Origin of the sequence: Vibrio sp. EA2, assembly GCF_033042495.1 — a bacterium.
GTDB lineage: Bacteria > Pseudomonadota > Gammaproteobacteria > Enterobacterales > Vibrionaceae > Vibrio.
Genome location: NZ_JAWLID010000007.1, coordinates 1 through 115,343, shown reverse-complemented (window position 1 = coordinate 115,343; position 115,343 = coordinate 1). Strand labels below are relative to the sequence as shown.

Sequence of the window (115,343 nt, the reverse complement as noted above, 5' to 3'; positions counted from 1 at the left end):
GACCGATCATAAACATCGTTGGGGAAGGTTCAAAAATCCATCTTAGAGGTCAAGGAAAACAACGATACCAGTTGACGCCACTTTCATGATCGAGAGGTCATGAGAAACAACGATGTCCTACTCTCATCGAACTCTTTTCGATTCAGCCCCCTAAGGTCCACGAGCGATCTCTAAAAACAAATTTCTATGGTCTAGGGGTGATCCTCTTCTAGATGGATGTAATCATAACCTGTTGTATTTAAATTATTATTTCTTAAAAAGGATCCTGGTCTACGTGCGATCTCAAGAAGAAATTTTCTGTGGTCTATGAGCGATCCTCTCCATAAAGCCCTGGTGCAGGAGCGAGCAGAACGAGATACGTGAGTGGTTAGATAGAATAGAAGAACAACGATGCCAAAGTACTGCAAATGGTTATTAACTCACTGATAGTAATGGAAAATGTGACATTTTTCGATCACGTAACCTTTGACCGATCATAAACATCGTTGGGGAAGGTTCAAAAATCTATCTTAGAGGTCAAGGAAAACAACAATACCAGACGACGCCGCTTTCATGATCGAGAAGTCAAGAGAAACAACGATATCTGAATAGCCACCGACTTTATAGACATGCTTCGGTTAGACTCGTTTACTTGGTTTTATCCAATTCAACTTATCCGAAGTGCACGATTTTGATCACAGATTTTGAGCACCAACTATAACTCGTTTCTGCCCCTTTCCTTGTTAACGAATTTACTCAGTGGTAGATCGTGTCACTGGAAACACACTACTTTTCCTCATGGCTGGCGGTTGAGGAAAAGTGCCAGAAAACCTCCAGAAATTATGTGGTAGCGAGTACTCGTACGCTAATAGTTGTTCTTCTTTGACTCAATTCCCCTAAATCTCTTACTATGCAATAACACGTCTATAATGTTGATGGTAATTTATAGGGGCTAACCATTGGATACTTCATTCGCTAGCAGCATAACTGCCGATTTGTCTAACGCTTTCTTTTACTGTCCTAAGGATGGAGTTCCATCTATTCAGATAGGTAAGCCCATGGCTGGAGATATCATTTTCTGGCTTAAATATAATGATGAAGATGTAAACAAATGTGCTAGCAGACTGATTCAAGAGTTAGGGCGTGAATTAGGTATCAGTAATATCCAGAGTGCAAAGGAGATACTTCTAAAATTCTGCTCGTATGCGTTTAATACTATTGATGCGGATTTTTTATCGTTAACTAGTCTGGATAAACCAGTAAGTACCATATTCTCACAACAGCATCGCAATAATCTAAGTGCTTTGTTTGTAGACTACATCGACTCTCAAAAAGCTCTTAAACCATACGTCTACAATATTCGGTATGCTAATACAGACGGGGTGCATAGGCTCACTAATAACTTATGTATTTATGGTTCAGGTCAAATAGAAGGCCTACTTGACGATATGAGAACGCGAACTGGAATAAACTTCCCTTTAGAAGCACTGGATGATAGAAATTTACGCGGTGATCCTATCGGGAGGTATAAGCGACTGCCTGATAGTTCTGCTGTTTTGGTTTATGCACGTTCAATAAATGAAGCTGTCGAAGAGCTAGACAGTTTGTTTGGTGCACTATGCGCGACTATCGATGCTCCTTTGAGAATCAATCAAGATACAGTTGATTGCAGAATAAATTCTTTTGATTCTACGAGTATTACCACTTGCCAAATAAGATCTAACCTACCTTCTGTTTATGAAATAAACCTGAGTAACGAAGTTGTTGGCAATCTAAAGAAGATTTTTTCTTCTCCCACTAAGAGAATGAAATCTGCGCTCTCTTTTATCGCCCATGGGTGGACTCATGATAAACGAGAGAGGTTCCTGAACCAATTTATTGCTTTAGATGCACTGTACGGTACAGAAAGAAGTAACAAGGCTTCTATAGTTGGCGGAGTGAGTAGAGACGCCAGTGATATCGTAGGTATCGAATCAAAAATAAAAACTATTTACGAATTGAGGAGTAAGTTTGTACATGGAGAAATATCAATATTTTCAAATCACGGCAAATACCCTAAATTTGTTGATGAACACGGTATCGACCCAATTGAATCATTGTTTGAGATTTTAAGAGTATGCGCTCTCAACTATCGAGGGATATACAAGGTAGAACAACCTGATACGGTTAACCTTCGAGTACCCAAAGGGCTAGTTAGAGAGTTTGAGAAGAAGATAAGCGCATATTGCAGAACATAAAATATTCACAAACTGAACAGTGCCATCAACGAGCTTAGTGATCAGTTGTTGCAAGATTTGCACTAACTGGTTTCTGCCCCTTTTCTTCTTAGAACTGTTGCTCGCAACATCTTGAGTTATCCCTGTTTGACCCAATTTAGCTAATGTTTCATTATGTGTTTAGTTGATTACCATTCAAACTTTTCGATGAGCTACAAATAGGGTTCAGGCCCACTTCGTACTAGAGGACTGTATGGATACACACACATTAGTTAAAAGAGCAAGCGCATTTGCAAGGGACAAGGATTTTAACAAAGCTATTGAGGTATTGAATGAGGTATACACACAATGCGAGCCTGATGAAGCGGCGCTGATAAAGGTTATCCCCTACTTTCAGAAAGCTGGACGATACGATGAGCTTAATGAGTATTGTACAGAAATGCTGATCCCTAAAATCTCCATCTATAACAAGACTTGTTTTGCTCATACATGCCAAGAAATCCAACAAGCATTTGAAAACTTGGGATTACACAGGCTTTACTCCAAGCTTGAGCTATGTGCTAAACGGGAGAAAAATGAGAAAGATAAACTTTCCTTCCATTCATTAAGCACCTTTCATTATGCCGAATATGAAAGGCTTCTTGCCATTGGAGAAAAAAACGAGAAAAGTAAAGAGTATGGTGAAATGGTATCTATCTTTGGTAAAGACACAAGTAAATGGCCAGAGAACATAAGGAAAATGTACACAGGCAGTTAGAAACTGAACGTAGTTCCTTTGTTTAAGGCGGTATGCAGCGGCTTCGGTATTGGGTTGTTCACCCCTTAACTGTCCATGTGTAAAGGAGTAATCCAGAAATGTCTTTAGAGTTTTATGATGAGTTACTCAAAAGTGAGCGTTTCTGTGAAAGCTTGGGGCGATTGTTATTGATGTCTGGAAAGTTGGAATCGGCATTAAAGTCAATTGTTCTCGCGAGTAGTATTAAAGTGCGATACAACCTTAGCCGAGCTATGTTAGGTCAACTTGTTGGGAGCTGTAAAGAACATGAATTAGTCACTGAGGAGCTTAGTGAAGTTTTGGCGTTTATACTGGTTCGTCGGAACTACCTTACTCATAATCTTTACCCTTTGTTCAACGATGAAATTGAATACACATTATTGCCTAAAGACAACTTACACCCTGATGATGCTGAGTATTATTTCCCTCAATGCGTTGAAGAGTTAATAGCATATATAGAATTTGCAATCGACTATATCAACGAATGGAATTAACACATAACAAGGCGCTCAAGTCGGACTGCAAACCTGTGGCAGTTTTGGTTCAAGTTGGCTAATGTGATTACGGTGGTTATTTGAGGGATGGTGGTGTTTGCAGCCACTTAGCTTAACGTTAGGCACCAGCAGAGCAGTACGTAGAAAAATAGTTATATGAAGACACTCGAATTTGTAGCATCAATAATCGATTCCCTTGCATGGCCAATAACAGTGCTCCTATGCATACTGATCTTGAAAGAGCCTATGGGGAAGTTACTTGGGCGCGTATCTAAGTTTAAGTACGGTGAAATAGAAGCAGAATTCCAAGAACGATTAGAAAAATTAGTCTCGTTTGAACAAAGTGAGGAAGTTAAGGTGGGGGTTGATACTGCAGGGACATCTGTGGCTCTTGAAGACTTAGCTGAAACATCACCTAGGGCTGCAGTTTTGGAAGCATGGCTGAAAGTGCAAAAGGCAACTAGTGCCTTTTGTATTGCCAACGGATTTCCTCAGGATATTTCTCATCAAGGTCTGTTCAAACTCGCAAGAGAACGAAATTTAGATATCGACGCATTCCAAACCGCTCATCAAGAGCTACGTTTATTGCGTAATAAGGCGGTACATGCGACTGACTCAGATATAACCACTGCAACAGCACGTCAGTATATAAAGAATGCCAATTTCTTAGCTGACGAATTCAACATGAGGGCAAATAGTGCCTAACAAATTGTTCAATGTTGAAGTGCAATGCGGTGGCTTGGTCATTGCGTGCTTCACCCTTTAACTGGGCCTTATATTGTTTTTGGAGTTCAGCGTTTGGAAATTGATGAAATAATAGCTTTGACTCGGGAGATTATCTCTGACCATTCTTGTAATGTTGACCATGATGAAGAGCTATATCCCATAGTATCTGTGGCTACGAGTGACGCTTACAACTCAATCATTGACAGTTTTTACCTATTAGAAGACACCCAATTAGCAAAACATTCGTTCTTCGAGCGAAATCAGTCGCTATCTTTTGGTGAGTTGTATTTGTACTTCTATGGTGTCCTTAATGCTGTTTATATGCAGCAGCAAGCCATGTTAGTTCTTCTTAGAAAAATGGGGATAGAGTTTGAATTAAGCGAAATTCAAGGCTGTACAATCTTTGATATTCGAAACAGTTTTGCTGCTCATGGCGCAAATCGCGGTGGTAGACAAGTCAAAGAACATAGCTTTATTTTAGACCGTCATGCTCTTCGACAGGGCAAATTGAAAGGTTACTCCGCCAATCATGAAAGCGGTTTTCTATATCATGATGCAGATGCTTCAACTTTAATTTCAGAGTGGGACAAAATCTTTTCTAGGTATCTAAAGCGCATACTAGAAATGGTTAAAAAGAACTACGAAGCCACAATATAACACGTCGCTTAAGTCGGACTGCAAACGCGTGGCGGTTTTAGTTCAGATTGGCTTTATGTATCTACGGTGGTAATTTTACGTTTAGTGGGGCGTTTGTAGTCACTTAGCTTAGCGTTATGCACCAACGGCTCAATTTATAGAGGTATTGGCTTGAAATCTATTAATATTGTAACTCTCCCAGTCTATCGAATCGAAAAACGAAAGTATTACACTCAACGAGAGTTATTTATAGAAAAGTCGATATTTGGTGGACCAGATGAGCAGTTTAAAAGAGAGTACGCTATCAAAGACCCTCATTGGTTTAATCGTTTTAGAGCACACCTATGTGATACATACGGTGGGGCATGGGACTTTAATGAGGTTATTGGGTACATAGAGATACATATCATGGGCAATCAAATACGTGGTTCATATTGGCAGGATGATAAGAAACGTTTTGTAAAATCACGTAGAAAGCAATTTAAGTATGTGACTCATAAGTTAGTGCCTGAGATAAGTTTTCCCCGTTCGGCGGATAGTGATCAGGTTTATCAAGCAGTTTTAGAATATGTTTCTCTTTGTCAACGATACCTCAAGTCACGTTATATTGACCAAAGTAATCTAACCAACATCGGTAAGTATGTGGACTGGAAAGCGCTGATAAAAGGTGTATAACATTTAAGGTTTCAGGTACTTTTTCTTATCTGAACAGCTAGCTCTAAGCCTTATGAGCTAAGAAGGTTTTGTCCAAATGAGTTGTGTGTTTTTTGGGAGTGCCAGCATCTGCCTACTTGTGATTCGTCACAATTAAGTGTGTGTTTCTGCCAACCCTTTTCAAATCTCGAATCGCAGCTTCTTTTTTCGCAATCCGCAGGGGCCGATCTGAAGTTATAGTATTGTTGATAATGTCAATATCATCACGTTTGGTATGCGTGAACTCGATAACGCCGTAGGAGGTTCTAAACTCCCCTTTGCGCCCCGTTGTCATGATAGTAATTCGATCGAGCATCACTTGAGAAATGACACTGTATTCTGAAAGCGCCGATTCTAGAGAGATGTAGTTGTACTCTCCTCGTCGCAAGCATTTAGCAATGTATTCAATGGTATAACCGTCCTTATGACGACTGTATGAGAATACATAAACACCGTTGCACACCCGCTCTAGTACTCCAGCTTTCACCAAACGAGGTAAACTTTGCTGGAATGCTGTAAGTGAGTCATCAAAAAATAATCTCCTGAGGTCACTTTTTCGGTAAACGTGTATACCTCGCCTGTCAAATTTATGCAGGCGCTCCAATGCATCCTCAATCTTCACTTCAATGCTCATAAGTAGTCATAAAAAGTAAGTATGGCATATATTTTTGTACACTTGTGATTGAAGATAGTAATTGGTGGTCGTTAATACCCTTCCTGATCCCTGATTGGTTTTTCCGAGTTAGGATCCTAACTTGGAATTTGTAGTGATGAATGTGGTTGCTATGAGACCAAGGAAATGGCAGTACCAATAGTCAAAAGCTGATTCCCTATTCTCGGTTAGGATCCTAACTCGGAATTTATGGGGATGATTATGGTTGCTTTGAGGTGAGGAAATGGCAGCACTAATCGTCAGATACGATGTTCATTCTCGGTTAGGATCCTAACCCCGAATTTATGGGATGAATATGGTTACTTTTAGGCTAGGAAAATAGCAGTACTAAGCGCACAGCCAGACTCCGATGTCCATTCTCGGTTAGGATCCTAACTTGGAATTTATAGTGATGGGCGTGGTTGCTATGAGGCTAGGGGAAATAGCAGTACTAATCGTAGCTAGAATCCGATGTTCTTTCTCGGTTAGGATCCTAACCGAGAATTCATGGTGATGAATATGTGGTTCTTTGAGGAGAGAAATCGCATCACTAATAGCCCAGAATCTGATCTTTTTCATTTTTTTGTAGGAGTTTAACTAATTATTATTTCTCTAATTTAATAATTAAAAAATCAAAAGGTTTTTATTTAATAATTAAATGTTAATGTGAGTTAAAAATAGTAATTAGAGGTCCTTTACAAAGATAATATTACTTGATAAATATAATGGTCATTGAAATTATCTATATATATTAAGAGGGTTGTCGGATATGTCTCAAGTCCTGGTTTATTCTAAGCGTAATCGTGAAATGAGTTATCTATCTGCAAGAGAAGAATGTGAAACTAAGCCAAATAGATTTCAAGTCGTTTATAACGATATTTCGGATGAAGAAGCATTACGTAGAGCAAATGCTATTAATTTAGATGAAAAGAACAATGTTCCCCAGATTCGTTCAAAAAGACAATCTATTAAAGAAAAGAAAGAATGTCGAGTGCCTGGTTTGTATGGTTGTAACCGTTATAAGTCAAGAAAAAATGAGACATTCAACGTATTCTAACGTTGCTTTTTTTTTGCACAACGTTAAAGCCTATTGAATTGTGTTAGGCAAGTGATAAAAGCCTTGGAAATTCCGTAAGTAAAGATCTTGGCAAGAGAATTTGCCAAGATTGGCAATCAATGTGTCAATGCAGGCATTGAAAGTGCCAATAGTGGCAGAAGAATTTTTGCAATAATTTAAGCTTGTTTCGTCTTAAACTTCATTTTTTAAAAGGCCAACCTTATATTAGAATTATAACTTTATAATAGTTATAACAGTTATAATAGTTATATCATGAAAAATTAAATAAATAAAATTTAATTTTTCATGTTGGATTTTAATGTCAAGGTTTTTTAAACTGAATTTGTTTTTTATTATACATAAATAACTCCAGAGTAATGCTGTTTATCTATTAGTAATGATTTATTTACTCGATTTTTATTAAGACAAAGGTGGTTTGCCAAAATTATTGACTTAACTAGTCAACTTTAGCGAGATGTAAACACCCCTATAGTATCAACAAACATCCGTTTTCTGACACTAGAAGGGAGTGAGCTGTTTGCAGTCTCATAAAATAGGGTTTGGATTTTTATGATACCCAACTGATTGATGATACTAGTTGTGATACCAAAAAGGAGAGTATTGTGGAGAGTATGGGACGGACATTCGCTTATTGTCGTGTATCGACTAGCGAGCAAACTGTGTCAAATCAGATCTTAGCTATCAGAAATGCTGGCTACGATGTTCAAGAACACCGAATTGTACATGAAACAGTTTCTGGTAGTGTGCCTGCAACTGAACGACGTGAGTTCAAAATGTTGATTGAGCATAAACTAGAGCCAGGGGACAAACTAGTTGTATTAAAGCTAGATCGACTTGGAAGAGATAACATCGATGTTCAGCATACGATCAGTATGCTGTTAGAGAAGGGCGTTACACCAATTTCTCTGGATCTGCCAACCGCTGATCTAAGCTCAGCGGAAGGACGATTGATGCTGCAAATGTTCTCAGCATTTGCTGAATTTGAGCGAAACCGAATTCGAGAGCGAACATTGGAAGGGCAGGCTAGGGCTAAATCTGAGGGTAAGCGGATTGGCCGACCAGAAGCCATCAGTACAACTCAAAAAGTTCAAGAATGTAGGGTAAGAGGACTGAGCCAATCCAAAACAGCTCATGCTCTAGGCATCTCCGTCCCCACGGTCAAGCGGCATTGGAACAAGCGGCTAACTGAAAGAGTTCAATGAGAACAATGTTCCATGATACCGAGAGCTACCAGAAGTAGTTATTAGCTAAGAAGTTTAAACGATATTGTAAGAACCTTGTTCTCGCTTAGCTTATCGAATAATACCAGGTTCTCTCGCCGACATTCAGTGGAAGTCTTATCTTTCGCTAGTTTTGAGTAAGCTGCTAATTGATGCCTGATAATCATATCGAGAGTGAACTGCTCTTTACTCGGAACAATGTTCTTATGCTAACCCTAAAATAGTAAAGATTGGTTATTTGAATAATCAATAAAAACTGTGTAGAAGAACAATGTTCCGAATGATAAGTAGGAGGATCTTCCTTTTAATAAGCTAGGCTTCCAGAGTTAATCATTAAAACTAAAGAGATAATCTTCTAAAAATAGAATTAATTAAAGATCCTGAGAACAGTATTACAATTAATAATAAAGGCCGAGATAAACTCGGCCTTCTATCCAACGCTTAACCGCCAGTTGGCGCGGAAGTGTAACCATCTATTAGCGGATAAAATAGTGATACATTTACTTGTATTAAAACTAATTTTTCTTTAAGCCACCAGTGAGGTGGAAGGAATTACTTTTACTGTTAAAGATGAAGTAATATTAGTTTAAATATATCTTTAAGCCACTTTCTAGATAGAAGCTCTGCTTCTTGCTACGGGATTTAATATATTAGATTGTTTTTTCTTAATCAAGAGTTTTTTCAACTTGACTAAAAAGTTTTTTATGTATAATGAAAAACATTAAAAACTATATTGAATTAAAATTTGTTAGTTGAGTGGTTTTAATTGGTGTGTATGTATCATAAACCTATTTGAACACCTAAGTTTGATACTGCGAGAACATTGTTCTCGCTAGGTTCCTAAAAGATGAAAGTTATTCAATTAAATTAGCGAATAAAAAGTCGTGAGTAGAGGGCGAGTGAAAGATTTAGAGCAATGGGCAGTGCCTCCTGACATTTTTAAAGTGCAGTAGACTCCGCTAGATCCCCATCCCTGAACGCTCTACCTCTTCATGCAGCTCTTTCCAGTCAGGACAATACTTGGCGACTAGTTTCCAAAAGTTTTTGCTATGGCTTTTTTCTACGGTATGACATAGCTCATGAAGGATTATGTAATCCATCACCTTATTGGAAAACTCCATGCAACGAGGGTGGAACTCCAGAACATTGTTCTCGGTGCAGTTAGCCCAACGTGCATCAAACTTTTTTATGTGGAAAGTCGTGGCTTGCATGCCCGTTTCCTGCTGCCAATAGCGTAAGCGAGAAGCGATTTTTTCTAAGGCTTTCTGTTTGTAGAAACGTTCTAAAGCTGGTTTGAATCGCTCACGGCTGACGAAGTGGCCTTCGGGAGAAAGAACTTTAAAACGGCTTTGGTTAAACTTCACTTCTACCGTCGATAACTCTGGCGCAGGGATCACTTCACAATAGAAAGAACGACCACGGTAGGGCGCTCGGCTACCTGTGACGATTTCTTCTTTTAACGGTTGATTGACTTCCGCTAAGCGCTCTTTAATCCATCTTGCTCTGTAACGAATCAGCTCACGTTGCTCATCCTCAGAGGCACTTGGGCCTCTGAGAAGAACAGTCTTACCTCGTTCTACAGTAACGTAGTGGTGACTGAGTTTTGAGTCGAGCTTAAATTCCCACTCGATTTCAGTTGTACCGTATTGAAAAATTGGCATGTGTTTCTTTCGTCATTGATGAAGCAAAGGATCAGTTGTTCAGCATAATACTGAAAATTTCAGCAGAGTGCTGACGTGCTACAGTCATATCCCAGCCGCCAAGACCACGTAAAATCGTTCTGATTGTTTTTTTGATCTCATTATGAATATCAGTCTGCTTTTTCCATATCGGTGACAACATGACTTCAGCGATATCAGGGTGGCTAAAGATGCCTTTAGTCCATGCTAGAGCTTCAGCTTCCTCTACTTGCTTTTCCAAGTAGTTGAACACGGCTCGCTCTGTTGCTGTTCCCAGGCCCATTTCAGATGGCTTGGCATCTTTATCACGAACACGCTGAGCAAAAAGCTCTAGCTGTTCTAGGAATAGTGCTTGTTCAATACGTCCTTCACGTTCATCTTGGATAAGCTTTTCTAGCTCTTCTTCCAAGTCGCCAAAGAAGGCAGGATCTTTACCTTTCCCCGTTTTAATGGTGTGCTTGAGTTTGTTCTTCATGACCAACGCTGCACTCCCTGCACTTTTCTGTTTGCGGAGTAGATCCATATCCGCAGCATCCAGAATTGAAACTTCACGGCCTAGCAAGCTCTTAACTTCACTCGCTTCTATATGCTCGTCGAGCATGTTTTTAAGCAGCTCAGATTCAGATGCGGTGATGCGAACCGTATCTGCACTCTCAGGCATTTTGTTGCGCAGTTGGAGTTTTATCTCATTCAGCACTTTGAAGTAAGGCTGATATTTAGATGCGCGTTCGTCGGGTAACACGATATCTAAGCGGCTATTGAATCCAGCGAGAGCAACGAGGAAGTCTTCAACAATATCTAGGCGAGTATCTGGGTCTAGGTAGAGATCGGCATCCTCTTTGTAAGGTTCAGGCTGTTTCACTGGGTTGTGCTTTTTCGGAAGAATGTCTAACACTTTTGTCAAAGCAGATTGAAGACGTGGCAACTCCGCTTCGACGTCCGTCCACACTTGGTCGGGTTGTACGTCACCACCATAAACTTTCAGTGCTTCATCTAGGTACTCAACCACACCGAAATAATCGACAATGTAACCTGCTTTCTTGCCTTTTCGAGTTCGGTTTACACGAGCAATAGCCTGAAGCAAAGTATGTTCTTTTAGCGGTTTATCCAAATATAGAGTGCTGACAATAGGCGCATCCCAGCCAGTTAACAGCATGTCAGAAACGATGATTAACCCAATGTTGTTAAACTTGGTTTCTTCTTTGGTATTAGCAGACTCATCACCATAAGGCAGCTTAAATTCATCATTCACGAAGCTTGGGATCTTTTCAGACGGTAGGGCTATCGGTGTTTGGCCTTGTTTGAGTTCCCGTTTGATGCGCTCTTCGATAGTTTCAAGTTTTGATGTTGAGCCTGATGCTGCATGAGCTTGTTGGTCGCTAATACCTGTTCGCTTATCTGTCATACTACCGAGAGATATAACCACTCGGCTTTCAAAGGTCGGTAGACCTTTGGTTTGACGCTCCTGCATGATTTGGTTTAGTACGTCTTTATAGCGAACAGCCATATCACGCCCGTCACATACCAGCATGGCTTTAAAGCCGCGAGGCTTCACACTTGATAGAAAATGTTCGACGAGATGGCGAGCATTCTCCTCAATACGCCCGATAGCACCACGACGTTTTTTGAGTAACTCTTGCTTTAGCTTTTTCTTACGGGCTAAAGGCTCATTACCAAATTCATCCTCAAAAGCTTGTTTTAGCTTTCCGTCGCTACCCCATTGCGCCATACCTTCAAGATATTTAATAGGCAGTGTCGCGCCATCTGCAACCGCCTCGTCGAGGCGGTAAGTATCGATGTATTCTTTACCGCCGAATGTACCCAGGGTTTCTTTATCGTCTTTAAAAAGCGGGGTGCCAGTAAATGCTATGAACTTGGCATTAGGTAAAGAAGCACGCATAAATGCAGCAAGGAATCCATACTGGCTGCGGTGAGCTTCATCAACCATCACGAATAAGTTTGGCTTGGTACTCAGAACTCGAAAATCAACTTTCTCTTCGCTGATGAGTTCCCATTTGGCTTTTTTAGGGGTGCCATTAGCATCAGTTTGGCCGTGAAGAACATTGTTCTCCTTTAAAATCCAGCATTGTTCTTGCCCAGAATCATCCTTCCTCAAAACGCGTCTGACACGACTTTTAGAGTCTGCAATGGAATCCTCATCTTCAGACTCTTTTGCGGCCTGTATCTGCTTACCATCGCTTTCTTGAAACTTTTGAACGGTCGAAGTGAAAATCGTGCCGTAGTCATTGCTGAGCATGGCTTCTAGCCCAGCGACGGAATCTGCTTTAATCGATTCAAGGCCGACATTAGTAAAGGTATTGTGGATCTGACGGTCAAGGTCAGTGCGATCGGTAAGAATCAAAATACTTGGGTTATTGAAACCAGAAATTTCGGCTCGCATTAAACGGGCAAGTAGTGCCATCGTCAGTGATTTACCACTCCCTTGCGTATGCCAAACTACGCCGCCAAGTTCTTGGCCTAATAGCTGTGGGTCTTTACCCTGTAGACGGAGTAGCGTCTTCTCTACGGCACGCCACTGTTGGTAACGTGGCAGCTTTTTGATCATGACGCCTTTTTCTATTTCATACATAGGGTAGAAACAGACTAAGCGCACGAAGCGGGAAGGCTCGAATAATGCCCACAGTAGTTTGTCTTGCTCTGTAGGTTTCTTTCCTAATTGGTTTTCTAACTCGGTAAGAACAATGTTCTCGTCAGGCTTTTTCGGATCAAATTTGTAAGTTAGATAGAACTGTTCTGACGCATATATAGCGCCATACTTGGCTTGGCTGCGGTTAATGGCAGCACAGACCATATTAAAGGCAAAGTGTTGAGTAAAAGTGCCTTGGTAGCCATCAATTTGTGCAATGCCTTTGCTGAGCTTAATTGAGCTGTTTTTACACTCAATCAAGCCAAGGGGTAAGCCATTAATGAATAACAGTAAATCGGGTTTAAAAAGTTCATCGTTAGCATTTTTGCCGACGTACTGATCCACCACATGGAATAAGTTACCCTCGGCACCTGTTTGGTTGATAAAACGGATGCTACGAGGTTGACCATATTTGTCTTTTTGTTGCAGGTTCGATTGAAACAGAACATGCTTCCAGAACGCATGGTTAGCCAGCATTAAGTCGCTGTTATGCTCAAACCATATGTCTCTGAGCTGTTTAATCGCTTTGTTTGCACCGTTTGGAACCTCGGCCAGCCAAGGGTTAAGGGTGTGTAGTCTGTCAGTTAACACCGACTCTAGAATAACAGGCTCGGTCTTGTGAGCTTGCTCTACATCTCGACCTTTAATGTGCTGATAACCAAGAGTTTTTAACCATTCAATCGCTGGGCGTTCTACCCCGACGAGTTCTGGATTCGATGATTCAGCCTGACCTGACATACCTTGTTCCTTTATTTATTGTTATTCATTTTTTATTGTTCATTTAAATTACGTTTTTTGTTTTTTTAGATGCCTTCGCTTGAAGGCATCATGAGGCAATTGCTAAGCGGCTTCAGTTTCCTCAAGAGGAACTCGCCATTCGCCCGTAAGTAACTTCTGCATCAAGCCTTTTTTTAGTTGCTGGGTTTCGACTTTTTGCTGCACAAGCAAGTCAATTTTTGAGCTAACACTAGACAGTACTTTTCTTATAGATTTTTGCTCTTCAAGTGGAGGAATAGCAATATCAAAAGACTCAATCTGTTTAGTACTTATATTCGGTGGATCTGTTCCAAGAATAACTTTAGATATGCTATTTGCCATTCTTTTATCTTCGAACAGATAGTAAACAAATCCTGGATCAGCAACACTACAGTTAACATTAATTCTTGCAACTCTCTGGTTTAAAAGCGCAGGTGCATCTTTGCCCGATAAACGAGCAACCTTTAGTTCTCCACTTAAAACTGGTCTCGTCAGTGCAATTACTATATCACCTTCATTTAAAAGGAAGTCTGAGTGTTCTTCTATAAACTTTTCTGGTAAGTAACTATCATTATCCCAAGTAACTCTTCGCTTGCCTACGTTCGCTATTTTTAACCACCTAACACCTGATTCAGTCGCTGATTTACTTTTAAAAGCATAACCACCTTGCAGTGGTGATATATCTTTTACTGTTCCTAAATTCCATGAGTCAGGTATTTTCCCTAACTTAGAATCTTTGAACTCAGTATGTGGTTGCCAGTTTCCATTCTCGTCCTGAACACCGACACCTACTGAAAACAGCTTTTGCATTAAGCCTGTTTTAAGCCTTTCGGTTTCTGCAATTTTCTGGTCGATAAGGTCGATTTTCTTATCAACTGTTGAAAGGAATTCTGCGATTTTTTGTTGTTCTTCCTTAAGAGTTGGGTAGCTAAAAGGAATTTTTTTTAATTGTTCAAGGCGAATTCCTTTAACCGTTGACCCCGATCCCAAACTAGCTATTTGTTCTGCATGAAAGATCAGCCACTGAAAAAGATAGCTTTTGCATACTTCTTTGCTCGGAAACAGAGCCTTCAGGTCTTGGTTTATTGCCATCGCCTGAGTTGTTATTGCTACTTTACCTAAAGCCATACGAGTTGGAATAACGATAGTCTCAGCAGGAATTAAGTTGCTCGCACTATTGTTCAGTCCCTTTTCGGATATTTTGTCAGCGGTATCATCAAGCTTTGTTGAAGATAAGTCTTTGACACTCGCCCACGGAATATCTCCGTCCCAATATTGGGGGTTAGCTTTTGATGGAGTGCCACCGCCCACAATTTTTTCTAAGATGTAGCCTAGTGACTTAGATTTCCATTGTGTTAATGTCATTTTGCAACCTCAACAGGAAGGCTCTCTAGCATTGAATTCAGTTTTATATCCAATTGTTCTAATTGGATATCGATTTTCTCCAGTTGTCTGAGGCTCTCACTTACACATATGATCTCTTCATCTTCTGAAGTATCAATATAACGACTGATATTGAGATTGAAGTCATTTTGCTTGATTTCAGCGATATCAACGACACGCAGGTACTTATCAACAGTGACAGTGTCCAGTAGCTCCGAAAGCTTATCTTCCGTTTGCTCTCCTGCATCAACTAAAGTTTGTTTCGCTTTGCTGTACTCGGTCGTGATACGTTTAATATCACTTTCACGAAGGTAGTTCATCGCTTTACCTTCGCCAAACTCGGCTGAAGCATCAACGAAAATAACCTTGTTCTTCAGTGCCGCAGGTTTGTCTTTATTAATGATTAATACCGCAGCCGCAATACCTGTATTGAAGAAAAGTGCAGGCGGCAAACCAACGACACCTTCGATCAAGTCGCCTTTAAATTCATCGTTGCCGATAAGCATACCTTTACGAATTTTACCCTCATCACCTTCACGGAAAAGTACACCGTGAGGGACGACAACGCCGATGCGACCATCATCTTTCGTTGAGGCAACCATATGCTGAACAAAGGCTAGATCTGCTTTCGTCCTCGGTGCAACGCCAAGGCCAAATCGACCATAAGGATCTTTAAGGTCAGTGCTGTATTTAACATTTCTTTCTTTGTCGTTATCGCCAACTATTTTGCCGCCATTCAATTCCAATGGTTCCCACCAGTTTTTGATTGAAAATGGAGGGTTGGCAATCACACGGTCAAACGTTTGAAGGCCTTCGCCATCTCTATGTAATGGGTTAACCAGTGTATCGCCGCGCTTAATGTCACCATCTAGGTTGTGCAGGAACATGTTGAGTTTGGCAATTGCCCATGTTCCTAGGTTCTTCTCCTGACCGTAAAGTTTACAGTTAGGTTTACCCATGATGGTGCCATTCTCGTAGTTCTCTTTGATGTGACGAGCGGACTCAACCAACATGCCGCCACACCCACAGGTCAAATCGTAAATTTCATGGCCTGGTTGTGGGTCAATCAGCTTAACGATAAGTTCTACAACTTCATGAGGGGTGTAGAACTCGCCGCCTTTCTTACCAGCATCATCAGCAAACTTGCCAATCAAATACTCGTACGCATCGCCAAGTAGGTCGGCTTTGTAGAGGTTTTTATTGCCCAGCTTGTGCTCGTTAAAGTGACGGAGTAGGCGAGTTAGTAACTCATTGCTGAGCTTCTCTTTATCGCCAAACTGAATAGCCGTAAGCACTTTTTCTAGTGATGGGTTTTGATGTTCGATTTCAGCAAAGGCTTCATCGATGTACTCACCAATATTTTCCGTTCTTTCGATCAGCTTGTTCCAACGTGCATACACAGGAACGAATTGCTCTGGATTATCTTCCTGAATCTGCGCCATTGCTTCTTCAGCGTTGCAACCTTCTTCTTCCATCACGGCTTCTACACGCTCGTCAAACACGTCTGAAAGGCGTTTTAAGAACAGGAGGCCAAAGATATAGTTTTTAAAATCTGAGCTATCTACGGTGCCACGCATGATGTTTGCGCTGCCCCAAAGCCATGTTTTTAGCTCTTCAAGGCTGATTTTTTCTACTGCGGTATTGGTTGTCATAAGAATCTCTTAAACGTTCACGGCTCGCTCAGAACCTTGGTTTGAGCGAAGAACAAAATTGTGGGCATTATAACGCAACAAGCGTCGATTAAGAGACTTTAGATCCAGGAATTGAGCGCTGTAGTAAGATTATGATTTGATAGGGGATACTCCCTGCTACCTTATGAGTGTCGTGGTAGCAGGGCTGTGTTGGTTGTTAAGCTGCGGACTTGGTAGTTTCGGATAGGGCTGAATTAAAGCAGGCATAATTACGAGCGTTTTTATGCATCTTTACTTTTGCTTTCTTGCTACTGCTGCGGAATGTTCCAACTTCAAAGCCCAATGAGTTTAAGAGTCTTTTAAGGTATGACGTCGCCTTGTTTGGTTTTGCCTCCTGATGAAGAGGCTTGGTAATTTGTAAGCTATCTTTAAAAGCCCAGTTCAATAGCTTTCGGTTAACATAACAGGTTTTTACAATCTGGCGAACCTCATCTTTATGAATCCAAAAGGCGTCACCATCGACAGAAAATCCATACTTTTTCAAAATTCGGTCATAGATGAGATGAGCGGTACTATGGTGCTTCGTTTCGATTTCCACTTTGTCACTAGAGCGATTCACGAACGGGAATGAATCAAACACACTTCGATTGGCTAAGAATCTGAAGTGGAAGTTAACATCATCTTCTGTAACCCTTTTCACTCCGTAATCCCGTTTGATCTGAAACTTAGTTAAAGAAGCGTTATCAGAAGATGTCCTTCTGTCTTTAGCCCATAACCAGGAAGCTTGTTCTTGAGTTAAATCAGGTGAGGATACAATCGCTTGCACTTCTAACTCTTTGTACGCTTTGGCTGCTTTAGTAACACTCTTTTGAGCAAACAGTTGTGCCGTAAAAGAGGATGGGGCCGATGTGGTCATAAAACCGAGTTCTTCCAACGTTAAATGCAAATGCAGCGCTAAGGGAGCGAAGAAGCGCTTTTTAACGTTGTTGAATGAAATGTTCAACTTGTCAGTTGGTTGGACATGGACTGCTGGTTTGTACGTCGTCTCTTTGACATGTGGCGTAATGAAATCTTTGTATGCATCTACGGCAAACCAAATTTGTTTTGCTGTACGAAATCGACGTGCAAAATTAATCAGTTCTAGAGGTGTCAACGTCTTATCGCAGAAAACCACAACTTTGTTAGTAAAGTGCGTAGTAATTGAAAATCCTGAACTTAAGCAAGGAGATGCCATGATTGCTTTATACTTTTTAATCTCCTCGTTTGGATTCTCCAAAAAGGCTTTTTGAGCAGGCATGTCTTTATTGTGAGCGTGGATAATTAAGACACCTCCTTTTAGCGCTTCATCTTCACTATCTAGCTTATTAGAATCTTCATAACCTAGGGATTGAGCCACCTGACGAAGTGTGACGAGAGAATCAAACAGGAACACTTTATCTTCTTCAATGAGACGCTCTTTAAGATAAACGTTAGAGAGGTACTGGTTTTTATCTGTGATCACAGCTTTGATTGAAGAATACGGGTTCTCAGTGCAATCCAATAGCGTCACTTCGCTTCTTAACTCTTTGATGTAACTCAAGCTAATATCTGAAAGATCAGCGTCACCCACAATCAATTGTGGGACATTACGAATGGCTTCTGACAAGCTTTCAAAAACTTGTTGTTTGGGTAATTGTTTACTTGGTTCAGAACATACGACAGTCGTCAGTACTTTTTCGAACTCATCAATGATAAGAATATCCGCCTGATTAAGCACAGAGCGAATATGAGATTTCCAAATGCTGTTTACAACAACCCCCATTGCATCCGCCTGTTCTAGCTCGCATAAATCTTGGTTGTAGCTGACTGCGAGATTGTCATTACAGTATTGTTCGACCAGGGCGGTCAGATAAGACAGGTAAACGATCTTCTTGCTTTTGCTACGAGCCGCTTTCGCTAATGGACCAAATAGATGCTTGGTCTTCCCAGTGCCTGTTGCCGCTCTTACTGCAAGAGTTTTGCTGTCGTTGATAAGCTGTGAGCACAGAGGAGAGCGCAATGAATCAACGGTGATAGTCTTAGTTTGAAGAGTTGGAGACATGAATTTTCGCACTCTATTGCGATTCTGTTCGAGTTGCTCATCAAGTGCAGCTCTCAATAACTCAATACTCTGAACGCCCTGTAAATCTGACAGAAAGGTGTTAACACATGCCTCGGTTGTGCTGTTTGTAAGCGGAACAGTACGAATCAATTGTCTGGAAAGCCACTGCGATGTCTCTTTGCACGGTGATAGAGAGTTGCAAAGGGTTAGATAAGTCACAGTGCTTCTAAAGTTCTCTAGGCTGTAGTAAATCCCTGTCGCGCTATCTAACATTGGAACACGACTTCCACAGTAGTTGCTTTTCATTAATCTAGCCGTTTGAGTCGGGAACAGCTTTGAATCGGCGACTAATGTAATCGTATAGCCAGCATCTAGATAATATCGGACGACATCCATCGCATTGCTTCTGTCGTTGCGTAGAGCAACGACTCGATGATCATTCGAGCGATGCTGAAGGCACGGGTCGAGCATAATGAAAACCGACTTAGCTTTTGAGGTTTGAAGTAGAGTGTGTTCTGTAGCTTGAGATTGCGCGATGACGTTCATTTATTCTAATTCCTGCTTGAACGTAAAAGTGCAAAATTTCTAGATAATATATATAACTAAAAAATTCTGCACTTTTACCAGCATGCTAAAGCATGCAGTAAACGATTGATTTATTTGTGCTTAGTGAGAGTTTTTAGTTATGCGGCTAGTGCATAGAGACTGTTGTCGAAAAGAGACTGTCTTTGCTCAACAAGATGAGAAACGATTTGCTGTAGATCTTTGCCTAGTGCCATGGCTGCGATAATTGCATCGACCTCATGAGACAAGAAACCAACAGAGTTTGCACCCAGAGGGATTGACGGTGGGAAAGTTCCATCATTGATTTTGCGATGGAGAGTCGCTCTTGAGAATGGAACGCGCTGTAGAACGTCAGATTTACGTACGATTTTGATTTGTTGTTCAGTCATAACTAACACCTTTGTTATTTTTTAATTTTTCGTTTGTGTTAAAGACCGCTGGCCAGCGACGGAATTGAAGTTATGACAAGTGATTGGTCAAAAACAGATGGGGGTTTTTGACCAGTCGTTAATTTAGAGAGGTTTTTTGTTTATCTATCTGATTTTAAAGGCTTTGATAATGAAAAGAAGTTAGAAAATACGGCTTCAGCTTCAAGATCATCAGAATATGACAAACTAGGCAGTTGGTTTATGGACTGAGAAGAGTAGTACTTCCGTAGGTTATCTCTGTAACGTTTGAACTCATTATGTTCCTCAGAAAAGCCGATATGTGAAAATAGAGTCATACGTGGGTAATCTGATTTTTTGTATAATTTCAGATGGTTATCAAATTTCATTAAAGATTGTATCGAACTTGGTGTTTCTTTTGATGGGAAACCTAAGTAATGACGTTGGGAATGTTCAAGCACCTCATCAATGCATGAAGCCATGTCAAGGAAAAAATCTTTGTAAGATGGCAAAAATTTCACCTCAAGCTCAAAAATTCTCATTCTGTGCTGATATACCTCCCTTTTAGATTTGTTTCGTGCTCGGTAAAGAGTTAGTTCTGGTTGTTCTTTGTTCAGTTGGATAAAAGAGTAGTATTTTTTCTTGACTTGGCTTTTTGAAAGCTTGGTGATCTTTGTCACATTTTCTATTTTTTCATAGATTTTTTCTAAAGATTTTTTAGGAAAAATTTCTTTTCCTAGCAAAACCATTCGATAAATATCCTCATCATCAATCTTTTTAGGCTTTTTACTCTTTGTTAAGCCTAACTGATTTGAGTAGTCTCGAATTATTTGGTTAATTTCTTCGGCGTTTTCTGAACATAAAATATCTAAGGCAGCTGCAAATGTGTCATCGATTAAATACTGCAATTCTGTATAAAATCTTCTATTAGGCGCAGATTCGATTAGGCTAAACCCAAGGTAGAGAAGAAAGAGGGCTGTATTTTCAGGAGTTTTTGTCCTGTCTTTAAGAATTCGTTCCCTGTGTTTATGTACAAATTTGTAGAGTGCTGAATTTTTATACGAAAGGTCATCATATATTCTACTCATTGCCTTTTCCCTTTTTCTTAGCAATTGTGTTAGCACTTTTAGAAGCATCAAGTATGAAGTTGCTCCACCATTCCATTATCTTGCGTCTCTCCTGGAGATATTCAGCATTGTTGTAGATGTCACGAATCGTGTTCTTGTCTACGTGTGCTAAACACAGCTCAATAGCATCTTTGTTGAAGCCCTGTTCGTTGAGCGCTGTACTGCCGATGGAACGCATACCGTGACTTACCAGCTTTCCTTTCATTCCTGCACGTTTTAGAGCTGCGTTGACGCTCTGACTGTTCATATGCTGGTCAACTGATTTTGAACTGGGGAAGACATAGCGTTGTCCGTAGGAGATGGGCTTCATAAAGTTTAAAAGTTGAATCGAAGCGTCTGAAAGAGGGATTTTGTGGTCGCGCTTCATTTTCATTTTATCCTTGCTAATGACCCAAAGTTTGTTTTCGAAATCAATTTCACTCCATTCAGCGGCAGCACATTCAACGGGACGGGTCAGAGTGTGGAGTTGGAATTCAAAAGCGCAGCGGGTAGCAAGCTTGATATTGGCTAACGACATCGCTTGCATAAGAGTATGGAGTTCGTCTGGGCTGATAGTACTCATGTGATCAGCTTTCGATTTTTTAAATGCATTCTTTATCCCAAATAATGGGTTGGACTGAATCTTTCCGCAATTCACCGCGTAGTTCATCACTTCATTTATTCGTTGACATACTCGTTTAACTGTCTCTAATGCGCCCTTTGCTTCCACAGGCCGTAATACTTGAATCACTATTGGGGCAGTTAATTCACTTATCGGCATGTTACCGAGGTTAGGAAAGATATGTAGCTCCAGAGATCGCCAGATATCGTTGGCATAGTCTTCGGAAACGTCATACTTTTTTACTTCAAACCATTCTTCGGCAACTGATTTAAGAGTTGATGACTGAGCTATCTGTGCGGTAATGAGTTGGTTATCTCTGTGAGTTTTTGGATCAATGCCTTCAGCGACTTGCTGGCGCATATCTCTTGTTTTCTCTCTCGCAGATGCGAGAGTGATGTCAGGAAATGCACCAAGACTGATGTTCTTACGTTTTTTAGTCGTTGGGTGGATGTAGTTGAAAATCCAAAGTTTTGCGCCATTGGGCTTTATACGTAAGTAAAGGCCGTTGCCATCGGCTAGCGAATATTCTTTCTCTAAGGGCTTAGCTTTAGTTACTTGAGTTGGTGATAAGGGCTTGATTTGCTTGGCCATTTTAATAGTTCCTCTCTGATGTAACACCGATTTGTGTTGTTATTGGTTAGTGTTACGAGGAATGTTACTAAATGACTGAGATTAAGTGAATCTTGATGAGACGCCCTGAACCACTTAAAGCTAGATAGAACAAGGGTTTAGAAAAGAAAACGGGACGTCCTGAGACGTCCCGTTACTAGTGATTGGTGGAGCTGGCGGGAGTTGAACCCGCGTCCGAAAACCTTTCATCATTGGTACTACATGCTTAGTCGATCTTTAAATTCACCACCCACCTGCGAACCGACACGCTAATGAATGACTATCCTGAATTATAATTCGCCGTTCATCTCTCAGGCGGGAGAATCCGGGCTAGCTAGTTTGGGTTTGACTCTTTGTAATTCCCCGTCTTACAAGCGGAAGCTAGGGCAAAGAGGCTCTGAGCAGGTTATTAAGCTGCTAGTGCGTAGTTTTCGTCGTTTGCGACTATTTTTTTGCGGTTTGTTAACGAGGCCTACCGCACCTCGGCATGCACCTCAGACTTCTGAATTCCCGTCGAATCCTAAATCAGCCCCAAGGTATTGTTGGCATAGTAACAGAAAAGCATTGGCTGTCCAGTCCTATGCGTTTAAGTGGTTAAGATTAACGCAGCGCACTCTTCATTACACGTGCTTTTTCTCTTGCCCAATCTTTTTCTTTTAGATCCGTACGCTTATCGTGCAGCTTTTTACCTTTTGCTAAGCCGATTTTTAGTTTCACCCAAGAGCGAGACCAGTACAGAGAGAGGGCCGTTAACGTCATACCTTCACGGTTTACACGTCCGAGTAGGTTATCAAGTTCACGGCGACTCATGAGTAGTTTACGCACACGAGTAGGATTCGCCACTACGTGTGTCGATGCCTGATTCAAAGGAGTGATTGTCATGCCACTCACAAAGGCTTCACCGTCACGCATGAATACGTAACTTTCAGAAATATTGGCTTTACCTTGGCGAAGGGCTTTCACTTCCCAACCTTGGAGCTCCATGCCAGCTTCGATTTCATCTTCGATAAAATATTCGTGGCGAGCTTTTTTGTTCAGCGCGATAGTGTTACTACCCGCTTTTTGTTTTGATTTTTTCTTTGCCATAATGGTGTCATTATACGACTTGGATATCGGTTAGGAAATCCTTTTATTTGCGCAATCGCGGAATAAAAGTAAAATTGGCTCTCGCTTTTTATCTCAACATGTATCGATAGGAGTAAGTATGAAGCAAATCAGCCGTTCTGCGTTGGTGTCGTTTAGTGCAGAGCAGATGTTTGATCTGGTCAATGATGTTGCTAAATACCCAGAGTTTCTGCCTGGTTGCTCAGGTTCCAGAATCATTGATGCTTCTGGCGATGGTATGGTGGCTTCTGTTGATGTCGCGAAAGCAGGCATCAGTAAAACCTTTACCACGTCTAATGAACTTATTCCTGGTCAGTCTATCATGATGAACTTGGTTGATGGGCCTTTTAAGACGTTACGTGGTGGCTGGTTTTTTACTGCCCTGGATGAGCAAGCATGTAAGGTTGAGCTTAAACTTGAGTTTGAATTCTCAAGCAAAATGATCGAAATGGCCTTTGGTAAAATTTTTAACGAGTTAACCAGTAACATGGTCAATGCCTTTACAACACGCGCGAAACAGGTCTACGTGTTATGAGTATTGAATCAGATATGATCCATGTGGAGGTCATTTACGCCTTACCGCATGAGCAGCGTGTTTTCAATTTAGTCGTCAATAAACATGAAACGGTAGAAGAGATCATTCGTCAATCTGGTGTGCTTGAACTGTACCCGGAGATTGATCTATCGAAAAATAAAGTGGGTGTGTTCAGCCGCAACGTGAAGCTGGATGCGACAGTGCGTGACAGAGATAGAATAGAGATTTATCGCCCATTACTTGCTGATCCTAAAGAGATTCGACGTAAACGTGCCGAGCAAGCTAAAGCGGCGAGTAAGGCTGATCCGGTTACTGGTGGTAAGTCAAACGCTCAGCGAAAAAGCGACTGATTGTTAACAAGTTAGCTTAGGCTGCTATTTATTACTGTTTAGTGCGATTGATACAAATACAAAAGTCATTAAAAAACCTCCCGTCGGGAGGTTTTTTTGCATAAAGGTTTTGTTACTGAATCTGCTCGTAAAACGCATCACTTTTCGGGAAATCACCACCAATATCAGCAAGCGTTCCCTGATCATCGAAGTCTACGACAAGATCTTTCTGAACTGGATCTCCGTGTCCCGGAGTATGGTGGTATATGTAATACCATGTGTTTGGATAGCCGTTTTCGATAAGCATTGGTGATCCAAGTACGAAGCGAACTTGTGCTTTAGTCATCCCAAACTTTAATTTATCTACCGCACTTTGTTCTACATAGTTGCCTTGGTTGATATCAATGCGATAAACCAGTTTTTCAACTACCGAACATCCTGTAAGCAATGTCATTGCTAATGGTACGGCAACTAACCACTTCTTTAATTGCATAATAATTTCTTACTAACCTTTAAAATACTGCGCTGATAATAAACAAGCTCGACGCAGATGTAAAAAGCTATGCGTCGTATGGTAGGGAATCTGACAACGAATTTTGAGTTGAGTTGCATTTATTGGCAGATATTCGGGCGCGTTCATTCTGGCAGAGAATTGGAACGAAAGAATACAACGTAGTCCAAAGTGTGTGGAAAGCAAAGAGCCATGATTGATCCCATGGCTCTTGTTACTATTTTTAAGCGGCAATAAGCAGCTCCTTGGCGTTTGCGAGGGTCGAGTCGGTGATCTGGCTGCCGCCCAGGAGACGGGCTAACTCTGCCACGCGTTGTTGTTCATTCAGAGCATGCATCTGGGTTTCTGTTTGCCCTTTTTTGGTCTGTTTGGCGACAAACATTTGCTGATGTCCACAACCCGCGACTTGAGGAAGGTGAGTGACACACATTACTTGAGTCGACTCTCCCAACTTACGTAGCATTTTTCCGACTACGGCTGCGGTTGGGCCACTGATACCAACATCCACTTCATCGAAGATAAGGCTTGGAGTATCGACTTTCTGAGCGGTAATGACCTGAATCGCTAACGATATTCGGGATAGCTCACCACCGGACGCGACTTTCGCAATTGGCTGTAGTGGCTGACCCGGGTTGGTTGAAACCAGGAAGCAAACGCTGTCCATACCCAATGGCGAAGGGTGGGTATTGTCGTTATTGACTTCGATGCTAAACACGGCTTTTTCCATGCTTAATTCGTGCATGCTTTGGCTTATCAGTTTATTCAGTTCTTTAGCGTAACGACTGCGCGATTTATGTAGTTTTTCTGCCGCGTTTAAGAAGCTTTGGTACTTTTGCTCCACTTCTTGCGCAAGTTCATCCAGTTTTTCATCAGAACAATCTAAGGCTTCTATCTGGGCCAGCAGATCTTGATGGTGTTGATAAAGCTCTTCTGGCATCACGTGATGCTTACGCGCCATCGACATAACTTTGGAGAAACGTTCTTCGACATAAGCCATGCGACCCGGATCGACATCAATGCCGTCAAGGTAACTGCGAAGTTCGTTTTTGGTTTCTTCCAGTTGAATCATGGCTTCTGCCAGCATATTGGGAAGTTCTGCTAATTTTTCGTCTAACTCAGCTAATTGAATCAGGGAGTGATTGGCCGATTGCAAAATACCAAGCGCATTGACTTCTTCACCTTCGTAAATAAGTTCGATGGCTTGCTGACAGGTAGCGGCGAGCTCACCGCTATTGGACAGACGTTTGTGCTCCTGTTCGAGCTCTGCAAATTCTTCTTCACCTAGCGATAACTCATTCAGTTCTTTGATTTGGTATTCAAGCAACTGTTTTTGTGCCTGATTCTGCTGGCTATTTTCTTTTAGTTGCTTGAGGTTATTGTCAGCCTGACGCCAGTGCTGATAGGCACTTCGAGTACTTTTTAGTAGATTCAGGTGACCCGCATATTGATCCAGCATGGCCATTTGATGATCACTTTTCATCAACTGATGATGAGCGTGCTGACCATGGATATTAATCAGAAGCTGGCCGAGAGATTTGAGTTGTGAAAGTGGTACCGGGCTGCCATTGATGAAGGCTCTTGAACGGCCTTCTTTAGTAATGATACGACGCAAAATACACTCACTGCCATCAAGCAGGTCATTGTCTTCTAGCCAACGCGTTGCATGTAAGTTGTTATCCAGTAAGAAAGCCGCGCTCACTTCGGTTTTTTCTTCGCCTTGTCGCACCATTCCTGCATCTGCTCGCCCTCCTAAGCAGAGACCGAGAGCATCAATAGCAATAGATTTACCCGCGCCTGTCTCACCGGTAATGGTAGTCATGCCCTTAGACAGTTCGAGTTGTAGAGACTTAACAATCGCAAAGTTATTAACACTTAGATGAGCCAGCATTTTTATTTACCTGTATAACTGAACAATACTGTATAAGAAAACAGTATATACTGTTTGTTCATACAGTAAAGGTGAGTGTGAAAATTTTTGTGGGCGAAATGTTTTTTTGTGATGGATTAGCAAAAATCAGGCGATAGAAGGCAATGACTTATTTAAATTGAAAGAGTTACGGTGTTTTGAATTAAAAAGGCAGGAGAAGTTAAGTGATGAAGATTGGTGTGTTTTAATGTCTTCTTATGACAGAAGTTAAAACGCAGACATGTGGAATGCCTGCGTTTGTATAGAGCAAAGCTGGATTAAAATAGCTTACTAGACCAACCTAATTTGTTGCGTAAAACGTGGTAGTAGCTGTAATCCTTTGGATGGATAAGCTTGAGAACATTCGGGCTCTGATAAATGTGAAGCTCATCACCTGGAGACACCGGCAATGAAACTTGTCCATCACAACTGACTTCTTGTGTACCGCGATTCTCAGGAGAGACAATCAGTTTGATTCGGCGTTTTCCATCAACGACCAAAGGCCGGCTGGAAAGTGTATGCGGGAACATTGGCACCAAAGAGATCGCGTTCAAGCTTGGAGAAAGAATTGGACCACCGCCAGAAAGTGAATAGGCGGTTGAACCGGTTGGAGTTGATATGATTAGACCATCAGCACGCAGTGAAAAAGCGAAGCTTTCGTCGATATAAACTTCAAATTCAATCATATGGGCGATTTGGCCAGGGTGAAGCACGGCTTCGTTTAAAGCGGCGTTGTGACTTTTAATTTGCCCATGGCGATGCACTTCTGCTTCCAGTAGAAAACGCTCTTCTTCAATATACTCGCCATCGAGTACATCTTTAAGAGCGGCTTGGAAGTCATCTGGATTTAAATCAGTCAGAAAGCCCAAATTACCTCTATTGACCCCAATTACGGGAACGTCAAAGCGCGATAAAATTCGTGCGGCTCCGAGCATGTTACCATCACCACCGACTACAATCGCCAGGTCTGCATTTTGTCCCAGCTCGACTAGACTAGCAAACTGCTTTGGCGGGATTTCGTCTAAAATTGCAGTAAGACGATCGTCAATAAATACTTGGTAACCTTCTGAGGTCAGCCATTGGTACAACTCTCTATGAGTTTGAATAGCTTGTTGATCTCTTGGTTTACCGATAATCGCGATCACGTTACATGGATTTTTCATAGCATTTCCGCATTAAAGAGGCTTGAATCAGGAATCTTCATCCCCATAATAATGGCAAGTTACCTAAATATGCGAATTTTTATGTGTTTAAAGCCCACAAAAAACGCATGGCTTTACGAGCATTACGTTGAATTCTGGAGATATCATGAGCAACGAAGAAAACAAAGTTACAGAAGAAGAGCTTGATCAAATCATCGAAGAGGCTGAGAAAGTGGAAGCAGCAGCTCAAGAAGCTGAAGCGGAGCTTGAAGACATTGGTGATGAGAAAGACGCCAAAATTGCTCAACTAGAAGCTGCACTACTGTCTAGCGAGACAAAAGTGAAAGATCAACAAGACGCAGTTCTGCGTGCAAAAGCTGATGTCGAGAACATGCGTCGTCGTACTGAGCAAGAGATCGATAAAGCTCGTAAATACGCTCTTAACAAGTTTGCAGAAGAATTGCTTCCTGTGATTGACAACTTGGAGCGTGCGATTCAGGCCGCTGATACGGAAAGTGAAGTCATTAAGCCAGTCCTTGAAGGTGTGGAGCTGACTCATAAAACCTTCGTCGATGTGGTTGCTAAATTTGGCCTGAAGGAAATTAATCCAGAGGGTGAGGCATTCAACCCTGAACTGCATCAGGCAATGTCTATCCAAGAAAGCCCGGATCACGAATCAAACACGGTTATGTTTGTTATGCAAAAAGGCTACGAACTAAACGGCCGAGTTGTTCGCCCAGCAATGGTAATGGTTGCTAAGTAAGCGCCACGACCGCTGAGTATAATTTGCAAATGCCCGTCACCTTGGTGGCGGGCATTTTTTATTTGTCAAACCGCCTTTATCGCTTTCTGGCGTTTAAAACGAAATTTGATCTTCTTCAAATATTTTCTTATTGGGGATTAACTTTCCTATAGTGAAAATTTGTTCAAATTATAGACCGTGTTTTGATGTCAACTTTCATAACTTCCTGTAATCACTCGTTTTGCCAACGTTTGTGCTGGGTTTTGACTGTATATTTAGTGATTTTTGCTGGGGTCTTGTGTTAACAAAAATGCAAAGTTTCACTTTATTTTGTAACTTCTCTGTGTATGATTTGCGACGAATGCTTTAAATATAAGCATATATAACTACAAAAGCGTTAATAGCAAACACAACATATCGGAGATTTATAATGGATAAATCGCTTTCTAGTAAGATTTTTGTCGGCTTGTTTGCCGGCCTCATTTTGGGAACGGCAATCCAATACTTATTTAACGGTGTTGCGATTTTTGATACTTATTTGCTTGGGGCAGCAGAAGGTGCAGGAGGCATGTTTGTCTCGTTGATAAAACTACTCGTTGTTCCTTTGGTTTATGTTTCAATCGTCTGCGGTATTGTCGATCTTAAAGATATCAGTGCATTCGGGCGCCTTGGTGGTAAAACCTTTGCGCTCTATATTGTTAACACGATTATTGCGATTACAGCGGCACTGACCGTTGGCCTTATTTTCCAGCCAGGTGCTGGCGCTAATTTAGCCGGTACCGTTTCTGAAACCGTTAAACTGACCACAACTGAAACGCCAGACATCTTTTCATTAGTCGTTAATATTGTCCCTAGCAACCCGGTTCAGGCGTTCGCGAATGGCGATATGCTACAAATCATTTTTATGGCGATTCTGACAGGTCTGGCTATTCAAGCTTTGGACTCTCGTGGTGGTCCGGCTATCCGAACCTTTAAGATGGCCAATGAGATCATGATGAAGCTGGTTGGCTTAGTGATGAGTCTAGCGCCTTTCGGTGTTTTTGCTCTGATGGTTCAATTAGGCGCGACACTGGATGCAAACACGCTGATGTCTGTGGCTGGTTATGTGGCTTTGGTTGTGGCGATGCTGGTGTTCTGGATTTTCTTCTTCTACCCAATGGCGGTAGGTATCGCAACCGGTACGTCTCCTAAAACGTTTCTTCGAGCAACTCGCGAGCAGGTCCTATTCTCTCTCTCTACGGCAAGCTCAAACGCGACAATCCCTGTAACGATGCGTACTCTGACAGATAAGCTGCAGGTGTCTAAATCTGTCGCTGGTTTCGGTGTGCCACTAGGTGCGACAATGAACATGTCTGGCGTATCAATTTATATCGCTCTGGCTACGTTGTTTGTCGCAAACGCATTTGGTCAGCCAATCAATACTTCAGACATTTTTACCTTAGGTTTGACTATTCTTCTGCTATCGATTGGTGCGGGTGGTGTTCCGGGTGGTGGTGTTGTCATGGTTGGGGTTCTGCTTCACCAACTCGGTTTACCACCAGAAGGTTTAGCCATTGTTGCCGCGGTTGATCGTATTAATGACATGTTCTGTACCTCATCTAATGTAGTCGGTGATACAGCAGTCAATACTATCGTTGCAAAAACAGAAGGTGAGATTGGCAAAGAAGAAAGTGTGGATGCAGAACCTGCTCAGGCAAATACTTAATAATTTTACGTAATCTTCACTACGTTACTTAATCAAGATGGAAGCGAGCTCTTACGGTTCGCTTTCTTGCTTTCAGGGCCCTGAGCATCGGATTTTTATTGGTTAGTGATGATTTGTTGAACGACAACGGTGTGACCTAATCCCAACTAATCAGAAAGAAAGCGATTAAATCAGAAAAAAAACGCTTTTTTTTAATTCTGCCCTTGAAAAGCATTTTGCCGCCCTTATCTATGTGGCATAGAGAAGCAAACATTGATTATTTTTGTTTGTGAGCAAGGGTTGAAACCCGATTCTCCTCCCCCCACATTGGGGTTATAACCAAACGAAAATAGAAATTTATTCGGAGATAGCCAGATGGGTAAAATCATTGGTATTGACTTAGGTACTACTAACTCATGTGTTGCTGTATTAGACGGCGACAAACCTCGTGTAATTGAAAACGCAGAGGGCGAACGTACTACTGCATCCGTTATTGCTTACACTGACGGTGAGACACTAGTAGGTCAGCCAGCAAAACGTCAAGCAGTAACTAACCCTGAAAACACGCTATTTGCAATTAAGCGTCTAATCGGTCGTCGTTTTGAAGACGAAGAAGTTCAGCGTGACATCGAAATCATGCCTTACAAAATCATTAAGGCTGACAACGGTGACGCTTGGGTAGAAGCAAAAGGCCAAAAAATGGCGGCTCCTCAGGTATCTGCTGAAGTTCTTAAGAAAATGAAGAAAACTGCAGAAGACTTCCTAGGTGAGGAAGTGACTGGCGCAGTTATCACAGTACCTGCTTACTTTAACGATGCTCAGCGTCAAGCTACTAAAGATGCTGGCCGTATCGCAGGTCTAGAAGTTAAACGTATTATCAACGAACCAACAGCAGCTGCGCTAGCTTACGGTCTTGATAAGAAAGGTGGTGACCGCACTATCGCTGTATACGACCTTGGTGGTGGTACATTCGATATCTCAATCATCGAAATCGATGAAGTTGAAGGCGAGAAGACTTTCGAAGTTCTAGCAACTAACGGTGACACTCACCTAGGTGGTGAAGACTTTGATAACCGTCTGATTAACTATCTAGTTGATGAGTTCAACAAAGAGCAAGGCATCAACCTTAAGAACGATCCACTAGCAATGCAGCGTGTTAAAGAAGCAGCAGAAAAAGCGAAAATCGAGCTTTCTTCTACTTCTCAAACTGACGTAAACCTACCTTACGTTACTGCGGATGCAACTGGTCCTAAGCACATGAACATCAAAGTGACACGTGCGAAACTAGAATCTCTGGTTGAAGACCTAGTACAACGTTCTTTAGACCCACTAAAAGTGGCTCTAGCTGACGCTGACCTATCGGTAAACGACATCACAGACGTAATCCTAGTTGGTGGTCAGACTCGTATGCCAATGGTTCAAGCGAAAGTTGCTGAATTCTTCGGTAAAGAAGCTCGCCGTGACGTAAACCCTGATGAAGCCGTAGCAATGGGTGCTGCAGTTCAAGGTGGTGTACTTGCTGGTGACGTTAAAGACGTACTGCTTCTAGACGTAACTCCACTGTCTCTAGGTATCGAGACAATGGGTGGCGTAATGACTAAGCTAGTTGAGAAGAACACAACTATCCCAACTAAAGCGAACCAAGTTTTCTCTACAGCAGAAGACAACCAGAGCGCGGTAACTATCCACGTTCTGCAAGGTGAGCGTAAGCAAGCGATGTACAACAAGTCTCTAGGTCAATTCAACCTAGAAGGCATCCAGCCTGCACCACGTGGCATGCCACAAATCGAAGTAACTTTCGACCTTGATGCGGACGGTATCCTGCACGTATCAGCGAAAGATAAGCAGACTGGTAAAGAGCAGAAGATCACTATCCAAGCTTCTGGCGGTCTAAACGACGAAGAAATCGAGAAAATGGTTCAAGAAGCAGAAGCTAACAAAGAAGCGGACAAGAAGTTCGAAGAGCTAGCAACTGCACGTAACCAAGCAGACCAAATGATTCACGGTACTCGTAAGCAAGTGGAAGAAGCAGGTGAAGCCCTTCCAGCAGATGAGAAAGAGAAGATTGAAGCTGCTATTTCTGAGCTAGAAGAAGCGCGTAAAGGCGAAGATAAAGAAGCTATCGACGCTAAAGTTCAAGCGCTAATGACTGCGGCTCAAAAATTGATGGAAATCGCCCAGCAACAAGCTCAAGCACAACAAGGTGCTGAAGCTGGCGCTCAACAACAGTCTGCACAAGACGATGTTGTAGACGCAGAGTTCGAAGAAGTTAAAGACGATAAGAAGTAATTCAACATTAGGGTAATTGGATGCTTTGGTAGAAATTACCCTGTTGGAAACTCTTATTGGAATCTTTGCGGGCGTTTGAGGTGACTCTAACGCCCGCATGTTTGTAAATAGCCCCGTCTTTCTAGCTAAGCGCTTTTCAGAGAAAGCTTTTATCTAAAACGATATTAACACCAAGCGGCAGTGGCCGTTTGCAGTACTACATTGGTGACGAAGAACATGTCAAAACGTGATTTTTACGAAGTATTAGGCGTAAGCCGTGATGCATCAGAACGTGATATCAAAAAGGCGTACAAGCGCCTTGCAATGAAATTCCACCCAGACCGTAACCAGGGTGATGATTCTGCTGCGGATAAGTTTAAAGAAGTAAAAGAAGCGTACGAAGTTCTCACTGACCCTCAGAAAAAAGCAGCGTACGATCAGTACGGCCACGCAGCTTTTGAACAAGGCGGCGGTGGCTTCGGTGGCGGCGGCTTTGGCGGCGGCGGTGCTGATTTCGGCGATATCTTTGGTGATGTTTTCGGTGACATCTTTGGTGGTGGTCGTCGTGGTGGCGGCGGTGGTCATCGTGCACAGCGTGGTGCCGACCTTCGCTACAACATGGAGCTGACGCTAGAAGAGGCTGTTCGTGGTGTAACAAAAGAAATTGAAGTTCCAACACTGGTTCATTGTGATACTTGTGACGGTAGCGGTGCGAAAAAAGGCACGTCAGCAGAAACCTGTGGGACCTGTCATGGCCATGGTCAAGTTCAAATGCGTCAAGGCTTCTTTGCCGTGCAGCAAACCTGTCCAACCTGTCATGGTAAAGGTAAGATCATCAAAGACCCTTGTAATGAGTGTCATGGACAGGGTCGCAAACAAAAAACTAAAACGCTTAATGTTAAGATCCCAGCTGGTGTTGATACTGGCGATCGCATTCGTCTGTCTGGCGAAGGTGAAGCGGGAGAAATGGGCGCACCAGCAGGTGATTTGTATGTTCAAGTTCACGTAAAAGACCACCATATCTTTGAGCGTGACGGTAATAACCTTTACTGTGAAGTACCAGTAAGCTTCGCGATGGCAGCATTGGGTGGTGAAGTAGAAGTACCAACCCTAGATGGCCGTGTAAGCTTGAAAGTACCAACAGAAACACAAACGGGCCGTATGTTCCGTATGCGTGGTAAAGGTGTGAAAGGTGTTCGCGGTGGCGGTATCGGCGATCTGATCGTTAAGTTAGTTGTTGAGACACCAGTGAACCTAAGCTCACGCCAGAAAGAGTTACTAAAAGAGTTTGAAGAGTCTTGTGGTGGCGAAGCGGCGACAAAGCACAAGCCTAAGTCAGAAGGTTTCTTTAATGGTGTGAAGAAATTCTTCGATGACTTGACGAGCTAAAGCGACCCAAGTTTAAAAATTACAAAGGCCTGCAGCAATGCAGGCCTTTCTACTTTTGGACGAAGGTCAGTTCCAACATGCGCTTGGTGATTCGATGTTGGTTGCTGTTAGCGTGATGTCATTCACTCCAGAGGGGAAACATCGGTCTCCATTTTGACCTAAATCGGACTTGGCGGTTGCTTTGATGGTATAGACCATGGTTGCGGAACTCACTATTGAAAAAGTAAATCGATCATTATCTGAGTCGCAAATGACACAACGGCCACCTACAATAATCGAGCTCCAGTCATACCCACCATCGTAAGAGGTTTCCAACGCTAACTGGATACGGTTGATGTCACTGAGTGCCACGGTCCGGTGCGACTTGATGACATGGTTTGTATACGAAGGGTATGCAATTGCTGCAATGATGCCGACAATCACGACCGCAATCAGTAATTCGATCAATGTCATCCCCCCTAATCTTATTTTGTAGCTGTTACAACGATATATCCGAATCATTCCGAGTTGTTCCCTTTTCATTTTCCGCCTATTTTTCGCAGGTGATAGCATCTGTGCAAGATGAATTACAGTTGACTAGTTATTTGCATAGGAATCTGGGAAATGCCTCGCGGGATTACGTTGTTGGAGCTACTTATTACGGTATCGGTGCTGAGCATTTTATTAGCAGTTGCGGCGCCAAGTTTTAAGCCCGTTTCACAAACCGTGCAAATGCAGGGACTCGCGACAGAACTCTTTGGGTTTCTGAATCAAAGTAAATCAGAAGCGGTAATGAGAAATAAGAAGTTATATGTACACTTTTCGATGGATAAAGGTAACACCGTTAATAAAGGCAATTGGTCACTCAACTTGACTGATTCACTCACTGCAGGCGGAAATACCATATTACACTTTTCCGGTTCACCTTATTCGGAGTTATCGATAAAGCATAACTATGACGCCAAATATATAAGCTTTGAAGAAGTAAGGGGGAGGCCGAATTCTGGGAGTATCGAGTTATTTTCGACTAACAATCAGAGCTTAAAATTGAAAATCAAACTTTCTAACCCACCTGGGCGCATCAAGGTTTGTAGCGAGTCTGGAGCAAAATTATATGACTACCCAAAATGTTAGTAAGCGCTATCAGGGTGGTAGTTCTTTGATCGAATTAATGATCAGTTCTTTAATTGGTTTAATTCTATTAGGTGTGATTGGCTCGGTCTTTCTTAGCTTGCAAAAAACAGCAAGAGATAAAAGTTTGGAATTGCATCTCCTACAGGGGATTAACCTTACTTTTGCAATGATGAAAGAAGATATTCAACGAGCGGGTTACGATGGCGGAAACGGCAATTCGCTCAAGGTATCTGGCTCTATAAATACAATAACGTTGAGCGGCGCTTCTTCTGTTGGTTTTGTTTATTTCAAACAAGGTTCTCCGGATAACAAAGACTATCGAAATGTTAAGTATGAGAAGCGCGATACTCGACTTTTAATATGCGAAAAAGGTGTGGTTTCACAAGCTCAAATATTAACTTTTGATGGTATAGATTTTTGTCGATCTTTATTTGATGAAGATATTTTGCACGTCACTCAATTTTCAGTGAGTTCAGGAACCGTTACGAATGGAAAAACGACAAGTGCATTAACCGACATCCAATTAGGTTTACAGACGGTTGATGGCTCTTTTAGCAAAGTGGAAACAGTCTCAATTAAGCAAAGGAACTGGCAATGAAATTTAAGTCTAATCAATCAGGCTATGTCGCACTGCTGGTGACTTCCATTCTTTTGCTGCTTGCTTTGATTGTGGTTCTTGCTTCATCAAAAGGTATCTTTTTTCAAATCAAAGTTGCTCAGAATGAGTTAAGAGCTCGACAGGCACATTGGAAAGCTGAGGGTGGGCTGGAATGTGCATTTTCTAAAGCTAAACTAGAGAAAAAGATACCCGCCACGGTAGATGATTGTAAAACTGCAATGGAACTCAATGGATTAACTTTTTCTGCTGGAGAATTTAGTGTCGTTACTTCTGAATTAGAAAACGCAAGGCTTCGGAAAACCATCAAGTTTCCAGCTGTTGGCGGGGCTGGGGCTATAAAATCTACTTCTGATCTTGTTATTAATGGTTCCTATACGAGTTCTGCTGATCCCGGAAAAAGTCTCGGAAATAATTTATGGGAATGCACGTCGGTTCTCTACTCCAATTATTTCTATGCTACAAGCGTGAGCACACGTCATCCCTATCAAATATCGCAAAAACCTTACGCAAAATTTCCTGATAGCCCGGCTGGCCAAGAGCAAAAATGTGCATCAACTCATTACAGTTGGGCAAAGAGTGTTGCTAACTCTGAAGATGACTATCGAAAATCTTCAAGCATGGATCCTTTTAAGGATGTATTTGATGTGCCACGAAGCGAATGGTTTGATGTGATGTCTGACAACTCGCTGTTTGGTTATGTGCCACTCTCATTAAACCCTGCCAAATTGGACTCTGAGAAAGATTTACCTACGCCTAGTTTCAACGACAAGTGTGCGGAAAATATCGTAGACAACATTAAAGCCGGCAAAGATCTGGTTTGGGTCTTCGGTGGATGTGAAATAGATACGGCGGGCTTTTCCAGCATCAAATCTGCTATTGATAAACACTTAAGTGGTAGTGGCATTATTTTAGTCGTTCAAGACGGGATTTTATCTACGAGAGGAACTCAGGACTTTACTGGCATGCTCTATCACTTTATTTCCCCCCTATATGCTGATCCGAAGGGGGTTGTTCCGGACTTTGCTGGTTGGGATAAACTTGAGAACCATAAAGATTTAAAAGGGGTGATTTCTGCACTTGCTGCTACCGTACCAATGAAAAAGGAAAGAGTCGGCTACTTCCAACATGGCTCTTTTAACCCTCTAGGAGGTTTTGTAATGGATGCACCTGGCACTTTCGCTCTTTTCAACGCCGCATTAGATTTTCAGTACAATCGTGATGTGATTGATGAACCATTGAAAAAGATCAAAAAAGTATATTGGAAAAAAGGCTCCTGGAATGATCTCTAAACAGCAAGGGTTTAGTTTACTCGAAGTCTTGATTGCTTTTCTGCTTCTCGGAGTAGGAGCATTAGGTTTAACAAAGCTAAATGTGTACTTAGAACGAGAGTCGGAATACGCCATTAAGAGTATTGAGGCTTTGCGCCTAGCAGAAAATAAACTCGAATGGTTTCGCACCCGAGGTGCTTCTGCGGCCACCCCAGCAATGCCCATCGCTGACTTTGATTCTATCGCTACGGGTTCTTCAATTTCGGGGGCTTATAGCCTTCAATGGCAGGTACCTCCCGCTACGGTATCGGGGTCATTAAAGACCATTATTATAACTTCAAGTTGGGAAGACAGGATGGGGCAGACTCAGTCTGTTAAGTTGAAAACGATGATTTCTCGTTATAGTGAATTTGATAAATAGCTCCTTTCCAGTGTGTCACTATCGCTTTTAAAAGCATTATCACCTTTTTCCTACGTCCTTTTCGGCTTTATATCCATCAGTTAATAGAGGGTTTGAGAACTGTTAACGTGAACGGTGTGCCACTGTTTTTATTATGTTTCATTTGGTTGCCATTTTTGCAAAATGTGTCTCCAAATATGAAAAAATATTAGCATCTTGTACTTTTTATCTGGGTTTTAACTAGAATACTTGGCTGAAAACTGGCCGCAATAAATTATTCCAAAAGGCCATAGCACCAACATCATTTATTATGGAGTTACCACATGAGTAACCAAGCAATTAATAAAGCGCCATCTTCTAAGCCGAGTGGGATGGATCGCTTTTTAAACTTTATCGAGCGTGCAGGTAATAAAATTCCTGATCCGGCGATTTTGTTTTTCTGGGCACTAGTTATCACCTGGGCTGCGTCTGCACTTTTGTCGAATGTCTCTTTCGATCTTGTAAACCCTCGAACTGGCGAAGCGTTAACAATTACTAACTTGCTGACAGGTGACGCGCTGGCTAGCTTCCTTGCAAACATGGTGACAACATTCACTGGTTTTGCGCCACTAGGTATTGTATTGGTCGCTATGTTAGGTGTGGGGGTTGCAGATTCATCGGGTTTTATCACCACGGGTCTGAAGAAGATGCTGAGCTTTACACCTGCTAAGCTGCTTACTCCGATGCTTATTCTGGTTGCGATTGTATCGCATACTGCAGCAGATGCTGGCTATGTTCTGGTTATTCCTCTGGGTGGTATCATTTTCCATGCCGCTGGTCGTCATCCTCTAGCGGGTATTGCTGCAGCGTTTGCGGGTGTATCTGGTGGTTTCTCAGCAAACTTTATCCCTTCTGGTATCGATCCACTACTGGCTGGTTTCACACAAACGGCAGCACAAGTACTCGATCCAGAATACGTTGTTAACCCACTTGCTAACATCTTCTTTACTGGTATCTCTTCCGTAATCATTGTGGCTATCGGTTGGTACGTTACTGAGAAAATCATTGAGCCACGTTTGGCGAGAACACCTGTCGATGAAGACGCAGAAACTGCTCCTGATCTAGGTTCATTCTCTGAGACTGAATCAAAAGCATTCCGCTACGCGGGTTGGTCTATGATGGCCGGTATTGCACTTCTTGTTGTGGCTTTAATTCCTGAAAGTTCAGCATTGCGTTCACCAGAAGGTGAGATCACCGCATTCTCAGCACCGATCATGAAGTCGATCGTTCCTTTAATCTTTATCCTGTTCATCATCCCAGGTTATGTTTACGGTAAAGTGTCTGGCACTTTCAAATCGAGCAACGACATCATTAAAGCGATGGCTGACACTATGTCTACCATGGGTGCATACATCGTTATGTCTTTCTTCTGTGCTCAGTTCCTATCAGCATTTGCTCAGTCAAATATTGGTACTATGCTGGCGCTATACGGCGCAGAAGGCCTGAAAGCAATGAACCTTCCAGGTGAAGCAACAATTGTTGGTATGATTCTGCTAACGGCTTCTGTAAACCTACTTATTGGTTCTGCATCGGCTAAGTGGGCGCTAATCGGCCCAATCTTAGTGCCTATGCTAATGGCGGTTGGTATTTCTCCAGAGTTGTCTCAGGCGGCGTATCGTGTTGGTGACTCTGTATCAAACATCATTTCACCTCTGATGGTATTCTTCCCGCTTGTTGTGGTTTATTGCCAGCGCTATGTGAAGTCGACAGGTATTGGTACGCTTGCATCACTGATGATGCCATTCTCTATTGCGATGCTGATCGGTTGGTCAATCTTCCTAATTGCTTACTGGATGATTGGTATCCCGTTAGGTATTCAAGCACCATACACGTACACCATGTAAGTTGTATTCGCTTAAATTCGAAAGCGCAGATCATCAGGTCTGCGCTTTTTTGTGCTTGATAATATAGGGGGTCACTAGCGTTGCTGTAGCGTGCGGTCAGTTAATGGTAATATTGACGTGTTCCAAGCTAATTTATCGATCAGGAGTCCCTTTGTCAGACCTTCAATTTACGCCTCAAGATGAACATTTTATGCGACGAGCTATCGAGCTAGCAGAGCTGGCTGAAGCGGAAGGAGAGGTACCTGTTGGTGCGGTGCTAGTCAGAGATGGGGAGATCATTGCAGAAGGTTGGAACCGTTCTATCTGTACTCATGACGCAACGGCCCATGCCGAGATTCAGACATTGCGTAAAGCGGGGCAAGTCTTAGAGAATTATCGCTTATTAGATACCACACTTTACGTGACGTTAGAACCATGCCCGATGTGTGCCGGTGCACTGTTACACAGCCGCGTGAAGCGAGTGGTCTTTGGTGCTCCTGATCTGAAAGCAGGTGCCGCAGGAACAGTGTTAAACCTGTTTGAAAGTCAGGCTGCATACCATTATGCAACGGTCGAGAAAGGGCTGTTAGAACAAGAGTGCCGAGGGCAGTTACAAGCTTTTTTTAAGCGTCGTCGCAAAGAAATTAAAGACAAGAAACAGGCTGAAAAAGCGTTACAGAGTGATCAGGTAAAGCGTGAGGATTAAGGAAGGTTCAGCAAACATCCACAGTTTGGGTAGATGTTTGCTTCTGTTCCTCAGTGGTTCACTAAGTGAACGAAAACACGATGGCGTGCACTGATTTTCTTCTTTATGTTCGTCAGCTTGCGCTTACGACGGATTGCCGCCACTGTATTATGTAAACGCTTTGACTGAACCTTACGTCTTCTCATATTCGAAACCTCTAGTAGACAAGACCACGAACACCCTCAGTTAGACACTAATTGTGTCCGACTAATCAAAACTCGACGTTCTCAAGCCTGTCAGGCCACTATTTTCACGCGTAACGTTATCAACACCTGCAACACAATACGAGGTTTGTGATTGATAGTGATTTTCGGTTAGGCATAAAAAATGGCAACACTAATAATAGGCTGAGTGTCATCGATATCGTCATGAATCGTTACGACATTCATATCCCGATCTCAGATTAGTGAACAACCATTAGATGACACTCTAATGATACGTATCATGTTTAATCGGGAGAGGGTAACCAGCCGAGTATATTGCTCCCGAAATATCTTAAGAAGCTATAAATATTAAGGGGTTACAATGCCGGTCACTAAGTTTGTTGGCACATACTTATTGATATTGACCTAACTCGGAAAGATCGATTTTAGATAAGTTTGTTCAAAGACTCAACAAAAAATGGCGAGCTATTCACTCGCCATTTTTTATTCACTGGTTGGGTCTTATTCCGAGGGGACTTCTGGATCTGACTCGTCATCTTCAGTTGTGTCAGAGGCGCTTGATACCTCAGGCTCTTCTTCCTCAACTGACTCTGATATTTCTTCAGATACACTCTCTACAGCACCGGATACTTCCTCGGCAATACTTTCCACTGCACCAGACGTAATAGTATCAGGGTCGAGCGGTGGGATGACTTGCAGGTCTTCTGTGGTTTCATCTGTCGCTGGCTTCTGACTTACATGGCCAATAATTGACTGATAGTAACGACGAATATTCTCGACGTAATTACGCGCTTCATCTCCTCGGGCATAACCGTAACGCGTTTGGCTATAAAAGCGTTTTTGACGCAGTAGAGGCAGTCTGTCTTTTACATCTGCCCAGGCATTTGGATCGCCCCCTTGAGCTTTCGTTAGTCGTCGAGCGTCCAACATATGACCATAACCAATGTTATAGGAAGCAAGTGCGAACCAAATTTTTTCGTGATCGCTGATCGTTTCGGGTACGCGAGCAACAATGCGACGCAGGTATTCCACACCACCACGGATAGACTGCTCAGGATCGAGACGGTTGGTTACGCCGACGCTTTTTGCTGTTGGTAACGTGAGCATCATCATGCCGCGTACACCGGTTGGTGACTTAGCTTTTGGTTTCCAATGAGACTCTTGATAAGCCAAAGCGGCAATTAAGCGCCAATCAAACTCTTCACTGTATTTTTGGAATAGGGGTGACCACTTAGGAAGTTTGTCATCCAGAGCTCGAATGAAGGCACGAGTATCCACATAATCGAAGGCTTCGATATGTCCAATGTATTTTTCTTCCAGCGAGGCCAGTTCACCCGATTGCTTGATGTTACCAAAGAACTCAATCAGCATTGCGTACAAGCTTTCGTCCTCTGAACGACGAGTAAACCAAGATACAGGTTGGTCTTCTGTTAGCTCAAAAGCCAAAGCCAGATCAGGATAGAGGCGCTGAGCCAGTGACAATTCAACGGAGTCAGTTACGGTAAAGCGCAGATCGCCTGTAGAAACACTTTTCAGCAAATCACTAGTGTCGGCATCACCGACGATTTCAAACTGTAACTCAGGGTACTGTTTTTTTAATGCCGTCAGTGTCGGAACATATTGTGACTGTTCGACGATTTGAAGTGTACCTGCCGCCGCACTTTTATCTTCTGTGTCCTCGACTTGGCTCGCTTGATACTTGATTAAGCGCTTAAGACTACGAGGACGAAGTTGCCCTTTTTTATACACGACTTGCTGGCTGACATAGTAGTAAGCTGGACCTGGTCGAAAACGCTTTACCGCTTGAGAAGTCTGGTTCAACCCCGTCGCTATAATATCAATGTCGCCTTTCTTGAGTGCCGGAAAAAGGTCGGCTTGACGGAAAGCGGGTTTGATCTCAAGTTTTACGCCGAGTTCTTCAGCGAATTGACGAGCAAGCTCATAATCCAAGCCTGCGGGGCCATCGGGGCCAATGTAGTAAGATAGTTGGTTGTTAAGTGTACCAACTCGAAGAACGCCACGTTCCTGGATTTTCTGGAATTCACTTTTTGGTGCCGACTCAATTTGGCAGGCAGAAAGTAGTAGCACAGATGCGAAAAGTAAGACGCTGCGCTTAAGTCGGTTGAACTGGCTAATTTGCATTAATTGGTACTTCTCGAAAAATTTCTATCGTCCTTTATATCAAAGGGAAGTGGTGGGGCAAAGGGAATCGCATAGATAGAGTGCGACATTGCGTGTTTTATCGACATTTTGGCGATAATTCAAATTTGAAGAAAAAATTGACGCAAACGGTTGCTTTTGGTGTTACATCACAAAAACAATTACTATATAATGCGCTCGCAAAGGAGAGGTGGAATCGGTATAAGTTCGGGTTGTCAAGCCTAAGTGGCTGAATTTATTCCAATATCACCTTAATCAATTGCATAAGAGACCTAAGCACATGAGAATTTTGCGTGGCTCCCCAGCTCTTTCTGAGTTCCGTGTTAATAAACTATTGGAACTTTGTCGTGAACAAAATCTGCCTGTAACCGGCATTTACGCCGAGTTTATGCACTTTGCGGATCTAAAATCTGACCTTGATAACCAAGAGTTAGAAAAGCTTGAAAAGTTGCTGACTTACGGTCCAACGATCGAAGAGCACGAGCCTGAAGGTCTTCTACTTCTTGTTACGCCTCGTCCTGGCACTATTTCGCCTTGGTCTTCTAAGTCTACCGATATTGCTATCAACTGTGGTCTGGACAAAGTTAAACGTCTAGAACGTGGTACAGCGTACTACGTAGAAACCTCAGTGACACTGTCTGATGCTCAAATCAACACAGTAAAAGCTTTAATTCACGATCGCATGATGGAAACGGTGTTTACTGAACTTGAAGCCGCTTCTGCACTATTTACTGTGGCAGAGCCAGCTCCAGTGGCACACGTTGATATCCTGGCTGGTGGTCGTCTTGCGCTTGAAGAAGCAAACGTTTCACTTGGCTTGGCGCTAGCAGAAGATGAAATTGATTACTTAGTAGAGAACTTCACTAAGTTAGGTCGTAATCCAAACGACATTGAGCTAATGATGTTTGCGCAGGCGAACTCAGAGCACTGTCGTCACAAGATCTTTAATGCAGACTGGACTATCGATGGCGTAGACCAAGAGAAGTCTCTGTTTAAGATGATCAAAAACACATTTGAAACGACGCCAGACCACGTTCTGTCTGCTTACAAAGATAACGCAGCAGTAATGACAGGTTCTAAAGTGGGTCGTTTCTTCCCAGATCCTAAATCTCGTCAATACACTTACCACCATGAAGATGCGCACATCTTGATGAAGGTAGAGACGCACAACCACCCAACGGCTATCTCTCCATGGCCAGGCGCATCAACCGGTTCTGGTGGTGAAATCCGTGACGAAGGCGCGACCGGTATCGGTGGTAAACCAAAAGCGGGTCTGGTTGGTTTCACAACGTCTAACTTACGTATCCCTGGCTTTGAACAGCCTTGGGAAACCGACTTTGGCAAGCCTGGTCGTATCGTAAACGCACTGGACATCATGCTTGAAGGCCCTCTGGGTGGCGCAGCATTCAACAACGAATTTGGTCGTCCAAACCTATTAGGCTACTTCCGCACCTACGAAGAGAAAGTGACTTCCCACGCGGGTGAAGAAATTCGTGGTTACCACAAGCCAATCATGATTGCTGGTGGTATGGGTAATATCCGTGACGAACACGTACAGAAGAAAGAGATTCCAGTTGGTGCAAGCCTAATCGTACTTGGTGGTCCGGCAATGAACATCGGCCTTGGTGGCGGTGCTGCATCTTCAATGGCGTCTGGTCAGTCTGCAGAAGACCTGGATTTTGCTTCAGTACAGCGTGAAAACCCAGAGATGGAACGTCGTTGTCAGGAAGTTATCGACCGTTGTTGGCAGTTAGGTGAAGAGAACCCAATCGCATTTATCCACGATGTGGGCGCGGGCGGTATCTCTAACGCACTTCCTGAGCTTTGTGACGACGGCGAGCGTGGCGGTAAGTTCCAGCTACGTGATGTACCAAATGATGAATTGAGCATGAGCCCGCTGGAAATCTGGTGTAACGAATCTCAGGAACGTTACGTTCTTGCAGTTGCGCCAGAACATATGGAAGCATTCGATGCAATCTGTAAGCGTGAGCGTGCACCTTACGCAGTGGTTGGTGTGGCAACAGAAGAACGTCATCTGACACTAGAAGACTCTCACTTCGACAATACGCCAATTGATATGCCAATGGATATCTTGCTTGGTAAAACACCGAAGATGCACCGTGAAGCAACGACATTGAAAGTAGATAGCCCAGCGATTACACGTGACGGTATTGAAATCAACGAAGCGGCAGATCGCGTACTTCGTCTTCCAACGGTTGCTGAGAAAACGTTCCTGATTACTATCGGTGACCGCTCAGTAACAGGTTTGGTCGCTCGTGACCAGATGGTTGGTCCTTGGCAGGTTCCTGTAGCGAACTGTGCAGTTACGGCGGCAAGTTACGACACATACCACGGTGAAGCGATGTCGATGGGTGAGCGTACTCCGGTTGCTCTACTAGACTTCGGCGCGTCTGCTCGTCTGGCGGTAGGTGAGTCTCTGACTAACATTGCTGCGACTGACATCGGTGATATCAAACACATTAAACTGTCTGCTAACTGGATGTCTCCAGCAGGCCACCCAGGTGAAGATGCAGGTCTTTACGAAGCAGTGAAAGCGGTGGGTGAAGAGCTATGTCCAGCGCTTGGTCTGACAATTCCAGTTGGTAAAGACTCAATGTCAATGAAGACCAAGTGGGAAGATAACGGCGAGAGCAAAGAAGTCACTTCACCGCTATCACTTGTTATCACTGCGTTTGGCCGTGTAGAAGACGTGCGTAAGACAGTAACGCCTCAGCTTCGTACACCTGATACCTTGGAAGGACTAGGCGAATCTTCACTTGTTCTTGTTGACCTGGGTAACGGCAAAAACCGTCTGGGTGCAACAGCACTGGCACAGGTTTACAAGCAACTTGGTGACAAGCCTGCAGACGTAGACAACGCAGAGCAGCTAAAAGGCTTCTTCGATGCAATGCAAACACTGGTTCGTGATGACAAGCTTGTTGCTTACCACGATAAAGGTGACGGCGGTCTATTCGTTACTCTTGCTGAGATGGCATTCGCGGGTCACTGTGGTGTGAAAGCGAACATCGAAGGTCTGGGCGACGATGCACTAGCAGTTCTATTTAACGAAGAGCTGGGTGCAGTTATTCAGGTTAAGAACGAAGATCTGGACTCAGTATTGGCAACGCTGTCAGCGAATGGTCTGCAAGCATGCTCACACGTGATTGGCTCTGTTGAAGCTTCTGATAACTTTGTTATCACTTCTGGTGATGCAGTTGTGCTTGAGCGTTCTCGTACCGACCTTCGTGTTATCTGGGCAGAAACGACGCACAAAATGCAGGCTCTACGTGATAACCCAGCGTGTGCAGACCAAGAATTTGAAGCGAAGAAAGATAACTCAGATCCAGGTCTGAACGTATCACTAAGCTTTGATGTTAACGAAGATATCGCAGCACCTTACATTGCAAAAGGCGCGAAACCTAAGATGGCAATTCTTCGTGAGCAAGGTGTTAACTCTCACGTTGAGATGGCGGCGGCGTTTGATCGTGCTGGTTTTGAAGCAACCGACATCCACATGAGCGATGTTCTGACAGGTCAAGCGGTACTGGATGAGTACCAAGGTCTTGTGGCTTGTGGTGGCTTCTCTTACGGTGACGTACTCGGTGCGGGCGAAGGTTGGGCGAAGTCTATCCTGTTTAACGCACAAGCTCGAGAGCAGTTCCAAGCGTTCTTCAACCGCGAAGAGACTTTCTCTCTAGGTGTGTGTAACGGTTGTCAGATGCTTTCTAACCTGAAAGAGCTTATCCCGGGTGCAGACTTGTGGCCACGTTTTGTTCGCAACGAGTCTGAGCGTTTTGAAGCTCGCTTTAGCCTGGTAGAAGTACAGAAATCGGATTCTGTATTCTTTGATGGCATGGCTGGCTCTCGTATGCCTATCGCGGTTTCTCACGGTGAAGGTCGTGTAGAAGTACGTGATGGTGAGCACCTGAACGCAATTGAAGCATCAGGTACGGTAGCGCTGCGTTACGTCGACAATAACGGTAACCCAACGCAACAATACCCGAACAACCCGAATGGTTCGCCAAATGCAATTACCGGTCTGACAACGGCTGATGGCCGTGTCACCATTATGATGCCTCACCCAGAGCGTGTATTCCGTACGGTTGCAAACTCTTGGTCTCCAGAAGGTTGGGGTGAAAACGGTGCTTGGATGCGTATGTTCCAAAACGCACGTAAGAACATCGGTTAATTCAGTTTTTATAGAGACTGTATATAAACCGCAAAGCGCAGATCGAAAGATCTGCGCTTTTTGTTTATCCAATAAAAATTCTCATCTACAGTTAAAAAAATCGCGCAAAGATGGGCCAATTATGCTCTAATACCGCGCTTACCAAGGGATGGTGTTAAACAGCTTAGTTGAAGTTATCAAGTTGACCGAATCCCTCAAATCCCTAGGAAATGAAATAAATGTCAAAAAATCAAAAGTTTGCTATCCGCGTATCTGAAAAACGTAACGGTTGGAGCGCAGAGATCACTCGCCAAGTCACTTCTCGTAAGACAGTGGTATCAAAACGTGAAACTGGCTTTGAAAGTGAAGAAAAAGCACAAGCTTGGGCTGAACAAGAGCTAGCTGGCTTTGTTCAAAACCAAGTGGTTCGTAATGAGCGTAAAGCTGCACAACGTCAAGAGCGTGAAGCAGAGCAACTTGCTGCTAAAGTTCGTAAAGAAGAAGCTCGTAAAGCGCGCGACGCTGAAGCAGAAGCTGACGAAGAATAAGACTTCGTATCCGACGAGTCTATGTCGGTAATTCTGAGTGGTATAAAAAAGCCCGGCTATCTAAGCCGGGCTTTGTCGTTATTAAATTCTCTCACCATTACTGAGCGTCGAACGGTATTTGCCCTGTAGTGACTTGGTCAAGATCATACTCGTTCAGTCCCTCAATGTAGTTTTCTATCGCTTGACCGAATTCGCTATCCTCTTGCTTGAAGTAAGACAAGTGGAAAATCGCATCACCTTCATTGACTAACGGCAGAGTGTGTTGGCCAATGACCAGGCCACTTTTGGGTGCTTTAAGCTCTAACTCATCGTGCCCAAGCGGCGAACTGATATAGGCGAGCGTTTCACCTCGTTCAACTTTGTCGCCTAAATTCACCACAGTACGCAAAATGCCATTTCCTGGTGAACGCACCCAACTGGTGGATTTAGCGATCACAGGCTCTGGGAATTTTTTGCGGCTTGCTCTTAACATGCCGATTGCCTGCATGACTCGTCGAATGCCAAGAACGCCAGCACTAATTGAGAATGGATCAAAGCGTAATGCCTCGCCAGCTTCGTAGGTGAGGACGGGAATATCGCACTTTTCAGCCTCACTGCGTAAAGACCCATCACGTAACGCTGAATCGATGATCACTGGGGTGGAAAAGGCTTTCGCAATTCGCAGTGTTTCTGGGTTACTCAGGTTGGCACGAATTTGGGGTAGGTTGGTACGATGAATCGCACCAGTGTGTAAATCGATAATATAGTTACAGCGTTTGGCGATGTTATTAAAGAATCCATAAGCCATACGAGATGCCAGTGCACCTTTTTCACTACCTGGGAAACAGCGGTTTAGATCGCGTCGGTCTGGCAAATAACGAGATTTATGGATAAAGCCGAATACATTCACTATTGGGACTGCAATGACCGTGCCTTTCAGTTTTTGTGGATCCAGCTGGTTAATCAGCTGGCGCACGATCTCTACGCCATTGAGCTCATCGCCATGAATTGCGGCGTTAACCATCAGCACTGGGCCCTCTTGTTTCCCATGAATGATTTCTACGGGAATCGATAAAGGAGAATGGGTATACAGCTGTGCGGCTTCGAATTCGATCTCCAATCGCTGACCTGGTTGGACTTCATATCCGAGTAACTCAAAGGTTTTGCTTCTTTTACTTCTGACCATAAAACCATCTCTTTCCAATAGTTTTCTAACAATGTAACAATCACGTCATAATCAAACTAATCATTTTGATTAAGGATACGACAAATTATTTTTATTACCGAGAGTAATAAGCCCTGTGTGAGATTTATGTTGTAAATATGACGCCACTTATAAGGGTTATATCTGGCTGGCTTTATATCTTAATAGATAACCATTTTCTAGCTAACTACTTGAGTCTTAAAAGTAATAATAAAACTTTTAGACACAAAGTTTGTCTTTGTTCGCCATTTTTATTTCGCTAATATCCGCGCCGGATTTTGACCGAATAAACTCTACCTTGAGGTTTTAATGAAAAAGGCAATGGCTAAAATTGGCGTAATGACTGCTGTGGCAGTTGCGCTTTCAGGTTGTGTGGGCAGTAATGCAGTGACTGGTTATGTTATGGGCTTTAACTTAAAAGCTGTCGATAACCGTTATGCTCGTGGTGGTCTGAACATGCTTATGGCACCCGTTTATGGTGTAGCGATCGCAGCTGATTATATCGTATTTAACTCATTGGAATTTTGGACAGGTAAAAACCCGTTAAACGGTAAGCCGCATATTTTTGATTCTAAGGTGGACACTTACATTGATGTAAACCACCAATTAGATAAGTCTTTGACAACCGCTCCAATTAGCCCTCTGGCGAATAATCGCGTGATTGAGCAAGGCCAAATGGAACAAATCGACGAAAACACCATTCAAATGGACATTTCTTACAGTAATGGTGACAAAGCATTGTTGACTGGCGTACGTGAAGGCGACTTTGTTACTTACTACATTGATGGTGAAGTGATAGCTAAGACTTCAATGGATGAGTTGGCAGCCTACGCACAAACGCGTGTGTAATCAGCTAGCATTATCTGCAATAAAAAAGGGTGCGATTGCACCCTTTTTTGACTTTATCTTATTTTCACGCAATAAGTGATTATGCTTTTTCAGGAATCGCTTCCAAAAGAGCGACCATTTGATCCCAGAATAGCTGAACGGTATCGATCTTCACTTTTTCGTCAGGAGAGTGAGGGAATTTGATCGTAGGACCAAAAGATACCATGTCCATATTAGGGTAAGGCTCTTTAAATAGGCCACACTCCAGACCTGCATGGATCACCATGATGTTTGGTTTGTGACCGTAGATACCTTCGTACATATCACGGAAGATTGCCATGATCTCTGAATCCGCATCTGGTTTCCAACCCGGGTAAGCACCTGAGAATTCGATTTGAGCGCCAGCCAGTTCCGCAACGGAGTGGAGCATACCAACCACTTGGCTGCGACCTGAATCAATCAAAGAACGGATTAGGCAAAGTACGGTTACTTTGTTCTCTTCGGTGGTGATGACACCCACGTTCAAAGAGGTTTCTACGACACCTTCGATCTCGTCACTCATACGAATAACGCCGTTTGGACATGCATTAAGCGCCGCGATAAAGCGCTGTTGGTCTGCAGAAGCAAACGCTTGAGCGTCGGTTGCAATCTCTTCGTTGAAAGTAACAATACCGGTTTCTACTTTACCTAGCTCTGCTTTCAGTAGCTCAGTGTAGTAGTTGAATAACTCTGCAAGCTTGTCTTGGTTTTCTGCTGGAAGTGCAACAGTAACGAATGCTTCACGAGGAATCGCATTACGCAAGCTACCACCGCGGAATTCAACCAAGCGAAGATCTAATTCTCGAGCGTGACCTGCCAAGAAGCGACCCAGTAATTTGTTGGCATTACCGCGACCTGTGTGAATATCACAACCAGAGTGACCGCCTTTTAAGCCTTTTAGTGTTAGTTGGCGAGTTACAAAGCCTGCTGGGATCGCATCACGGGTGATATCGAAAGTCATCGCACCGTCGATACCGCCAGCACAACCCATGTAGACTTCACCTTCTTGCTCAGAGTCTGTGTTTAGCAGGATCTCACCTTCTAACCAGCCAGACTCAAGCCCGAATGCGCCTGTCATGCCTGCTTCTTCATCAATCGTCAGAAGTACCTCAATCGGGCCATGCTTAATGTCGGTAGAAGCAAGAACCGCAAGACAAGATGCCATACCGATGCCGTTGTCAGCGCCGAGAGTTGTGCCTTTTGCGGTTACCCATTCGGCATCGATGTATGGTTGAATTGGATCTTTTGTAAAGTCGTGGTCCGTGTCTTCGTTCTTTTGTGGCACCATATCGATGTGTGCTTGCAGAACCACGCCCTTTTTATTTTCCATGCCGGGAGTTGCGGGCTTTTTGATGAATACGTTACCCGTTGGATCACGACGAACATCAAAGCCTTGTTCCGTCGCCCAGCCAATAATGAATTGCGCCAGTGCTTCCTCATGTTTAGAAGGATGAGGGATAGAACAAATCTTATCGAAAAAACGCCAAAGTGGGGTAGGTGATAAGGTACTGATTTCGGAATGGAATTCAGACACAGAAAGCTCCTTTTTATCTATATTTCCAGATGTTTTTTGTTAAAAATACATACTGTCAGCATAAAATACTGCTCACATCTGGGTAGTTAGCTAAAGGATACCACCTGAAAAGAGAGACGAGTAGTCGCCGGTACAAGGATTTCTTTCTGTATTGTCACAGTTTATGAATAAGATCCATTACCTAGTATTACTTCCTGGTTGAAAAAGCATCAATTAATGTGTGTCTATTTATAATTGTGTAATTAAATTACACAATGGTTCTTTTTTTGAGCGTGATTGGTGATTTTGTGTGATATTTATCACTAAAATGCTTGTAATTAAATTTCTTGGTGGTATATTTGTAACCATCTTCAGAGAGAAGAAGAAAATGCTCAAAGGATGAGTCCGTTAATCGCCTCCAAGGAACTGAGAATCAACAACTGGATTAATTGATTGAGAAGGTGATAGTTATGAAAGGTTTACCAAGTACAATGTTCTGGAATAGCAAATCTGTATATACCGGTAGCTTTGTATACCCAACAAGCTTTGTATACCCAACAAGCTTTGGCTACTAAATAAGTCGTCATCGCATGTGACTTGAACAGTTTGTTCACCCCTATAATTTGGAATTTTTTTTCAGTAATAGTTCTGACATGATTCGCCGCCACTCAATTTGAGTGGCGTTTTTTTATGTGCATTGCTCTGGTCTGGCTAAAAACTCACCTCTAAGTGTCTATTCCCTTATCGCTTGCCTGTTAATGCGATATCTTGACGTAATACACTTTAAAACTTCCACACAAAATCGGCCTTTCCATGTGAAAGTTTAGAACATCGTTCAGTTTGTACACTTTATGCGTATTTCATCTGAATTTGCTAGTTGTTGTTTCTTAAGCTTTAATTCTTATACGTGTTCAAAACCCTAGTAAATGGGTCTCATATCCTGCAAAAAAATCCATTTAGAGTGAAGATTCTATCTGGAATTTGCTATTTGATAACTTTATAATTCACCCCAATCGATTACGCAACCGTTTACTTTTTACCTTTAACAGGACTCGATAATGCTCGAAAGGCTCTTTAAACTCAGTGAAAATGGCACAAATGTGCGCACTGAGATCATCGCAGGTATTACTACCTTCCTGACCATGGCTTACATCATTTTTGTAAACCCAGCAATCCTGGCTGATACAGGCATGGATCGTGGTGCTATTTTTGTTGCCACTTGCCTTGCTGCTGCCGTTGGCTGTTTCATTATGGGCTTGGTCGCTAATTACCCAATTGCACAGGCTCCGGGGATGGGGCTTAACGCATTTTTCACTTATTCTGTTGTATTGGGAATGGGTTACACATGGCAAGTGGCACTGGCAGCTGTATTTGTTTCCGGTGTTTTGTTTATTCTATTGAGTGTGTTCAAGATTCGTGAATGGATCATCAACTCAATTCCTCACTCTCTACGTACCGGTATTTCAGCGGGTATCGGTCTGTTCCTTGCGTTTATTGCACTAAAAAATGCAGGCATCGTAGTTGATAATCCAGCAACACTGGTTTCGATGGGTAATATCACGTCACTACCATCTGTACTAGCAGCTATCGGCTTCTTCCTGACAATTTCGCTTGTCCACCGTGGTGTGAAAGGTGCGGTAATGATTGCCATTCTTGGTGTGACTGCATTAGGCCTACTTTTCGGTGATGTACAGTGGGGCGGTGTGATGTCGACACCACCAAGTATTGCTCCAACGTTTCTACAGCTAGACTTCTCTGGCTTGTTTGAAGTTGGCATGATCTCCGTTGTGTTTGCTTTCCTATTCGTTGACTTGTTCGATACTGCAGGTACGCTGGTTGGCGTTTCTCAAAAAGCAGGTCTAACCGACGAAAACGGCAACATTCCTCGCCTGAATAAAGCTTTACTTGCTGATTCAACGGCAACTTCGGTAGGTGCTCTACTTGGTACATCAAACACTACTTCTTACATTGAAAGTGTTGCGGGTGTAGCAGCGGGTGGTCGTACTGGCCTAACTGCTGTTGTTGTTGGCGTACTATTCCTACTGGCTCTATTCTTTTCACCTCTTGCAGGTATGATTCCAGCGTACGCAACATCAGGCGCTCTATTTTACGTAGCGATCCTAATGCTGTCTGGCTTAGTAAGCATCGATTGGCGTGACCTAACTGAAGCGTCACCAGTGGTTGTTACTTGTCTGGTTATGCCACTGACTTTCTCTATTGCTGAAGGTATCACTCTAGGCTTTATCGCTTACTCTGCTATCAAGCTATTTAGTGGTAAAGGTCGTGATGTATCGCTCAGTGTTTGGGTGATGTCAGCCATCTTTATCGTGAAATACCTGGTAGGTTAATTCTATTTGGTTCCAAGCCAGTGAGGACATCTGTTCTTACTGGCTTTTTATTTTGATTTTGTTCACCGAAATCGATGTTTCTGCGCTCTATGTGGAGAAATTTGATATCACCATTGGTATTAATATTAGCTTTCGGTAGAATAATCGTTTGCGCTGCTTTAAGCCCCGCCTCAAGTTTCATTTGAGAGCTTAGTGAATATGTCGTTTATCCGTCTTTATCACTGACTATTGGGGATACATATTTTTAAATTATTAGGTTATTACAATGAGTAAAAAATTCATTATCACTTGGGATGCGATGCAGACTTACTGTCGTGAACTGGCTGAGAAGCAAATGCCAGCTGAGCAGTGGAAAGGTATCTGGGCAGTAAGCCGTGGCGGTTTGGTTCCTGGTGCAATTCTGGCTCGCGAGCTGGGCATTCGTTACGTTGATACTATCTGTATTTCAAGCTACGACCATGACCATCAACGCGATATGTCTGTGCTTAAAGCACCAGAAGGTGACGGTGAAGGTTACCTAATCGTTGAAGACCTAGTAGATAGTGGTGATACAGCACGTCAATTGCGTGAAATGTACCCTAAAGCAAAAATGATTGCTGTATGTGCTAAGCCATCAGGCAAAGAACTTCTTGATGACTACGTTGTTGATATTGAGCAAGATACTTGGATTGAGCAGCCGTGGGATATGTCTATCCAGTATGCTGAGCCAGTAAACCGCAAGCAAAAATAATTGCTGTCAAAGAATATTGAGAAATGCCCCTGTTTAGGGGCATTTTTTTTATTATTATGGTAAGCATTGCAAATAGCTAGGGCTCTTCATATGTCGGAAGATATCAGCAAAAACCTGTCTGAAACTTTGTTTGTCAAACACAAGCAAGCCAAAGAAACCTCTGCATTAACTCAGTACATGCCAACCAGCCAGAAAATCCTCGACGAAAGAGAAGAGCTGGGAGACCGTGCTTGGTATCGTCACTTACTTCGTCTGCAGTGGGCATGGCAAGGCGTATCTCCAATAGAGATAGAAGAGGTGCTGTCTAGGATTGCCTCTTCACCGCACTCACGCACTAAAGATGAATGGCTAGACACGGTGATGGGTTACCACAGCGGAAACTGGACATTCGAGTGGATAAAGTTGGGCATGGCGCATCAAAAGCGTTCGGAAAATATGCAAGGGGACGAAGCAGCGGATGAGCTTTTTACGGCGGCGTTATGTTTCAGTATTGCGGGCTATCCGCATTTAAAGAACGACAGCTTAGCGCTGCAGGCCCAGGTATTAGCCAACAAAGCGTATTCGGAAGGGGCAGAGAAAACCCAATACACGATTAAGCAAATCGAAGTGCCGTACCAGAATCGCAAAATTATTGCGAATCTACACCTGCCTAGAACAGATAAGCAGTTGCCCGTGGTAATGGTTAGTGCGGGGCTAGATAGTTTACAAACTGACATGTGGCGATTGTTCCGTAATCACTTCGCACCGAAAGATATTGCCATGCTAACGGTCGATATGCCTTCGATAGGACACAGTTCATTTTGGCCTTTGACCGAAGACTCGAGTTGTATCCATCAGGCGGTACTGAATGAGCTCTATTCGATTCCTTATGTTGATCATCATAAAGTGGGGTTAGTCGGATTTCGATTTGGCGGCAATGCAATGGTTCGCCTTTCATTCATCGAACAAGAGAAGATAAAAGCCTGTGTTGCGATGGGCGCGCCTGTGCACGATCTATTTACCTCTTCTCAAAAATTACAGCAGATGCCGAAAATGTACCTGGACTTATTGGCATCACGGCTGGGCAAAAGCGCGGTGGACATCAACAGTATGGCTGGGCAGATGAAAGCATGGTCGTTGAAAGTTCAGGGCTTTCTAACCAGTCGTCGAACTAAGGTGCCAATTTTAGCGTTAGGTTTGGAAGGCGATCCGGTCTCGCCATACAGTGATAACCAGTTAGTTGCCATGTTTAGCCAGTATGGACAGGCGAAAAAAATCAGTGCTAAGTCAATTTCAAAAGGTTATGAGCAATCCCTCGATTTGGCGATAAAGTGGCTGGAAGATGAATTATTAAGATGACAAACCTTCCCATTGAGTTAAAGTGGTATTTGAACAAATATTAAGCTGATGATAATTAATAACAATAATCATTCTTGAGTATTCACTTTTTATTATGGAAACGGAGATTCATATGTCAGAGACGACTCAGGGGCCAACTCACTTTCGCTTGATGTCTAAGTTAAAGGCGATAGGACCTTACTTACGTGAACCGCAATCAGAAGAAGGGCGCTACTATTTTGATTGTTTGTCGGTTTGCGTTGACGATAAAAAATCACCAGAAAAACGAGAGTTTTGGGGCTGGTGGATGGACTTAGAAGCCATCGAAGGGGGATTTACTGCGAAATATCATATTGGTAAATACAATAGAGAAGGGCAATGGGAATCGGAAGCGTTGCCTAAAAAATCAGTAGAGGAAGTTTACTTAACACAAAGTACTTTTCATCAAAAGCTTGTTGATACCCTCGAAGAACATTTCAAATTAGAGGTTGAATACCACACAGAGTCATTTGACTTTGCCTAATTCTCCCCTTTTCTTCTATTCAAAAACAAAAAGGTGCGTTTTCGCACCTTTTCTCTTGTTAAATCCCGATTTGATTGTTAAAACATCTCCTTTAATTTGTTTTTCACTTCAGAAGACATCATGACAACGAATCAACAAAATGCAGTCGTTTCACAACCAAAAACCGTCGTTGTGAAACTGGGTACAAGTGTGCTGACAGGCGGTACATTGGCGCTAGACCGTGCTCACATGGTTGAGCTAGCGCGCCAGTGTGCTGAGCTTAAAAAACAAGGCCATTCAGTGGTAATGGTTTCGTCTGGTGCAATTGCAGCAGGCCGTGAGCACCTTGGATACCCCGCATTGCCCAACGAAATGGCGAGTAAACAATTACTTGCTGCTGTGGGGCAAACTCGTTTGATTCAAACGTGGGATTCTTTGTTCAGTATTTACGATATCAAGATCGGCCAGATGCTTTTAACTCGTGCTGATCTGGAAGATCGAGAGCGGTTTCTTAATGCTCGCGATACTATTAACGCGTTAGTCGCAAACGATATCGTTCCAATCGTCAATGAAAATGACGCCGTCGCGACCAACGAAATTAAAGTCGGTGACAATGACAATTTGTCTGCGCTAGTGGGGATTTTATGTGGTGCAGATAAGTTGCTGCTCCTCACTGACCAAAAAGGTCTTTTTACAGCAGATCCGCGTAAAGACCCAAATGCAGAGCTGATCAAAGAAGTTAAGACTATCGATGATACGCTGCGTAAAATCGCGGGCGACAGTGGTACGACGCTGGGAACCGGTGGTATGGCAACTAAGCTTCAAGCGGCAGATATCGCTCGTCGTGCGGGCATCGAAGTTATTATTGCGGCGGGCAGTGCGAACAATGTAATTACGGAGTCATTGAGTCCGACACCACATGGCACACGCTTCCTACCTTGTGCTGAAGCACTCGAAAACCGCAAGCGTTGGATCTTGGCTGGTCCTGCTGCATCAGGAGATATTATTATCGATGATGGCGCAGTAAACGCAGTTGTTGGTAAAGGAAGCAGTCTGTTAGCTAAAGGGGTGACGAAAGTAAGTGGTGATTTTGCCCGTGGTGAGGTAGTGCGTGTCACTAATACTCATGGCAAACTGGTGGCTCGTGGTATTAGCGCTTACTCAAGTGAAGACCTAACCAAAATCTCTGGTAAGCACAGTAAAGATATCATCAACATCCTGGGCCATGATTACGGCTCAGAAGTCATTCACCGTGATGATCTTGTCGTCATTCAGGAATAGAAATTAAGGGAAGCAAAGTGGATTTAACGAACATGGGTAAAGCTGCAAAAGATGCAGCTTTCGAATTGGCGACAGCGTCAACATCACAGAAAAACCAAGCTCTAGCCATCATTGCTGATGAGCTGGAAGCAAACTCAGCGGCTATTCTGGCGGCGAACGCAAAAGATATTGAACTTGGCCGTGAGGCAGGTCTGACGGATGCATTACTAGACCGTCTTCTTCTCAATGAAGAGCGATTAACTGGCATCGCTAACGATGTGCGTAACGTGATCAGCCTTAGTGATCCAGTTGGTAGTGAAATCGACAGTAAAGTGCTCGAAAATGGCATGTCTTTAGCTCGTCGCCGCGTTCCTCTTGGTGTGGTGGGGGTGATTTACGAAGCGCGCCCGAACGTAACTATTGATATTGCAGCCTTGTGTTTGAAAACAGGAAACGCAAGTATTTTGCGTGGCGGTAAAGAGACCTTCTTCTCTAACATGGAGCTGGTTAAAGTTATCCAGTCTGCATTGGCTAAAGCGAATCTTCCTGCGGCTTCCGTTCAATACATTGAGAAGCCAGACCGTGAACTTGTTTCTCAATTGTTAAAATTGGACGACTACGTGGATATGATCATTCCTCGTGGTGGTGCTGGCCTACACAAAATGTGTAAAGAAAACAGTACCATTCCGGTTATTATTGGTGGTTTTGGCATCAGCCATATTTTTGTTGATGAATCAGCAGATCTTGAGAAGTCACTTAATGTGGTTGAAAACTCAAAAGTACAGCGACCATCGGCATGTAACTCACTTGATACCTTATTAGTTCACAAAAACGTGGCGCCTGAATTCTTGGCCTTGCTGGTTGAGCGTATGAACGAGAAGGTTACTTTTGTTGCTGAACCAAAAGCCAAAGCGCTGATGGCAAATGCGCAGCAAATTCGCGATGCGGGCGAAGGTGATTTTGATACAGAATGGTTGAGCTACACGCTTGGTGTGAAAGTCGTTGATGATGTCAAAGACGCCATTGACCACATGCGAGTGCATAACGCCAGCCACTCAGATGCGATCATGACTAACAGCCTAGAAAGTGCAGAATTGTTCATCAACTCTGTGGGTTCTGCGGCAGTATACGTTAACGCGGCAACACGCTTTACCGATGGTGCACAATTTGGTCTGGGCGCTGAAGTCGCCGTTTCTACTCAGAAGCTTCATGCGCGTGGTCCAATGGGCTTAGAAGAGCTGACCAGCTACAAATGGGTAGGTAAAGCCAACTACTTAGTACGTAGTTAACAGATTCCACTCGATATTGATTGAAAAAGGGGCGATAACGCCCCTTTTTGTTTTCTCTCGCATTGCAATTCCGCTACACTAGTTTGGCTTTTAAGAGCGCATTGATTGGAGGTGATATGCATTGTCCTTTTTGTTCGGAAAACGAAACAAAAGTTATTGATTCTCGCTTGGTTGCAGATGGCCATCAGGTTCGTCGTCGTCGCCAGTGTCTGACTTGTAGTGAACGCTTTACGACGTTTGAAACCGCTGAGCTGGTGATGCCTAAGGTCATTAAATCCAATGGCAACCGCGAACCGTTTGACGAAGATAAAATGGTCGGTGGCATTCAGCGTGCATTAGAAAAACGTCCGGTCAGCGCTGACGCAATTGAGTTGGCGATCAGTATGATTAAATCCCAGCTACGCGCTACAGGTGAGCGTGAAGTACCAAGTGAGATGATTGGCAACTTGGTGATGGATCAGCTGAAAGAACTGGACAAAGTGGCTTACATCCGTTTTGCGTCTGTTTATCGCAGTTTCGAAGATATCCGCGAATTTGGCGAAGAGATAGCCCGCCTGGAAGACTGATTAAACATGGATCAAAACACGCCTCAAATTACCTTCTCTCCTCAAGATTTCTCCATGATGTCGCGCGCTATCAGGCTCGCTAAGCACGGCATCTATACCACGGCCCCTAACCCAAATGTTGGTTGCGTCATCGTTCGTGATGGACAGATAGTCGGCGAAGGTTATCACCTCCGAGCCGGAGAGCCACATGCCGAAGTCCATGCCCTGCGAATGGCTGAAGGTAAAGCGGAAGGCGCGACTGCCTACGTTACTCTCGAGCCTTGTTCTCACCATGGGCGAACGCCTCCTTGTGCCGAAGGGCTGATTAAAGCGAAGGTGGCGAGAGTTGTTTGTGCGATGCAAGACCCGAACCCAAAAGTCGCAGGGCGAGGTATTCAAATGCTTCGCGATGCTGGCATTGAGGTCCAGGTTGGCTTACTGGAAAGCGACGCTCTCGAATTGAATCGAGGATTCATCAAGTTTATGCAGACTGGTATGCCTTTCATCCAATTAAAGATGGCGGCTAGTCTCGATGGTCAAACCGCACTTGGTAATGGGCAGAGCCAGTGGATTACCTCCCCCAAGGCTCGTCAGGATGTTCAGCGTTATCGTGCCCTGAGTGGTGGGATTTTATCGACCAGCAAAACGGTGATTGACGATAATGCCTCATTGAATGTTCGCTGGGACGATTTACCTCAAACGATACAAGAGCAGTATCAACCTGAAGCGGTGCGTCAGCCAGTACGCATCATTTTAGATCGCCAATGCCAGCTGACAGATGATCTTAAGTTGTTTAATACCGATGGTGGGCGCATTATCGTCAGTAAAGACGGTGATATCGCTCCTCAATTGAATGAAGCTGGCCAGATTGAACTTGCGACGACGTTGAAAACCGTTGCCAATCAGCATCAGGTCAATCATTTATGGGTTGAAGCAGGAGCGACGCTCGCGAGTGCACTCATACAAGCTAATCTTGTAGATGAACTGATCGTTTATCTTGCTCCAAAGTTGATGGGAAGTGATGGTCGCGGGCTGATTGGGGCACTTGGTTTAACGTCAATGGATCACGTTATCGATCTGGAAATTACCGATGCTCGTATGGTTGGCGTGGATATCCGTATCACCGCAACGATTATACGAAAATAGATAGAAAAGAAGCAATTATGTTTACAGGTATTGTAGAAGCAGTAGGTAAACTCACTGCGATTACGCCGAAAGGCGAAGACATCACCGTAACCGTCGAAACGGGTAATTTAGATATGTCTGACGTTAAGTTAGGCGATAGTATCGCGACGAATGGCGTTTGCTTGACGGTTATTGATTTTGGCAGCAATTATTACAGTGCGGATCTGTCGTTAGAGACACTGAAAATGACGGGTTTTGCACAATATCAAGTCGGTGACAAGGTTAATCTAGAAAAAGCCATGTTGCCTACCACGCGCTTTGGTGGACATATCGTGTCTGGTCATGTTGACGGTGTTGGCGAAATTGTTGAACGTAATCAAGTGGGTCGAGCGATAGAGTTTTGGGTAGCGATGCCTGCTGATATTAGCAAGTATGTCGCAGGAAAAGGCTCAATCACCGTCGATGGTATTAGCCTTACGGTAAATGACTTACGTAAAAATGCATTCAAGTTAACGATTGTTCCTCACACGAGCGAAGAAACCACGATTGATCAATTTCAGGTGGGTCGCAAAGTTAACTTAGAAGTGGATGTGTTAGCTCGTTATATGGAGCGCTTACTTCAGGGGCAGCAAGAAGAGAAGCAAGAGTCGCGTATTACAATGGATTTCTTGCAGCAGAACGGATTTGCCTAGGACTGTATTCACAGAACATCCGTGGGGCAATTGACTTACCGTTTGTAAAGCTCAAACTATTGCCGCAAGTCTGCTTGTAGTCAGGTTCCAACACATTGTTGCCGCAAAAATAAATTTTAGAATAACGGGAAACAGAATATGCCAATCAGTACACCAGAAGAAATTATTGATGATATTCGCGCAGGTAAAATGGTCGTCTTGATGGATGACGAAGACCGCGAGAATGAGGGTGATTTGATCATGGCTGCCGAGCATATCACGCCGGAAGCGATCAACTTTATGGCTACCCATGGCCGTGGCTTGATTTGTCTTACTATGACGAAGGAGCGTTGCTCGAGTCTAGGGCTGCCACCAATGGTGCAAGACAACAATGCGCAATACACGACAAACTTTACGGTTTCTATTGAAGCAGCAGAAGGGGTAACAACGGGTATCTCGGCTGCGGATCGAGCACGCACTGTTCAAGCGGCTGTAGCGCCAAACGCGAAAGCAGCGGATTTAGTTCAACCAGGCCATATCTTCCCACTAGCGGCTCAAGATGGCGGTGTGTTAACGCGAGCAGGCCACACTGAAGCTGGCTGTGACTTAGCTCGTCTTGCTGGTCTGGAACCTGCGTCGGTTATTGTTGAGATTCTAAATGATGACGGCACGATGGCGCGCCGACCAGACCTTGAAATCTTCTGTGAAAAACACGGTATTAAACTGGGCACGATCGCTGACCTAATCGAATACCGCAATAACACAGAGACAACCATCGAACGTGTGGCTGAATGTAAGCTGCCGACCGAGTTTGGTGAGTTTAAGCTCGTGACCTTTAAGGACACGATTGATAACCAGGTTCATTACGCCATGTGTAAGGGCGACTGGAAAGATAAAGCGCCGTTAGTTCGTGTACACCTGCAAGATGTGTTTACAGATTTATTGCGTAGTGATCGTAATGCTGAGCGCAGCTGGACTCTGGACAAAGCGATGAAACGCATTGGCGAAGAAGGTGGTGTTTTGGTTGTGCTGGGTCATGAGGACTCCAGTGAACTGCTTATCCACCGCGTGAAAATGTTTGAAGCGCAAGACAAAGGTGAAGCACCGACGCTAGCGAAGAAACAAGGTACTTCACGTCGTGTGGGTGTGGGTTCACAGATTCTTGCTGACTTAGGCATTAGTGACATGCGTCTGTTATCGTCATCCAATAAAAAATACCATGCGTTAGGCGGTTTTGGCCTGAACGTCGTTGAATACGTCTGCGAGTAGCGATTAAACGATAAGTTGCTGGTCTGGAACAGGCCTTCTGTCCTTCTAGACCAGGAACTCGTTGCTCCCACTAATTTCCATTAGATATTGCTCACACAATTGTGCTAGAATCCGGCGATTCTCACTTGATGAACATATTTCACTTAAAAATAGAGTTAAAGGAAAGCTTATGAAAGTGATCGAGGGTGGCTTCCCAGCGCCAAATGCAAAAATTGCTATCGTTATTTCTCGTTTCAACAGTTTTATTAACGAAAGCCTACTTTCTGGTGCGATCGATACACTAAAGCGTCACGGGCAAGTAAGCGATGACAACATTACGGTTGTTCGTTGTCCAGGTGCCGTAGAACTACCTCTAGTCGCCCAACGTGTTGCTAAAACTGGCAAATTCGACGCTATCGTATCTCTAGGGTCGGTTATTCGCGGTGGAACGCCTCACTTTGACTATGTTTGTAGTGAAATGAATAAAGGTCTGGCACAAGTGTCGATGGAATACAGCATTCCTGTCGCATTCGGTGTTTTGACTGTTGATACTATCGATCAAGCGATTGAACGCGCAGGAACCAAGGCTGGTAATAAAGGTGCAGAGGCTGCACTAAGCGCACTTGAAATGATTAATGTACTATCTGAAATTGATTCCTAATGGGGGCCAGTGTGAAACCAGCCGCACGTCGTAATGCACGTCAATTCGCTCTACAAGCGATCTATTCATGGCAAATTACTAAAGAGAATGTTGCCAAGATTGAAGAACAGTTTTTGTCTGGTGACAAATACGATGAAGAAGAACTTCATGCATCAGAGCCGGCTCTAGCAGCTCCAGAAACTGACGTAGAGTACTTTCGTGAACTACTAGGCGGTGTTGTACTTAGCCACGCTGAGCTAGATAGCAAAATTCGTCCGTACATCTCTCGTCCGATGCAAGATCTTGATATGATGGAACTTGCTCTTCTTCGTCTTGCTATGTACGAGATGACTCGTCGCGAAGATGTACCTTACAAAGTCGTGATCAACGAAGCGATTGAGCTTGCAAAAGTGTTCGCTGCGGAAGACAGTCACAAATTTGTTAATGGTGTGCTGGATAAAGCCGCGCCCCATGTACGTAAGAAATAACGATTTCTTGAGTAAAAAGGTCAGCATATGCTGACCTTTTTTGTGTCAAACGATAGATAAGTAAATTATGTCTGGTGAATTTAACCTGATAGACAAGTACTTTGTTGGTCGTCAAAGCCAACGCAAAGATGTTCATCTGGCGGCAGGGGATGATTGTGCGCTGGTCAAAGCGCCAGCCAATGTGCATATTGCGATCAGTACCGATACCTTGGTCGCGGGGACACACTTTCTTCCCGAGGCTAACTCCGCTTGGGTTGCGCATAAAGCACTCGCTTCAAACATCAGTGATTTAGCTGCGATGGGCGCGACACCCGCTTGGGTCAGCTTCGCGTTAACCATGCCGGAGCCTGATGAAGAGTGGCTTGCACCGTTCTGTGATGCCTTCTTTGAACTGGCGGATTACTTTGGGATTCAGCTCATTGGTGGGGATACCACAAAAGGACCATTGAGCTTAACGCTGACGGTACAGGGCTTTGTTCCTGAAGGGAAAGCCTTGACTCGTTCTGGAGCCAAAGTTGGCGACTGGGTCTACGTAACCGGGAATCTTGGTGATGCGAAAGCCGGACTGGATGTTATCTTAGATGACGCTCTTCGTACTCGCGTAGGGGCAGACAGCCTGGAAAAAGCGCATTACTTGAGTACACCTCGTGTATTAGCTGGTCAAGCTCTAGTCGGGCTCGCGTCTTCTGCTATTGATATATCAGATGGCTTGATATCCGACATTAAACACATATTGAAGCGTTCACAGGTCGGTGTCAGTATCGATGTCTCTCAATTGCCTATATCTTCGGATTTGGCGCAGTTTTTAGATGATAAGGTCAGCGCACAGCAGTATGCTTTATCGAGTGGCGAAGAATACGAGTTGTGTTTTACCGTCTCAGAACAAAACCATGGCTCATTACAAAGTGCTCTGTCCCATATTGGGTGTAAAGTGACATGCATTGGTCAAATTCGACCGAATGGTACTTTTGAGCTTCACGACAACAATCAACCTCTTGACTGGGACTTAAGCGGCTTCGACCACTTTAGGTAACCAAGATTGAAACCAAACTAGCAGTTATAGGTTTAAGGATATGACCAACCCTCTTTCTCTTATTTCGTTAAAGAATCCGTGGCATTTATTGGCAACAGGGTTTGGTAGCGGTTTATCACCTATTGTTCCAGGAACCATGGGAACACTCGCGGCGGTACCGTTCTTTTTGTTGTTAGCTCAGCTTCCGTTTTCTGCTTATGTCGTCGTGGTGCTTATTTCATGCGTAATTGGTGTGAAAATCTGCCAGGTTACGTCAGATGACATGAAAGTTCACGATCATGGCTCGATTGTCTGGGATGAGTTTGCGGGCTTTTGGATTACGATGAGCATTGTACCTGCACTGAATATCCCGGTAACTGAATGGAAGTGGCTTTTGACGGGTTTTATCCTGTTCCGCTTCTTCGATATGGTGAAGCCTTGGCCTATCGGCTGGCTTGATAAGCGCGTGCACGGCGGATTAGGCATCATGATCGATGATATTGTGGCTGGCATTATGGCGGGCATTGTACTGTTCTTAGTCGCGCACTATGCAGGCTGGATGAGTTAGTCATTAAACTCAAGTGAATTAAAAAGGGATGCGATAGCGCATCCCTTTGTTTTTCTATACTTCAGTTTTTCACTGCTTCAGTGAAGATTACTTCGCCAGATAGTCACTGATGGATTTCTCAATCCCTTCTGCGTCGAGGCCAAGCTCTTTATGCAATTCTTCTTGTGTGCCTTGAGGAACAAACTCATCTGGTAAGCCAAGGTTCAGTACTGGCTTGATGATTTTTTCTTTCATCATGAATTCAAGAACACCAGCACCGGCACCGCCAGCAATCGCATTCTCTTCTAGCGTAACGAGCACATCGTGTTCGCTTGCTAGCTGACGAATCAATGTTTCATCTAACGGCTTAACAAAGCGCATGTCTGCCACAGTAGCGTTCAGGCTTTCTGCTGCTTCTAGAGCGTTAGGCAGGAAGGTACCAAAGCTCAGGATAGCGACTTTTTCGCCTTCACGTACGATTCGGCCTTTACCAATTTCAAGTGCGGTAAACTCACTTGCGATGTCGGTACCCATACCGTTTCCTCGTGGGTAACGAACCGCACTTGGACCGGTATGTTTGTGGCCGGTGTAAAGCATTTGGCGACATTCATTCTCGTCACTTGGTGCCATGATCACCATGTTAGGAATGCAGCGCATAAAGCTTAAGTCAAACGCACCTTGGTGAGTCTGACCATCTGCACCCACCAAACCGGCTCGGTCGATAGCAAACATCACTGGCAAATCCATAATAGCGATATCATGAATAAGCTGGTCATAACCGCGTTGTAAGAAAGTCGAGTAAATGGCAACAATTGGGTTATTGCCAGCAATCGCCATACCCGTTGCAAGCGTCACCGCATGTTGCTCAGCGATAGCGACATCAAAATATTGCTCAGGGTACTCTTTTGAGAAACGTACCATGCCCGAACCTTCACGCATTGCTGGCGTAATCGCCATCAGCTTAGGGTCTTGCGCGGCCATATCACACAGGAAGTCGCCAAAGATCTTTGAGAACGTTGGCTTACCACCACTACTCTTTGGCAGGCAGTCATGTGTTGGGTCAAACTTCGGTACGCCATGGTAGCCAATAGGGTCCTTTTCTGCGGGTTCATAACCTTTGCCTTTCTTAGTCATGATATGCAGGAATTGAGGGCCTTTCAGCTCACGCATGTTCTTCAGTGTCTGAACTAGCTCATTGACGTCGTGTCCATCAACCGGACCAATGTAGTTAAATCCGAACTCTTCGAACAGAGTACCTGGCACGACCATGCCTTTTAGGTGCTCTTCCGTGCGACGAACCAGTTCTTTAATTGGCGGAACGCCAGAAAGCACTTTTTTTCCGCCTTCACGGATCGATGTGTAGAGATTACCAGACAGTAATTTCGCTAAATGGTTGTTCAATGCACCAACGTTTTCTGAAATCGACATCTCGTTGTCGTTCAGAATCACCAGCATATCCGGGTGAACATCGCCAGCGTGGTTCATTGCTTCGAAAGCCATACCCGCAGTAATGGCGCCGTCACCAATAACACTCACGACCTTACGCCCTTTGCCTTCTTTCTGTGCACTGATAGCCATGCCAAGTCCAGCACTGATTGAAGTGGAAGAGTGACCTACCGACAGTGTGTCGTATTCGCTCTCAGGGCGCCAAGGAAACGGGTGTAGCCCGCCTTTCTGTCGGATAGTCGGCATTTTGTCACGACGTCCGGTCAAAATTTTATGCGGGTAAGCCTGATGACCAACATCCCAGATCAACTGGTCTACTGGTGTGTTATAAACATAATGCAGGGCAACGGTGAGCTCCACTGTGCCTAAGCCAGACGCTAAGTGTCCGCTGGATTGGCTCACTGAATTTAGCAGATACGTTCGAAGTTCATCACACAGAGCTGGTAATGTTTCTTTAGGAAGAAGACGCAACTCTTCCGGTGTATTTGCTAACGCCAGTGTTGGGTACTTTGAAATATCAAGAGTCATATAAATGCGCGCTTATAGTGTTAATTTTTGCGCTCGATGACATATCGGGCGAACTCTTCAAGTAACTGAGTATTGTATGGGATAGCTTCCAATGCTTGAAGTGCTTCCTGTAACAGAGAGTGAGCTTTCTCTATCGCTCCCTCTAAACCCAGCAGGGAAGGGTAAGTGCTCTTATTGAGTTCTTGATCAGAACCCTGAGGCTTACCCAATGTTTCTGTGTCACTAATGATATCAAGAATATCGTCTTGAACCTGAAACGCCAAACCAATTGCTTTCGAATAGCGCTCTAAATGTGGTAAAACTGCGATACCTTTATCACCAGCGGCCAAAGCACCTAATTTAACTGCACAGTCAATCAGGGCTCCGGTCTTTTTACGATGGATTTCTTCCATTTCTTCGAGAGAAATTTGGCGATTCTCTGCACTTAAGTCCAGTGCTTGACCGACGCACATACCGTTAGAGCCAGACGCATGAGCCAGCGCTTTTATCATATTGATACGCTGCTTTTCAGCTTCTGGATTTAAAGGGCCGTCCGCCAAGATAGTAAAGGCGAGTGTTTGTAGTGAGTCACCAGTCAGTATTGCGGTCGCTTCATCGAACCTAATATGGCAAGTAGGTTGGCCACGACGCAATTCATCATCATCCATCGCTGGCAGATCGTCATGAATAAGTGAGTAAGCGTGAATGCATTCAATCGCTGCAGCTGGCGTATCGAGATCGTCAGACTGACAACCGAGCATTTGACCTGTGATGTAAACAAGAAAAGGACGAACGCGTTTACCGCCGAGCAAAAGACCGTATTTCATTGCATCAATCAATGGCAGGTCTTGATACGGAAGCTGTTCTAGCCACAAATTTAATTGCTGATTGTTTCTTTGTTGAAAAGAAGTCAATGTCTGTTGCATCACATCGCTCGCTACTAATAATTATTCTGAATCTGGTTTGAAGTCACTCAATGGTGCTTCATCATCTTCACTGAGAAGAATACTTACGCGTTGTTCAGCGTCGCTTAGCTTTGTTTGGCCAGCACGAGCTAAGGCAATGCCTCGCTCAAATTTACGTAAGGCATCATCCAGAGCAAGATCGCCACTTTCTAATTGATCAACCAAGCTATCAAGCTCTTCAATGGTTGCTTCGAAGGTCATGTTTTCTGGTTTCTTAACCGCCATCTCTTCTCTGCCTTTATTAAGCCTCTCATAAGATGCACGAAAGTTACCTTAGCCTAGTAACTTGGTCAAATTTAACCTTACATAATTGTCACAAAATTGGCTCTAAATGTGTCTGAGCGACGAAAGTGTTCATTTTACTAAAGGTTAGGGGGTGGAATTTGTGATCGGCTAGCTAAGATTTTTCTAAAAATTCTCCCCGAGTTGTCGATACAAGGAGTAATTCGTTAGCAACAGATAAATAGAGCGAGAGGAGTGCTGTGTGGATTTAGCAACCCTAATAGGTTTGATAGGCGGTTTTGCATTCGTTGTGATGGCGATGGTGCTTGGTGGCAGCATCGGTATGTTCGTCGATGTCACATCAATCCTCATCGTTGTTGGTGGCTCAACCTTTGTCGTGCTGATGAAGTTTACTATCGGGCAGTTCTTTGGTGCGGCTAAAATCGCGGGTAAAGCTTTCCTTTTTAAAGCCGACCAGCCTGAAGATTTGATCGCAAAAATTGTTGAAATGGCCGATGCGGCGCGTAAAGGTGGTTTTCTCGCCTTAGAAGAGATGGAAATAAATAACAGCTTTATGCAAAAAGGTATCGACCTTTTGGTTGATGGTCATGATGCTGATGTCGTACGTGCTGCGTTAAAAAAAGATATTGCTCTGACAGGTGAGCGACATACACAAGGAACGGGGGTATTCCGCGCGTTTGGTGATGTCACACCGGCGATGGGAATGATCGGTACCCTAGTTGGTCTGGTTGCGATGCTTTCAAACATGGATGACCCTAAATCGATTGGACCTGCGATGGCCGTTGCGCTTTTAACTACGCTTTACGGCGCGATTTTATCCAACATGGTGTTTTTCCCGATCGCCGATAAACTCTCGTTACGTCGTGATCAGGAAACACTAAATCGCCGCCTGATTATGGATGGTGTTCTTGCCATACAAGACGGTCAGAATCCGCGAGTCATCGACAGTTACCTGAAGAACTATCTCAATGAAGGCAAGCGTGCCTTAGAGATCGGTGAGTAATCAGGAGCATAGTGATGGATGATGAAGAAAATAAATGCGATTGTCCGCCACCTGGACTTCCTCTGTGGATGGGGACCTTTGCTGACTTAATGTCACTATTGATGTGCTTCTTTGTTCTGTTGCTCTCGTTCTCAGAGATGGATGTGCTCAAATTTAAACAGATTGCAGGTTCGATGAAGTTTGCATTTGGTGTACAAAGTCAGCTCGAAGTGAAAGATATTCCGAAAGGAACCAGCATTATTGCTCAAGAGTTCAGACCGGGGCGGCCTGAGCCGACGCCGATTGACGTTATTATGCAGCAAACCATGGATATCACTCAGCAAACATTGGAATTCCATGAAGGTGAGTCTGATCGAGCAGGCGGAAGCAAGCGTGACCAAGGAAAATTAACCGGCGGTCAGTCACCGGAGACCTCGACGAGGAACAACCAGGCGACAGAATCCGAGATGGAACAGCAGCAGTCTCAAATGATGTCGCAAGAAATGGAAACTCTGATGGAGAGTATCAAGAAGGCGCTGGAGCGAGAGATCGAGCAGGGAGCGATCGAAGTGGAGAACTTGGGTCAGCAGATCGTCATCCGCATGCGTGAGAAGGGCGCTTTTCCAGAAGGCTCTGCGTTCTTGCAACCTAAATTCCGTCCTTTGGTACGCCAGATTGCTGAGTTGGTTAAAGATGTGCCGGGGATTGTGAGAATATCTGGACACACCGATAATCAAGTGCTGGATTCTGAACTGTATCGCTCTAACTGGGATCTCTCATCTCAGCGCGCGGTTTCTGTCGCGCAAGAGATGGAGAAGGTGCGGGGCTTCTCTCATCAGCGCTTACGAGTTCGAGGGATGGCTGACACTGAACCGCTGGTGGCCAATGATTCTGATGATAATCGTGCCCTTAACCGGCGTGTGGAAATCAGCATTATGCAGGGTGAACCACTTTACAGCGATGAAGTGCCAGTTATTCAACATGAGCAATAAAAAGCGAGTTGGAAGCCTAATACCGTCCGCTTAAACGACTTTCATTTATTGGCGTCATTCCGAGGAGCCATAGCGACATCAGGAATCTACTCACTTTAAGCATGTTGTGAAATAGGCACTTTCAGCGTTAACACGCTCGGTAAGTAGATCCTGAATCACGCTCCTTCGTCGCTGTTCAGGATGACTGATTGGTTTTACAAATAAGCGAGCGGCGTGAAATCGACAGTTCGCTTTTTTTGTCTTTCCAATCCGCTTGGGTGTATAATCTTGCGCCTTTGAAGTGAGCTCAGACAACCTTTTGTGACCAAGACGCAGTTTTACTGCGTATGAAGGATCGAAGGCGAGTATCATTCTTTGTTGATTGCGAAACTAACCTGCGAATTAGACTATGAAATTTATTGTAAAGCCCCATCCAGAAATTTTTGTAAAAAGTGAGTCTGTGCGTAAGCGCTTCACAAAGATTTTAGAGTGTAACATTCGTAATATCGTCAAGAGCCGCACGGAATCTGTCGCAGTATTTAACCGTCGTGATCACATTGAAGTGACCTCTGAGAGCAACGAATACCACGCTGAAGTCTTAGAGATTCTGACCCACACCCCAGGTATCCATCATGTACTTGAAGTGAAGCAGTCTGAGTTTAAAGATCTTCACGATATCTTTGAGCAAGTGCTTGAGTTAAGCCGCCCTTTGATTGAAAACAAAACCTTCGTGGTTCGCGCTAAGCGTCGTGGTAAACATGACTTTACCTCTATTGAGCTAGAGCGTTACGTTGGCGGTGGTTTGAACCAGGCGGTCGAAAGCGCCAGCGTGAAGCTGCACAAGCCAGATGTAACCGTTAAGGTTGAGGTATCAGGTGACAAACTTAACCAGGTGCTTGCGCGTCACAAAGGACTTGGTGGCTTCCCACTAGGTACACAAGAAGACGTGCTAAGCCTGATCTCCGGTGGTTTCGATTCTGGTGTATCAAGCTACCTGCACATTAAGCGTGGCTCAAAAGTTCATTACTGCTTCTTTAACCTAGGTGGTCCTGCGCACGAAATCGGTGTTAAGCAGGTTTCTCACTACCTATGGAATAAGTACGGTTCTTCAGCAAAAGTGCGCTTTATTTCAGTCGACTTTGAACCTGTCGTCGCTGAAATTCTTGAGAAAGTAGATGATGGCCAGATGGGCGTTATTCTTAAGCGTATGTTTATGCGTGCAGCTGGTATGGTTGCTGAGAAATTCAAGATTGAAGCTCTGGTTACGGGTGAAGCACTTGGTCAGGTTTCTAGCCAGACGCTAACGAACCTTCGCCACATTGATAACGTGACAGACACTCTGATTCTGCGCCCACTGATTAACTGGGACAAAGAAGACATCATCAATCTGGCGCGAGACATTGGTACTGAAGACTTTGCTAAGACGATGCCTGAATACTGCGGTGTTATTTCTAAGAAGCCAACAGTAAAAGCAATCAAAGCGAAGCTAGAAGCGGAAGAAGAGAACTTTGACTTCACTATTTTGGAAAATGTGGTGAAAGAAGCGCGTGTTATGGATATTCGTGATATCGCGAAAGAATCTGAAAAAGCAGCGCCAGAAGTAGAACAAGTTCAGGCTGTTGAAGAGCATGCGATTGTCCTTGATATCCGTAGCCCTGAAGAGGAAGACGATAACCCTCTAGAAATTGACGGTGTAGATATTAAGCACATCCCGTTCTACAAGCTGGGTACGCAGTTTGGTGACTTAGACCAGGCTAAGACTTACCTGCTGTACTGTGACCGTGGTGTTATGAGCCGGCTGCAAGCGCTGTACTTACAAGAGCAGGGCTTTAACAACGTGAAGGTTTACCGCCCATAATAAGGCGAAAATAAATCTCCTTTTCAAAACGCAAACTGAGCAATCAGTTTGCGTTTTTTTATGTCTTTTTATTCAGTCATAGGGAAGGTTTTTGCATGGTTATATTGAAGTGCCTCGCAATCTTTTTCATAGATACTGATATAACGTCAATTAATCCGAAATGCTCTATCAACTATGATCTCTGTTCCGAGGATAAGGTCGAGGGAGATTTATCTGAGAGGGTGGTATTCTAGGTTTACCAGTATTGGTTGCAGTGAAGGTTAGAGTAATAACTCTGTTAATGGCGGCTGAGTTTTGACTAAGTATGCATTTTCAGGATAAGTTGACTATTGTAGTGAATACAACTGAGATTATTTTGTGGGTTAGTGTGTTGTTTTGTTAAACTTGGATAATCTAGATAAAAAAACACCGCCCAAATGGGCGGTGTAAGAAATTTGACAGACAGGTCAAAAATAAATACAGGAAGTATATGTTTTGTCCCAGGGATAGTAGACAAAACAGTTTGGTAGAAATCTACCTAACTCGAAAAACGAGTTTGCAAACACAACATCGCAACAACGAAGCCAATTGATTTCGAGAGAAATCAAGCCGTTCAGGCCCGTGTTGCGGGGTGAAATATAGAATTTATCTGGCTGTTCGACAACGTTAATTTTATAATGTTTCAGATAAAAAAAACTAATCCTAATTGAGGTTCCCTATGTCTCGCAGATTGCCTCCTTTGAATTCTCTTCGAGTATTTGAAGCTGCAGCACGTCATCTTAGTTTTACACGGGCGGCCGAAGAGCTCTTCGTTACCCAAGCTGCAGTGAGTCATCAGATCAAAGCGTTGGAAGAGTTTTTATCACTCAAGCTATTCCGCCGCCGAAACCGCTCTTTGCTGTTAACGGAAGAAGGTCAAAGTTACTTCTTAGATATCAAGGATATCTTTACTTCTATCGCAGAAGCGACCGATAAGGTACTGGAACGTAGTGAAAAAGGCGCTTTGACCATCAGTTTACCACCCAGTTTTGCGATTCAGTGGTTAGTGCCTCGCTTAGCCGATTTCAATGCTCAGGAGCCAGACATTGATGTCAGGATTAAAGCCGTAGATCTGGAAGAGGGCTCGCTGACCGACGACGTCGATGTCGCTATCTATTATGGCCGTGGTAACTGGCCGGGACTTCGTGCGGACAAATTATATCAGGAATTTTTGATTCCACTTTGCTCTCCATCGTTACTCTTGGGGACGAAGCCGTTAGAATCTCTGAGTGACCTCAGATTACACACATTGTTACATGATACTTCGCGTAAAGACTGGAAGCAGTTTACTCGTCACTACAACATCGAAGGCATCAATGTAAATCATGGTCCAATTTTTAGCCACTCGACGATGGTGTTACAGGCAGCTGTCCATGGGCAAGGTGTGGCACTTGGAAATAACGTGTTAGCTCAACCAGAAATGGAAGCAGGGCGACTTATTGCGCCGTTTGATGAGGTATTGATCTCAAAGAATGCGTTCTATGTCGTGTGTCATGAGCAGCAAGCAGACATGGGCCGTATCGCGACATTCCGCGATTGGATGCTTGCAACGGCAAGAAAAGAACAAGAGGAAGTATTGGATGAACCAGTGGATAGTTGAGGGGCCAGAAGACGGGCCATTATTTATTTTTGCTCATGGTGCTGGAGCCGGCATGGATCACGGGTTTATGGCAACCGTCGCTCAAGGGTTAGCTGAGCAGGGCATTCGTGTCGCTCGCTTTAACTTTCCCTACATGGTTAAGCGTGCTGAAGACGGCAAAAAGCGTCCGCCGGATCGTGCGCCAAAACTGCTCGAAGCCTATGAAGAAGTCATCACTCACTTTACGGATAAACCAGTGGTCATTGGTGGTAAATCCATGGGCGGTCGAATGGCGAGTTTGCTGGCTGACCATGCGCTGGTGGCGGGCATTGCCTGTTTAGGCTTTCCCTTTCATCATCCGGGTAAGCCAGAAAACTACAAAGGTGAACATCTCGCAACGCTTAACAAGCCGACACTGATTCTGCAAGGTGAGCGGGATACCTTTGGTAAACAGGAGGAATTTGCTGACTTTGCGTTATCGGAGCAGATTACAGTAACTTTTGTACCAGATGGTGACCACAGTTTTAAACCGCGCAAGCGCTCTGGTTACACTGAAGAAGGCAATATTGCGCTGGCAGTTGAACACTTAGCGAAATTTATTAAAGAGGTGTACAGTGAAAAGTAAGTGGTTACTCTCCTTCTCTGGTCTTTCTGGCTTGATGTCTGTAGCGCTGGGAGCGTTCGCAGCTCATGGCTTAAAAGCAACACTTGCCCCGTATCTTCTTGATGTATTTGAGACTGGTGTCCTCTACCAGTTCATCCATACTTTTGCGATCGCTTTTTGTGCCATTCTGTTGTTGATGAATTTGGAACAAAAAGCACAAAAGTATTTTTTCATCGCTGCAATTTGCTTTATCATCGGCATCTTTTGTTTTAGCGGCAGTCTATACGCGCTGGCGCTAACAGGCATTAAATGGTTTGGACCGATTACTCCTTTAGGAGGGTTAATGTTCATGATCGGCTGGTGCTCGTTCTTTATTGCTGCGTTTAATATCAAAGAGGTCTCCAAGTGAAACAACTAATGCTCTATTGCCGTTCCGGCTTTGAGAAAGAGTGTGCTGGTGAAATTCAGGACAAAGCGACACAGTTGGAAGTCTATGGCTTCCCTCGTGTGAAGAAAAACTCAGGTTATGTTGTCTTCGAGTGTTACCAGGATGGAGACGCAGACAAACTGGTAAAAGGTCTGGACTTCGGTACGTTGATCTTTGCCCGCCAAATGTTTGCGGTTGCAGCCGAGTTTGAATCGTTGCCAAGCGAAGATCGTATCAGTCCAATTCTTGATGAGATGTCTGAAGTCGAAGATTTCCCTCGTTGCGGGGATCTGCGTATTGAAACGCCAGATACCAATGAAGCGAAAGAATTACTGAAATTCTGCCGTAAATTTACCGTACCCATGCGTCAGGCTCTGCGTGGTAAGGGCCTGATGTGGAATAAAGACAACGCTAACAAGCCAGTATTGCACATCTGCTTTGTCGCACCGGGTCATTGTTACGTAGGTTATTCGTTCCCGGGTAATAACTCGCAATTCTTCATGGGCATTCCTCGTCTCAAGTTTCCGGCAGATGCACCAAGCCGTTCAACACTAAAGCTGGAAGAAGCCTTTCATGTCTTTATTCCACGCGAAGAGTGGGATGAACGTTTGGCACCTGGTATGTGGGGCGTTGACTTAGGCGCTTGCCCTGGCGGTTGGACGTACCAATTGGTCAAGCGTTCGATGTTCGTGCACTGTGTTGATAACGGTATGATGGCTGACAGTCTGATGGAAACCGGTCAGATTAAACACCACATGGTGGATGGCTTTAAGTTTGAACCAGACCGCAAGAACGTGACTTGGATTGTGTGTGACATGGTTGAGAAACCAGCGCGCGTGGCACATCTTATGGGACAGTGGTTACTAAAAGGTTGGGCAAAAGAAGCCATTTTTAACCTCAAGCTACCGATGAAAGGCCGCTATGACGAAGTTTTGCAAGATCTTGAGAACCTGAAGATGTTCCTAATTGAGAACAAGGTGAAGTTCAAGCTGCAGGCTAAGCACCTTTACCATGACCGTGAAGAGATCACGATTCACATTCAGTGTCTGTCTAACATCTCTCCGCACTAATCTTCTAGGATCAAAAAGCGCCTTTTGAACTGGCCGTGCAGCTTGCTTATCGAGCAGCATGGCCATGCCACCTCGTTATTCTGAACAGCGAGGCACGAGCGTGATTCAGAATCTACTCTCCGAGCGCTTTGTCGCTAAGGTCGACCCTAATACTTCACCGTACTCTGTATTAGATTCCTAGTCTCGCTAAGGCTCGCTGGAATGACGGTGATGAGTGTAAAGGGAACTATTTCAATCTATAGAACCCTATTCCTTTCGAATAGGTACTTTTTATTACATGATGTTTGCTTGTTACTCCACTTTGTTGGGACCAGTAAAGCGGATGTCTTGCAGATTGAAACCAAGCTCAATATCGCATTTTAGTGCGGCCACCTGCTTACATAAACGAGCCGACTCGATATGCTCATCCAGTTTTTTGCGATACTTTGTCGCGAGTTCATCGCTGGCGTAAGCTGACTCAATATCTTGGAATTGCGTCAGGATTTCTTTCGCCGCTTTGGGGCCGATTCCGGGAACCCCAGGGACCTGGCTAGAGCTGATGCCTGTCAACCCCCAGTAATCAGCCAGCTGATTTGGCTTAACCCCAAACTCGTTGTCAATAAATGGCTCATCTAACCAGCGATGCTGAAAGTAATCACGGATTTGAAGGGTCGGCGAAAGCAGCTGGCAGTAGCCTTTATCTGTAGAAACAATGGTGACCTTTTCACCATGACCAGCGACTTTGGTTGCCAGTGTTGCTACTAAGTCATCGGCTTCATCGCCGTCAGACAATAATGAGTCAATACCTTGCTCCCACCAAGCTTGCTGAATCGCATCGAGACCCAGCATCAAGGGCTCGGGCATAGGTTTACGATTTTGCTTGTAGTCCGGTAGTATCTCGGCACGCCAACCTCTATCTTGCTCATGATGATCAAACACCGCAATAATGTGGGTTGGTTGCGCCTCTGACAGGATTCGAGTCAGCGTTCTTTGAGTGGTGGTGATGGTTCTTGCTATGTCAGTTGGATCGGGTTGAGCGGAGTGCACTCGGCGGATCAAGTTTAGGGCATCAATAATAACAAGATGAATAGACATAATGACTTAGCAATAAAAAAGGGGCGCAATGCCCCTAGTGTAACGAATGCGAGCCTGACTATCGACCATCATTTTCAGGATGAGCGATTCGGTAGCAAGGTTCATAATCGGTGCCACCTGGTAATTTCATCCGATGTTGATCGACGAAGTCTTGCAGTAATTTGTCGAGCTTCTTCATCAGTATTGGTTCCCCATGGATGGTGAACGGACCTTTAGCTTCGATTTCTTTAATGCCTTCCGCTTTTACGTTACCAGCAACAATGCCTGAAAACGCCTGACGTAAGTTTGCTGCGAGAACTTGAGGTTCCTGATCCATATGCAGATCCAATTGCTCCATTGCGTCATGATTTGGCTCAAATGGTAACTGGAAGTGCGGCTCGATTTTTAGTGACCAGTTGAAACTGTAGGCATCGCCTTTTTCTTTCCTATGTGTGCGAACATCGTCCATGCCGCGTTTCATAATCCGGGCAACTTCTGACGGATTATCAATCACGATCTGGTAATGTTTACGACCTTCTTCTCCAAGCGTGTCACGAATAAATTCATCGATAGCAAGGAAGTAGTCCTCACTTTCCTTAGGCCCAGTCAGTACGATTGGCATTGGTTGATCGGCATTTTCTGGGTGCATCATAATACCCAGAATGTAGAGCAGCTCCTCGGCAGTTCCCGGACCACCCGGAAATATCACAATGCCATGCGCCATACGGACAAAGGCTTCCAGACGTTTTTCAATGTCTGGCATGATCACCAATTCATTCACGATCGGATTTGGCGGTTCAGCCGCGATGATAGACGGCTCGGTCAGGCCTAAGTAGCGCTGGTCGGTATAACGCTGTTTTGCATGGCCGATGGCTGCCCCTTTCATTGGCCCTTCCATCGCACCGGGTCCACAACCGGTACAAATATTCAGTTCTCGTAGGCCTAACTCGTTACCCACTTCTCGGGTGTATTGATACTCTACTGCGTTGATAGAGTGTCCACCCCAGCAAACCACCAGATTAGGGGCTATGCCGGGCGTAAGTGCTCGGGCATTGCGTAAGATACCAAATACCAGGTTAGTAATATGAACAGGATTCGTCAGGTTTAAACGTTGACTGTCAGCCAAGTGCATATTCACATACACGATATCGCGTAAGACTGAAAACAGATGCTCCTGTATCCCCTTAATCATTTCACCATCGACAAAAGCGTGCTCTGGTGGATCGGTCAACTCTAATTTGATGCCGCGTTCACGGCGAAGCACATCAACATCAAAGGATTGGTATCGGTCTAACAGCTCTTTTGAATTATCGGTATGGCTGCCTGAGTTCAAGACCGCTAATGTACAGTTTCGGTAAAGTTGGTAAAGATCACTCGATGCGGTCTTTTTTAAACGCTCAACTTCCAGTTGGGATAGCAAATCCATGCTACCTGCGGGGCTGATATGGGTAATCATAGCGCCTCCTTGTTGTGATTATATTTGAGGTAAAGTACTCCATCACCTTTGGTTTATACGTGTCGTTTGTGAGTGGTGATTGGAAGGCTGGATAATTGAAGCTTAGCAGACTGGAATGGAAGAAATGTGATAACTCGTTGAAAAATGGCGGATATAAGTAAACTTAAGGGATGAAATCTGTTTGTTTGCTTATATTTTGAACGAATCAGCTCCAGTTGAGCTGGTTTTTGCCAAGCTTTTTGGTGTCACGTACCATCTTTGTAAGACGCCCTAGTACCTGCTCTGGAGAATCGGACTCTCTAAATGAAGTGGAAACAGCAGTAAGGGTGATCATGATGCTTTGCTCGCGGAACTTAAATGGTAACTGGCCAATCTCACGCTGGATGCTTTTCATCAATTCTAAAGTGTACTCTTCTGACTGCTCTGGAATTAATAGTATAAACTCTTCTCCGCCGAATCGAGCCACGGTTTCTAATTCAGATAACCGTTTACTGATGGTGCGGGCGATGATCTTGAGAGCTTTGTCTCCGGCTGTGTAACCATAGCTGTCGTTGACGGCTTTGAAGTTGTCCACATCAAACATCACCAGACGTAAGTTTCTCTGAGAACGTACCCAGCGTCGGTATTCCAGTTCGAGGCGATCGTTAAATGCGGTGCGGTTGTACACTTTAGTCAGTGGGTCAAGTAGCAGGCGCTGAGTTTGATCATCCAACCTGCGTCGGTGGTCTTGTGTGGTTTCAAATACGGCTTCGAGTTGATTCTTGCTGTAAGTCATTCGCTCTTGAAGTGCCTGCTCCCGGGCCTCTGTCATCTCCAGACGTTCCGACAATGAGGCCATTTTAGCAAGCAGTGGGGCCATCTCTTTCTTAAGGTTCGCTAAGTCCTGAGACTGACTTAAAGAGCGCTGACTTTGTTCAACCAAACTACTCATTTCTGAATTCAGCTCATGGCGGTGCTCAAAGTAGGTTTGATGCTGATCGGCGTTTTGGTGGATGGTTTTTAGGTTACTTGCAAGGGATGTATTTAGCTGGTCGAGAAATTGGCTGGAGGTTTCACGCTCAAATTTCGTCGCTTTTACCACTAACTTTAAGGTTGCCAGTGTCAGCTCCATTAATGACTCTGCATTCACTCCCATCAGTAGTTTCGCGCGGATGTCGAGCAGTTTGTCACCACACTCGCCCTCAAAATCCAGCTCTGTTATGGTGTGTTGCAGATCGCTAGCAAGACTCTCAAGTTGTGACTTTTCTGGGGTGCTCTCAAATTCACTTAGATGTAAGCGTGAGTTCGAAGTGATGATTTTCAGTGCACGTTCGTAAATACTGAGCAGCTTAGTGGCTTGACTGATGTTGGTTACCGAGTTCGCTTCTGAAAAGCTCATCAGATTCCGCAGTTCACGCTTAAGTTGAGCGGGTAAGCCAGTCACACGCTGTAGTGTTTCACCACTGCGTTTGATTTGAGCGTCAAGGTTGTCGTGCTGCTTTTCCATCGTTCTGGACTGCTGTTTTAGCTTTCTCTCTAATACCGCGAAACGCGGGATCAAAGCGCTGATGTCCGTTTTATGTTGCAGCTCTTGCTGGATTTCTGACAAGTAGTTGGATAGTTGAACATCAGAGCCAGGACAGGCAGACGACAAAGACGCCAGAACGCGCTTAAGGATTTGTTGCTCACGTTTAAACTTTAGCGAACTATCGCGATGCGTCAGTTTAAGTTGGTCTAGTTGACAACTTAACTGATGCAGCTGTGCCTGAATATCGGATTCCAAGATTCCCATGAAACGACTACGTTTAAATCCATGTGAGATGACGGTCACTTGATAATAACAAAAAACCTTATAGCGTCATCAGTTATTAATCCTAAGTGGCGCTTAATTATCCATTTTTTAATATTTTCTTGATGTCATCCTCATTCTTGTAAGAAGAGTGAATCTTGATTAACCCTTGATTGATGGCGTGTTGGCAGGCCTTTCTTATGTCACCGGTAGCAAAGCTTGCTGCTGGTGCATTATCAATGGCTTTGAGGAATACCCAGTGGCTTTGTTTGTCTTTTAGGCTAATTTCACGCGCAATATGCGTAGCAAGAAGCAGTAAATCCAGTAGCTCCGCATCATTAATCGCCGTATAAGCTCGTGGCAGGAATGGGTAGTCACTGATTCCCATGCGAATAGTACGATTGACATTATGCTGGTTAGCAAAGTCATCCACCCAAGCCTGAAACTTATCAAACATCATTTCTGCTGATGCATCTCTATCAGCGTTGGGTTCGATATAAAGTAAGTTCGCATCTGAGAAGTGATACAAACGTGCGGGTTTTTTGATCTTTTCTGCCAGAAACTCCCCAAACGCTCGCTCTAACTCCAGCCCGGCTTGATAACCGTTTTGAACGTACATACTGCGTAAGAATGGCAGGTCGATCATCACAAAGCGCAGACGGTCATTGAGTGGCTCGTGGATTAACTCGCCAAGCTGCCACTGTTCGAAGGTGTCACTCGATTTCTTCAACGAGCGTGACAGTTTTACATTCAACATGCGTAAGTTATTCAGGCGAGATCGTGAGTGGGTGAACAGATCATTACGTAGTTTATCTATCTGACCCGACTGACGCTGAATGATGACGCCACGGCGCATGATGAACAAAAACATCACTAAAACGGTAATAAACAGAGCAAAAGAGATTTTTTGGAATTTACGGTGCTCTCCCTCAACCAGTGCCAAGCGCTCGGTTAAGCCAACGTAGTGAATAGTCTGCTCTGCGAACTCTTTTTGCTGACGGAATGCATCTTCACTGATCTGGTTTAACTGCACCTGCTCCAGTTTTACTAAATTGGTATACTTTTTATATGCCTGTAACGAAAGCTGGTATTCACCTGCCTGTTCATAGCCCAGTCCAAGATAACGGTAAGACTGCTGCTTAATAAAGTTATTTCCTGTAGCAGAAGCATCAATGAACATGAGCGCTTTTTGCGCGTTTTCGATGACGCTTTTACTGTCATTCTGATGATAAGCAAGACCCGAGTGAAGCAGGGCAGCTTTGGCCTTAAGCGCTGGAATGTCGGCATATTCGAGCAGTTCCGTCGAGCTGTCCAGATATTGCCCCGCCAGAGCATAGTTATAGAGTTGAAGGTAAGTCGCGGCAAGACTCAGACGAATATTGATCATACGGTTGATACTTTTACTCGTACTCTCGTGATCCAATACATTGAAGTAGTGGACCAGTGCCAGGTTAAATTTACCCTGATAAAAGTAAATGTCACCCATCTGCTCAAGCACATCCGCCAGGATTGGTGAATTTGGGTAAGAGTCGTAAAAGTCTGCAGCCTGAGATAAGTACTCGACCGCTTTATCGTATACGCGTCGCTCTTGGAATAGCCTTGCCAGTAATCGGTTAACTTTGGCCAGTCTGGCGCCACTATCGCTTTCAATCGATTGCCAGTAACCGTATAAAAGCTCAGAAAGCGCTAGATTGTATTTTTTCTCGTTGAGGTAAAACTCGCCAACTGTGGTGTAGTAATCGATGAGTGCCAAGCTGGAGCGAGTTTGTTCCAGCATCTCCTTGGCTTCCGCATAATAACTTTCTGCTTTGACACTATCACCACGATAGGATTCTAAAAGCGCACGTTGCATGACTAAGCGATAACGAATGCTATCAGCACGCTGTAAAACGGCATCCTCTTGATTAAGCGTATTCTCTATTTGGTCCAGAGCTTCTTCCGCAGCAGCGTAATTTTTATTTCCAGTCCAGATCATCTGGTTTCGGATCAGTTGCACATCCAGATACTGGTATGGAAGCTCGTATTTTTGTGCCAGAGTTTGCGCTTCATTGAGGCTTTTGATTGCTGCACTGCCATCCCCCAAAGCGAAGTTTGCTTGGGCAATAATTTTATGTGCTTCGATGGTGCTGTTCGGGGTTCGGATACTGCGGTCGGTTTCCTCACGAGACATGGCAGACGGACCGTCACTTTCACTGCGTTCTATCAACTCTCGTTGCAAAAGGTAGTTGGTTGCGGCTTGTCTTGCTTGTGAGGGATCGATTTCCGCCAGTTGTTGGGCTTCATTAAGTAAAGTGGAAGATAAAATGGTCGCGTGAAGCGGCTGTGCCAGCAGTAAGCAGAAAAAGCCAATCAATTTGAATAGACGCGATCTGTCCCAAAACATCCTTTCGTTCCCTCGAACTGGTTTAGATTTTTTGATAATACCATGCTTAGGTATTAAAAACGTTCGGCAATCCAATAGATTGCCGAACTTGTTTTTACCACTGAGTAATTACTGACGAGCCATGCGGTGGTTGTGCTCTGGCTTGGCGTTCTCGGTGGAGCGGTAAGGGTTGATATCCAAACCACCACGGCGAGTATAGCGAGCAAACACGGTCAGTTTGCTTGGGTGACAATATTTCATCAGGTCAGTGAAAATACGCTCGACACATTGCTCATGAAACTCATTGTGCTCACGGAAAGAAACGAGGTAGCGCAGCAGCTTCTCACGGTCTAGCTTCGCACCCTGATAGCGAATTTCAACGCTGCCCCAGTCTGGCTGGTTGGTGATCAGGCAGTTTGATTTCAGCAAGTGGCTATGTAGCGTCTCTTCGACTTGCTCTTCACCAGCCGCGCCTTCCAGCAAGGATGCATCAAAATCGTAGCTGTTGATTTCAATGTCTTGATCATCAATACATTCACCTTCCATCGTGACGATCGGCTGGTTGGTGTAATGAGTGACCGGATTTACTTCGACGATGACTTGTTCACCAGCACAAGCCGAAAGATCCTGAACTAAACGCTCGGCAACCTCCTGCCAACTCGCAAAACGAGTTTGGTTGTAACTGTTCAGATACAGCTTAAATGACTTGGACTCAATTAAGTTAGCGCTGGTCGCAGGAATGTACACTTCTGCAACGGCCACTTGTGGCAGGCCTTTGCTATTTAGCCACGACAGCTCATATAAGGTCCAGATGTCATGGCCCATAAACGGCAGGTCATCACCTAACTCAAGATCATCACGGTTCAGGCTACGCGGGACAGGTTGCAGCAAGCTCGCGTCGTATTGGTTCGCGTACTCGGTCTTTTTACCCAGAGTCAGCCCTGCAAGCTCTTTAGCGTCAGAATATTTGCTCATACTTTGTGGTCGTTTTCGATTAGAATGGAGAGAATTTTACTGAATCCGCTGATTAATTGCTATCTGGCAAATATTGCTAGAAGACAAACAAGGAATAGGAGAGCTTCATGACCCAAACCGTTACTCAGGCGCTACAAGATTTTAGCCTGCGCTACCAACAAGCCTGGCAAACTAAGCACAATGAATTGCCAAGCAGTGAGGAGCTTGCTGATCTTGTATCACCATGTGTTGAAGAGAAACGTGATGGGGCGGTCTTATGGAAAGCGTGCCTGCGTGAAGAGCAAGCGGATTTCACCAATGTTGAAAATGCGATTGAACTGACGTTACACGATGACATTAAAACGTTTTATGGTTCGCAATACAGCGCGGACATGGAAGCGACCTGGAAGGGGAATGAACTCACTCTATTACAGGTGTGGAGCGATGATGATTTTGATCGTCTGCAAGAAAATATTCTTGGTCATTTAGTGACACAGCGTCGTCTTAAGCTTAAACCAACCGTTTTTATTGCTGCAACAGACGCAGAGCTGGATGTTATTTCTATCTGTAACTTGACGGGCAACGTCATTCTTGAGCGACTGGGTACTTCTCAGCGTGATGTACTGGCCGATAATGTCAGTGAGTTTCTCGCTAACCTAGAGGTCGTGGTGTAAGTATGTACGTTGTTGAGTTGCAGTTTGAGTGCTTTGATAACACTACCGTCAGCGCAGTGGATAAGGCTATCAATGGGTTGATGGATGCGCTTCGTTATAACGGCCAGGTACTCGGTCGAGAATTTCCTATTGTGATGGGCGATGGCGAGTTTTTTGTACGTGTGGTTTGCCCCGAGCAAGAGAGCCTGCACCCGCGATACCATTCAGACTTTGTCAAAGTGTGCATGACCCGCTTGTCAGAGGCCTCTTTGCTGGCGCCAAAAATGCGCTTGCTTGGTCGTGATCTTAACTCTGAGCAAGCAGCAGAAGACGATACACCAAGCTGGCAGGTGCTTTATACCACTTACGTGCATACTTGTTCGCCACTGCGCAGCGGTGAAACCTTATTGCCAATCCCTTTGTATCGTAATGAACCAACACTAAACGGTGACCATAAAGCCGTCATTAAGTGGCAAACGGAATGGCAGGCGTGTGATGAAATTCAAATGGCGGGTGGATGCCGTGCTGAGCATGCCGCGCTGCACGAGATATGTGATTCCGACAGTGTCCTGTTTCGCCGAGGTTGGGATTTACGCGGTCGTATTGAATACATTACTAAGATCCCAACCTACTATTACCAGTACCGCGTGGGCGGTCAGTCTCTTGAAAGTGAAAAAGCGCGTAAGTGCCCGAAGTGTGGTGGGGACTGGCTATTAGATGAGCCCTTGCATGACATCTTCTACTTTAAGTGCGATGACTGCAGAATTGTTTCGAATATCTCTTGGGACCATCTCAAGTAGCCGTTTGGGACTGTCTAATACCAATCTGGAAAATTAACGGGTCAGGAAACAGGGTTTGATAAACAAACTCTATTTGCCATGGATGGCAAATCGAAGCCCCATGGATGGGTTGATGCGTGTTTGTGTTCGATGCCTGTTTTCTGGTTCTCTATAATTAAGTATGACCACTTTCTTACGTAGGTTTGTAGATAAGTATATATAGTAAAAGGGCTGATGTTTGCACATCAGCCCTTTTTGCGTTTATTGACAGCGACTGGTTATATTACCAGCCTTTTACAACGCCGCCTTTGAATAGTTCTTTCGCTGCTTCGTAAACTTCTTCAGTTTGGTAAGCTTTTACGAAGTTTTGTACGTTTTCAGCGTTTACGTTTTCTTCACGTGCTACAACCAGGTTTACATATGGGGACTCTTTGCCCTCAACGAATACGCCGTCACGCTCTGGAGATAGGTCAATTGAGCTTGCGTAAGTGGTATTGATGATAGATAGCGTTACGTCATCCAATGAACGTGGAAGTTGTGGCGCTTCAAGTTCAATGATTTCGATGTTTTTAGGGTTACCTACGATGTCACGTACTGTTGCCAGTAGACCAACGCCATCGCGTAGCTCAATCAAGCCTTGTTGCTCCAGAAGAATCAGTGAGCGACCTAGGTTAGTTGGGTCGTTTGGTACTGCGATACGCGCACCATCTTGGATTTCGTCAACCGATTTAACTTGCTTTGAGTAACCAGCAATTGGGTAAACGAACGTGTTACCTGCGATAGCCAGTTTGTAGCCACGGTCTTTAATTTGTTGATCCAGGTATGGCTTGTGTTGGAATGCGTTAGCGTCAACTGAACCGTCATCTAGTGCTGCGTTTGGAGTAACGTAGTCAGTAAAAGTGACCAGCTCAACATCGAGGTTGTATTTTTCTTTAGCAATTTTAGCTGCAACTTCCGCAACCTGTGCTTCAGAGCCAGCGATTACACCAACTTTTACTTTGTTGACATCAACTTCTTTATCACCACAACCAGCAAGTGCTAGAGCAGAAGCGGCGGTTACGACAGTCAAAAGACCTTTAAGGCTAAATTTCATCGGTATCTCCTTATAATTTATGTAATTTGATGCTTATCTGTGGTCCACGCGGCGTACCACTGCGTCGCCGATAGACTGAATAATTTGTACCAGAACAATGAGCATTACCACGGTAACAGCCATGATGGTGACATCGTAGCGGTGGAAACCGTATCGAATTGCCACGTCGCCAAGGCCACCGCCACCAACAGTACCTGCCATCGCAGAGTAGCTGACCAAGGTTACGAGTGTGATTGTTACTGAGTTAACAATAGTCGGCATTGCTTCAGGTAGCAGAACTTTTGTTATGATTTGTACTGGTGTTGCACCCATAGATTGTGCTGCTTCCACTAAGCCCGTTGGTACTTCAAGTAGAGCACCTTCGATAAGACGCGCAACAAACGGAATGGCACCAATGGTTAACGGTACGATGGCTGCGGTTGTACCAATAAAGGTACCGACCAGCATTTTAGTCACTGGGATGATTGCAACCATCAGTACAAGGAAGGGTACTGAACGGCCCACGTTGACAATAGCGCCGAGAATGCCATTGAGTTTAGTATTCTCAAGCAGGCCACCTTTTTTAGTAATATGCAGAATGACCCCTAAAGGGATACCGACAGCGAAGCCAACGATGCCAGCAACGGCCACCATGTATACCGTTTCCCAGGTTGCACCCAGAAGAAGGTTGCTGTTTAGGCTTAGCCACTCAGAAACAGTATTAAAGGACATAACCAAGTACCTCTACTTTCACGTTGTGCTCACGCAGGTATTCGATTGCTGCGTTGTCATCTTGTTCATTACCAAACAGTTCAGCGACCATCATGCCGAATTTCACGCCACCGGCGTAATCAAGATCTGAACTTAGGATACTTACATCAATATTGTATTTGCGTGAAATCTGAGACATCAATGGAGCGTCAACCGTTGCGCCTGTGAACTCCATACGGACTAGCGGGTAGCTGCCCTCAATACGGCTTGATTGAAGTCGAGCCTGGTAATCTTCAGGAATAGACAGATCCAGAGTCGAGCGAATGAACTCGTGCGCCAGTTCTGTTTTCGGGTGAGCAAAAATTTCACCCACGGTGCCTTTCTCAACCAGTTCACCACCACCGATGATCGCCACTTCGTGACAGATGCTTTTTACCACTTCCATTTCATGCGTGATAAGCAAAATAGTGATGTTGAGTTTACGGTTGATCTTCTTTAATAACTCAAGGATTGATTGAGTCGTTGCCGGATCCAGTGCGCTGGTGGCTTCATCACACAATAGCACGCTTGGATCAGAGGCTAATGCACGAGCAATGGCTACACGCTGCTTTTGGCCGCCACTTAAGTTAGCTGGGTAGCTTTCATGTTTGTCTTCTAACCCTACTAGTTTCAGTAGTTCAGTGACTTTCGCATTGATATGCGATTTATCTTTACCTGCGAGTTCAAGAGGTAGTGCAACGTTGTCGAAAACGGTACGAGACGACAGCAGGTTAAAGTGCTGGAAAATCATGCCGATATTACGACGAGTTTCTACCAGTTGTGTTTTGCTTAGTTTGGTCAGGTCAACGCCATCTACGATGATGGAGCCAGAGGTCGGAGCCTCTAACATGTTCACACAGCGAATCAGAGTACTTTTACCAGCACCTGACGAGCCGATCACCCCAAAGATGGTGCCCTTGGCGATATGTAGGTTAATGTCTTTCAGAGCCAGAATTTCTTTATTGCCCTGGTAGAACACTTTATTGACGTTTTCTATTTCTATCATGTTTCAACCTGCATAGAGATATGGGGAACTTCGTTGTCAAAAACGGCTTTTGACAGAACTTAATTTTGAGCTCTATCTCAATTTTCAGTTGATGCTATGGGTTAAGAAGATTGAAGTCAATAGATATTTTTACGTCTAGACGTCTAAATGTGCAAACGTTCTGATATAGGAATGTGATGATATCAGAGGTGTTTTTTCGAACATTAGGTGGAAGCCCCCGATATTCAACGATTCTTGCGATGTAGCGTGCTGATTTGTCGCAATGTCAATCTAAATAGATAGTGTTGAAGTTTATAAGGTATGTAATAATCTGCTTAAACCGAGTTAATAGAGAAATACGTTTTGGCAAAACCTGCTGTTTTTATCGACCGTGATGGCGTGATTAACGTCGATCATGGTTACGTTCATGACGAACATGATTTTGAGTACATTGACGGTGTGTTTGAAGCGACGAAAGCGCTGAAAGACCAAGGTTACATGTTGGTTCTTGTGACGAATCAATCTGGCATCGCACGCGGTAAATTCAGTGAAGACCGATTTTTATCTCTGACTCAATGGATGGATTGGAACTTCGTAGATCACGGTGTCGAGTTTGATGGCTTCTATTACTGCCCGCATCACCCTGAAGAGGGGATTGGCGAATACAAGCAAGATTGTGATTGCCGTAAGCCAAAGCCGGGGATGTTCATTTCTGCACGTGACTTCCTTAAGATCGACATGGAAAACTCGGTCATGATTGGTGATAAAGCGGAAGACATGATGGCAGCAGAAGCGGCTGGTGTAGGGACCAAGATTCTTGTACGTACCGGAAAACCAATTACTGAACAGGGTGAAGCGCTAGCGACGGTAGTATTGGATAGCATTGCTGACGTTCCTGCATATTTAAACAAATAACATCATCGCTATATTTTTAAAGGGAAGCACTGGCTTCCCTTTTCTCTATTTGTTGTTAAAGTTCATTTATCTAAGTTTCTACCCACTTTAGTTTGATCACCTATGAACAAAAAACTCACCATTCTTGATATCGCAAAACTGGCCGGCGTTGGTAAGTCGACGGTAAGTCGTGTGCTCACGAACGACCCCAAGGTAAAGCCAGAAACGCGCGAGAAGGTGGAAAAAGTCATTAGTGATTCAGGCTATGTTCCTTCTAAATCCGCGCAGTCAATGCGTGGCGGCCGACAAAAGGTCGTCGGGGTGATTATTTCGCGTTTAGACTCGCCATCAGAAAACCAAGCGGTAGGCACCATGCTCAGTGAGTTATATTCTGCTGGTTATGATGTGGTGATCATGGAAAGCCAGTTTGATCGCCAAAAAACCATTGAGCACCTTGAGGTTCTTCGACGTCGCAATGTAGATGGCGTGATTGTATTTGGTTTTACAGGTTGCGATGAGAAGGCGCTGGCTGAGTGGGGCAGTCGCATTGTGGTGATTGCCATGGACACGAGTGATGTCTCCTCCATAAATTATGATAACCAAGGCATTATCGATATGGCTCTCTCTCATTTAGAGCAGCAGTCGCTTTCTCGTATTGCCTACATTGGTGTGGATTCTGACGACAGAACAACGGGCTTTGCACGTTTGAATGCTTACCAGTTGTGGTGTCAGCGCAGGAATATCCAACCTTGTTTTCAAACGGGAGCGCTTAGCCATGAGAGTGCCTATCAGCTGGTGGACCAAGTTTTACAACAAGACACTCAAGCCATTGTGTGTGCCAGTGATACGCTTGCGCTTGGTGTCATCAAACGTCTACAAGAGTTAGGGCGTGAAGACGTCGTCGTAACGGGCGTGGGCGGCAATGAACTCCTTTCTTTCCTCTTTCCTAATATCTTCAGTGTCGATCCTGGCTATGCACATGCTGGTCAAAAAGCCGCTAACATGCTGATTAATCAGTTGAATGGTAACCAATCTTTAATGCACTTCACCCAGAAGCCGGTTAGTCAATAGTGGCGCATCGATATGCGATAGTCGCATAATAGGCATTCTGCTCTAGACTTAGTTTGTGATCCTTTTCAATTAATGGGACTGTTCCCATTTTGTTTTTTATCATCAGGTGGCAATATAAAACCACTTCGTGGGAATGTTCCCATCAATAATAAATACAAAGAAAAGTTAAACATATCCAATACAGGGTGGGCAAAGTTATGAGTAAGATTGCGCGTCAAGATGTACAGCGTCTTATTGAGTTGGTCGGTGGGCCAGACAATATTGCGAGTGTAAGCCACTGCTTAACTCGTTTACGTTTTGTACTGAATAAAACTGAGCAGGCGGATATTAAGCAGTTAGAAGCACTGCCAATAGTTAAAGGTTGCTTTACCAACGCAGGTCAATTCCAGGTCGTTATCGGTACTGAAGTCGATGAAGTGTACAAGGTACTGATCGAGATGACGGGTAAAAGCGAAGCCAGCAAAGATGAATCAAAAAATGCCGCGCGTCAGAACATGAACATCGTTGAGCGTGGCATCTCTCACCTTGCTGAAATCTTCGTGCCTCTGCTACCAGCTATCATCACTGGTGGTCTGATTCTTGGTTTCCGTAATGTGATTGGCGATATCAAGATGTTTGATGGCCAAACGTTGACCGAAATCAGTCAGTTCTGGGCGACGGTCCATTCATTCCTATGGCTGATTGGTGAAGCGATCTTCTTCTTCCTACCTGTTGGCGTCTGTTGGTCAACGGTGAGAAAGCTCGGTGGTACGCCGATTCTGGGGATCACGCTTGGTGTGACTCTGGTCTCTCCACAATTGATGAACGCCTATTTGATCGGTAAACAAGCGCCGGAAGTGTGGGATTTCGGTTGGTTTGTGATTGAAAAAGTGGGCTATCAGGCACAGGTGATTCCTGCCATGCTTGCGGGTATCGCGTTGGCGTATATCGAAAAATACCTTAAACGTATCACTCCGTCTTACTTGTATCTGGTTGTGGTGCCATTTGTTTCCATCATTATCTCGGTGATTCTGGCGCACTCTATTATCGGTCCATTTGGCCGCATGCTAGGTAACGGTGTGGCGTTCGCTGCCAAGGCTGCCATGACGGGAGACTTTGCGATCATTGGCTCGACAGTCTTCGGCTTCTTGTACGCGCCATTGGTTATCACAGGTATTCACCACACCACCAACGCCGTTGATTTACAGCTGATGCAAGAGCTTGGCGGTACCCCAATCTGGCCTCTGATTGCACTTTCAAACATTGCTCAGGCATCCGCAGTGGTTGGCATCATTATCATCAGTAAAAAACAAGACGAGCGTGAAATCTCCGTTCCGGCGGCAATCTCCGCTTATCTGGGCGTTACTGAGCCTGCGATGTACGGTATCAACCTGAAATACAAATTCCCAATGCTAAGCGCAATGATTGGTAGTGCTTGTGCGGCGGCAGTTTGTGGTAGCGCTGGCGTAATGGCGAACGGTATCGGTGTGGGTGGTTTGCCGGGCATCTTATCTATTCAGCCTCAGTTCTGGGGTGTGTTCGCATTAGCAATGTTGGTGGCGATAGTGGTCCCAGCTGGCTTGACGCTGATTCTTTATAAGCGCGCAAAAGCGAAAGGTGAACTTGAAACGGCAAACGCATAACAAACTTAAATCAGCGATGGCAACGGAGAATGTCATGCCATCGCTTTGTTTCCCCAATTTAAAAAAGCCATTCCTGACTACGTCATTTTGAGCTCAGGAGTGCTTGATCTTTAACCATGATTGTCATGGTGACTTTTTAATTTAATGGTAAGTGGGTGTTAGAAATGGCAATGACCAAGCAAGATAACAGCTGGTGGAAAACCGCAACAATCTACCAAATTTACCCGAAGAGTTTTTGCGATAGTGACAGCAAAGGTACGGGTGATATCAAAGGGATCATTTCTAAACTGGATTATTTAAAACACCTTGGTGTGGATGCGATTTGGCTAACGCCTGTGTATGCATCGCCAATGATCGACAACGGCTACGATATATCCGATTACTACTCGATCAATCCTGACTTCGGCACCATGGCTGACTTTGATGAGTTATTGGTGGAGGCGCACCAGCTGGGTATCCGAATTATCATGGATATCGTCGTCAATCATACCTCGACTGAGCACAAATGGTTCCAGTCTGCGCTGGGTGACAAAAACAGTCCATATCGTGATTATTACATCTGGAAAGATCCGGTAGAGGGGGCAGAGCCCAACAACTGGCAATCCAAGTTTGGTGGTAACGCATGGGAGCTGGATGAAGCAACCGGTCAGTACTACTTGCACCTGTTTGCCAAAGAGCAAGCGGATTTAAACTGGGAAAATCCGGTAGTGCGTGAAGAAGTCAAAGACGTGATCAGCTTTTGGGCAGAGAAGGGCGTGGATGGTTTCCGTCTGGATGTGATTAATCTGATTTCCAAGCAACAAAATTTCCCAAGTGATGATATTGGCGATGGACGTCGTTTTTATACTGATGGTCCACGAGTGCATGAGTACTTGCAGGAGGTCAGCCAAGCGGTATTTCAGAAGTACGGCAGTGTAACGGTTGGAGAAATGTCTTCGACAACCCTTGAGCACTGTCAGCAATACTCCTCTTTAGATGGTAAAGAGCTGTCTATGGTGTTCAATTTCCACCATCTGAAAGTGGATTACCCTAATGGAGAGAAGTGGACCAAAGCACCGTTTGACTTTCTTCAGCTCAAACAAATCTTTAATCACTGGCAGACAGGGTTAAACGGTAAAGGCTGGGGAGCGCTGTTCTGGTGTAACCACGATCAACCACGTGTGGTCAGCCGGCTAGGCGATGATCAGCACTACCGTGTTGAATCGGCGAAGATGTTGGCTGCGTCTGTCCACATGATGCAGGGCACGCCTTATGTTTATCAGGGTGAAGAGATTGGCATGACCAATCCGGGTTATACCGAGATCAGTCAATATCGCGATGTCGAAAGTACCAACATGTACGACATTATGGTCAATCGTGATGGGGTTTCACACCAAGAGATGATGGCTATTCTGGCTCAGAAGTCTCGTGATAACTCGCGAACGCCTATGCAATGGAATGGCCAACTGCATGCTGGTTTCACCAAAGGAACGCCTTGGCTCGAAGTCGCGCAGAATTATCCGCAAATCAATGCCGAGTCTGCTGTAGCAGATTTAAACTCCGTATTTTATTTCTACAAGCGCTTAATTGAGCTGCGCAAACAGGTCCCGGTCATCACGGACGGCAGCTATGAAGATTTGCTGCCGGAACATTCACGTATTTTTGCTTACGCTCGCCAGAATGAATCCCAGACGTTGTTGTGTATCAATAATTACTATGGGGAAGAGGTGGAATGTGTCTTGCCAGAGCGCTTTGAGGTGGCGGAAGCGAAGTGTTTGTTGTCCAACTACCATAATTCGGCAAGTGCGGTTGCCTCTCGACATCAAACACTGCGTCCGTATGAAACACGAATTTTGTTGATTGAAGAGTAACTTAACTTTTCCTGAGATTGTCTCCCCCACTAAAGGCTTTGGAATGCTCCCCAAAGCCTTTTTTCGTCGGGGTTACTGAGAGCCATAGGTGACAGAGTATCTATGTGGTTTGTGGTTCATGGCGAGTACCAGATTGAGCGCAAACGCCCCTAAGGCTGACAAAGCGATGACCCAAGGTGAGACAAAGAACATCGACGCCAATACAATACACACATCAATTGCCATCTGACTTTTTCCGACTGAAATGCCGAATTTGTCCTGGATAAACAAGCACAACACGTTAAAGCCACCCAGACTAGAACGATGACGGAATAAGATCAGCATACCTAACCCCATTAATAGTCCGCCAGCGACAGCACAATAGATATCATTGACTGACTCTAATGAAATCAGTAAATAAAGATGATCGGCAAAAATTGAAACTAAAGCACCAGAAATAACACTATTGATGGCAAAGTGACGTCCAAAGCGTTTCCAAGCTAACAGATAAAAAGGGCAGTTAGTTAAAAAGTACAGCACACCAAAGGTAAAAGGTGTAAATTGACTGATAAGCAAAGCCAATCCTGTTGTACCTCCTGTAAGGAGTTGCGCGGATTGAAGAAAGAAAACGCCTTGGGCAACCAAAAAGGTCCCGGTAAGAATCGCTACCCAGTCTTCTTTTCTTGAGTGTTTTTCCATCAAAGTTGCAGTTATCGGTGAGAAATAAGGCGAGCATAATAGTAAAAAGATGATCTTTTCGGTAGCTAGAGGCTAAAATTTACGGTAAACCTATGTAATTGCTGTTTTACAGGGTGTAAAGCACAAAATTGACAGTAATGCGTGTCGTTTAAACAATTGCAACATCGGCATGATATTTATTACCCGTCATCATGAAAAAACTGCATGAGAAAAATTTAAATTTTCTCTTTATGACCCAGATCAAATTATGTAAAATGCGCGCCATTAGGTCGACGAAAACGTTTGCGCTCGGTCATTAAACAGTTTTTTTGCCAATTTCAGTACTAATCTGAGTCAGGAGATACAGATGCTTAAGCGTGATATGAACATCGCAGATTACGATGCGGAACTGTTCGCAGCTATCCAGGAAGAAACTCTTCGCCAGGAAGAACACATTGAACTTATCGCTTCTGAAAACTACACAAGCCCACGTGTAATGGAAGCTCAAGGTTCTCAGCTAACGAACAAATACGCTGAAGGCTACCCAGGCAAGCGTTACTACGGCGGTTGTGAGTACGTAGATAAAGCGGAACAATTAGCAATCGATCGTGCATGTGAACTATTCGGTTGTGAATACGCAAACGTACAGCCTCACTCTGGTTCTCAAGCAAACAGCGCAGTATACATGGCGCTTCTGAACCCAGGCGATACAGTATTAGGCATGAGCCTGGCACACGGTGGTCACCTGACTCACGGTTCACCAGTAAACTTCTCTGGTAAGCACTACAACGTTATCCCTTACGGTATCGACGAAGCTGGTCAAATCAACTACGACGAGATGGAAGCGCTTGCAATTGAGCACAAGCCTAAGATGATCATCGGTGGTTTCTCAGCTTACTCTCAAATCGTTGATTGGAAACGCATGCGTGAAATTGCAGACAAAGTTGATGCTTACCTATTCGTAGATATGGCTCACGTTGCTGGCCTTATCGCAGCAGGCGTTTACCCAACACCAGTACCATACGCACACGTTGTAACAACAACGACGCACAAAACACTAGCAGGTCCACGTGGTGGTCTTATCCTGTCTAACGCTGGCGAAGACATGTACAAAAAGCTGAACTCAGCTGTTTTCCCTGGTGGTCAAGGTGGTCCTCTAATGCACGTTATCGCTGGTAAAGCAGTAGCGTTCAAAGAAGCTATGGAACCTGAATTTAAAGCATACCAAGCTCGCGTAGTTGAAAACGCGAAAGCAATGGTTGCTCAGTTCCAAGAGCGCGGTTACAAAATCGTTTCTAACGGTACAGAAAATCACCTGTTCCTAGTTGATCTAATCGACAAGAACATTACTGGTAAAGAAGCGGACGCAGCACTAGGTGCAGCGAACATCACAGTAAACAAAAACTCAGTACCAAATGATCCACGTAGCCCATTCGTAACGTCTGGTATCCGTGTTGGTACACCAGCAATCACTCGCCGTGGCTTCACAGTAGAAGACGCAAAAGAGCTAGCGAACTGGATGTGTGACGTTCTTGATAGCATCGACAACGAAGAAGTTATCGAAGCGACAAAACAGAAAGTTCTAGATATCTGTAAGCGTCTACCAGTTTACGCATAATTGTTCTTCATAGAGTGAGCCGATTTCGGTGTCGAACATACTCATTTGCTCGCGCAAACTCCGTGTGTTCTCCTAGAACTCGACTCATCTATTTTGAAAATTAAATATTAAGGTCCTCAATTTGAGGGCCTTTTTGTTTTTCTGGTGTTTGGAATGAGTTCGGTATTCCCTATAGTGAAGGGTGCGGAAGGTAAGAGGATGGCTACCGACACTGTCCCTTTATTTTATATCTAAACCACGTCATTCCGACGAGCCTAGGCGAGATCAGGAATCTTGTTGCGGCACACTCTTTTACTCAAAGTTTCCCCCCAAAGTCATCAGTACTCTGAAAACAGATTCTGAATCACGCTCCTTCGTCGCTGTTCAGAATGACGGTGGTGGAGTAGCTTTTTATCATCATTTGCCAGATACAAAAAAGGTTGGCGAAGTGCCAACCTTTTTAGTCTTAATAATCAATTGATTACTTGATTTCGATACCTTGAGCCTGCATATCGGCATGGTATGAAGAGCGAACAAATGGGCCACACGCTGCGTGTGTAAAACCAAGTTCCAGCGCGATCTCTTTAAGCTCATCAAACTCTGATGGTGGAACGTAACGTTCTACTGGCAGGTGGTGACGGCTTGGTGCCAGGTACTGACCAAGCGTTAGCATCGTTACGCCGTGTTCGCGCAGATCTTTCAGTACTTCGACGATCTCTTCTTTAGTCTCACCAAGACCCATCATCAGACCTGATTTAGTCGGTACATCTGGGTGCTGTTCTTTGAATTTCTTCAACAGTTGCAGAGACCACTTGTAGTTTGCACCCGGACGAGCTTTGCGGTAAAGACGTGGCGCCGTTTCAAGGTTGTGGTTGAATACATCTGGCGGGTTATCTTTCATCAGATCCAGCGCAACGTCCATACGACCACGGAAGTCAGGAACCAGAGTTTCAATCTTGATGTTAGGGTTCAACGCACGGATCTCGCGGTTACAGTCAGCGAAGTGTTGTGCACCACCGTCACGCAGATCATCACGGTCTACAGAAGTAATTACCACATACTTCAGCTTCATATCTGCGATGGTTTTCGCCAGCTTTTGTGGTTCTTCTGCTTCTGGTGGTAATGGACGGCCATGAGCAACGTCACAGAAAGGACAACGACGAGTACAGATTGCGCCCAGGATCATAAAGGTCGCAGTACCGTGGTTAAAACACTCAGCCAGGTTAGGGCAAGAGGCTTCTTCACATACAGAGTGAAGCTTATTCTTACGCATTGCTGCTTTGATGTCTTGGATTCGTTGGCTATCGGCTGGTAGCTTGATTTTCATCCAATCAGGCTTACGCAGCACTTCTTTCTGCTCTGAAGGCATATTCTTTACTGGAATCAATGCCATTTTTTCGGCGTCACGGTATTTAACGCCTTTTTCCATCTGGATTGGTTTGCTCATGCTTTATTACCTTGAGAAGGTGCTTCTGTGCTGAATTCCACTTGCTCGTAGTCGAGCAAAGTAACGAGTTCTTGTATTAGTTGCTTTTCTACAGCTTCCACATTGTCCGGTCCACCCACTTGGCTGACCTGAACCATTTCCATGCCTTGATACCCGCAAGGGTTAATGCGCAGGAATGGTGTTAAATCCATATTGACGTTTAAGGCGAGGCCATGAAAGGAACAGCCTTTACGAATACGTAAGCCGAGAGAGCATATTTTTTTACTATCGACGTAGACACCAGGAGCGTCTGGTCTTGCTGCAGAGTCGATATTGTATGCTTTTAGCGTGTTGATCACGAGGTTCTCTATATTGGTAACGAGATCTCGTACGCCTAATTTCTTGCGACGCAGGTTAATCAAAAAGTAAGCCACTAACTGGCCCGGACCATGATAGGTCACCTGACCACCTCGGTCACTTTGTACGACAGGAATATCACCAGTGTTGATTAGGTGCTCAGCTTTACCAGCCTGACCCTGGGTAAATACTGGGTTATGTTCAACCAGCCAAACTTCATCAGGTGTCTCTTCTGTACGTTGGTCTGTGAACTCATGCATTGCCTTCCATACGGGCTCATAGTCCTGGCGGCCAAGTCGTTTTACAACAAGTTGGTGTTGCATGGCATTTCCTGTCGCGATTATATAAAGTGTTTGGATTATAAACTGGATAATCCTTCTACTCTACCGTTGAGTAACAGTTTTTTAACTCAAAGGTGAGTGACTTTTTACTATCTTGTTGATATATAAAAAGAAAGCAGCCGAAGCTGCTTTCAAAAAAAATTTAATTTATCAAATATTTATAGAACCATACGAACGATGTCGATTTCGCCTAATTCTTTATAAAGGACTTCAACCTGCTCGATTGACGTCGCTGTAATATTGATAGACACCGAGTGGTAGTTGCCCTTCGCACTAGGTTTTACTGTTGGGCTGTAGTCACCTGGTGCATGGCGCTGAATGACTTCAAGAACAAGTTCTGGAAGCTCAGGCTTTGCATGACCCATTACCTTGTAAGTAAAAGAACAAGGGAACTCAAGCAGGTCTTTTAATTTAGCATCAGAGTTGATGGTTAGCATATCGGTAACTCCAGTTGGTATTCGTTGCGGTGCGAAATAGTACAGTCAATTTAAGGTGAACTCAAGGTACTTAAAAAGCCGCCATAGTCGGCGGCTTTAAGAATCGGTTGGTTAATTTTGAGCCGTTTTAGAAGAAGCTCTTAACTAACAATACGATGTAATCCCACATACGGCTAAACAGGCTGCCTTGTTCTACGGTTTCCAGCGCCATTAGCGGGTACTCGGCAATATCTTCACCATCGATCTGATAGTATAGCTTACCAACTACATCACCTTTATTAATTGGGGCTTCTAGCTCTTTTTCAAGTACGAAGCTTGCTTTTAGATTCTTAGCTTCACCACGTGGAAGGGTTACGTAAGTATCTTTATCCAGACCCAGTGCAACCGTGTCTTTGTTACCCATCCATACTTTTTCTTCTACGAACGTTTCACCCGCTTTGTGTGGAGCAACGGTTTCGAAGAAGCGGAAGCCGTAACTTAGCAGCTTTTTACTTTCTGATTTACGAGCGTTGGCATCTTTAGTGCCCATCACTACCGCAACCAGACGCATTTGGCCTTCAGTCGCAGAGCTTACCAAGCTGTAACCAGCGTTACTTGTGTGGCCTGTTTTGATACCGTCAACGTTCATGCTCTTATCCCAAAGCAAGCCGTTACGGTTGTATTGGGTAATGCCGTTGTAGGTGAATTTCTTCTCAGCGTAAACGCGGTACTCATTTGGTACATCACGGATAAGCGCTTTACCTAGCAGTGCCATGTCGTATGGCGTTGAGTAAAGTTCTGGGTTATCTAAACCGTGCACGTTGGCAAAGTGCGAGTTGGTCATACCCAGCGTGTTACCCCATGCATTCATTAGATCAACGAAGGCATCTTCCGAGCCAGCAATATGTTCGGCCATTGCTACACACGCATCGTTACCAGACTGGATGATAATACCGCGGTTAAGGTCTCTGACTTTTACAGTGGTGCCCACTTCGACGAACATCTTTGAAGAGTCCGGGAAGTTTTTCGCCCATGCGTTCTTACTGATGGTGACATCATCATCTTCTGAAATATTACCACGTGCTAGCTCTTGGCCAATAACGTAGCTGGTCATCATTTTGGTCAGACTAGCAGGAGACAATTTTGTGTTCATCTCTTTCTCTGCCAGTACTTTACCTGAATGGTAATCCATCAGTACGTAGCCTTTCGCTGCGATTTGAGGAGAGTCTGGTACCACGATCGGTGCGGCAAGAGCTGATTGAGCAAAGGTTGCTGAAAGAACAACGGATGAGACGAGAATAGATTTCACAAACTTATTTTTATTCATGGTAATTCAAATTTTTGGGTTTAACTGCGGACATCTTATCAGAATCCCCAGCGATAATCAGAGGGGATTCAATGAGAAATCCATGAACCTACGTCATTTTACAGTGTTGTGTTTTTTAATAAATGCAGACGAATAGCCGAGCAATTTTACTTTATCCAGTGTGGCTTGCGTCAGGGAATAGTCACTAAACGGGCCTAATAACAAGCGATACGACTCTTTCGCATTTTCAAGGAAAGTATCCGTATCCAGCTTTTGACCGAGTTCTGAGCCTAAAGTTCGGGCGCGATTTTCATTTTTTGAAGATGCGACCTGAATTACGTATTTAGGATGTTCGTCCAAAGACTTTTTGTCGGTCGGTTTATCTACGCTGATGACTTCAATTTTTACATTCGCGGTGCCAGTTTTCAGTACGTCTAACTTATGTGCCGCCGCATAGCTTAAATCAATAATTCGGCCATCGTGGAATGGACCTCGGTCATTTACGCGTACTACCGTTGTTTTGCCGTTATCGGTGTTGGTCACTTTGACGTAACTAGGCAGAGGCAGCGTTTTGTGTGCCGCTGTCATTGAGTACATGTCGTAGATTTCACCGTTGGACGTCAAATGACCCTGAAACTTCTTACCATACCAGGACGCTCGCCCTTGTTGGGTAAAGCCTTTCGCGTCGCGTACAATTTGGTAGTTCTTACCGAGGAGATGGTAATCTCTGTTGCCGCCTAAGCTGTATGGCTCATACTTTGGGTAGGCGTCTTCAATATGATCCACTGAAAGTGGTGTGTCTGGCGCGACATCAGACTCAAGTTCGTAGCGGCCATCTTGCTGAGTTTTCTGGCTGGTTGATGAACAGCCAGCCAAAATAACTGCAGAAAAAACTAAGGAATATAAAGCGCGTTTTTGCATGTCTAGGTCGCCTTAGAGAATGCTTTTCTGTGCGTATGAATCGACATTAAAATACCAAAGCCTGCCATCAAGGTCACCATGGAAGTACCACCGTAACTGATCAGAGGTAACGGTACGCCTACGACGGGCAAGATACCACTTACCATGCCGATATTTACGAAAATATACACAAAAAAGCTAAGTACAATACTGCCTGCCATCATTCGTCCAAATGCGGTCTGCGCTTGACTGGCAAGATACAGGCCTCGACCAATAATAAAGAGATAGATGGCTAATAAGCAAAGAAAGCCAATCATACCCCATTCTTCAGCAATTACTGCAAAGATAAAGTCAGTGTGTCGCTCGGGAAGAAACTCCAGTTGAGACTGCGTGCCTTGTAACCAGCCCTTACCTGAAATACCACCAGAACCGATCGCAATTTTACTCTGGATGATATGGTAGCCAGCGCCTAAGGGATCGGACTCTGGGTTAAACAAGGTTCGTACCCGAGTCTTCTGATACTCACGCATCAGGAAGAACCACAGAATTGGAATAAAGCCACCCAGAGCAATAGCCGCAGCCGCGATGATTCTCCAGCTGATGCCGGCAAGGAAGATAACAAAAATACCGGATGCAGCGATCAGGATTGAGGTTCCTAAGTCAGGTTGTTTGGCAATCAAGATTGTCGGAACACACACCATCACCAAGGCTATCAGTAGGGTCTTAAAGGTTGGCGGAAGTGGCTGTCGACCAATATAGCGAGCTACCATAAGCGGCACGGCTAGCTTGAGTAATTCAGATGGCTGAAATCGGACGAAACCAAGGTTTAGCCAACGTTGGGCACCTTTGGACGCTTCGCCAAAAAACAGCACGCCAAAAAGCAGGATAACTCCTGACGCAAACATTATAGGAGCAAGGCTCTCGTAAGTACGCGGTGAAAGTTGTGCCAGCGCTATCATCACCACAAGCGAGAGCACCATACGCATGGCTTGGCGATCCATCATTGCCAGGCTTTGACCGCTGGCGCTGTACATGATCACTAAGCCAAATGCCATCAGGGCTAAAATGCCAAGTAGAAGTGGCAAGTCAATATGGAAGCGTTCAAACAGGGCTCGGTTTTTACCTGTAGAGGGATCCATTTTCATTATTGCGTTGCCTCTTTCTTCACGTTGCTTTCATCTTCTTCAGGCTCGATCTTTTCAGGACCAAGTACTACTCGGTCAAAGATCTTTCTCGCTACTGGTGCGCCGTTACTTGAACCACCACCGGCGTTTTCGAGTACCACAGTCACGACCACTTTTGGCTCATCAAACGGTGCAAAACCCGTAAATAAGGCGTGGTCTCGCAAGTGTTCGGCGATTTCATCTGCCTTGTACTCTTCGTCTTCAGCCAAGCCAAATACCTGAGCGGTACCGGATTTACCCGCTGTTTCGTAGTCCATATCGTAAAATGAACGGCGAGCCGTGCCTCGGACGCCATGGTTTACCCGACGCATGCCTTCTTTCGCCATATCCCAATACTTCTTCGGTACGTTTTTAATTGGCGGATAAGTCAGGTATTCCTCTGTGTGTTGCTCGTCAAAATCACCGCCATTGTTGATGGAGGCTTTGAGTAAATGAGGGGCGGTCACTGCGCCATCGTTCACCAGTACAGTGGTTGCTTTTGCGATTTGCATCGGCGTCGCGGTCCAGTAACCCTGACCAATACCAACAGGGATAGTATCGCCTTTATACCAAGGCGTTCTGTGGCGAGACATTTTCCACTCGCGAGTCGGCATGTTGGCTTTACTTTCTTCGTAAATATCAATTCCGGTGTAATCACCAAAGCCGAACATCATCATCCAGGTGGAAATACGATCGATGCCCATATCGTAGGCAACTTGGTAGAAGAAGGTATCTACCGATTCTTCGATTGATTTGATGATATCCACTCGACCATGCCCCCAACGCAGCCAGTCACGGAATGGACGCGTGTCTGAATTTGGAATGCGCCAGTAGCCCGGGTCATTACGGGTGGTTTGTGGGGTCACAACACCTTCTTGTAGTGCTGCGACAGCCATAAATGGTTTGATGGTTGACGCTGGTGGATAAATCCCTAACGTCGTTCGGTTCACCAGAGGTCGGTTTTTATCGTTAAGTAGCGCACGGTAAGCCTTACCAGAAATACCATGAACGAAGGCATTGGGATCATAGCTTGGGCTCGAAACCATTGCTAACACACCATTATCCCTTGGGTCGATAACCACGGCACTACCACGGCGACCATCCAGCAGTTGGTGTACGTAGAGCTGCAGATTAATGTCTAGGTTCAAGACTATATCTTTGCCAGGAACGGGTGGGACATATTTCAGCGTGCGGATCACGCGACCACGACTGTTCACCTCGACCTCTTGGTAACCAGCGGTACCATGGAGAAGATCTTCGTAATACCTCTCAATGCCGAGCTTACCGATATCTCGGGTTGCTTGATAGTTTGAGGCTTTTTCTTCGCGAATCAGACGCTGCATATCTCTGTCGTTGATGCGAGAAACATAGCCAATCACGTGCGTAAGCACTTCACTAAATGGGTAGTAACGCTTGAGTGTTGCGCTGATCTCTACGCCGGGAAAGCGATACTGGTTGACAGAAAATACGGCAACCTGCTTTTCATCCAGCTGAGTAAGAAGAGGAACCGATTTAAAGCGACGGGTGCGCTTTCTCTCACGATGAAAGCGTTCAATTTGTTCTGGCGTGATTTCCAGAATCGTTTGTAGCTCTTTGATGGTTTCATCAATGTCTTTCACTTTCTCTGGAATCAGTTCCAGGTTAAAGACAGGGCGGTTTTCTGCCAGTAACACACCGTTGCGATCATAAATAAGCCCACGGTTGGGTGCTATTGGCACGATCTTAATACGGTTGTCATTAGAGCGAGTTTGGTAGTCCTGGAACTGGTTCACCTGAATATTGTACATATTGGCGACCAGTGCTCCCATCAAAATGACGATACCGACAAATGCAACGATAGCGCGGCTGGTAAACAGGCGCGCTTCGGCTTGATAATCTCGAATTTGACTGCGGCGTCTACGAATCATTAACGCTTGGCTCTAAAGTTAAACAGCGATTATTCGCGATGGTAAGGGTGGTTAGCGGTAATGCTCCACGCTCGGTATAAGCTTTCAGCCATAACAATACGTACCAGAGGGTGTGGTAACGTTAAGGCTGATAGTGACCAGCTTTGGTCAGCGGCTGCTTTGCATGCTGGTGCCAGACCTTCAGGGCCGCCGATTAAGATCGATACGTCACGCCCATCCAGTTTCCAGGCCTCTAGTTGTTCAGCCAGTTGTGGGGTGTCCCACTTTTTGCCGGGGATATCCAGAGTGACGATACGGCTCCCTTTTGGCACCGCAGCCAGCATCGCTTCGCCTTCTTTTTGCAGAATGCGTGCTATGTCGGCGTTCTTGCCACGTTTTCCAGCAGGAATCCCCACGAGTTCCAGTGGCATATCGTGCGGGAAACGGCGGCGATACTCTTGAAAGCCTTCCTCGACCCACTTTGGCATTTTGGTGCCAACAGCAATGAGTTGAATTTTCAAAGCTTAACCCCAGAGTTTTTCTAGTTGGTACAGCTCGCGGTGTTCTTCTTGCATCACGTGCAGCATGGCATCGCCCATATCCAGAACAACCCATTCACCTTCGTTCTCACCTTCCATGCCCAAAGGTTCAAGGCCGGCTTTCTTAACTTCAGACGCAACGTGATCAGCGATAGATGAAACGTGGCGCTTAGACGTGCCCGTGCAGATGATCATGTAATCTGTCACGCTCGATTTGTCTTCCACATTCAGGATGATGATATCTTCCGCTTTCATATCGTCGGCTTTATCAGCTAAAAAGTCTTTCAGTTCTTCGCGAAGCACTCGGTTTTCCTCGGTTTATTTCTTATCTCTAAATTGTCTTGCGCTAATCTGGGCAAAACAGGTCGCGCACTATACCACGCTTTGGTTTTTAAATTGCCAGCTTAATATCAGGAGAGCAGGTTTCCAGGCTCAATTGATGAATAGTTGGCCATACAGATTCGTCATACTGGGTCTTCGCTTTTATCTCTGCCTGAGTGAGAAGAGACACAAGCTTAAAGATTCGGCTGGCTGAAAGACGAGTCAAAGCCGCGTTATACAGAGGGCGTTTATTTTGCCACACTCGGTATTTTTCAAATACCTGACTGATGTTCATCTTGGTTAAATCCTGATGCATGCTCAGCAGTTGGTTAAACTCCTTTTGCACGCTGCGAATAAGAATCACCGCCTCAACGCCTTCTGCTTCTAGCTGACGTAAGATACGTTGGGCACGGTTAGCTTTTCCGGCAAGTAACGCATCAATCCAGTTGAACGTTGTAAAATGGTTGTGGCGACTTAATGCTTCTTCTAAGCGCACAATGGTGAGCTCACCATCAGGATAAAGCAGAGCCAGTTTTTCTAGACTTTGCGACAGCGCGAACAGGTTACCCTCATGCCACTGAGCGAGCATTTGCAGCGATTGCTGGTCCGGTTTTAATCCAAGTTTGCGACAACGAGCCTGAATGAACATTGGCAGGCGCTGAAGGTCTGGTGTCAGGCAACTCACCCAGTCACCTTTTGCACTCAGTGACTTAAACCATTTACTGTTTTCCTGCGCTTTAGTCAACTTGCTGCCAATGATGACCAGCATGATGTCGTCATGCATCATATCTGACAATGTCTGCAGTTCTTTGCTTATTGCGGTGTTGACACCAGCTTCTGGTATTTCTAGCTCAATGAGTTGGCGGCTGGAAAACAGGCTGAGTGCTTGAAAGCAGTCATAAACCTGGTTCCAGTCTAAGCTCGCATCAACAGCAAAACGATGCTTTTCCTCAAAACCGTGTTGCAATGCGGTTTTCTGGATTGCTTGACGACTTTCTTGAATTAGCAGTGGCTCATTACCAAAGATCAGGTAAATCGGCTTGATGTGCTTGGCTAAATGATCTGCCAGCTTGTCAGCATATACTCGCATGTTACTTAAGAATTCGTGTTCGCAGTTGGTTGGTTCACTTCGCCAGACTCGTATTCTGCGCGGACCTGGCCTAGCTGACGCATCATTTGTTTCGCCGCTTGTAAGTGCATTTCATCTTTAATCACGTCGCGTTCTACCGACTTCGCCAAGGCTGTCAGCGGGTTATCCAGGTAGTTACGATTGACTGTAGTGGTGTAGTTTTTTGCGCCATAACCCGGGATCGTGACACGGTACTGCACAACGTAAGTCAGTTCTTTCTCTGCCGCACGGCTATTTTGGTAAAGCGATAGCGTGCGCTCTTCAAGGCTTGTCTCAATCAGATGTAAGTTTGGTACGCTTGACGATGGTTGAACTAAGTCCACTTTATTCAGCGTGAGCTGAGATTTCACGTAACGGGTGAGTTGGTTGTATTCATCGTAACTGGTGAATGACATGGTGTGCAGCTCTTCCGGTACAGAGTACTCGCCGCGAAGGTGAAAACCACAGGCAGAGAGAAGGCCAGCTAATACCAATACCACAGGTAATTTAATCAAAGAGAAAAAGCGCATTGATTGTATTCATCCTAAATTGAATAAGGGGGATATTTACCTTAAACCACTCAGTGTGAATGGTTTGAGGTAAATAAACAGGGTGAAGATTCACCCTGTTTAAAGACTCTATACCAGCGAATTAGTTCGCTAAGCGTCGAGAAATTGCAAACTGTGATTAGTTTGCAACGATGTTCAGAAGTTTACCTGGTACGTAAATCACTTTACGGATGGTTTTGTCTTCAGTGAACTTAGTGACGTTCTCATCGTTCAGACCAAGCTCTTCAACTTGTTCTTTCGTTGCATCTGCAGCGACAGTCAGTTTCGCACGTAGCTTGCCGTTAACTTGAACAACGATCGTCTTCTCGTCTTCAACCAGTGCTTTCTCGTCGAAAGTTGGCCAAGTCGCGTTGTCGATATCCGCTTCACCCAGTGCAGTCCATAGCTCGTATGAAATGTGCGGAGTAATAGGGTAAAGCATTGCAACTACCGCTTTCAGTGCTTCGTCAAGGATAGCACGGTCTTGTGCTGACTCTTGAGGTGCTTTCGCTAGCTTGTTCATCAGTTCCATGATTGCTGCGATAGCCGTGTTGAACGTCTGACGACGAGCCACATCATCGGTTACTTTCGCGATAGTCTTGTGAACATCACGACGTAGTGCTTTTTGATCACCAGAAAGTGCATCCGCGTTAACAGCTTCTGCCGCACCTTTTGCTGTGTGCTCTTTAACCAGTTTCCACACACGTTTCAGGAAGCGGTTTGCACCTTCTACGCCAGACTCTTGCCACTCAAGCGTCATGTCTGCTGGAGAAGCGAACATCATGAACAGACGTACTGTGTCAGCACCGTACTTGTCTACCATCTCTTGAGGGTCGATACCGTTGTTCTTCGACTTAGACATTTTGATCATGCCAGAGTGTTCAACGCCACGGCCTTCGCTATCGATAGCTGAAGTGATGCGACCTTTACCGTCACGCTCAACTTTCACGTCAGTTGGTGCAACCCATTCTTTGGTGCCTTTTTCGTTTTCGAAGTAGAACGCGTCAGCCAGTACCATGCCTTGACACAGTAGCTGCTTGAACGGTTCGTCAGACGTTACATAGCCAGCATCACGCAGAAGTTTGTGGAAGAAGCGTGAGTACAATAGGTGCATACAAGCGTGCTCGATACCACCGATGTACTGGTCTACTGGTAGCCAGTAGTTTGCTTTTTCTGGATCCAGAATGTCGTCAGCTTGTGGTGAACAGTAACGCGCGTAGTACCAAGAAGATTCCATGAACGTATCGAACGTATCTGTCTCACGTAGAGCAGGCTCGCCGTTGAAGGTTGTCTTCGCCCACTCTTTGTCTGCTTTGATTGGGCTGGTTACGCCGTCCATTACCACGTCTTCTGGAAGAATCACGGGTAGTTGGTCAGCTGGTACTGGGTGAACTTCACCATCTTCAGTCGTTACCATTGGGATTGGTGCACCCCAGTAACGTTGACGAGATACACCCCAGTCACGTAGACGGAAGTTAACGGTCTTAGTGCCTTTACCTTCTGCTTCTAGTTTCGCTGCGATTGCATCAAATGCTGCTTGGAATTCCAGACCGTCGAACTCACCTGAATCGAACAGAACGCCTTTCTCTGTGTATGCTGCTTCAGAGATATCTAGCTCGCTGTCGTCAACAGGCTTGATCACAGGAACGATATCCAGGCCGTACTTAGTTGCAAATTCGTAGTCACGCTGGTCGTGAGCAGGTACTGCCATTACCGCGCCTGTGCCGTAGTCCATCAGTACGAAGTTTGCTACGTACACTGGTACTTCACGGCCGTTCAATGGATGAATCGCAGTAAGGCCAGTCGCCATACCTTTCTTCTCCATTGTCGCTAGCTCAGCTTCAGCTACTTTGTTGTTCTTACATTCGTCGATAAACGCTGCAAGCTCTGGGTTGTTCTCTGCTGCTAATGCTGCAAGAGGGTGACCTGCTGCGATACCTACGTAAGTCACACCCATAAGTGTGTCTGGACGCGTTGTGTAAACTTCCAGGTCTTGTTGACCCTTAACTTCAAACTTGAGTTCAACACCTTCAGAGCGGCCAATCCAGTTGCGCTGCATGGTTTTTACCATTTCAGGCCAACCTTCAAGGTTGTCTAGATCGTCCAATAGCTCTTGCGCGTATTCAGTGATCTTAATGAACCACTGAGGGATCTCTTTTTGCTCTACAGGCGTGTCACAACGCCAGCAGCAGCCATCTTCAACCTGTTCGTTCGCTAGAACGGTTTGGTCGTTTGGACACCAGTTCACTGATGAAGTCTTCTTGTAAACCAGGCCTTTTTCGTAAAGCTTAGTGAAGAATTCTTGTTCCCAACGGTAGTATTCTGGCGTACAGGTCGCGAATTCACGGTTCCAGTCGTAACCAAAGCCCAGAAGCTTAAGCTGGTTCTTCATGTACTCAATGTTTTCGTAAGTCCATGGCGCTGGCGCTGTTCTGTTTTTTACCGCTGCGTTTTCTGCAGGCAGACCGAACGCATCCCAACCAATAGGTTGCATGACGTTTTTGCCCTGTAGGCGTTGGAAACGAGAGACTACGTCACCGATGGTGTAGTTACGCACGTGACCCATGTGCAGTCGACCACTTGGGTATGGAAACATAGATAGACAGTAGAATTTTTCTTTATTTGGGTCTTCACTTACAACAAAGGTCTTGTTGTCATCCCAGTGCTTTTGAACTTTCTGTTCAATGTCTTGTGGGTTGTATTGCTCTTGCATCGATGATATCCGGTTATCTTGGAATTTGTGAGTTCGGTTAGAACAGACTTAAATAGATCGTCATAGAATACCTAAAGCTAGGGATCACAACAATAGCCAATCTGTACCCTTGCGTACTCAGGTCACGCAGGTAGGAGAAAGATGGAGGTCAGTTATGCCTAAACGTAAAACAGGTTATGAGGAAATGCTCGAGGATGTGATCGAAACCTTGAAGCACAGTCCTGAAGAAGTTAACAAAGCGATAGAAACGTCGGGCAAAGTGGTGGAAGCCGCCAATGACCTGACCAAAGACGAGTTGGCTTTGATTAAAGCGTACGTCAAATCTGACTTAAAAGAGTTTTCAGAAAATTATGAAGACAGTAAAAGTGGTCCTTTCTACCTAACCGTGGCAGATACTATCTGGCAAGGATTGTTAGAAATAACTGACCGAACGAAAGTGGAATGGGTGGAGCTGTTTGATGATCTGGAGCATCAAGGCTTGTATCAGGCTGGTGAAGTGATTGGCTTGGGCACCTTAGTGTGTGATGAGTGCGGTCATAAGACAACCTATAATCACCCAACCATCATTATTCCGTGTATTAAATGCGGTCATACTGGCTTTAGTCGCCAGCCATTGAAACCTTAGCAAGTACAAAAAGAGGCCGTCAGGCCTCTTTTGGTTTATCTCTTTTTCTTTCTTGGTAACCACCAAGCGAGCATCAAACTTAATACTACCCACAAATATAATGGCCAGGTGCCAACGATGCGGTAGGGAGTTTTCCCTTCGGTTGGTGTCAGCTCAGCACGCAGCACAGCCGTTTCAAACTGAGGCACCTGCTCGATAATCTGACCTTTATGGTCCGTGACAGCGGTTAATCCATTGTTCGTCGCGCGAATCAGCGGCTTACCCAGCTCCAATGCGCGCATACGGGCAATTTCCATATGCTGAAGCGGACCAATTGAGTGTCCAAACCAGGCGTCGTTAGAGAGCGTTAGGATGAAGTCTGTTTCGTCGTTGACGTTTTGACGAACCTGCTCATTAAAGATGATTTCGTAACACAGAGCGGGCGCCATGTGCTTGCCATTCGCGACGATGTTTGGCTGCACGAAGTCCCCACGACTGAACGAAGACATTGGCAAATTAAAGAAGGGCGCAAGTGGGCGTAAGATGTCCTCAAACGGCACAAACTCACCGAATGGCAGTAAATGATGCTTATTGTAGCGCTCATTCAAATCAAAACTGTAATCGCCGTAAGGCGTTTCACCCAGAGAAAGGATGCTGTTGTAGAACTGGCGATCTTCGGCTTGATTCACCACGCCGGTAATGATGGCGCTATGGTTCATTTTCGCAGCACTGTCTAAATTTTGCAGGAATGAAGGCACTTCAATTTCAAACGCCGGAATCGCGGCTTCTGGCCAGACAATAATGTCGGCATCCCAGTTTTCACGAGTCAGGTCGGTGTACTTCATTATGGTTGGCCAGCGCTGAGTTGGCAGCCATTTTAGATTTTGGTCGACATTACCTTGGATTAGCGCAACTTTAGTGATGTCTTCTGAGCGAGGTGTCACCCAGTCGTAATGACGAATACCAAAGCCTGTACTCAAAAGTACAGCCGGTATTACTACCACTAGCCACTGTTTATGCAACCAAGCGTAAGCCAATGCGCCTGCGGAGATGATAATAAACAAAGTGAGAAGCTCAACACCGCCGACAGGCGCAAAACTCGCGAGCGGGGCGTCTATCTGGCTGTACCCGAGCCATAGCCATGGGAAACCTGTCATCACCCAGCCACGCAGCCAATCGGTAATCAGCCATAGTGCAGGAGCAGCAAGCAGTATGGTGCTTAAAGTACTTTGAGGGAAGAATTTGTTCTTGAGCCAGGCAAACAGGCCAGAATAGATTGCTAGATAGGCAACCAACAAGCCCATCAAAAAGAGGTTGGCAATAAGTGGCATACCACCAAAGCCAGAAATACTGACGTAAACCCAACTAATGCCAGTGGCAAATTGGCCAAAGCCCCACGAGTAACCTATCCAAAGTGCGCGTTTTGGCGTTTGGTTATGTAGAAGGATGAGTAGTATGGCGGGGCTAAGAATAGCGATCGGCCATAGTTGGTAAGGTGCAAAAGCCAGAGTTGTGCAAGCGCCTACAAAAGCGGCCACTAAGGGCCGCTTGAGGCGATGAAAGAGTACATTCATCATTATATTTTTCTGATATTCCCAGTAGGGTATCGCGTTACTCTTGAGTGGCTTCAACCAGTGCTTCTTCGTCTGGAATGGTCACTTGGAGTTGAATGACACGACGGTTATCGGCAGCGGTGACTTTGAAGTTATAACTTTCAATTTCAACCAGCTCACCACGAGAAGGTAAGTGACCGAAGGCAGTCATCACCATGCCACCTACCGTATCCACCTCTTCATCGCTGAAGTTGGTGCCGAATGTCTCATTAAACTCTTCAATCGTTGTCAGAGCTCTGACAGCAAACGTATGTTTGCTTAGCTTACGAATGTCAGTCTCTTCGGACTCGTCAAACTCATCTTCAATATCACCAACGATTTCTTCCAGGATATCTTCAATGGTTACGAGGCCAGAAACGCCGCCGAATTCATCGACAACAATCGCCATATGATAGCGCTCTTCACGGAACTCTTTTAGCAGGCGGTCAACACGTTTGCTTTCCGGAACCACAACTGCAGGTCGAATCACTTCTTCAATATCAAATGGGTTGCTGCCTGAGCCTAAGTATTTGAGTAAGTCCTTCGCTAGTAGAATGCCTTCCACATGATCTTTATCCTCGCTGATAACAGGGTAACGCGAGTGTTGAGCATCCGTAATTAGCGCGACTAGCGTGTCTAAATCATGAGTGCGCTCAACAGTAACCATTTGCGAACGCGGGATCATAATGTCACGCACGCGCATTTCGGAGATTTCCATCACACCTTCGAGCATATCGCGGGTGTCGTGGTCAATCAGGTCGTTTTCTTCTGAGTCGCGGATAACATCCACAAGCTCTTGGCGGTCTTTAGGATCGCCCTGAAAAAGTTGACCTAGACGTTCAAAGAAGGACTTTCTACTCGGACCTTCTGCCTTTTCTTTCTTACCTTCGCTAGAAGAGGGAGAATTATCTTCGTTCATTGTTTCTCAATTAAGTAACGCTATCAGAAGTGTGATAGCTCACATAGAAAGGCGAACACGAGGGTAATATAGGTGATTCGCCTTTCCCTGCGGAGCAACCGGGGTTACTCCTTTTCAGCAATGTAAGGGTCTTCATAACCCATACCCTGCATGATTTCTGTTTCGAGGGACTCCATCTCTTCGGCTTCGTCATCCTCGATATGATCATAACCTAGCAGATGCAAGCTGCCATGTACAACCATATGGGCCCAATGTGCTAACAGAGGTTTATTCTGTTCTAGCGCCTCTTTTTCAACCACTTGGCGACAGATAATTAAATCACCAAGCAGATCCATTTCGATACCCGGAGGCACTTCAAATGGGAAAGAAAGCACATTGGTCGGTTTATCTTTACCACGATAGTCGTGATTCAGAGTGTGGCTCTCTTGCTCATCAACAATTCTAATGGTGACTTCTGCCTGCGGCTGAAACAGTGGAATCGTCTTATCCAGCCACAGTTGAAAGTCTTCCTGTGAAGGTAAGCCATCTTCACTTTCGACTGCGAGTTGAAGATCAAGTTCAATCGCCATCTTTATTCCTTAGTCTCTGTGACTTGAGCACTTAGCTCTGCTTTTGCCGCTTCAAGCAGCTTGGCATCACGCTCTTCACGACGACGTTTTTCAAACTCTTTACGCTCTTTCTGGTCTTGTGCTTCCCATTTCTCGTACGCGTTAACAATACGAGCAACAACAGGGTGACGCACAACGTCATCTGCCTGGAAGAAGTTAAAGCTGATGTCGTCGACTTCGCTCAGTACCTCAATGGCATGACGAAGGCCTGATTTTGCACCACGCGGCAAGTCAATCTGGGTCACGTCACCGGTGATGACCGCACGTGAGTTAAAACCGATACGCGTCAGGAACATTTTCATCTGCTCAACCGTCGTGTTTTGGCTTTCATCCAGAATGATGAATGCGTCGTTCAGTGTACGACCACGCATGTACGCTAATGGCGCAACTTCAATCACGTTACGTTCAATCAGTTTTTCAACACGCTCAAAACCAAGCATCTCGAACAGCGCGTCATAAAGAGGGCGAAGGTATGGATCAACCTTTTGGCTGAGATCACCAGGCAAGAAGCCCAGTTTTTCACCCGCTTCAACCGCTGGACGAGTCAAAAGAATACGGCGGATTTCTTGACGTTCCAACGCATCCACTGCTGCCGCTACCGCCAAGTAAGTCTTACCAGTACCTGCAGGGCCAATACCAAAAGAGATATCGTGAGTCACCATGTTAACCAAGTACTGTGCCTGGTTAGGAGTACGTGGTTTGATCACGCCTTTTTTGGTTCTCACAAACACTTCTTTACCGTGCTCAATGTTTGACTCGGTGTTCTGTTCCAGAACGCCTGTCTCTTTGATCGCTAAATGGATCTGCTCAGGTTCGATGTCTGGGATCTCTCCACGAACAGGTGCTGTATCGACATAAAGTGTTTTCAGGATATCAAGCGCAGCAGCAGAAGTATGAGGTTTACCGACAATGGTAAAGTGGTCACTACGGTGGTTGATTTCAACGCCCAGACGGCGTTCTAAATGCTTGATGTTGTCATCGAATGGACCGCACAGGCTAGCAAGTCGGCGGTTGTCTGAAGGTTCTAGGTTGATTTCTAGAGTTACGATTTTATTGCTCAATGTTGCCTCTCATTTTTTGCCACTTACTGAGAGCCTGATAACGACCAGGCTCTCCATGGCTATTTATACGAGCTTATGGCGTAAAAGTAGCTACACCCAGCTCATCTTCGCGACGTGTTTTCGCCATCATTTGCGTTGGTGAAATCACACTACGAAGGTCCATGTCTTTTTCAGTACGTACTAGCTCACCACGCAATGAGTTTGCAAATACGTCTACGATTTTCACGTCTACGAACTGACCAATTAGGTCGGCGCTACCTTCAAAGTTTACTACACGGTTGTTTTCTGTACGAGCGCGCAGTTCCATTAGGTTTTTCTTCGAAGGGCCTTCAACCAATACACGCTGCTCTGTACCAAGCATTAGGCGAGAGTAACGCATAGCTTGTTGGTTAATGGTCTGCTGAAGTTCGTATAGACGCTCTTTCTTCTCTTGCTCAGACACATCACATGGGTAATCCGCTGCTGGTGTACCAGGACGAGGAGAGAAGATAAAGCTGAAGCTCATGTCAAAGTCTACGTCTTTGATCAGCTTCATGGTGTCTTGGAAGTCTTTGTCTGTTTCACCAGGGAAACCAACGATAAAGTCAGAACTGATCTGAATATCAGGACGCGCTTTACGCAGTTTACGGATGATAGACTTGTACTCGATGCCTGTATGTGGACGCTTCATCATCGTTAGGATACGGTCACTACCACTTTGTACTGGCAAGTGCAGGAAGCTTACTAGCTCTGGCGTATCTTCATAAACGGCGATGATGTCGTCAGTAAATTCCAACGGATGGCTGGTCGTAAAGCGAATACGATCAATACCGTCGATAGAAGCAACCAGGCGCAGCAGTTCTGCAAAAGAACAGATCTCGCCATCATGCGTTGGACCACGGTAAGCGTTTACGTTTTGGCCTAGCAGGTTAACCTCACGCACGCCTTGATCCGCCAATTGAGCGATTTCAAACAGTACGTCATCCATTGGACGGCTAACTTCTTCACCACGTGTGTATGGTACTACGCAGTAAGTACAGTATTTAGAACAGCCTTCCATAATCGAAACGAATGCTGTTGCACCTTCTGCGCGTGGCTCAGGCAGGCGGTCAAACTTCTCGATTTCTGGGAAAGAAATGTCCATGACTGGCGCTTCGTCAGATTGAGACTGTTTGATCATCTCTGGCAAGCGGTGCAGAGTTTGTGGACCAAAAATGACGTCAACGTACGGTGCACGCTCACGAATATGGTCGCCTTCTTGCGTTGCTACACAACCACCTACGCCGATAACTACGCCAGCTTTTTTATCTTTTAGTGTTTTCCAACGGCCTAGCTGGTGGAAAACTTTTTCTTGCGCTTTTTCACGGATCGAACAGGTGTTAAGTAGAAGTACGTCTGCTTCCTCTGGCTCTTCCGTCAGCTCGTAGCCGTTTGCAGCATTAAGCAGGTCGGCCATTTTTGATGAATCGTATTCGTTCATCTGGCAGCCCCAGGTTTTAATTAGCAGTTTCTTACTCATCTCACTTTCGCTCGTTCAGTTGTACTTAAATCGGAGAGCTATTGCTCAAATTATAGCCGCCATCTCGGCGGTAAGCGGCGTATTGTACTGCTTTAAAAAGCACCTGACTAGTGATCTGGCTAATTCTCTGCAAAGCCTGATGAAATCTAGGCTTTTGCCTTATATCGAACAAGGTTTTTTAGCTCGCAAATCAGGCAGAAACACCCGGTTTACAAATGGGTAAATTTACGCAGAGCCCGCATCTTTAGGAAGAGGAAAAATAAACCGTTTTGTAAATGGATTGGCTGAAAGTACAATTGAAAAGGCAATTTAATCAAGATAATGAAGAACAAAAAATGAACAGATATGACATCGCCGTAATTGGTGGAGGCATGGTTGGAGCGGCAATCGCGATAGGGTTCGCACAACAAGGCAGAAGTGTCGTCGTCGTCGAAGGTACACAACCAAAGGCGTTTGAACCATCACAAGAGATGGATATCCGCGTCTCGGCGATCTCTCACCAATCCGTAAAGTTACTCGAATCACTGGGTGCGTGGGCATCGACTCAGTCAATGCGTGTCTGTCCTTACCGTCGCTTGGAAACATGGGAGCATCCAGAGTGTCGCACACGATTTCATTCTGATGAACTGTCTCTGCAGCAACTTGGTTATATTGTTGAAAACCGTCTGATCCAGTTAGGTTTATGGCAAGCCTTCGATAACCATAACAACCTCACTGTAGAGTGTCCTGAACGCCTAAAAACAATCGAGTTTGGTGACGTTAATCGAGTGACTTTAGAGAGTGGTAAGCAATTTGAGGCCCAATGGGTGATTGGCGCCGATGGTGCTAACTCAAAAGTGCGTCAGCTTGCCGGAATCGGGATCACGGCTTGGGATTATCGCCAACACTGTATGCTGATCAACGTAAAGACCGAGTTGCCTCAACAAGATATTACCTGGCAACAGTTTACGCCAAGTGGTCCCCGTTCATTCTTGCCACTTTGCTCGTTAACGGAAGAGGGGAAAGAAGTTGGTCAAGGCTCATTGGTATGGTACGACTCGCCGAGACGGATCAAACAGCTGTGTGCGATGACTAAGCCTCAATTAAAAAACGAGATTTTGAATCACTTCCCGAAAGAGTTAGGCAATATTGAAGTACTTCAGTTTGGCTCCTTTCCTTTAACTCGCCGTCATGCTCAGTCGTATTCAAGTAGAAACTGCGTGCTCGTTGGAGATTCTGCACATACTATTAATCCTTTAGCCGGGCAGGGTGTGAATTTAGGCTTTAAAGATGTCGATGTGCTGCTGGAAGTTACAAAAGGGCAAGATGAACTCACCGGATCGCTGTTGGCAAAATATGAGCGTGCCCGCCGCCCAGATAACCTGTTAATGCAAACGGGGATGGATTTCTTCTATAAAGGCTTTAGTAATGATCTTGGTCCATTAAAGTTTGCACGCAATGCGGCATTAAAGTTGGCTGACCATTCAGGGCCGATTAAAGCACAAGTGTTGAAGTACGCACTGGGTATGTGATCGGAAAAAATAGCAGAAAGAAAAAAAGCGAGCCAAGAGCTCGCTTTTTTAATTCGGCGGAAATGAACCACCGAGTCCAGAATCAGAAAAAGAAAAAACCCAGCAAATTCATGCTGGGTTTTCAAAGATGGTGCGGAAGGAGAGACTTGAACTCTCACACCTTGCGGCGCCAGAACCTAAATCTGGTGCGTCTACCAATTCCGCCACTTCCGCATCTTAATCTGTAGATATCAAGATAATTGGTAACATCTCAATATCGTTGTGTAATGGCAGGGCTACCTGGATTCGAACCAGGGAATGGCGGCATCAAAAGCCGCTGCCTTACCGCTTGGCGATAGCCCTACAAGTATAGTCTAAGACTATGATCTTTCCCAAAGGAAACAATGGTGCGGAAGGAGAGACTTGAACTCTCACACCTTACGGCGCCAGAACCTAAATCTGGTGCGTCTACCAATTCCG

Annotated in this window: 100 protein-coding genes, 2 tRNA genes and 1 other RNA gene; 53 read left to right on the top strand and 50 right to left on the bottom strand. The window is 44.7% G+C overall.

The annotated features are described in order from the left end of the window. Window positions 1–1,037: 1,037 nt before the first annotated feature. From RXX31_RS15500 to RXX31_RS15475, 6 genes are all read left to right on the top strand, one after another. Window positions 1,038–2,216 (top strand): HEPN domain-containing protein, encoded by a 1,179-nt coding sequence (locus RXX31_RS15500; protein ID WP_317590455.1) that lies wholly within the window; start codon window positions 1,038–1,040, stop codon window positions 2,214–2,216. 232 nt (window positions 2,217–2,448) lie between these two features. Beyond that, complete coding sequence (locus RXX31_RS15495; protein ID WP_258498243.1) at window positions 2,449–2,952, top strand: hypothetical protein; 504 nt, start codon at window positions 2,449–2,451, stop codon at window positions 2,950–2,952. Between the two features lie 98 nt (window positions 2,953–3,050). Next, window positions 3,051–3,464, top strand: a complete 414-nt coding sequence (locus tag RXX31_RS15490; protein WP_258498245.1) for a hypothetical protein — start codon at window positions 3,051–3,053, stop codon at window positions 3,462–3,464. Window positions 3,465–3,710: 246 nt separating this feature from the next. Further along, window positions 3,711–4,169: a hypothetical protein gene (locus RXX31_RS15485; protein WP_317590454.1), complete on the top strand. Its 459-nt coding sequence runs from the start codon at window positions 3,711–3,713 to the stop codon at window positions 4,167–4,169. A 93-nt stretch (window positions 4,170–4,262) separates the two neighbouring features. Further along, window positions 4,263–4,847: a hypothetical protein gene (locus RXX31_RS15480; RefSeq protein ID WP_317590452.1), complete on the top strand. Its 585-nt coding sequence runs from the start codon at window positions 4,263–4,265 to the stop codon at window positions 4,845–4,847. A gap of 150 nt (window positions 4,848–4,997) precedes the next feature. Beyond that, window positions 4,998–5,501 (top strand): hypothetical protein, encoded by a 504-nt coding sequence (locus tag RXX31_RS15475; protein WP_258498251.1) that lies wholly within the window; start codon window positions 4,998–5,000, stop codon window positions 5,499–5,501. Between the two features lie 112 nt (window positions 5,502–5,613). Here RXX31_RS15475 and abiEi read toward each other — a convergent pair whose 3' ends face one another. Beyond that, window positions 5,614–6,153: a type IV toxin-antitoxin system AbiEi family antitoxin gene (gene abiEi / locus RXX31_RS15470; RefSeq protein WP_317590451.1), complete on the bottom strand. Its 540-nt coding sequence runs from the start codon at window positions 6,151–6,153 to the stop codon at window positions 5,614–5,616. Between the two features lie 787 nt (window positions 6,154–6,940). On the opposite strand from abiEi, the gene RXX31_RS15465 reads away from it, so the two are divergent. Both RXX31_RS15465 and RXX31_RS15460 read left to right on the top strand, forming a co-directional pair. Next, window positions 6,941–7,228, top strand: a complete 288-nt coding sequence (locus tag RXX31_RS15465; RefSeq protein ID WP_317590449.1) for a hypothetical protein — start codon at window positions 6,941–6,943, stop codon at window positions 7,226–7,228. A 632-nt stretch (window positions 7,229–7,860) separates the two neighbouring features. Continuing rightward, the gene (locus RXX31_RS15460; RefSeq protein ID WP_317590577.1) at window positions 7,861–8,451 is read left to right on the top strand and encodes a recombinase family protein; all 591 of its coding nucleotides are present in this window, start codon (window positions 7,861–7,863) and stop codon (window positions 8,449–8,451) included. Between the two features lie 977 nt (window positions 8,452–9,428). Here RXX31_RS15460 and RXX31_RS15455 read toward each other — a convergent pair. The 10 genes from RXX31_RS15455 to smpB form a co-directional block, all read right to left on the bottom strand. Beyond that, entirely contained in the window at window positions 9,429–10,130 is a 702-nt protein-coding gene (locus RXX31_RS15455) for a M48 family metallopeptidase (RefSeq protein ID WP_025604822.1), read from the bottom strand. Window positions 10,131–10,161: 31 nt separating this feature from the next. Beyond that, window positions 10,162–13,533, bottom strand: coding sequence for a type I restriction endonuclease subunit R (locus tag RXX31_RS15450; RefSeq protein ID WP_317590447.1), 3,372 nt, complete (start codon window positions 13,531–13,533; stop codon window positions 10,162–10,164). A 102-nt stretch (window positions 13,534–13,635) separates the two neighbouring features. Continuing rightward, window positions 13,636–14,916 carry a restriction endonuclease subunit S gene (locus tag RXX31_RS15445; protein WP_317590446.1) on the bottom strand — a complete coding sequence of 427 codons (1,281 nt, stop codon included), beginning with the start codon at window positions 14,914–14,916 and terminating at the stop codon, window positions 13,636–13,638. Continuing rightward, window positions 14,913–16,586, bottom strand: a complete 1,674-nt coding sequence (locus RXX31_RS15440; RefSeq protein WP_317590445.1) for a class I SAM-dependent DNA methyltransferase — start codon at window positions 16,584–16,586, stop codon at window positions 14,913–14,915. Before RXX31_RS15440 ends, RXX31_RS15445 begins: the two co-directional genes overlap by 4 nt. A gap of 196 nt (window positions 16,587–16,782) precedes the next feature. Next, window positions 16,783–19,191, bottom strand: a complete 2,409-nt coding sequence (locus tag RXX31_RS15435) for a hypothetical protein (RefSeq protein ID WP_317590444.1) — start codon at window positions 19,189–19,191, stop codon at window positions 16,783–16,785. A 137-nt stretch (window positions 19,192–19,328) separates the two neighbouring features. Further along, window positions 19,329–19,598, bottom strand: a complete 270-nt coding sequence (locus RXX31_RS15430; protein WP_222133696.1) for a helix-turn-helix transcriptional regulator — start codon at window positions 19,596–19,598, stop codon at window positions 19,329–19,331. 140 nt (window positions 19,599–19,738) lie between these two features. Next, window positions 19,739–20,683 carry a hypothetical protein gene (locus RXX31_RS15425; protein WP_317590443.1) on the bottom strand — a complete coding sequence of 315 codons (945 nt, stop codon included), beginning with the start codon at window positions 20,681–20,683 and terminating at the stop codon, window positions 19,739–19,741. Further along, on the bottom strand, window positions 20,676–21,914 hold the full coding sequence (locus tag RXX31_RS15420) for an integrase domain-containing protein (RefSeq protein ID WP_317590442.1): 1,239 nt from the start codon (window positions 21,912–21,914) through the stop codon (window positions 20,676–20,678). The genes RXX31_RS15425 and RXX31_RS15420 overlap by 8 nt, the downstream gene beginning before the upstream one ends. Before the next feature lie 183 nt (window positions 21,915–22,097). Beyond that, window positions 22,098–22,465, bottom strand: a transfer-messenger RNA (tmRNA) gene (gene ssrA, locus RXX31_RS15415). A 67-nt stretch (window positions 22,466–22,532) separates the two neighbouring features. Then, on the bottom strand, window positions 22,533–23,018 hold the full coding sequence (smpB, locus tag RXX31_RS15410) for an SsrA-binding protein SmpB (RefSeq protein WP_317590441.1): 486 nt from the start codon (window positions 23,016–23,018) through the stop codon (window positions 22,533–22,535). Between the two features lie 118 nt (window positions 23,019–23,136). Here smpB and RXX31_RS15405 point away from each other — a divergent pair, with 118 nt between their 5' ends. Together RXX31_RS15405 and RXX31_RS15400 are read left to right on the top strand one after the other, a co-directional pair. Then, on the top strand, window positions 23,137–23,571 hold the full coding sequence (locus tag RXX31_RS15405) for an SRPBCC family protein (protein WP_317590440.1): 435 nt from the start codon (window positions 23,137–23,139) through the stop codon (window positions 23,569–23,571). Beyond that, window positions 23,568–23,921, top strand: a complete 354-nt coding sequence (locus RXX31_RS15400) for an RnfH family protein (RefSeq protein ID WP_317590438.1) — start codon at window positions 23,568–23,570, stop codon at window positions 23,919–23,921. The genes RXX31_RS15405 and RXX31_RS15400 overlap by 4 nt, the downstream gene beginning before the upstream one ends. 112 nt (window positions 23,922–24,033) lie before the next feature. Here RXX31_RS15400 and bamE read toward each other — a convergent pair whose 3' ends face one another. The 3 genes from bamE to nadK all read right to left on the bottom strand — a co-directional run bounded on the left by bamE (window position 24,034) and on the right by nadK (window position 27,480). Further along, window positions 24,034–24,393, bottom strand: coding sequence for an outer membrane protein assembly factor BamE (bamE, locus tag RXX31_RS15395; protein WP_317590436.1), 360 nt, complete (start codon window positions 24,391–24,393; stop codon window positions 24,034–24,036). Window positions 24,394–24,634: 241 nt separating this feature from the next. Next, window positions 24,635–26,299: a DNA repair protein RecN gene (recN, locus tag RXX31_RS15390; protein WP_317590434.1), complete on the bottom strand. Its 1,665-nt coding sequence runs from the start codon at window positions 26,297–26,299 to the stop codon at window positions 24,635–24,637. A gap of 296 nt (window positions 26,300–26,595) precedes the next feature. Next, window positions 26,596–27,480 carry an NAD(+) kinase gene (gene nadK, locus RXX31_RS15385; protein ID WP_317590432.1) on the bottom strand — a complete coding sequence of 295 codons (885 nt, stop codon included), beginning with the start codon at window positions 27,478–27,480 and terminating at the stop codon, window positions 26,596–26,598. 145 nt (window positions 27,481–27,625) lie between these two features. On the opposite strand from nadK, the gene grpE reads away from it, so the two are divergent. The 4 genes from grpE to dnaJ all read left to right on the top strand — a co-directional run bounded on the left by grpE (window position 27,626) and on the right by dnaJ (window position 33,542). Then, the gene (gene grpE / locus RXX31_RS15380; RefSeq protein WP_317590431.1) at window positions 27,626–28,222 is read left to right on the top strand and encodes a nucleotide exchange factor GrpE; all 597 of its coding nucleotides are present in this window, start codon (window positions 27,626–27,628) and stop codon (window positions 28,220–28,222) included. A gap of 409 nt (window positions 28,223–28,631) precedes the next feature. After that, on the top strand, window positions 28,632–29,906 hold the full coding sequence (locus RXX31_RS15375) for a dicarboxylate/amino acid:cation symporter (RefSeq protein ID WP_317590430.1): 1,275 nt from the start codon (window positions 28,632–28,634) through the stop codon (window positions 29,904–29,906). 354 nt (window positions 29,907–30,260) lie between these two features. Further along, window positions 30,261–32,174 carry a molecular chaperone DnaK gene (gene dnaK / locus RXX31_RS15370; RefSeq protein WP_317590429.1) on the top strand — a complete coding sequence of 638 codons (1,914 nt, stop codon included), beginning with the start codon at window positions 30,261–30,263 and terminating at the stop codon, window positions 32,172–32,174. 216 nt (window positions 32,175–32,390) lie between these two features. Then, window positions 32,391–33,542: a molecular chaperone DnaJ gene (gene dnaJ, locus RXX31_RS15365; protein ID WP_317590428.1), complete on the top strand. Its 1,152-nt coding sequence runs from the start codon at window positions 32,391–32,393 to the stop codon at window positions 33,540–33,542. Window positions 33,543–33,608: 66 nt separating this feature from the next. Here dnaJ and RXX31_RS15360 read toward each other — a convergent pair whose 3' ends face one another. Next, complete coding sequence (locus RXX31_RS15360; protein WP_317590576.1) at window positions 33,609–34,043, bottom strand: type IV pilin protein; 435 nt, start codon at window positions 34,041–34,043, stop codon at window positions 33,609–33,611. A 102-nt stretch (window positions 34,044–34,145) separates the two neighbouring features. Here RXX31_RS15360 and RXX31_RS15355 point away from each other — a divergent pair, with 102 nt between their 5' ends. The 6 genes from RXX31_RS15355 (at window position 34,146) to tadA (ending at window position 39,510) form a co-directional block, all read left to right on the top strand. Further along, window positions 34,146–34,655: a GspH/FimT family pseudopilin gene (locus RXX31_RS15355; protein ID WP_317590426.1), complete on the top strand. Its 510-nt coding sequence runs from the start codon at window positions 34,146–34,148 to the stop codon at window positions 34,653–34,655. Next, complete coding sequence (locus tag RXX31_RS15350) at window positions 34,636–35,253, top strand: PilW family protein (RefSeq protein WP_065296410.1); 618 nt, start codon at window positions 34,636–34,638, stop codon at window positions 35,251–35,253. The genes RXX31_RS15355 and RXX31_RS15350 overlap by 20 nt, the downstream gene beginning before the upstream one ends. Continuing rightward, complete coding sequence (locus RXX31_RS15345; protein WP_317590425.1) at window positions 35,250–36,563, top strand: hypothetical protein; 1,314 nt, start codon at window positions 35,250–35,252, stop codon at window positions 36,561–36,563. The genes RXX31_RS15350 and RXX31_RS15345 overlap by 4 nt, the downstream gene beginning before the upstream one ends. Continuing rightward, the gene (locus RXX31_RS15340; protein ID WP_317590424.1) at window positions 36,553–36,963 is read left to right on the top strand and encodes a prepilin-type N-terminal cleavage/methylation domain-containing protein; all 411 of its coding nucleotides are present in this window, start codon (window positions 36,553–36,555) and stop codon (window positions 36,961–36,963) included. The genes RXX31_RS15345 and RXX31_RS15340 overlap by 11 nt, the downstream gene beginning before the upstream one ends. A gap of 302 nt (window positions 36,964–37,265) precedes the next feature. Then, window positions 37,266–38,825 carry an AbgT family transporter gene (locus tag RXX31_RS15335; protein ID WP_317590422.1) on the top strand — a complete coding sequence of 520 codons (1,560 nt, stop codon included), beginning with the start codon at window positions 37,266–37,268 and terminating at the stop codon, window positions 38,823–38,825. A 151-nt stretch (window positions 38,826–38,976) separates the two neighbouring features. Continuing rightward, complete coding sequence (gene tadA, locus RXX31_RS15330) at window positions 38,977–39,510, top strand: tRNA adenosine(34) deaminase TadA (RefSeq protein WP_317590421.1); 534 nt, start codon at window positions 38,977–38,979, stop codon at window positions 39,508–39,510. 50 nt (window positions 39,511–39,560) lie between these two features. Here the strand turns inward: tadA and RXX31_RS15325 are convergent, their stop codons facing one another. Continuing rightward, on the bottom strand, window positions 39,561–39,695 hold the full coding sequence (locus RXX31_RS15325) for a hypothetical protein (protein WP_317590420.1): 135 nt from the start codon (window positions 39,693–39,695) through the stop codon (window positions 39,561–39,563). A 519-nt stretch (window positions 39,696–40,214) separates the two neighbouring features. Next, complete coding sequence (gene mltF, locus RXX31_RS15320; protein ID WP_317590419.1) at window positions 40,215–41,855, bottom strand: membrane-bound lytic murein transglycosylase MltF; 1,641 nt, start codon at window positions 41,853–41,855, stop codon at window positions 40,215–40,217. Between the two features lie 298 nt (window positions 41,856–42,153). On the opposite strand from mltF, the gene purL reads away from it, so the two are divergent. Together purL and RXX31_RS15310 are read left to right on the top strand one after the other, a co-directional pair. Further along, window positions 42,154–46,062: a phosphoribosylformylglycinamidine synthase gene (purL, locus tag RXX31_RS15315; protein ID WP_317590418.1), complete on the top strand. Its 3,909-nt coding sequence runs from the start codon at window positions 42,154–42,156 to the stop codon at window positions 46,060–46,062. 218 nt (window positions 46,063–46,280) lie between these two features. Continuing rightward, complete coding sequence (locus RXX31_RS15310) at window positions 46,281–46,589, top strand: DUF3622 domain-containing protein (protein WP_317590417.1); 309 nt, start codon at window positions 46,281–46,283, stop codon at window positions 46,587–46,589. 97 nt (window positions 46,590–46,686) lie between these two features. Here RXX31_RS15310 and RXX31_RS15305 read toward each other — a convergent pair whose 3' ends face one another. Beyond that, window positions 46,687–47,754 (bottom strand): succinylglutamate desuccinylase/aspartoacylase family protein, encoded by a 1,068-nt coding sequence (locus tag RXX31_RS15305; RefSeq protein WP_317590416.1) that lies wholly within the window; start codon window positions 47,752–47,754, stop codon window positions 46,687–46,689. A 327-nt stretch (window positions 47,755–48,081) separates the two neighbouring features. On the opposite strand from RXX31_RS15305, the gene RXX31_RS15300 reads away from it, so the two are divergent. Continuing rightward, window positions 48,082–48,621 carry a DUF3332 domain-containing protein gene (locus RXX31_RS15300; RefSeq protein ID WP_317590415.1) on the top strand — a complete coding sequence of 180 codons (540 nt, stop codon included), beginning with the start codon at window positions 48,082–48,084 and terminating at the stop codon, window positions 48,619–48,621. A gap of 79 nt (window positions 48,622–48,700) precedes the next feature. Here the strand turns inward: RXX31_RS15300 and RXX31_RS15295 are convergent, their stop codons facing one another. Beyond that, on the bottom strand, window positions 48,701–50,173 hold the full coding sequence (locus RXX31_RS15295; RefSeq protein ID WP_317590413.1) for an aminoacyl-histidine dipeptidase: 1,473 nt from the start codon (window positions 50,171–50,173) through the stop codon (window positions 48,701–48,703). A gap of 1,037 nt (window positions 50,174–51,210) precedes the next feature. Between RXX31_RS15295 and RXX31_RS15290 the strand changes: the two genes are divergently transcribed. The 14 genes from RXX31_RS15290 (at window position 51,211) to pgpA (ending at window position 63,895) form a co-directional block, all read left to right on the top strand. Then, window positions 51,211–52,500, top strand: coding sequence for an NCS2 family permease (locus RXX31_RS15290; protein ID WP_317590411.1), 1,290 nt, complete (start codon window positions 51,211–51,213; stop codon window positions 52,498–52,500). A gap of 265 nt (window positions 52,501–52,765) precedes the next feature. After that, the gene (tet(34), locus tag RXX31_RS15285) at window positions 52,766–53,230 is read left to right on the top strand and encodes an oxytetracycline resistance phosphoribosyltransferase domain-containing protein Tet(34) (RefSeq protein WP_317590410.1); all 465 of its coding nucleotides are present in this window, start codon (window positions 52,766–52,768) and stop codon (window positions 53,228–53,230) included. Between the two features lie 90 nt (window positions 53,231–53,320). After that, window positions 53,321–54,568, top strand: a complete 1,248-nt coding sequence (frsA, locus tag RXX31_RS15280) for an esterase FrsA (RefSeq protein WP_317590409.1) — start codon at window positions 53,321–53,323, stop codon at window positions 54,566–54,568. A 112-nt stretch (window positions 54,569–54,680) separates the two neighbouring features. Then, the gene (gene crl, locus RXX31_RS15275; protein ID WP_317590408.1) at window positions 54,681–55,070 is read left to right on the top strand and encodes a sigma factor-binding protein Crl; all 390 of its coding nucleotides are present in this window, start codon (window positions 54,681–54,683) and stop codon (window positions 55,068–55,070) included. A gap of 120 nt (window positions 55,071–55,190) precedes the next feature. Beyond that, window positions 55,191–56,330 carry a glutamate 5-kinase gene (proB, locus tag RXX31_RS15270; protein WP_317590407.1) on the top strand — a complete coding sequence of 380 codons (1,140 nt, stop codon included), beginning with the start codon at window positions 55,191–55,193 and terminating at the stop codon, window positions 56,328–56,330. Between the two features lie 17 nt (window positions 56,331–56,347). After that, a complete protein-coding gene (locus RXX31_RS15265) occupies window positions 56,348–57,598 on the top strand; it encodes a glutamate-5-semialdehyde dehydrogenase (protein WP_317590406.1) in 1,251 nt (416 codons plus the stop codon). 116 nt (window positions 57,599–57,714) lie between these two features. After that, window positions 57,715–58,164 carry a transcriptional regulator NrdR gene (gene nrdR / locus RXX31_RS15260; protein ID WP_014231008.1) on the top strand — a complete coding sequence of 150 codons (450 nt, stop codon included), beginning with the start codon at window positions 57,715–57,717 and terminating at the stop codon, window positions 58,162–58,164. A gap of 6 nt (window positions 58,165–58,170) precedes the next feature. Beyond that, a complete protein-coding gene (ribD, locus tag RXX31_RS15255) occupies window positions 58,171–59,289 on the top strand; it encodes a bifunctional diaminohydroxyphosphoribosylaminopyrimidine deaminase/5-amino-6-(5-phosphoribosylamino)uracil reductase RibD (protein WP_317590405.1) in 1,119 nt (372 codons plus the stop codon). A 17-nt stretch (window positions 59,290–59,306) separates the two neighbouring features. Further along, on the top strand, window positions 59,307–59,960 hold the full coding sequence (locus RXX31_RS15250; RefSeq protein WP_317590404.1) for a riboflavin synthase: 654 nt from the start codon (window positions 59,307–59,309) through the stop codon (window positions 59,958–59,960). 138 nt (window positions 59,961–60,098) lie between these two features. Further along, the gene (gene ribBA / locus RXX31_RS15245) at window positions 60,099–61,208 is read left to right on the top strand and encodes a bifunctional 3,4-dihydroxy-2-butanone-4-phosphate synthase/GTP cyclohydrolase II (RefSeq protein WP_317590403.1); all 1,110 of its coding nucleotides are present in this window, start codon (window positions 60,099–60,101) and stop codon (window positions 61,206–61,208) included. A gap of 169 nt (window positions 61,209–61,377) precedes the next feature. Then, window positions 61,378–61,848, top strand: coding sequence for a 6,7-dimethyl-8-ribityllumazine synthase (gene ribE, locus RXX31_RS15240; RefSeq protein ID WP_014231012.1), 471 nt, complete (start codon window positions 61,378–61,380; stop codon window positions 61,846–61,848). Next, on the top strand, window positions 61,848–62,315 hold the full coding sequence (gene nusB / locus RXX31_RS15235) for a transcription antitermination factor NusB (RefSeq protein ID WP_020333700.1): 468 nt from the start codon (window positions 61,848–61,850) through the stop codon (window positions 62,313–62,315). Before ribE ends, nusB begins: the two co-directional genes overlap by 1 nt. 67 nt (window positions 62,316–62,382) lie before the next feature. Continuing rightward, on the top strand, window positions 62,383–63,348 hold the full coding sequence (thiL, locus tag RXX31_RS15230; RefSeq protein ID WP_317590402.1) for a thiamine-phosphate kinase: 966 nt from the start codon (window positions 62,383–62,385) through the stop codon (window positions 63,346–63,348). A 40-nt stretch (window positions 63,349–63,388) separates the two neighbouring features. After that, window positions 63,389–63,895 (top strand): phosphatidylglycerophosphatase A, encoded by a 507-nt coding sequence (pgpA, locus tag RXX31_RS15225; protein ID WP_317590401.1) that lies wholly within the window; start codon window positions 63,389–63,391, stop codon window positions 63,893–63,895. An 87-nt stretch (window positions 63,896–63,982) separates the two neighbouring features. On the opposite strand, the gene dxs is transcribed toward pgpA, so the two are convergent. Genes dxs through xseB form a run of 3 tightly spaced genes read right to left on the bottom strand, consistent with a single transcriptional unit; the run spans window position 63,983 to window position 67,017 of the window. After that, window positions 63,983–65,848, bottom strand: a complete 1,866-nt coding sequence (dxs, locus tag RXX31_RS15220) for a 1-deoxy-D-xylulose-5-phosphate synthase (protein WP_317590400.1) — start codon at window positions 65,846–65,848, stop codon at window positions 63,983–63,985. Between the two features lie 20 nt (window positions 65,849–65,868). Further along, complete coding sequence (gene ispA, locus RXX31_RS15215; protein ID WP_317590398.1) at window positions 65,869–66,753, bottom strand: (2E,6E)-farnesyl diphosphate synthase; 885 nt, start codon at window positions 66,751–66,753, stop codon at window positions 65,869–65,871. A 21-nt stretch (window positions 66,754–66,774) separates the two neighbouring features. Then, window positions 66,775–67,017, bottom strand: a complete 243-nt coding sequence (xseB, locus tag RXX31_RS15210) for an exodeoxyribonuclease VII small subunit (protein ID WP_317590397.1) — start codon at window positions 67,015–67,017, stop codon at window positions 66,775–66,777. A 259-nt stretch (window positions 67,018–67,276) separates the two neighbouring features. Between xseB and pomA the strand changes: the two genes are divergently transcribed. From pomA to rlmM, 7 genes are all read left to right on the top strand, one after another. Continuing rightward, on the top strand, window positions 67,277–68,038 hold the full coding sequence (gene pomA, locus RXX31_RS15205) for a flagellar motor protein PomA (RefSeq protein ID WP_317590396.1): 762 nt from the start codon (window positions 67,277–67,279) through the stop codon (window positions 68,036–68,038). A 14-nt stretch (window positions 68,039–68,052) separates the two neighbouring features. Then, a complete protein-coding gene (locus tag RXX31_RS15200) occupies window positions 68,053–69,009 on the top strand; it encodes a flagellar motor protein MotB (protein WP_317590395.1) in 957 nt (318 codons plus the stop codon). Window positions 69,010–69,397: 388 nt separating this feature from the next. Beyond that, the gene (gene thiI, locus RXX31_RS15195) at window positions 69,398–70,846 is read left to right on the top strand and encodes a tRNA uracil 4-sulfurtransferase ThiI (protein ID WP_317590394.1); all 1,449 of its coding nucleotides are present in this window, start codon (window positions 69,398–69,400) and stop codon (window positions 70,844–70,846) included. A gap of 697 nt (window positions 70,847–71,543) precedes the next feature. Further along, a complete protein-coding gene (locus RXX31_RS15190; protein ID WP_317590393.1) occupies window positions 71,544–72,464 on the top strand; it encodes a transcriptional regulator GcvA in 921 nt (306 codons plus the stop codon). Continuing rightward, window positions 72,445–73,068 carry an alpha/beta fold hydrolase gene (locus RXX31_RS15185; RefSeq protein ID WP_317590392.1) on the top strand — a complete coding sequence of 208 codons (624 nt, stop codon included), beginning with the start codon at window positions 72,445–72,447 and terminating at the stop codon, window positions 73,066–73,068. The genes RXX31_RS15190 and RXX31_RS15185 overlap by 20 nt, the downstream gene beginning before the upstream one ends. Then, the gene (locus tag RXX31_RS15180) at window positions 73,058–73,456 is read left to right on the top strand and encodes a DUF423 domain-containing protein (protein ID WP_317590391.1); all 399 of its coding nucleotides are present in this window, start codon (window positions 73,058–73,060) and stop codon (window positions 73,454–73,456) included. Before RXX31_RS15185 ends, RXX31_RS15180 begins: the two co-directional genes overlap by 11 nt. Next, window positions 73,453–74,544 carry a 23S rRNA (cytidine(2498)-2'-O)-methyltransferase RlmM gene (rlmM, locus tag RXX31_RS15175; protein ID WP_317590390.1) on the top strand — a complete coding sequence of 364 codons (1,092 nt, stop codon included), beginning with the start codon at window positions 73,453–73,455 and terminating at the stop codon, window positions 74,542–74,544. The genes RXX31_RS15180 and rlmM overlap by 4 nt, the downstream gene beginning before the upstream one ends. Before the next feature lie 291 nt (window positions 74,545–74,835). On the opposite strand, the gene xni is transcribed toward rlmM, so the two are convergent. The 5 genes from xni to queF form a co-directional block, all read right to left on the bottom strand. Then, window positions 74,836–75,618: a flap endonuclease Xni gene (gene xni / locus RXX31_RS15170; protein ID WP_317590389.1), complete on the bottom strand. Its 783-nt coding sequence runs from the start codon at window positions 75,616–75,618 to the stop codon at window positions 74,836–74,838. 58 nt (window positions 75,619–75,676) lie between these two features. After that, window positions 75,677–77,053 (bottom strand): nucleotide 5'-monophosphate nucleosidase PpnN, encoded by a 1,377-nt coding sequence (ppnN, locus tag RXX31_RS15165; RefSeq protein WP_065299219.1) that lies wholly within the window; start codon window positions 77,051–77,053, stop codon window positions 75,677–75,679. Between the two features lie 205 nt (window positions 77,054–77,258). Further along, the gene (locus RXX31_RS15160) at window positions 77,259–78,824 is read right to left on the bottom strand and encodes a diguanylate cyclase (protein ID WP_317590388.1); all 1,566 of its coding nucleotides are present in this window, start codon (window positions 78,822–78,824) and stop codon (window positions 77,259–77,261) included. A 97-nt stretch (window positions 78,825–78,921) separates the two neighbouring features. Continuing rightward, window positions 78,922–81,204, bottom strand: coding sequence for a tetratricopeptide repeat protein (locus RXX31_RS15155; protein WP_317590386.1), 2,283 nt, complete (start codon window positions 81,202–81,204; stop codon window positions 78,922–78,924). Window positions 81,205–81,312: 108 nt separating this feature from the next. Next, the gene (gene queF, locus RXX31_RS15150; RefSeq protein ID WP_317590385.1) at window positions 81,313–82,158 is read right to left on the bottom strand and encodes an NADPH-dependent 7-cyano-7-deazaguanine reductase QueF; all 846 of its coding nucleotides are present in this window, start codon (window positions 82,156–82,158) and stop codon (window positions 81,313–81,315) included. Between the two features lie 107 nt (window positions 82,159–82,265). Between queF and syd the strand changes: the two genes are divergently transcribed. Both syd and RXX31_RS15140 read left to right on the top strand, forming a co-directional pair. Further along, entirely contained in the window at window positions 82,266–82,811 is a 546-nt protein-coding gene (gene syd / locus RXX31_RS15145; RefSeq protein ID WP_317590384.1) for a SecY-interacting protein, read from the top strand. A 2-nt stretch (window positions 82,812–82,813) separates the two neighbouring features. Continuing rightward, window positions 82,814–83,590: a Zn-ribbon-containing protein gene (locus RXX31_RS15140; RefSeq protein ID WP_317590383.1), complete on the top strand. Its 777-nt coding sequence runs from the start codon at window positions 82,814–82,816 to the stop codon at window positions 83,588–83,590. Between the two features lie 262 nt (window positions 83,591–83,852). Here the strand turns inward: RXX31_RS15140 and RXX31_RS15135 are convergent, their stop codons facing one another. Genes RXX31_RS15135 through metN form a run of 3 tightly spaced genes read right to left on the bottom strand, consistent with a single transcriptional unit; the run spans window position 83,853 to window position 86,397 of the window. Next, window positions 83,853–84,662, bottom strand: coding sequence for a MetQ/NlpA family lipoprotein (locus tag RXX31_RS15135; protein ID WP_317590381.1), 810 nt, complete (start codon window positions 84,660–84,662; stop codon window positions 83,853–83,855). Window positions 84,663–84,695: 33 nt separating this feature from the next. Then, entirely contained in the window at window positions 84,696–85,373 is a 678-nt protein-coding gene (locus RXX31_RS15130) for a methionine ABC transporter permease (RefSeq protein WP_317590380.1), read from the bottom strand. Next, window positions 85,363–86,397: a methionine ABC transporter ATP-binding protein MetN gene (metN, locus tag RXX31_RS15125; RefSeq protein ID WP_317590378.1), complete on the bottom strand. Its 1,035-nt coding sequence runs from the start codon at window positions 86,395–86,397 to the stop codon at window positions 85,363–85,365. The genes RXX31_RS15130 and metN overlap by 11 nt, the downstream gene beginning before the upstream one ends. Window positions 86,398–86,739: 342 nt before the next feature. Between metN and gmhB the strand changes: the two genes are divergently transcribed. From gmhB to treC, 4 genes are all read left to right on the top strand, one after another. Next, a complete protein-coding gene (gene gmhB, locus RXX31_RS15120; protein ID WP_317590377.1) occupies window positions 86,740–87,291 on the top strand; it encodes a D-glycero-beta-D-manno-heptose 1,7-bisphosphate 7-phosphatase in 552 nt (183 codons plus the stop codon). 102 nt (window positions 87,292–87,393) lie between these two features. Then, the gene (treR, locus tag RXX31_RS15115; protein ID WP_317590376.1) at window positions 87,394–88,341 is read left to right on the top strand and encodes a trehalose operon repressor TreR; all 948 of its coding nucleotides are present in this window, start codon (window positions 87,394–87,396) and stop codon (window positions 88,339–88,341) included. A gap of 197 nt (window positions 88,342–88,538) precedes the next feature. Next, window positions 88,539–89,963: a PTS trehalose transporter subunit IIBC gene (gene treB, locus RXX31_RS15110; RefSeq protein ID WP_317590375.1), complete on the top strand. Its 1,425-nt coding sequence runs from the start codon at window positions 88,539–88,541 to the stop codon at window positions 89,961–89,963. Window positions 89,964–90,127: 164 nt separating this feature from the next. Continuing rightward, window positions 90,128–91,813 carry an alpha,alpha-phosphotrehalase gene (gene treC / locus RXX31_RS15105; protein ID WP_317590374.1) on the top strand — a complete coding sequence of 562 codons (1,686 nt, stop codon included), beginning with the start codon at window positions 90,128–90,130 and terminating at the stop codon, window positions 91,811–91,813. A 72-nt stretch (window positions 91,814–91,885) separates the two neighbouring features. Here the strand turns inward: treC and RXX31_RS15100 are convergent, their stop codons facing one another. Continuing rightward, window positions 91,886–92,491, bottom strand: coding sequence for a YitT family protein (locus RXX31_RS15100; RefSeq protein WP_317590373.1), 606 nt, complete (start codon window positions 92,489–92,491; stop codon window positions 91,886–91,888). Window positions 92,492–92,837: 346 nt separating this feature from the next. Between RXX31_RS15100 and glyA the strand changes: the two genes are divergently transcribed. Further along, complete coding sequence (glyA, locus tag RXX31_RS15095) at window positions 92,838–94,088, top strand: serine hydroxymethyltransferase (RefSeq protein ID WP_014231041.1); 1,251 nt, start codon at window positions 92,838–92,840, stop codon at window positions 94,086–94,088. A gap of 460 nt (window positions 94,089–94,548) precedes the next feature. On the opposite strand, the gene lipA is transcribed toward glyA, so the two are convergent. From lipA to leuS, 12 genes are all read right to left on the bottom strand, one after another. Then, window positions 94,549–95,514, bottom strand: a complete 966-nt coding sequence (gene lipA / locus RXX31_RS15090; protein ID WP_176291059.1) for a lipoyl synthase — start codon at window positions 95,512–95,514, stop codon at window positions 94,549–94,551. Further along, entirely contained in the window at window positions 95,511–96,173 is a 663-nt protein-coding gene (gene lipB, locus RXX31_RS15085; RefSeq protein WP_317590370.1) for a lipoyl(octanoyl) transferase LipB, read from the bottom strand. Before lipB ends, lipA begins: the two co-directional genes overlap by 4 nt. 176 nt (window positions 96,174–96,349) lie before the next feature. Further along, on the bottom strand, window positions 96,350–96,628 hold the full coding sequence (gene ybeD / locus RXX31_RS15080) for a DUF493 family protein YbeD (protein ID WP_014231044.1): 279 nt from the start codon (window positions 96,626–96,628) through the stop codon (window positions 96,350–96,352). A 127-nt stretch (window positions 96,629–96,755) separates the two neighbouring features. Beyond that, complete coding sequence (locus RXX31_RS15075) at window positions 96,756–97,934, bottom strand: serine hydrolase (RefSeq protein WP_317590369.1); 1,179 nt, start codon at window positions 97,932–97,934, stop codon at window positions 96,756–96,758. A 93-nt stretch (window positions 97,935–98,027) separates the two neighbouring features. After that, window positions 98,028–98,834, bottom strand: a complete 807-nt coding sequence (locus RXX31_RS15070; RefSeq protein ID WP_317590367.1) for a septal ring lytic transglycosylase RlpA family protein — start codon at window positions 98,832–98,834, stop codon at window positions 98,028–98,030. Window positions 98,835–98,836: 2 nt separating this feature from the next. Then, window positions 98,837–99,958: a rod shape-determining protein RodA gene (gene rodA / locus RXX31_RS15065; protein WP_317590366.1), complete on the bottom strand. Its 1,122-nt coding sequence runs from the start codon at window positions 99,956–99,958 to the stop codon at window positions 98,837–98,839. Then, the gene (gene mrdA, locus RXX31_RS15060; RefSeq protein ID WP_317590364.1) at window positions 99,958–101,883 is read right to left on the bottom strand and encodes a penicillin-binding protein 2; all 1,926 of its coding nucleotides are present in this window, start codon (window positions 101,881–101,883) and stop codon (window positions 99,958–99,960) included. Before mrdA ends, rodA begins: the two co-directional genes overlap by 1 nt. Before the next feature lie 29 nt (window positions 101,884–101,912). Then, on the bottom strand, window positions 101,913–102,383 hold the full coding sequence (rlmH, locus tag RXX31_RS15055; protein WP_317590362.1) for a 23S rRNA (pseudouridine(1915)-N(3))-methyltransferase RlmH: 471 nt from the start codon (window positions 102,381–102,383) through the stop codon (window positions 101,913–101,915). Window positions 102,384–102,386: 3 nt separating this feature from the next. Continuing rightward, window positions 102,387–102,704 (bottom strand): ribosome silencing factor, encoded by a 318-nt coding sequence (rsfS, locus tag RXX31_RS15050; RefSeq protein WP_264902915.1) that lies wholly within the window; start codon window positions 102,702–102,704, stop codon window positions 102,387–102,389. An 88-nt stretch (window positions 102,705–102,792) separates the two neighbouring features. Then, entirely contained in the window at window positions 102,793–103,812 is a 1,020-nt protein-coding gene (gene holA, locus RXX31_RS15045; protein WP_317590360.1) for a DNA polymerase III subunit delta, read from the bottom strand. A 5-nt stretch (window positions 103,813–103,817) separates the two neighbouring features. Next, window positions 103,818–104,360: an LPS assembly lipoprotein LptE gene (lptE, locus tag RXX31_RS15040; protein ID WP_317590358.1), complete on the bottom strand. Its 543-nt coding sequence runs from the start codon at window positions 104,358–104,360 to the stop codon at window positions 103,818–103,820. Between the two features lie 157 nt (window positions 104,361–104,517). After that, window positions 104,518–107,091: a leucine--tRNA ligase gene (gene leuS, locus RXX31_RS15035; protein WP_317590356.1), complete on the bottom strand. Its 2,574-nt coding sequence runs from the start codon at window positions 107,089–107,091 to the stop codon at window positions 104,518–104,520. A 154-nt stretch (window positions 107,092–107,245) separates the two neighbouring features. Here leuS and RXX31_RS15030 point away from each other — a divergent pair, with 154 nt between their 5' ends. Beyond that, window positions 107,246–107,716 carry a zinc ribbon-containing protein gene (locus RXX31_RS15030; protein ID WP_317590354.1) on the top strand — a complete coding sequence of 157 codons (471 nt, stop codon included), beginning with the start codon at window positions 107,246–107,248 and terminating at the stop codon, window positions 107,714–107,716. 35 nt (window positions 107,717–107,751) lie between these two features. Here the strand turns inward: RXX31_RS15030 and lnt are convergent, their stop codons facing one another. The 5 genes from lnt to miaB all read right to left on the bottom strand — a co-directional run bounded on the left by lnt (window position 107,752) and on the right by miaB (window position 113,373). Continuing rightward, window positions 107,752–109,272, bottom strand: coding sequence for an apolipoprotein N-acyltransferase (lnt, locus tag RXX31_RS15025; RefSeq protein ID WP_317590352.1), 1,521 nt, complete (start codon window positions 109,270–109,272; stop codon window positions 107,752–107,754). A 34-nt stretch (window positions 109,273–109,306) separates the two neighbouring features. Continuing rightward, the gene (corC, locus tag RXX31_RS15020) at window positions 109,307–110,206 is read right to left on the bottom strand and encodes a CNNM family magnesium/cobalt transport protein CorC (RefSeq protein ID WP_317590351.1); all 900 of its coding nucleotides are present in this window, start codon (window positions 110,204–110,206) and stop codon (window positions 109,307–109,309) included. 104 nt (window positions 110,207–110,310) lie between these two features. After that, window positions 110,311–110,775, bottom strand: a complete 465-nt coding sequence (ybeY, locus tag RXX31_RS15015) for an rRNA maturation RNase YbeY (RefSeq protein ID WP_317590350.1) — start codon at window positions 110,773–110,775, stop codon at window positions 110,311–110,313. 2 nt (window positions 110,776–110,777) lie between these two features. Next, window positions 110,778–111,875, bottom strand: coding sequence for a PhoH family protein (locus RXX31_RS15010; RefSeq protein ID WP_317590348.1), 1,098 nt, complete (start codon window positions 111,873–111,875; stop codon window positions 110,778–110,780). A 73-nt stretch (window positions 111,876–111,948) separates the two neighbouring features. Continuing rightward, entirely contained in the window at window positions 111,949–113,373 is a 1,425-nt protein-coding gene (miaB, locus tag RXX31_RS15005) for a tRNA (N6-isopentenyl adenosine(37)-C2)-methylthiotransferase MiaB (RefSeq protein WP_317590347.1), read from the bottom strand. A 335-nt stretch (window positions 113,374–113,708) separates the two neighbouring features. Between miaB and RXX31_RS15000 the strand changes: the two genes are divergently transcribed. Beyond that, window positions 113,709–114,884: a 2-octaprenyl-3-methyl-6-methoxy-1,4-benzoquinol hydroxylase gene (locus RXX31_RS15000; RefSeq protein ID WP_317590346.1), complete on the top strand. Its 1,176-nt coding sequence runs from the start codon at window positions 113,709–113,711 to the stop codon at window positions 114,882–114,884. Between the two features lie 128 nt (window positions 114,885–115,012). Here RXX31_RS15000 and RXX31_RS14995 read toward each other — a convergent pair. Both RXX31_RS14995 and RXX31_RS14990 read right to left on the bottom strand, forming a co-directional pair. Beyond that, window positions 115,013–115,097, bottom strand: a tRNA-Leu gene (locus tag RXX31_RS14995). Between the two features lie 54 nt (window positions 115,098–115,151). Beyond that, window positions 115,152–115,226, bottom strand: a tRNA-Gln gene (locus RXX31_RS14990). Window positions 115,227–115,343: the final 117 nt, after the last annotated feature.

What these genes read in the sequence shown, in the direction of transcription:
- RXX31_RS15500 (WP_317590455.1), top strand. Translation starts at nt 1,038, where the DNA reads ATGGCTGGAGATATCATTTTCTGGCTTAAATATAATGATGAAGATGTA.
- RXX31_RS15495 (WP_258498243.1), top strand. Translation starts at nt 2,449, where the DNA reads ATGGATACACACACATTAGTTAAAAGAGCAAGCGCATTTGCAAGGGAC.
- RXX31_RS15490 (WP_258498245.1), top strand. Translation starts at nt 3,051, where the DNA reads ATGTCTTTAGAGTTTTATGATGAGTTACTCAAAAGTGAGCGTTTCTGT.
- RXX31_RS15485 (WP_317590454.1), top strand. Translation starts at nt 3,711, where the DNA reads ATGGGGAAGTTACTTGGGCGCGTATCTAAGTTTAAGTACGGTGAAATA.
- abiEi (WP_317590451.1), bottom strand. Translation starts at nt 6,153, where the DNA reads ATGAGCATTGAAGTGAAGATTGAGGATGCATTGGAGCGCCTGCATAAA.
- RXX31_RS15465 (WP_317590449.1), top strand. Translation starts at nt 6,941, where the DNA reads ATGTCTCAAGTCCTGGTTTATTCTAAGCGTAATCGTGAAATGAGTTAT.
- RXX31_RS15460 (WP_317590577.1), top strand. Translation starts at nt 7,861, where the DNA reads ATGGGACGGACATTCGCTTATTGTCGTGTATCGACTAGCGAGCAAACT.
- RXX31_RS15455 (WP_025604822.1), bottom strand. Translation starts at nt 10,130, where the DNA reads ATGCCAATTTTTCAATACGGTACAACTGAAATCGAGTGGGAATTTAAG.
- RXX31_RS15450 (WP_317590447.1), bottom strand. Translation starts at nt 13,533, where the DNA reads ATGTCAGGTCAGGCTGAATCATCGAATCCAGAACTCGTCGGGGTAGAA.
- RXX31_RS15445 (WP_317590446.1), bottom strand. Translation starts at nt 14,916, where the DNA reads ATGACATTAACACAATGGAAATCTAAGTCACTAGGCTACATCTTAGAA.
- RXX31_RS15440 (WP_317590445.1), bottom strand. Translation starts at nt 16,586, where the DNA reads ATGACAACCAATACCGCAGTAGAAAAAATCAGCCTTGAAGAGCTAAAA.
- RXX31_RS15435 (WP_317590444.1), bottom strand. Translation starts at nt 19,191, where the DNA reads ATGAACGTCATCGCGCAATCTCAAGCTACAGAACACACTCTACTTCAA.
- RXX31_RS15430 (WP_222133696.1), bottom strand. Translation starts at nt 19,598, where the DNA reads ATGACTGAACAACAAATCAAAATCGTACGTAAATCTGACGTTCTACAG.
- RXX31_RS15425 (WP_317590443.1), bottom strand. Translation starts at nt 20,683, where the DNA reads ATGAGTAGAATATATGATGACCTTTCGTATAAAAATTCAGCACTCTAC.
- RXX31_RS15420 (WP_317590442.1), bottom strand. Translation starts at nt 21,914, where the DNA reads ATGGCCAAGCAAATCAAGCCCTTATCACCAACTCAAGTAACTAAAGCT.
- smpB (WP_317590441.1), bottom strand. Translation starts at nt 23,018, where the DNA reads ATGGCAAAGAAAAAATCAAAACAAAAAGCGGGTAGTAACACTATCGCG.
- RXX31_RS15405 (WP_317590440.1), top strand. Translation starts at nt 23,137, where the DNA reads ATGAAGCAAATCAGCCGTTCTGCGTTGGTGTCGTTTAGTGCAGAGCAG.
- RXX31_RS15400 (WP_317590438.1), top strand. Translation starts at nt 23,568, where the DNA reads ATGAGTATTGAATCAGATATGATCCATGTGGAGGTCATTTACGCCTTA.
- bamE (WP_317590436.1), bottom strand. Translation starts at nt 24,393, where the DNA reads ATGCAATTAAAGAAGTGGTTAGTTGCCGTACCATTAGCAATGACATTG.
- recN (WP_317590434.1), bottom strand. Translation starts at nt 26,299, where the DNA reads ATGCTGGCTCATCTAAGTGTTAATAACTTTGCGATTGTTAAGTCTCTA.
- nadK (WP_317590432.1), bottom strand. Translation starts at nt 27,480, where the DNA reads ATGAAAAATCCATGTAACGTGATCGCGATTATCGGTAAACCAAGAGAT.
- grpE (WP_317590431.1), top strand. Translation starts at nt 27,626, where the DNA reads ATGAGCAACGAAGAAAACAAAGTTACAGAAGAAGAGCTTGATCAAATC.
- RXX31_RS15375 (WP_317590430.1), top strand. Translation starts at nt 28,632, where the DNA reads ATGGATAAATCGCTTTCTAGTAAGATTTTTGTCGGCTTGTTTGCCGGC.
- dnaK (WP_317590429.1), top strand. Translation starts at nt 30,261, where the DNA reads ATGGGTAAAATCATTGGTATTGACTTAGGTACTACTAACTCATGTGTT.
- dnaJ (WP_317590428.1), top strand. Translation starts at nt 32,391, where the DNA reads ATGTCAAAACGTGATTTTTACGAAGTATTAGGCGTAAGCCGTGATGCA.
- RXX31_RS15360 (WP_317590576.1), bottom strand. Translation starts at nt 34,043, where the DNA reads ATGATTCGGATATATCGTTGTAACAGCTACAAAATAAGATTAGGGGGG.
- RXX31_RS15355 (WP_317590426.1), top strand. Translation starts at nt 34,146, where the DNA reads ATGCCTCGCGGGATTACGTTGTTGGAGCTACTTATTACGGTATCGGTG.
- RXX31_RS15350 (WP_065296410.1), top strand. Translation starts at nt 34,636, where the DNA reads ATGACTACCCAAAATGTTAGTAAGCGCTATCAGGGTGGTAGTTCTTTG.
- RXX31_RS15345 (WP_317590425.1), top strand. Translation starts at nt 35,250, where the DNA reads ATGAAATTTAAGTCTAATCAATCAGGCTATGTCGCACTGCTGGTGACT.
- RXX31_RS15340 (WP_317590424.1), top strand. Translation starts at nt 36,553, where the DNA reads ATGATCTCTAAACAGCAAGGGTTTAGTTTACTCGAAGTCTTGATTGCT.
- RXX31_RS15335 (WP_317590422.1), top strand. Translation starts at nt 37,266, where the DNA reads ATGAGTAACCAAGCAATTAATAAAGCGCCATCTTCTAAGCCGAGTGGG.
- RXX31_RS15325 (WP_317590420.1), bottom strand. Translation starts at nt 39,695, where the DNA reads ATGAGAAGACGTAAGGTTCAGTCAAAGCGTTTACATAATACAGTGGCG.
- mltF (WP_317590419.1), bottom strand. Translation starts at nt 41,855, where the DNA reads ATGCAAATTAGCCAGTTCAACCGACTTAAGCGCAGCGTCTTACTTTTC.
- purL (WP_317590418.1), top strand. Translation starts at nt 42,154, where the DNA reads ATGAGAATTTTGCGTGGCTCCCCAGCTCTTTCTGAGTTCCGTGTTAAT.
- RXX31_RS15310 (WP_317590417.1), top strand. Translation starts at nt 46,281, where the DNA reads ATGTCAAAAAATCAAAAGTTTGCTATCCGCGTATCTGAAAAACGTAAC.
- RXX31_RS15305 (WP_317590416.1), bottom strand. Translation starts at nt 47,754, where the DNA reads ATGGTCAGAAGTAAAAGAAGCAAAACCTTTGAGTTACTCGGATATGAA.
- RXX31_RS15300 (WP_317590415.1), top strand. Translation starts at nt 48,082, where the DNA reads ATGAAAAAGGCAATGGCTAAAATTGGCGTAATGACTGCTGTGGCAGTT.
- RXX31_RS15290 (WP_317590411.1), top strand. Translation starts at nt 51,211, where the DNA reads ATGCTCGAAAGGCTCTTTAAACTCAGTGAAAATGGCACAAATGTGCGC.
- frsA (WP_317590409.1), top strand. Translation starts at nt 53,321, where the DNA reads ATGTCGGAAGATATCAGCAAAAACCTGTCTGAAACTTTGTTTGTCAAA.
- crl (WP_317590408.1), top strand. Translation starts at nt 54,681, where the DNA reads ATGTCAGAGACGACTCAGGGGCCAACTCACTTTCGCTTGATGTCTAAG.
- proB (WP_317590407.1), top strand. Translation starts at nt 55,191, where the DNA reads ATGACAACGAATCAACAAAATGCAGTCGTTTCACAACCAAAAACCGTC.
- nrdR (WP_014231008.1), top strand. Translation starts at nt 57,715, where the DNA reads ATGCATTGTCCTTTTTGTTCGGAAAACGAAACAAAAGTTATTGATTCT.
- ribD (WP_317590405.1), top strand. Translation starts at nt 58,171, where the DNA reads ATGGATCAAAACACGCCTCAAATTACCTTCTCTCCTCAAGATTTCTCC.
- RXX31_RS15250 (WP_317590404.1), top strand. Translation starts at nt 59,307, where the DNA reads ATGTTTACAGGTATTGTAGAAGCAGTAGGTAAACTCACTGCGATTACG.
- ribBA (WP_317590403.1), top strand. Translation starts at nt 60,099, where the DNA reads ATGCCAATCAGTACACCAGAAGAAATTATTGATGATATTCGCGCAGGT.
- ribE (WP_014231012.1), top strand. Translation starts at nt 61,378, where the DNA reads ATGAAAGTGATCGAGGGTGGCTTCCCAGCGCCAAATGCAAAAATTGCT.
- nusB (WP_020333700.1), top strand. Translation starts at nt 61,848, where the DNA reads ATGGGGGCCAGTGTGAAACCAGCCGCACGTCGTAATGCACGTCAATTC.
- thiL (WP_317590402.1), top strand. Translation starts at nt 62,383, where the DNA reads ATGTCTGGTGAATTTAACCTGATAGACAAGTACTTTGTTGGTCGTCAA.
- pgpA (WP_317590401.1), top strand. Translation starts at nt 63,389, where the DNA reads ATGACCAACCCTCTTTCTCTTATTTCGTTAAAGAATCCGTGGCATTTA.
- dxs (WP_317590400.1), bottom strand. Translation starts at nt 65,848, where the DNA reads ATGACTCTTGATATTTCAAAGTACCCAACACTGGCGTTAGCAAATACA.
- ispA (WP_317590398.1), bottom strand. Translation starts at nt 66,753, where the DNA reads ATGCAACAGACATTGACTTCTTTTCAACAAAGAAACAATCAGCAATTA.
- xseB (WP_317590397.1), bottom strand. Translation starts at nt 67,017, where the DNA reads ATGGCGGTTAAGAAACCAGAAAACATGACCTTCGAAGCAACCATTGAA.
- RXX31_RS15200 (WP_317590395.1), top strand. Translation starts at nt 68,053, where the DNA reads ATGGATGATGAAGAAAATAAATGCGATTGTCCGCCACCTGGACTTCCT.
- thiI (WP_317590394.1), top strand. Translation starts at nt 69,398, where the DNA reads ATGAAATTTATTGTAAAGCCCCATCCAGAAATTTTTGTAAAAAGTGAG.
- RXX31_RS15190 (WP_317590393.1), top strand. Translation starts at nt 71,544, where the DNA reads ATGTCTCGCAGATTGCCTCCTTTGAATTCTCTTCGAGTATTTGAAGCT.
- RXX31_RS15185 (WP_317590392.1), top strand. Translation starts at nt 72,445, where the DNA reads ATGAACCAGTGGATAGTTGAGGGGCCAGAAGACGGGCCATTATTTATT.
- xni (WP_317590389.1), bottom strand. Translation starts at nt 75,618, where the DNA reads ATGTCTATTCATCTTGTTATTATTGATGCCCTAAACTTGATCCGCCGA.
- ppnN (WP_065299219.1), bottom strand. Translation starts at nt 77,053, where the DNA reads ATGATTACCCATATCAGCCCCGCAGGTAGCATGGATTTGCTATCCCAA.
- RXX31_RS15160 (WP_317590388.1), bottom strand. Translation starts at nt 78,824, where the DNA reads ATGGGAATCTTGGAATCCGATATTCAGGCACAGCTGCATCAGTTAAGT.
- RXX31_RS15155 (WP_317590386.1), bottom strand. Translation starts at nt 81,204, where the DNA reads ATGTTTTGGGACAGATCGCGTCTATTCAAATTGATTGGCTTTTTCTGC.
- queF (WP_317590385.1), bottom strand. Translation starts at nt 82,158, where the DNA reads ATGAGCAAATATTCTGACGCTAAAGAGCTTGCAGGGCTGACTCTGGGT.
- syd (WP_317590384.1), top strand. Translation starts at nt 82,266, where the DNA reads ATGACCCAAACCGTTACTCAGGCGCTACAAGATTTTAGCCTGCGCTAC.
- RXX31_RS15140 (WP_317590383.1), top strand. Translation starts at nt 82,814, where the DNA reads ATGTACGTTGTTGAGTTGCAGTTTGAGTGCTTTGATAACACTACCGTC.
- RXX31_RS15135 (WP_317590381.1), bottom strand. Translation starts at nt 84,662, where the DNA reads ATGAAATTTAGCCTTAAAGGTCTTTTGACTGTCGTAACCGCCGCTTCT.
- RXX31_RS15130 (WP_317590380.1), bottom strand. Translation starts at nt 85,373, where the DNA reads ATGTCCTTTAATACTGTTTCTGAGTGGCTAAGCCTAAACAGCAACCTT.
- metN (WP_317590378.1), bottom strand. Translation starts at nt 86,397, where the DNA reads ATGATAGAAATAGAAAACGTCAATAAAGTGTTCTACCAGGGCAATAAA.
- treR (WP_317590376.1), top strand. Translation starts at nt 87,394, where the DNA reads ATGAACAAAAAACTCACCATTCTTGATATCGCAAAACTGGCCGGCGTT.
- treB (WP_317590375.1), top strand. Translation starts at nt 88,539, where the DNA reads ATGAGTAAGATTGCGCGTCAAGATGTACAGCGTCTTATTGAGTTGGTC.
- treC (WP_317590374.1), top strand. Translation starts at nt 90,128, where the DNA reads ATGGCAATGACCAAGCAAGATAACAGCTGGTGGAAAACCGCAACAATC.
- RXX31_RS15100 (WP_317590373.1), bottom strand. Translation starts at nt 92,491, where the DNA reads ATGGAAAAACACTCAAGAAAAGAAGACTGGGTAGCGATTCTTACCGGG.
- glyA (WP_014231041.1), top strand. Translation starts at nt 92,838, where the DNA reads ATGCTTAAGCGTGATATGAACATCGCAGATTACGATGCGGAACTGTTC.
- lipA (WP_176291059.1), bottom strand. Translation starts at nt 95,514, where the DNA reads ATGAGCAAACCAATCCAGATGGAAAAAGGCGTTAAATACCGTGACGCC.
- lipB (WP_317590370.1), bottom strand. Translation starts at nt 96,173, where the DNA reads ATGCAACACCAACTTGTTGTAAAACGACTTGGCCGCCAGGACTATGAG.
- ybeD (WP_014231044.1), bottom strand. Translation starts at nt 96,628, where the DNA reads ATGCTAACCATCAACTCTGATGCTAAATTAAAAGACCTGCTTGAGTTC.
- RXX31_RS15075 (WP_317590369.1), bottom strand. Translation starts at nt 97,934, where the DNA reads ATGAATAAAAATAAGTTTGTGAAATCTATTCTCGTCTCATCCGTTGTT.
- RXX31_RS15070 (WP_317590367.1), bottom strand. Translation starts at nt 98,834, where the DNA reads ATGCAAAAACGCGCTTTATATTCCTTAGTTTTTTCTGCAGTTATTTTG.
- rodA (WP_317590366.1), bottom strand. Translation starts at nt 99,958, where the DNA reads ATGAAAATGGATCCCTCTACAGGTAAAAACCGAGCCCTGTTTGAACGC.
- mrdA (WP_317590364.1), bottom strand. Translation starts at nt 101,883, where the DNA reads ATGATTCGTAGACGCCGCAGTCAAATTCGAGATTATCAAGCCGAAGCG.
- holA (WP_317590360.1), bottom strand. Translation starts at nt 103,812, where the DNA reads ATGCGAGTATATGCTGACAAGCTGGCAGATCATTTAGCCAAGCACATC.
- lptE (WP_317590358.1), bottom strand. Translation starts at nt 104,360, where the DNA reads ATGCGCTTTTTCTCTTTGATTAAATTACCTGTGGTATTGGTATTAGCT.
- leuS (WP_317590356.1), bottom strand. Translation starts at nt 107,091, where the DNA reads ATGCAAGAGCAATACAACCCACAAGACATTGAACAGAAAGTTCAAAAG.
- RXX31_RS15030 (WP_317590354.1), top strand. Translation starts at nt 107,246, where the DNA reads ATGCCTAAACGTAAAACAGGTTATGAGGAAATGCTCGAGGATGTGATC.
- lnt (WP_317590352.1), bottom strand. Translation starts at nt 109,272, where the DNA reads ATGATGAATGTACTCTTTCATCGCCTCAAGCGGCCCTTAGTGGCCGCT.
- corC (WP_317590351.1), bottom strand. Translation starts at nt 110,206, where the DNA reads ATGAACGAAGATAATTCTCCCTCTTCTAGCGAAGGTAAGAAAGAAAAG.
- ybeY (WP_317590350.1), bottom strand. Translation starts at nt 110,775, where the DNA reads ATGGCGATTGAACTTGATCTTCAACTCGCAGTCGAAAGTGAAGATGGC.
- miaB (WP_317590347.1), bottom strand. Translation starts at nt 113,373, where the DNA reads ATGAGTAAGAAACTGCTAATTAAAACCTGGGGCTGCCAGATGAACGAA.
- RXX31_RS15000 (WP_317590346.1), top strand. Translation starts at nt 113,709, where the DNA reads ATGAACAGATATGACATCGCCGTAATTGGTGGAGGCATGGTTGGAGCG.